Source organism: Aeromonas sp. FDAARGOS 1411, assembly GCF_019047125.1.
GTDB classification, from domain to species: Bacteria; Pseudomonadota; Gammaproteobacteria; order Enterobacterales; family Aeromonadaceae; genus Aeromonas; species Aeromonas veronii.
Map to the genome: position 1 here is coordinate 1,150,082 of NZ_CP077214.1, position 115,343 is coordinate 1,265,424.

General features: G+C 58.8%; 94 protein-coding genes, 1 tRNA gene and 1 other RNA gene (2 of these 96 running past the window's edge). 44 read left to right on the forward strand and 52 right to left on the reverse strand.

What is annotated here, in order from left to right; translation table 11 throughout:
* The 3 genes from I6L41_RS05090 to I6L41_RS05100 all read left to right on the forward strand — a co-directional run.
* Positions 1–789, forward strand: partial view of a helix-turn-helix transcriptional regulator gene (locus I6L41_RS05090; protein WP_216962401.1) — the 3' portion only. The gene continues 696 nt to the left of window position 1, outside the view; only the last 789 of its 1,485 coding nucleotides appear in the window; its start codon lies beyond the left edge, outside the window; its stop codon occupies positions 787–789.
* Positions 790–942: 153 nt separating this feature from the next.
* Entirely contained in the window at positions 943–2,253 is a 1,311-nt protein-coding gene (locus I6L41_RS05095; RefSeq protein WP_216962404.1) for an alpha/beta hydrolase, read from the forward strand.
* 163 nt (positions 2,254–2,416) lie between these two features.
* Positions 2,417–5,062 carry an alpha-amylase family glycosyl hydrolase gene (locus tag I6L41_RS05100; RefSeq protein ID WP_216962407.1) on the forward strand — a complete coding sequence of 882 codons (2,646 nt, stop codon included), beginning with the start codon at positions 2,417–2,419 and terminating at the stop codon, positions 5,060–5,062.
* A gap of 96 nt (positions 5,063–5,158) precedes the next feature.
* Here the strand turns inward: I6L41_RS05100 and I6L41_RS05105 are convergent, their stop codons facing one another.
* On the reverse strand, positions 5,159–5,341 hold the full coding sequence (locus I6L41_RS05105; protein ID WP_216962410.1) for a hypothetical protein: 183 nt from the start codon (positions 5,339–5,341) through the stop codon (positions 5,159–5,161).
* A 269-nt stretch (positions 5,342–5,610) separates the two neighbouring features.
* On the opposite strand from I6L41_RS05105, the gene ffs reads away from it, so the two are divergent.
* Positions 5,611–5,704, forward strand: an RNA gene (gene ffs / locus I6L41_RS05110) — signal recognition particle sRNA small type.
* 330 nt (positions 5,705–6,034) lie between these two features.
* Here ffs and I6L41_RS05115 read toward each other — a convergent pair.
* Positions 6,035–7,861: an ATP-binding protein gene (locus I6L41_RS05115; protein ID WP_100653888.1), complete on the reverse strand. Its 1,827-nt coding sequence runs from the start codon at positions 7,859–7,861 to the stop codon at positions 6,035–6,037.
* Between the two features lie 8 nt (positions 7,862–7,869).
* Positions 7,870–8,361, reverse strand: a complete 492-nt coding sequence (locus I6L41_RS05120) for a molybdopterin-dependent oxidoreductase (protein WP_005351410.1) — start codon at positions 8,359–8,361, stop codon at positions 7,870–7,872.
* Positions 8,362–8,699: 338 nt separating this feature from the next.
* Here I6L41_RS05120 and I6L41_RS05125 point away from each other — a divergent pair, with 338 nt between their 5' ends.
* The 6 genes from I6L41_RS05125 (at position 8,700) to I6L41_RS05150 (ending at position 14,853) form a co-directional block, all read left to right on the forward strand.
* Positions 8,700–9,050, forward strand: coding sequence for an STAS domain-containing protein (locus tag I6L41_RS05125; RefSeq protein WP_005333409.1), 351 nt, complete (start codon positions 8,700–8,702; stop codon positions 9,048–9,050).
* On the forward strand, positions 9,047–9,463 hold the full coding sequence (locus tag I6L41_RS05130; protein WP_019445317.1) for a hypothetical protein: 417 nt from the start codon (positions 9,047–9,049) through the stop codon (positions 9,461–9,463). Before I6L41_RS05125 ends, I6L41_RS05130 begins: the two co-directional genes overlap by 4 nt.
* A gap of 18 nt (positions 9,464–9,481) precedes the next feature.
* Positions 9,482–11,587 carry an SLBB domain-containing protein gene (locus I6L41_RS05135; protein ID WP_005351417.1) on the forward strand — a complete coding sequence of 702 codons (2,106 nt, stop codon included), beginning with the start codon at positions 9,482–9,484 and terminating at the stop codon, positions 11,585–11,587.
* A gap of 1 nt (position 11,588) precedes the next feature.
* On the forward strand, positions 11,589–12,257 hold the full coding sequence (locus I6L41_RS05140; protein ID WP_216962412.1) for a capsular biosynthesis protein: 669 nt from the start codon (positions 11,589–11,591) through the stop codon (positions 12,255–12,257).
* A 23-nt stretch (positions 12,258–12,280) separates the two neighbouring features.
* The gene (locus I6L41_RS05145; RefSeq protein ID WP_216962414.1) at positions 12,281–13,771 is read left to right on the forward strand and encodes a SpoIIE family protein phosphatase; all 1,491 of its coding nucleotides are present in this window, start codon (positions 12,281–12,283) and stop codon (positions 13,769–13,771) included.
* A gap of 80 nt (positions 13,772–13,851) precedes the next feature.
* Positions 13,852–14,853, forward strand: a complete 1,002-nt coding sequence (locus tag I6L41_RS05150) for a glycosyltransferase family 4 protein (protein WP_120414140.1) — start codon at positions 13,852–13,854, stop codon at positions 14,851–14,853.
* A 282-nt stretch (positions 14,854–15,135) separates the two neighbouring features.
* Here I6L41_RS05150 and I6L41_RS05155 read toward each other — a convergent pair whose 3' ends face one another.
* From I6L41_RS05155 to I6L41_RS05165, 3 genes are read right to left on the reverse strand one after another with little or no spacing between them, the layout of a single operon-like run.
* Positions 15,136–15,771: a sugar transferase gene (locus I6L41_RS05155; RefSeq protein WP_005333398.1), complete on the reverse strand. Its 636-nt coding sequence runs from the start codon at positions 15,769–15,771 to the stop codon at positions 15,136–15,138.
* Positions 15,768–16,961 carry a glycosyltransferase family 2 protein gene (locus tag I6L41_RS05160; RefSeq protein ID WP_042083499.1) on the reverse strand — a complete coding sequence of 398 codons (1,194 nt, stop codon included), beginning with the start codon at positions 16,959–16,961 and terminating at the stop codon, positions 15,768–15,770. Before I6L41_RS05160 ends, I6L41_RS05155 begins: the two co-directional genes overlap by 4 nt.
* 31 nt (positions 16,962–16,992) lie before the next feature.
* Complete coding sequence (locus I6L41_RS05165; protein WP_216962416.1) at positions 16,993–18,144, reverse strand: glycosyltransferase; 1,152 nt, start codon at positions 18,142–18,144, stop codon at positions 16,993–16,995.
* Positions 18,145–18,301: 157 nt separating this feature from the next.
* On the opposite strand from I6L41_RS05165, the gene I6L41_RS05170 reads away from it, so the two are divergent.
* Both I6L41_RS05170 and I6L41_RS05175 read left to right on the forward strand, forming a co-directional pair.
* The gene (locus tag I6L41_RS05170) at positions 18,302–19,717 is read left to right on the forward strand and encodes a GNVR domain-containing protein (protein WP_043819760.1); all 1,416 of its coding nucleotides are present in this window, start codon (positions 18,302–18,304) and stop codon (positions 19,715–19,717) included.
* 392 nt (positions 19,718–20,109) lie between these two features.
* Complete coding sequence (locus I6L41_RS05175) at positions 20,110–20,769, forward strand: hypothetical protein (protein ID WP_201987842.1); 660 nt, start codon at positions 20,110–20,112, stop codon at positions 20,767–20,769.
* A gap of 378 nt (positions 20,770–21,147) precedes the next feature.
* Here the strand turns inward: I6L41_RS05175 and I6L41_RS05180 are convergent, their stop codons facing one another.
* Positions 21,148–21,993, reverse strand: coding sequence for a DUF1194 domain-containing protein (locus I6L41_RS05180; protein ID WP_216962418.1), 846 nt, complete (start codon positions 21,991–21,993; stop codon positions 21,148–21,150).
* Between the two features lie 167 nt (positions 21,994–22,160).
* Between I6L41_RS05180 and I6L41_RS05185 the strand changes: the two genes are divergently transcribed.
* Positions 22,161–22,928, forward strand: coding sequence for a hypothetical protein (locus I6L41_RS05185; protein WP_100645977.1), 768 nt, complete (start codon positions 22,161–22,163; stop codon positions 22,926–22,928).
* Entirely contained in the window at positions 22,915–23,361 is a 447-nt protein-coding gene (locus tag I6L41_RS05190; protein WP_216962420.1) for a hypothetical protein, read from the forward strand. Before I6L41_RS05185 ends, I6L41_RS05190 begins: the two co-directional genes overlap by 14 nt.
* Here I6L41_RS05190 and I6L41_RS05195 read toward each other — a convergent pair.
* From I6L41_RS05195 to I6L41_RS05210, 4 genes are read right to left on the reverse strand one after another with little or no spacing between them, the layout of a single operon-like run.
* On the reverse strand, positions 23,339–23,815 hold the full coding sequence (locus I6L41_RS05195; protein WP_216962422.1) for a hypothetical protein: 477 nt from the start codon (positions 23,813–23,815) through the stop codon (positions 23,339–23,341). The two genes, I6L41_RS05190 and I6L41_RS05195, sit on opposite strands and share 23 nt — an antisense overlap.
* Before the next feature lie 11 nt (positions 23,816–23,826).
* The gene (locus tag I6L41_RS05200) at positions 23,827–26,367 is read right to left on the reverse strand and encodes a hypothetical protein (protein WP_216962425.1); all 2,541 of its coding nucleotides are present in this window, start codon (positions 26,365–26,367) and stop codon (positions 23,827–23,829) included.
* Positions 26,364–27,563, reverse strand: a complete 1,200-nt coding sequence (locus tag I6L41_RS05205; RefSeq protein WP_216962428.1) for a glycosyltransferase — start codon at positions 27,561–27,563, stop codon at positions 26,364–26,366. The genes I6L41_RS05200 and I6L41_RS05205 overlap by 4 nt, the downstream gene beginning before the upstream one ends.
* Positions 27,560–28,315: an acyltransferase gene (locus I6L41_RS05210; RefSeq protein ID WP_216962431.1), complete on the reverse strand. Its 756-nt coding sequence runs from the start codon at positions 28,313–28,315 to the stop codon at positions 27,560–27,562. Before I6L41_RS05210 ends, I6L41_RS05205 begins: the two co-directional genes overlap by 4 nt.
* Positions 28,316–28,614: 299 nt before the next feature.
* Here I6L41_RS05210 and I6L41_RS05215 point away from each other — a divergent pair, with 299 nt between their 5' ends.
* From I6L41_RS05215 to I6L41_RS05230, 4 genes are read left to right on the forward strand one after another with little or no spacing between them, the layout of a single operon-like run.
* Positions 28,615–29,934 carry a lipopolysaccharide biosynthesis protein gene (locus tag I6L41_RS05215; protein WP_216962435.1) on the forward strand — a complete coding sequence of 440 codons (1,320 nt, stop codon included), beginning with the start codon at positions 28,615–28,617 and terminating at the stop codon, positions 29,932–29,934.
* Complete coding sequence (locus tag I6L41_RS05220) at positions 29,922–31,328, forward strand: O-antigen ligase family protein (protein WP_216962437.1); 1,407 nt, start codon at positions 29,922–29,924, stop codon at positions 31,326–31,328. Before I6L41_RS05215 ends, I6L41_RS05220 begins: the two co-directional genes overlap by 13 nt.
* Positions 31,325–32,596: a glycosyltransferase family 4 protein gene (locus tag I6L41_RS05225; protein WP_216962440.1), complete on the forward strand. Its 1,272-nt coding sequence runs from the start codon at positions 31,325–31,327 to the stop codon at positions 32,594–32,596. The genes I6L41_RS05220 and I6L41_RS05225 overlap by 4 nt, the downstream gene beginning before the upstream one ends.
* A gap of 12 nt (positions 32,597–32,608) precedes the next feature.
* Positions 32,609–33,745 carry a glycosyltransferase family 4 protein gene (locus tag I6L41_RS05230; RefSeq protein ID WP_216962443.1) on the forward strand — a complete coding sequence of 379 codons (1,137 nt, stop codon included), beginning with the start codon at positions 32,609–32,611 and terminating at the stop codon, positions 33,743–33,745.
* Positions 33,746–33,789: 44 nt separating this feature from the next.
* Here I6L41_RS05230 and I6L41_RS05235 read toward each other — a convergent pair whose 3' ends face one another.
* The 3 genes from I6L41_RS05235 to I6L41_RS05245 all read right to left on the reverse strand — a co-directional run bounded on the left by I6L41_RS05235 (position 33,790) and on the right by I6L41_RS05245 (position 39,906).
* Positions 33,790–34,836, reverse strand: coding sequence for a diguanylate cyclase (locus I6L41_RS05235; protein WP_216962445.1), 1,047 nt, complete (start codon positions 34,834–34,836; stop codon positions 33,790–33,792).
* A gap of 301 nt (positions 34,837–35,137) precedes the next feature.
* Complete coding sequence (locus tag I6L41_RS05240) at positions 35,138–38,050, reverse strand: HD domain-containing phosphohydrolase (RefSeq protein WP_216962448.1); 2,913 nt, start codon at positions 38,048–38,050, stop codon at positions 35,138–35,140.
* Positions 38,051–38,289: 239 nt separating this feature from the next.
* Complete coding sequence (locus I6L41_RS05245) at positions 38,290–39,906, reverse strand: response regulator (RefSeq protein WP_216962453.1); 1,617 nt, start codon at positions 39,904–39,906, stop codon at positions 38,290–38,292.
* Positions 39,907–40,280: 374 nt separating this feature from the next.
* Between I6L41_RS05245 and I6L41_RS05250 the strand changes: the two genes are divergently transcribed.
* From I6L41_RS05250 to I6L41_RS05310, 13 genes are all read left to right on the forward strand, one after another.
* Positions 40,281–40,457 carry a hypothetical protein gene (locus I6L41_RS05250; RefSeq protein ID WP_158113075.1) on the forward strand — a complete coding sequence of 59 codons (177 nt, stop codon included), beginning with the start codon at positions 40,281–40,283 and terminating at the stop codon, positions 40,455–40,457.
* Positions 40,454–44,482, forward strand: a complete 4,029-nt coding sequence (locus I6L41_RS05255; RefSeq protein ID WP_216962456.1) for an ATP-binding protein — start codon at positions 40,454–40,456, stop codon at positions 44,480–44,482. Before I6L41_RS05250 ends, I6L41_RS05255 begins: the two co-directional genes overlap by 4 nt.
* A 956-nt stretch (positions 44,483–45,438) precedes the next feature.
* The gene (gene hybO / locus I6L41_RS05260) at positions 45,439–46,572 is read left to right on the forward strand and encodes a hydrogenase 2 small subunit (protein ID WP_216962458.1); all 1,134 of its coding nucleotides are present in this window, start codon (positions 45,439–45,441) and stop codon (positions 46,570–46,572) included.
* Positions 46,573–46,574: 2 nt separating this feature from the next.
* Positions 46,575–47,621, forward strand: coding sequence for a hydrogenase 2 operon protein HybA (gene hybA / locus I6L41_RS05265; protein ID WP_216962459.1), 1,047 nt, complete (start codon positions 46,575–46,577; stop codon positions 47,619–47,621).
* Positions 47,614–48,801: a Ni/Fe-hydrogenase cytochrome b subunit gene (gene hybB, locus I6L41_RS05270; protein ID WP_021230238.1), complete on the forward strand. Its 1,188-nt coding sequence runs from the start codon at positions 47,614–47,616 to the stop codon at positions 48,799–48,801. The genes hybA and hybB overlap by 8 nt, the downstream gene beginning before the upstream one ends.
* On the forward strand, positions 48,798–50,501 hold the full coding sequence (hybC, locus tag I6L41_RS05275; protein WP_216962461.1) for a hydrogenase 2 large subunit: 1,704 nt from the start codon (positions 48,798–48,800) through the stop codon (positions 50,499–50,501). The genes hybB and hybC overlap by 4 nt, the downstream gene beginning before the upstream one ends.
* Positions 50,501–51,031: a HyaD/HybD family hydrogenase maturation endopeptidase gene (locus tag I6L41_RS05280; RefSeq protein ID WP_216962463.1), complete on the forward strand. Its 531-nt coding sequence runs from the start codon at positions 50,501–50,503 to the stop codon at positions 51,029–51,031. The genes hybC and I6L41_RS05280 overlap by 1 nt, the downstream gene beginning before the upstream one ends.
* On the forward strand, positions 51,013–51,552 hold the full coding sequence (gene hybE / locus I6L41_RS05285; RefSeq protein ID WP_216962465.1) for a hydrogenase-2 assembly chaperone: 540 nt from the start codon (positions 51,013–51,015) through the stop codon (positions 51,550–51,552). Before I6L41_RS05280 ends, hybE begins: the two co-directional genes overlap by 19 nt.
* Positions 51,553–51,683: 131 nt before the next feature.
* On the forward strand, positions 51,684–53,294 hold the full coding sequence (locus tag I6L41_RS05290) for an ABC transporter substrate-binding protein (protein WP_216962467.1): 1,611 nt from the start codon (positions 51,684–51,686) through the stop codon (positions 53,292–53,294).
* The gene (locus I6L41_RS05295) at positions 53,279–54,289 is read left to right on the forward strand and encodes an ABC transporter permease (RefSeq protein WP_216962471.1); all 1,011 of its coding nucleotides are present in this window, start codon (positions 53,279–53,281) and stop codon (positions 54,287–54,289) included. Before I6L41_RS05290 ends, I6L41_RS05295 begins: the two co-directional genes overlap by 16 nt.
* Entirely contained in the window at positions 54,279–55,094 is an 816-nt protein-coding gene (locus I6L41_RS05300; protein ID WP_167556332.1) for an ABC transporter permease, read from the forward strand. Before I6L41_RS05295 ends, I6L41_RS05300 begins: the two co-directional genes overlap by 11 nt.
* Positions 55,088–55,876, forward strand: coding sequence for an ATP-binding cassette domain-containing protein (locus I6L41_RS05305; RefSeq protein WP_216962473.1), 789 nt, complete (start codon positions 55,088–55,090; stop codon positions 55,874–55,876). The genes I6L41_RS05300 and I6L41_RS05305 overlap by 7 nt, the downstream gene beginning before the upstream one ends.
* Positions 55,876–56,517 carry an ATP-binding cassette domain-containing protein gene (locus I6L41_RS05310; protein WP_216962475.1) on the forward strand — a complete coding sequence of 214 codons (642 nt, stop codon included), beginning with the start codon at positions 55,876–55,878 and terminating at the stop codon, positions 56,515–56,517. Before I6L41_RS05305 ends, I6L41_RS05310 begins: the two co-directional genes overlap by 1 nt.
* Before the next feature lie 217 nt (positions 56,518–56,734).
* On the opposite strand, the gene hypB is transcribed toward I6L41_RS05310, so the two are convergent.
* Positions 56,735–57,589, reverse strand: coding sequence for a hydrogenase nickel incorporation protein HypB (gene hypB / locus I6L41_RS05315; protein ID WP_216963831.1), 855 nt, complete (start codon positions 57,587–57,589; stop codon positions 56,735–56,737).
* On the opposite strand from hypB, the gene I6L41_RS20765 reads away from it, so the two are divergent.
* Entirely contained in the window at positions 57,476–57,832 is a 357-nt protein-coding gene (locus I6L41_RS20765) for a hypothetical protein (RefSeq protein ID WP_254203398.1), read from the forward strand. The two genes, hypB and I6L41_RS20765, sit on opposite strands and share 114 nt — an antisense overlap.
* Here I6L41_RS20765 and hypA read toward each other — a convergent pair.
* The 16 genes from hypA to I6L41_RS05395 form a co-directional block, all read right to left on the reverse strand.
* Positions 57,810–58,151 (reverse strand): hydrogenase maturation nickel metallochaperone HypA, encoded by a 342-nt coding sequence (gene hypA, locus I6L41_RS05320; protein WP_216962476.1) that lies wholly within the window; start codon positions 58,149–58,151, stop codon positions 57,810–57,812. The genes I6L41_RS20765 and hypA overlap by 23 nt on opposite strands.
* Before the next feature lie 69 nt (positions 58,152–58,220).
* Positions 58,221–59,225 (reverse strand): hydrogenase expression/formation protein HypE, encoded by a 1,005-nt coding sequence (gene hypE / locus I6L41_RS05325; protein WP_216962479.1) that lies wholly within the window; start codon positions 59,223–59,225, stop codon positions 58,221–58,223.
* Positions 59,222–60,334, reverse strand: a complete 1,113-nt coding sequence (gene hypD / locus I6L41_RS05330) for a hydrogenase formation protein HypD (RefSeq protein WP_216962481.1) — start codon at positions 60,332–60,334, stop codon at positions 59,222–59,224. The genes hypE and hypD overlap by 4 nt, the downstream gene beginning before the upstream one ends.
* Positions 60,328–60,579: a HypC/HybG/HupF family hydrogenase formation chaperone gene (locus I6L41_RS05335; protein ID WP_216962483.1), complete on the reverse strand. Its 252-nt coding sequence runs from the start codon at positions 60,577–60,579 to the stop codon at positions 60,328–60,330. Before I6L41_RS05335 ends, hypD begins: the two co-directional genes overlap by 7 nt.
* Before the next feature lie 5 nt (positions 60,580–60,584).
* Complete coding sequence (gene hypF / locus I6L41_RS05340; protein ID WP_216962485.1) at positions 60,585–63,023, reverse strand: carbamoyltransferase HypF; 2,439 nt, start codon at positions 63,021–63,023, stop codon at positions 60,585–60,587.
* A complete protein-coding gene (selB, locus tag I6L41_RS05345; RefSeq protein WP_216962489.1) occupies positions 63,020–64,903 on the reverse strand; it encodes a selenocysteine-specific translation elongation factor in 1,884 nt (627 codons plus the stop codon). Before selB ends, hypF begins: the two co-directional genes overlap by 4 nt.
* A 4-nt stretch (positions 64,904–64,907) precedes the next feature.
* Complete coding sequence (gene selA, locus I6L41_RS05350) at positions 64,908–66,386, reverse strand: L-seryl-tRNA(Sec) selenium transferase (protein ID WP_216962492.1); 1,479 nt, start codon at positions 66,384–66,386, stop codon at positions 64,908–64,910.
* Between the two features lie 314 nt (positions 66,387–66,700).
* A tRNA-Sec gene (locus I6L41_RS05355) sits at positions 66,701–66,792 on the reverse strand.
* Positions 66,793–67,005: 213 nt separating this feature from the next.
* Complete coding sequence (gene hycI / locus I6L41_RS05360) at positions 67,006–67,497, reverse strand: hydrogenase maturation peptidase HycI (RefSeq protein WP_216962495.1); 492 nt, start codon at positions 67,495–67,497, stop codon at positions 67,006–67,008.
* Complete coding sequence (locus tag I6L41_RS05365) at positions 67,497–67,910, reverse strand: formate hydrogenlyase maturation HycH family protein (RefSeq protein WP_071910396.1); 414 nt, start codon at positions 67,908–67,910, stop codon at positions 67,497–67,499. Before I6L41_RS05365 ends, hycI begins: the two co-directional genes overlap by 1 nt.
* Entirely contained in the window at positions 67,903–68,718 is an 816-nt protein-coding gene (locus I6L41_RS05370; RefSeq protein ID WP_005333324.1) for an NADH-quinone oxidoreductase subunit B family protein, read from the reverse strand. Before I6L41_RS05370 ends, I6L41_RS05365 begins: the two co-directional genes overlap by 8 nt.
* Positions 68,718–69,263, reverse strand: coding sequence for a formate hydrogenlyase complex iron-sulfur subunit (locus tag I6L41_RS05375; protein WP_216962498.1), 546 nt, complete (start codon positions 69,261–69,263; stop codon positions 68,718–68,720). The genes I6L41_RS05370 and I6L41_RS05375 overlap by 1 nt, the downstream gene beginning before the upstream one ends.
* A 9-nt stretch (positions 69,264–69,272) precedes the next feature.
* Positions 69,273–70,991 carry an NADH-quinone oxidoreductase subunit C gene (locus I6L41_RS05380; protein WP_017784116.1) on the reverse strand — a complete coding sequence of 573 codons (1,719 nt, stop codon included), beginning with the start codon at positions 70,989–70,991 and terminating at the stop codon, positions 69,273–69,275.
* A gap of 80 nt (positions 70,992–71,071) precedes the next feature.
* Positions 71,072–72,025 (reverse strand): respiratory chain complex I subunit 1 family protein, encoded by a 954-nt coding sequence (locus I6L41_RS05385; RefSeq protein WP_017408180.1) that lies wholly within the window; start codon positions 72,023–72,025, stop codon positions 71,072–71,074.
* A gap of 1 nt (position 72,026) precedes the next feature.
* Positions 72,027–73,898 carry a hydrogenase 4 subunit B gene (gene hyfB, locus I6L41_RS05390; protein ID WP_216962503.1) on the reverse strand — a complete coding sequence of 624 codons (1,872 nt, stop codon included), beginning with the start codon at positions 73,896–73,898 and terminating at the stop codon, positions 72,027–72,029.
* On the reverse strand, positions 73,898–74,563 hold the full coding sequence (locus I6L41_RS05395; protein ID WP_101531167.1) for a 4Fe-4S dicluster domain-containing protein: 666 nt from the start codon (positions 74,561–74,563) through the stop codon (positions 73,898–73,900). Before I6L41_RS05395 ends, hyfB begins: the two co-directional genes overlap by 1 nt.
* 449 nt (positions 74,564–75,012) lie before the next feature.
* Here I6L41_RS05395 and I6L41_RS05400 point away from each other — a divergent pair, with 449 nt between their 5' ends.
* Positions 75,013–75,915 (forward strand): hypothetical protein, encoded by a 903-nt coding sequence (locus I6L41_RS05400; protein WP_254203399.1) that lies wholly within the window; start codon positions 75,013–75,015, stop codon positions 75,913–75,915.
* Positions 75,916–75,992: 77 nt separating this feature from the next.
* Here the strand turns inward: I6L41_RS05400 and kup are convergent, their stop codons facing one another.
* From kup to I6L41_RS05420, 4 genes are all read right to left on the reverse strand, one after another.
* Positions 75,993–77,861, reverse strand: coding sequence for a low affinity potassium transporter Kup (gene kup / locus I6L41_RS05405; RefSeq protein ID WP_216962509.1), 1,869 nt, complete (start codon positions 77,859–77,861; stop codon positions 75,993–75,995).
* Between the two features lie 530 nt (positions 77,862–78,391).
* On the reverse strand, positions 78,392–78,814 hold the full coding sequence (locus tag I6L41_RS05410; protein WP_216962512.1) for a GNAT family N-acetyltransferase: 423 nt from the start codon (positions 78,812–78,814) through the stop codon (positions 78,392–78,394).
* Between the two features lie 113 nt (positions 78,815–78,927).
* Positions 78,928–79,848 (reverse strand): hypothetical protein, encoded by a 921-nt coding sequence (locus I6L41_RS05415; protein WP_216962516.1) that lies wholly within the window; start codon positions 79,846–79,848, stop codon positions 78,928–78,930.
* Between the two features lie 142 nt (positions 79,849–79,990).
* Positions 79,991–80,629, reverse strand: a complete 639-nt coding sequence (locus I6L41_RS05420; protein ID WP_203119040.1) for a DJ-1/PfpI family protein — start codon at positions 80,627–80,629, stop codon at positions 79,991–79,993.
* A gap of 398 nt (positions 80,630–81,027) precedes the next feature.
* Here I6L41_RS05420 and I6L41_RS05425 point away from each other — a divergent pair, with 398 nt between their 5' ends.
* The 5 genes from I6L41_RS05425 (at position 81,028) to fdhD (ending at position 87,742) form a co-directional block, all read left to right on the forward strand.
* Positions 81,028–81,627: a 4Fe-4S dicluster domain-containing protein gene (locus I6L41_RS05425; RefSeq protein ID WP_005333302.1), complete on the forward strand. Its 600-nt coding sequence runs from the start codon at positions 81,028–81,030 to the stop codon at positions 81,625–81,627.
* 46 nt (positions 81,628–81,673) lie between these two features.
* Positions 81,674–83,818, forward strand: a complete 2,145-nt coding sequence (fdhF, locus tag I6L41_RS05430) for a formate dehydrogenase subunit alpha (protein ID WP_184233535.1) — start codon at positions 81,674–81,676, stop codon at positions 83,816–83,818.
* A 95-nt stretch (positions 83,819–83,913) separates the two neighbouring features.
* Entirely contained in the window at positions 83,914–84,312 is a 399-nt protein-coding gene (locus tag I6L41_RS05435) for a hypothetical protein (protein WP_216963834.1), read from the forward strand.
* A gap of 428 nt (positions 84,313–84,740) precedes the next feature.
* A complete protein-coding gene (locus I6L41_RS05440) occupies positions 84,741–86,870 on the forward strand; it encodes a sigma 54-interacting transcriptional regulator (RefSeq protein ID WP_216962519.1) in 2,130 nt (709 codons plus the stop codon).
* Complete coding sequence (fdhD, locus tag I6L41_RS05445; protein WP_254203401.1) at positions 86,867–87,742, forward strand: formate dehydrogenase accessory sulfurtransferase FdhD; 876 nt, start codon at positions 86,867–86,869, stop codon at positions 87,740–87,742. The genes I6L41_RS05440 and fdhD overlap by 4 nt, the downstream gene beginning before the upstream one ends.
* A 105-nt stretch (positions 87,743–87,847) precedes the next feature.
* Here fdhD and asd read toward each other — a convergent pair whose 3' ends face one another.
* The 4 genes from asd to I6L41_RS05465 form a co-directional block, all read right to left on the reverse strand.
* The gene (gene asd / locus I6L41_RS05450; RefSeq protein ID WP_216962523.1) at positions 87,848–88,960 is read right to left on the reverse strand and encodes an aspartate-semialdehyde dehydrogenase; all 1,113 of its coding nucleotides are present in this window, start codon (positions 88,958–88,960) and stop codon (positions 87,848–87,850) included.
* A gap of 361 nt (positions 88,961–89,321) precedes the next feature.
* Complete coding sequence (locus tag I6L41_RS05455; protein WP_216962526.1) at positions 89,322–90,587, reverse strand: D-amino acid dehydrogenase; 1,266 nt, start codon at positions 90,585–90,587, stop codon at positions 89,322–89,324.
* Positions 90,588–90,784: 197 nt separating this feature from the next.
* A complete protein-coding gene (locus tag I6L41_RS05460) occupies positions 90,785–92,305 on the reverse strand; it encodes a cryptochrome/photolyase family protein (RefSeq protein ID WP_216962529.1) in 1,521 nt (506 codons plus the stop codon).
* Positions 92,305–92,469: a DUF2256 domain-containing protein gene (locus tag I6L41_RS05465; protein WP_080741246.1), complete on the reverse strand. Its 165-nt coding sequence runs from the start codon at positions 92,467–92,469 to the stop codon at positions 92,305–92,307. The genes I6L41_RS05460 and I6L41_RS05465 overlap by 1 nt, the downstream gene beginning before the upstream one ends.
* A 474-nt stretch (positions 92,470–92,943) precedes the next feature.
* Here I6L41_RS05465 and I6L41_RS05470 point away from each other — a divergent pair, with 474 nt between their 5' ends.
* On the forward strand, positions 92,944–94,329 hold the full coding sequence (locus I6L41_RS05470) for a tryptophanase (protein WP_216962532.1): 1,386 nt from the start codon (positions 92,944–92,946) through the stop codon (positions 94,327–94,329).
* Between the two features lie 134 nt (positions 94,330–94,463).
* On the opposite strand, the gene cdd is transcribed toward I6L41_RS05470, so the two are convergent.
* The 3 genes from cdd to I6L41_RS05485 form a co-directional block, all read right to left on the reverse strand.
* Entirely contained in the window at positions 94,464–95,348 is an 885-nt protein-coding gene (gene cdd / locus I6L41_RS05475) for a cytidine deaminase (RefSeq protein ID WP_005333283.1), read from the reverse strand.
* Between the two features lie 185 nt (positions 95,349–95,533).
* Complete coding sequence (locus I6L41_RS05480) at positions 95,534–96,220, reverse strand: LrgB family protein (protein WP_216962535.1); 687 nt, start codon at positions 96,218–96,220, stop codon at positions 95,534–95,536.
* Positions 96,217–96,573 (reverse strand): CidA/LrgA family protein, encoded by a 357-nt coding sequence (locus I6L41_RS05485; RefSeq protein ID WP_005333279.1) that lies wholly within the window; start codon positions 96,571–96,573, stop codon positions 96,217–96,219. Before I6L41_RS05485 ends, I6L41_RS05480 begins: the two co-directional genes overlap by 4 nt.
* A gap of 160 nt (positions 96,574–96,733) precedes the next feature.
* Between I6L41_RS05485 and I6L41_RS05490 the strand changes: the two genes are divergently transcribed.
* Complete coding sequence (locus I6L41_RS05490) at positions 96,734–98,443, forward strand: alpha-galactosidase (RefSeq protein WP_216962537.1); 1,710 nt, start codon at positions 96,734–96,736, stop codon at positions 98,441–98,443.
* A 78-nt stretch (positions 98,444–98,521) separates the two neighbouring features.
* Here the strand turns inward: I6L41_RS05490 and I6L41_RS05495 are convergent, their stop codons facing one another.
* Entirely contained in the window at positions 98,522–99,022 is a 501-nt protein-coding gene (locus I6L41_RS05495) for a hypothetical protein (protein WP_005360277.1), read from the reverse strand.
* A 155-nt stretch (positions 99,023–99,177) separates the two neighbouring features.
* On the reverse strand, positions 99,178–100,605 hold the full coding sequence (gene sbcB / locus I6L41_RS05500) for an exodeoxyribonuclease I (protein WP_216962540.1): 1,428 nt from the start codon (positions 100,603–100,605) through the stop codon (positions 99,178–99,180).
* A gap of 343 nt (positions 100,606–100,948) precedes the next feature.
* Here sbcB and I6L41_RS05505 point away from each other — a divergent pair, with 343 nt between their 5' ends.
* The 3 genes from I6L41_RS05505 to I6L41_RS05515 are packed head-to-tail and all read left to right on the forward strand — an operon-like array spanning position 100,949 to position 104,216.
* The gene (locus tag I6L41_RS05505; RefSeq protein ID WP_216962543.1) at positions 100,949–102,262 is read left to right on the forward strand and encodes an anaerobic sulfatase maturase; all 1,314 of its coding nucleotides are present in this window, start codon (positions 100,949–100,951) and stop codon (positions 102,260–102,262) included.
* 3 nt (positions 102,263–102,265) lie between these two features.
* A complete protein-coding gene (locus I6L41_RS05510) occupies positions 102,266–103,381 on the forward strand; it encodes a tetratricopeptide repeat protein (RefSeq protein WP_216962546.1) in 1,116 nt (371 codons plus the stop codon).
* A 34-nt stretch (positions 103,382–103,415) separates the two neighbouring features.
* A complete protein-coding gene (locus I6L41_RS05515; protein WP_216962549.1) occupies positions 103,416–104,216 on the forward strand; it encodes an SUMF1/EgtB/PvdO family nonheme iron enzyme in 801 nt (266 codons plus the stop codon).
* Here I6L41_RS05515 and I6L41_RS05520 read toward each other — a convergent pair.
* The 8 genes from I6L41_RS05520 to I6L41_RS05555 form a co-directional block, all read right to left on the reverse strand.
* The gene (locus tag I6L41_RS05520) at positions 104,213–105,148 is read right to left on the reverse strand and encodes a LysR family transcriptional regulator (RefSeq protein WP_206874587.1); all 936 of its coding nucleotides are present in this window, start codon (positions 105,146–105,148) and stop codon (positions 104,213–104,215) included. The two genes, I6L41_RS05515 and I6L41_RS05520, sit on opposite strands and share 4 nt — an antisense overlap.
* 236 nt (positions 105,149–105,384) lie before the next feature.
* Positions 105,385–106,671, reverse strand: a complete 1,287-nt coding sequence (locus tag I6L41_RS05525) for a BatD family protein (RefSeq protein WP_254203402.1) — start codon at positions 106,669–106,671, stop codon at positions 105,385–105,387.
* Positions 106,672–106,696: 25 nt separating this feature from the next.
* A complete protein-coding gene (locus tag I6L41_RS05530; RefSeq protein ID WP_216962552.1) occupies positions 106,697–108,424 on the reverse strand; it encodes a VWA domain-containing protein in 1,728 nt (575 codons plus the stop codon).
* A complete protein-coding gene (locus I6L41_RS05535) occupies positions 108,421–109,464 on the reverse strand; it encodes a VWA domain-containing protein (protein WP_216962555.1) in 1,044 nt (347 codons plus the stop codon). The genes I6L41_RS05530 and I6L41_RS05535 overlap by 4 nt, the downstream gene beginning before the upstream one ends.
* Complete coding sequence (locus tag I6L41_RS05540; RefSeq protein WP_042082087.1) at positions 109,457–109,978, reverse strand: DUF4381 family protein; 522 nt, start codon at positions 109,976–109,978, stop codon at positions 109,457–109,459. The genes I6L41_RS05535 and I6L41_RS05540 overlap by 8 nt, the downstream gene beginning before the upstream one ends.
* Positions 109,978–110,961: a DUF58 domain-containing protein gene (locus I6L41_RS05545; protein ID WP_216962558.1), complete on the reverse strand. Its 984-nt coding sequence runs from the start codon at positions 110,959–110,961 to the stop codon at positions 109,978–109,980. Before I6L41_RS05545 ends, I6L41_RS05540 begins: the two co-directional genes overlap by 1 nt.
* Positions 110,962–110,969: 8 nt before the next feature.
* Positions 110,970–111,947, reverse strand: a complete 978-nt coding sequence (locus tag I6L41_RS05550; protein ID WP_216962560.1) for a MoxR family ATPase — start codon at positions 111,945–111,947, stop codon at positions 110,970–110,972.
* A gap of 144 nt (positions 111,948–112,091) precedes the next feature.
* The gene (locus I6L41_RS05555; RefSeq protein WP_223849303.1) at positions 112,092–113,630 is read right to left on the reverse strand and encodes an arylsulfatase; all 1,539 of its coding nucleotides are present in this window, start codon (positions 113,628–113,630) and stop codon (positions 112,092–112,094) included.
* Between the two features lie 844 nt (positions 113,631–114,474).
* On the opposite strand from I6L41_RS05555, the gene I6L41_RS05560 reads away from it, so the two are divergent.
* Positions 114,475–115,343 carry the 5' portion of an HD-GYP domain-containing protein gene (locus I6L41_RS05560; RefSeq protein WP_216962563.1) on the forward strand. The gene runs 409 nt beyond the window's last position, so only the first 869 of its 1,278 coding nucleotides appear in the window; its start codon is at positions 114,475–114,477; its stop codon lies beyond the right edge, outside the window.

Genomic DNA, 115,343 nt, shown 5'->3' on the forward strand with positions numbered 1-115,343 from the left:
CGTAGCCAAGCTCAGAGCTTGCTCTCGGACAGGCGACTTACTACGAGCGAAATAAGCCTGCGCTTAGGTTATAAGGATGCCCCCAGTTTTCAACGAGTGTTTCGAAAGTGGTTTGGGGTTACTCCGGGTCACTATCGTCAGTGTTATTATGAGCCGCTCTCCCTAATTCAGGAACAGCATGCCGTTAGCCTCTACTACGCAATCAGTCATTCAGACATGAGAGTACAACACCATAGTCAAGGAAGCAGAGTGTGGATTTGCCTGAAAAACCTTGCCTTTGGAAAGTTGGTAACCATTCACGGGGAGGATAAGGATGGGGTATGGCGGCCCTATGAAGCGACCTTCGAACGAACCTTAGGGGATGGTTTTGAAATATGGTCTACTTCATGCTTGCCAGTGCATGATCCTTTTCGCTTCTACATAAATTATCGGGTGGACGGACAGACGTATGTTGATAACAACGGCGGTAAGGGCTATTGCCTTGATGGTCCAATATTACTCGGTTTGCACCAAGTTGTGTGCCATCAACTAATTAGTGTTGTGGCCCCTAATGGGGATGCATGTGTTTTGGTTCGTTTGTTTAGCCGATCAGGTTGGGATCGAGTGAGAGTAGTCGGATTGCCCACTCAATCTCTAGTTGGTCTAGAGCATCCTCATGGCTGGGAATGGCAAGGACTTATCAATTGGTCTGATGGGAATAAACCAATGAGCTTTGAGTTCGAAAGTAGCAATGGCCACCGCCTAATATTCGATAATGCTGGAGTAGGTTTTTTCCCAAAAAGATTGTGATTTGAGCTATATCACAAAATTTATGTTTGGCATTACATGCTAGTTTTGTGGCGTGTAATGCTAGCACCCTTTGTTTTGTACTCTGAAATACTTAATGAGGCTCCCAGTGTGTATAACTGCGGACGAGTATTTTAATAATATCACAGAGGGAAAATGATGAAACGAGCAATACTCTTGTCTTTATCGGTGTTATTGACAGGTTGTTTGAATGATAATACATCACAGCCTAATTATGAGAACCAACTCAGAAAGATGAGGTTTTGTATTGACTCTTTGCCAGACAATACACCTAGCGGCGATCTCCCTTATTTAGCTGGTACAATGAATAGCTGGAATGGTGGTGATGACAGCAGCGATCTTCAGAATAAACCACCAATGCCATTAGTTCGCGGTGATGCTGCTTGTCCCTATTTTATCGATGTTAACTTTAATCGTGTTGGAGATGTTCACCAATTCAAATTTACTCGCGGAAGTTGGGATTCCGAAGAATTGGATGATGAGGGCTACACGATTCATACACGTAGAGTCACTTATGAGGGGCAGTCGAAAACCCTGCATTTCTCCGTCAAAAAGTGGAAAGACTTAGAAGGCGGAGCTAAGCCAAAGCCTTCAACTCAAGTCGGTATTGTTGAGACTCATGTATTCCCTACGCCACAATTGACCACAGCCAGCCGAACAATTCGAGTCTACTTGCCTGAGGGGTATCAAGATAGCAACAAGCTTTATCCTGTTCTCTATATGTTTGATGGGCAAAAATTGTTTGATGAGACCACTTCAGAGTTTGGTATGGAGTGGCAAATTGATGAATCTATGCAGCGACTCATTCGTGAGGGAAGAGCTAAAGGATCCATCGTCGTTGGGATTGACTCACCAAATCTGTGGGATGATACAGACAGTGATTCGGATTTTAGTAAAAATAAGAATACAGCTCGTTATCGAGAATATACAGCATGGGATTGGACCTTACCTGGAGAGGGGGAAATAAAATCTCTTGGCGATAAAACAAGTGATTTCATTGCAAATCAAGTAATGCCATATATAGAGAACAATTATCGTGTCGATACTTCCAGAGAGAATACATCGTTGTCGGGGAGCTCTATGGGCGGTTATATGACTCTCTATGTTGGTACTCGCCTCAAGGAGAAAATATTTAATTTGATGGCTTTTTCTCCGGTTGCACAAGATGATCCAATGAGAGGATATATGCTTAGGGATTACTTGATTCAGCAAGCTGATCCAGATATTTATCCGCAGCGGATATACATGGATATGGGTGGTCAAGAACGGCTAGGTTATGCACCAGAACCTGAAATGCTAATCGATGGTATGCAGAAGCTATGCGAAAGTGTAAAAACAGCTGGGCATAAAGATATAACTTGCAAAGTCATTTCGGGAGGACTGCATGATGAAATATCTTGGTCTCATCGCTTTGCTGAGGTTTATATGGCAACTGTAGGAAAATAAAAACGCAGCCCGGCAGATGCCGGGCCTATGCATCGGGAGCGTGAAGTTAGTCACAGAGTTGTAATTTGGCGTGGAGAGCTATGATTTTGGCACCAAATGATAATTCTACACAAGGATGAGTTGGTAACAATGCTGACGGTTTTTAACTGAGAACAGAAATAAAATGAATAAGATAAAAAAAGCCCGCCTGGGGCTGCTGGCTACTGCGATTTCTTTCGCCATGACCGGTTGCTTCAGCAGTAACGAAAGCAGCGAATCATCTTCATATCGTCATGTTTCTTCACCGGACTGGCGTGATCAAATAGTCTATTTCCTAATGATAGACCGTTTTAATGATGGGGATCCGTCCAACAATGACCAAGGAACCGGTGAATTTGATCCCACCAGTGATAAGAGGTTTAGTGGGGGAGATATCAGTGGTGTCCGTGAGAAGTTGGATTACATATCTGAACTTGGGGCCACGGCTGTATGGATGACACCTCCAGTGGCTAATCAATGGTGGGATCCAGCCCAGAACTACGGGGGTTATCATGGCTATTGGGCTCGTGATATGCAGAAGATCGATGAGCACTTCGGAGATTTGGCGACCTATCAGGCTCTTGCAGAGGATCTGCATAAGCGAGGGATGTATCTAATCCAAGACATAGTAGTCAATCATGTTGGCAACTTTTTCACATACTCAGGAACTTATGATCCATCTAAACCTTGTGAGGGCTTCGAGCTGATACCTGGGGCATTAGCTGCGGGGCAATCGCTACCATCGCCTTTGGCGCTTAATGACTGTAATTCTTCTGAGGCACAGCAGGCTGCTATATATCACTGGACTCCCCAGATCATCGATCACAATGAGCAGGAACAACAGCTGACTTACCAGCTTTCTGACCTTGATGATCTCAATACATCTACCCCTGCAGTTCGTGATTACCTCAAGCAAAGTTATCGCTACTGGATTGACAAGGTAGGGGTAGATGCTTTTCGAGTTGATACTGTCAAATTTGTTGAGCATGATTTTTATCATGATTTCTTTCACGCTCAGGATGGCATCTTGAATCAAGCCAAAGAAACAGGCCGTAATGATTTTCTAAGCTTGGGTGAGATTTTTGAGAGCTCTAGCCCTTACAAGACCGAGGGGGAGGAAAAGTTGATCTCCTATCTTGGTACAAAAGAGAAGCCAGAGCTAGAATCACTGCTCAACTTTCCGTTACAAGCGACCATGACTCAGGTATTTGCTGGTGGCCGTCCTACTGCGGAGCTAGGTTTTCGGCTGCGTAAAATGATGGAAATGTATCCCAACCCCTATCGTCTTGGTAATTTTATCGAGAATCACGATATGGCTCGCTTCCTCGCTCAGGGCAATTTGGACGACTTAAAACAAGCACTATTCACTATGTTAACTCTCCCTGGTATTCCCGTACTTTATCAGGGAACCGAGCAAGCTTTTAGCGCTCACCGTGATGCCATGTTTGAGGGGGGATATCGAGAAGATGGCCGTCAAATCGATTCGTTCAACCCTGATTCTGACATGTATCGATTTATTCAGACTCTGACAAATCTACGTAAACAGAACAAGGTTTTATCCAGAGGTGACCTAAGCATATTAGCTGAGGAGAAAAGCGGAGCGGGTGCATTTGCGTACCGTCGTCATATGGAAGGAAGCGATTTACTCGTTATCCTTAACACAGCTCCCGAGCAGATTCTTCTCAACAAAATGAGCACAGGGCTGCCTGCTGGCACACGTCTACGTATCCTAAGTGCTCTCAATGTGTCTGAACAACATGAAATTGTGATCGCTGAAGATGGAACTTTGACTCAAGCCTTGCCTCCCAAGTCTGCTGTTATGGTCATTGCCGATGGGATAGCCGCAGTTCCTCCTCAGGAGCATGTTATGACATTGACTACGCCGCTTGAGGGGAGTGTGCTGAATGCCGATTTATCTTTGAACGGGACAGGTACACCTGGGACTCAACTCCAGCTAGTAATTGATGGGCAGTTAGATACTGCGTCGCGTGTCACAGTTGATGAAGCTGGGCAGTGGCAAGGGCAGCTGAGTGTTCGTCATTTCCAAGTGGGTGAGCAAAGTCACCGTTTGGCGCTTTTTGAGGAGCGAACAGGTAACTCGACCGCCGATATCCATTTCAAGAGCCTTCTCAGCTTCCCTTCAGTACCTAGTCAGACACTGGATGACAGTGGTGATGCCATGGATGGAAACGGTGGTCCAAACGGGGGATATGCTTTACCTGGTGATGCTAGCTATGACAAAGCCGCACCGCAGATGGCGATCGAGAAGGCGAGTGTTTACCAGGTTGGTAGCAACGTTCGTCTAAGCCTGCAGATGGCTAGTGTGACGGATACCTGGTTGCCTACACTGGGCTTCGATCATGTTGGTTTCAGTATTTTCATCCATCTTCCTGGTGTCAAAGATGGCTTGCAAGTATTACCGAAGCTAAATGCCACCATGCCAGATGGACAAACTTGGGAACGACAATTGTTGGTGTTCGGTTGGCAGAATAGTCTCTATAGCAGCAAGGGAGCGACTGCCACTCGTTATGGTGATGCTGTGACGCCTGCACCGACTATCATGGTTGACAAGGCATCTCGCACTATAAACTTGGATTTTCCCAGTGCTTCGTTGGGGCGGCCTGATTCCCTAGATGGTATTGCATTCTATGTAACAACGTGGGATTTGGATGGTCTATCAAGTACTTATCGTCCCTTGCAGCCAACATTTGGTCTTTGGAATTTTTCGGGCGGAACTGAGCAAGACCCTTTGATTTGGGATGAGCTTCCTGTACTTCGTCTGCAAGAGTGACATCTATTTAGAAAACTGAACAGGTGCCAGCAAATGAGCTGGCACCGATTTAACCCTGAGTTCTGACTCCACAGTTTTGGTTGATTACTAGCTTGTTCACTTACGGCGGTTGTCGATTTCTTTGGCTACCCCTTTGAATGGCTCCCCACCTTGTTTCTGCTCGATAAACTTGCCGCTATCCGTATCGCGTTTCGTCCAGTTCCCATTAACCGGGTTCTGAACTTGGGTACGGTCGTTGACGGAACCTTGTCGATAGCCTTTGCCTGTGTTCGTAGCCATATGTAACCTCGGGTTTAAGTGAGACCCAAAGCTACCGTTAGATTTCATTTTGCCCAATATTGGGTTGATTGTTGAGCTATTGAGGGAGGGGATGGGGCCTGTAATGAGGTGCTTGCAGTGTACGGGAGAGGGCGAGTAGGATTGGCCTGTTTGTTACCAATTTAAGCATGTCCACTTGATGTGGATGACCGTACTTCCGGCGGATTCTCGCTTGTTGAGGTTTCAGAACACTGTGATGGCAATCAGTTCCATCCCTAAGTGCCTGATTTATTTGGGCTCGCATTGATAACCCGTCGACCTGGTCAGGACCGGAAGGTAGCAGCCAAGGCGGGGGACTCGAGTGCCGGGATGTGGCTGGTAGGGCCACCACTTTTTTCTGCAATTCAATAAGTTACAGCTAATAGCCCCCTTCAGACCTCTTGGTAATCCACTGTGTGTGGATGAATCAGGAGTCTTCTCTGTGAATCTCTGGCTCAGTCCTCAAGGTATCTGGTACTACCGCAAGGTGACAGTGCTCCCATGTGGTCGTCGTAAAGAGATCAAAAAATCCCTGCATACCCGAGACAAGCCGACGGCCCGTGCAGCTGTTGCGAAGCTGCTTGCCTGTGTGCATTCCAGACCCAAGCCCATTCAGTTGCCTGCAGAGGTCAATGTTGCCCCACATGAGCAATCAGTAGCCCGGAATCCAAGGTTTTATTGTTTGGTGACACGCATGGCTGCGTTGTATTTGAGCCGACCATGGGAAATATGTCTGTTTATCTCGCTCAGTAGCGTCTCTTTATTGATGGGCTTGGTGATATACCCGTTCATGCCATGGGAAAGATAGTATTGCTTGGATTCCGGCATCGCATCAGCCGTCAGGGCGATGATGGGGATATCTGCCCAAGGCATCTGGGAGGTGCGGATCCGGGTGGTGGCCACCAGGCCATCCATCACTGGCATCTGGACATCCATCAACACCAGATCAAATTCGGTGTGACCCAGTTTCTCCAGCGCCTCTTCTCCCTGAACGGCCAGTGTGACCTGATGGCCCACGGAGTCGAGCATGGCGCCGATCACCTTGCGGTTGGTGGCATTGTCATCAACCAACAAGATGCGATAGCTCTCCTGATCCAGCGGCTTGGACGGCAGGCAAACAATCGATGGGGTCGTGGCTCTGGCGGGCCAGATGTAGGTAAAAGTACTGCCATGTCCCTCGCTGCTCTCTACCGAGATATCGCCGCCCATCAGGCGTGCGAGGTTACGGGATATTTCAAGTCCCAGGCCCGATCCGCCATATTGGCGGGTGATCGAGACATCCGCCTGGGCGAAACGTTGAAACAGGTTCTTTAGCTGACTTTTGCTCATGCCGATCCCGGTGTCCTGGATCGAGATGCGTATCGAGTGGCGATCCTGCTCCAACAGGGTGCTATCAACATGGATCTTTACTTCCCCCTGATGGGTGAACTTGATGGCATTGCTCACTAGGTTGAAGAGAATTTGGCGCACCCTCAGCGGGTCGATCATCAACCACTCCGGCGTATCGGGGGCTACAGCCAGGGTCAGTTTGATCCCTTTTGCATCGCAGTTGCTCTGCATCAGGGCCCGGATATCCTCCAGCAGCTGGGGCAAGTGATGGGGGGCCAGTTGCAGCTCGATCTTGCCCTCTTCCAGCTTGGATACATCCAGAATGTCGTTAAGCAGACCGAGCAGATGGTTTGCCGATTCGCGCGCCGTCTCCAGATAGTCTCGCTCCCTCGGATCCATATCCCGGTCGGCCAGCAGTGAGAGCATGCCGAGAATGCCATTCATGGGGGTGCGAATTTCATGGCTCATGTTGGCCAAAAAGCTGCTTTTGGCTCTTGTGCCTGCCTCTGCCGCCTGATTTGCCCGCAGCAGTTTGTCATTGAGCTGCTGCATCAGTTTGTGTTGCAGAAACGAGATATTCATTTGCCGCCAGATCAGCAGGGCGAGCACAAAGAGCAGCGCAAATTGCAGGGTCGCGATGAGTGTCGTAGTGATGATCTGCTCCCTCACGCTGTCGCGGCGTGCCACATCAAACAGGGTCGCCTGCTGGTTCACCTCCAGAGTCAGCTGATGGAGCAGGGGGAGCAGGGAGGCAAGCTGTTGGCGCAGCTCCTGATGGGCAAGATTGTCGAGCGGCTTGGTGGCTTCCGGGCCGAGCCAGATATCCGCCAGAGAGATGTAGGATCGAATGGCTTTGCTTGCCTGTTGGTAGATCTCTGTTTGCTGAAGCAGGCTGCGATCCTTGCTCTCCAGCACCAGATCCATGCGGCTGACCAGAATATCGTATCTGAGCTGGAAGGTCGGTTGCGACTCATGGAGCAGTGAGCTTTGAAAACGCAGCGCTTCGTTATAGAGCTGGAAATAGTTCCACATCACGTTGTCTTCGCCCTGGCTGGTACTGCGCTGCAGATCCTGAAATTGCCGGTACTGGATGGTACCAATACCGGCAAAGGCTAGGAGCAGCACACAAAGCACCACAAACAAGAAACGTTGACTGGCCGCCATGGAACGCATGATGGGATCTACTCCACTTTTATCGCACTGATCTGCCAGATAGCCCGACCGTAATAGAGCTTGTTTTGCAGTTCGGGATATTGATCGAACGGATAGACAAGGAACAGCGGCCCTTTGTCACGCACCGACAGTGGCTTGCCATTGATCGTGCGGGCGAGGATGACCCGATACTGCTCGGCATCGCTTGTCGGCACCTGTACCGAGTAGTCATTGAGCGCGGTAATGGTGAGCTGTTTGCCGGTTGCCCCGACCTTGGCCAATACATCTTGCAGCAGCGGGCCGCGAAAGGTCTTGGCTTCGTCATACCAGGGGGTATGGGTTTTGATTTCGTGTACCGGCAGTTGATCCAGCATGGCGCTGTCCCACAGGGCCAGAGCCTGATGAGTGGGGCTGCTGATGGCGCCTTCAACCTTCAACACGGCGCTGTCAGGGGAGGGGGCTGCGTATGCGGTGCCGCAAAGGGCTGCCAACAGTGGTGCGATGTAAAGGCCTGCTTTCATGATCTCTCCTTCCTGGAAAATGGCGGCATGGGGGCCGAGCCAACGGTGGCTTGTGAAGTGTGTCCAAAGGCAAGCAATAATCGGGCCCAGTCTAATGGGCTTGAATTATCAGCCATTTAGCCTGTTATCGGGCGATCTGGGCCAAAGTGAATTGCAGTTTGCAACGTGCGGGGGAGGTCAATTGCAATTTGGCAATCAAAACGAGGAGTGGGTGTCGGTGCATAAGGCGCAAAGAGTATCATTTGGAGAACAAGTGCCGTGGCACTGCCCGGCATAACATTTGCAACGTGCTGAATGCCGTGACAGCAAATAGTCTGAGAATCGACAAGGAGCTAGCGATGGAAAGCATGACTTACACCCTTAATGATATCCAGGTCGTGGTACTGGAAAACGAGTTTGACGCGATGGCCGTCAGTGAGCTCCGCCCGTTGTTTGAAACCCTCTCGACCCACCCGGGAGATATCCTGGCCGATATCAGCGATGTTCATTTTATCGACTCATCGGGGATCGGAGCCTTGGTATTTCTCTATAAAAGATTGATTATGAACGGGCATCAGATGGCCCTTGTCTGTGGACCCGGTCAACCTCATGACCTGCTGGAGATGTTGCATATCGACCGGGTGATCCCCTGCCATGAGAGCATCAAGGCCTATATGCGTTCCCGTGGCATGATGGCCGCTGCATCATGAAACGCTTTGGTATCCTGCTCTCGTCCATTCTGCTGTCGGGTTGTGCGCAGTGGCCGCCACAGGGGTATGGCGGCATGGCAGAGGCAAGACCCACCCGTATTCCGGTCAATGAGGATGAACGGCGGGTCTGGTCTCGTTATGATGAGCGTCAGAAGGAACTCGACTTGCAGCTGACGGAATTAAAGCAAGCGAGTCTGCAGGGGTGTATGCCTGCCGAGTTGAAACGACTACAATCTCAACGTATTGATATCGAACGGGATATGCACGGACGGCTCTGGTCGGATGTAGCCTGGCGTCAGACCGTGTTGGCACAATCACTACAACAAGTACGTTTGCGGCTGCAACAGACAACAGCGGATGGCTGTCGTGCTGATTGGTCAGGGCTCCCCTTACGCCAATGGGGGCAGACGTAACAGACGAAAAGGATGTCTATGAAACGGGGCGCTCTCGAAGGATTGATCTGTGTTCTCTTGCTGTTGTTCACCTGCCCGTTACTGGCCTCCACCTTGTTGGCTCCCGGTGATCGGTTGGCCATAGTGCAACCCGGTGAGCCTGCTTTTGATCAGCCTTTCCAGATCAACAAGCAGGGGGAGATTGCACTGCCTGAAGTCGGCAACCTAGTGGTGGGGGGGAAGACCCTGCAACAGGCGGATGAGCTGATCCGCACCGCCCTCAAACCTGTTTACAACAACCTCTCTCAATTGACCGTCACCTTGCTGGAAAAGCGGCTGCTGATCAGCGTGATGGGCTATGTCAAAAAACCCGGCAGTTATGATCTGGCGCCCGATGGCAACGTGCAGATGGCCCTCGATGCCGCTGGCGGTCTGGTGCCCGGTGCCCAGCTCAACAACATGCAGGTGCGGCGCGGCAGTACGGTCTCTAGCTTCGACTACAAGCGTTATCTCGATACCGGCGATGCCAGCGTGTTGCCGCCATTGCAATCCCTTGATGTGGTGTTCGTGCCAGCATCCCCTTTGATCGGCAACGTGCAGATTGATTTTGATGCGGCAACCCTGGCGGCAGGTGGGGATGGCGATACCGGCAAGGCGATCAAGGTGTTTGGCGAGGTCAACAGCCCCGGCGCCTTCAGTTTCAAGAGTGGCAACTCCATCGTGGATCTGCTGATGCGAGCCGGTGGGGTGACCCGTTTTGCCGGGGTGGAGCGGATCCGGGTGATCAATGGTGATGCCCCCGAACTGTTCGATCTCAAAGCCTATCTTGACTCCGGCAACAACAAGCTGCTGCCCAATCTGGCGCCGGGTGCCACCATCTTCGTGCCCAAGGATGAAGAGCAGATAAAACGGGGAGCGCGCACCATCTACATCATGGGTGAGGTGTTTAAACCCGGCGCCTATGAGGGGCGGGAAGGGGACTCCTTCCTCGATATTCTGGCCAATGCCGGCGGCCCGACCCGTTATGCCGAGAGTCGCCAGATCCGTTTGTTGCGCACCGATGGCACGATCGAACCCATCGACTTGCAGGCCTATACCGAAGGGATGCAAAAGGCGCTGCCCCAAGTCAAACCCGGTGATGCCATCTTTGTGCCGGAAAAGACCGATATCAACGAGAAGTCCTGGTTGAAAGTGGCACCCGGGCGGGCGGTGATGGTGATGGGGGCGGTGCGGATCCCGGGTCGCTATGAATGGTCTGACGAAATGTCGCTGCTGGATCTGATCGCCCACGCCGGTGGCCCCAACGAGCGGGCCGATATCGCCAAGGTGCAGATCCTGACCGCCGAAGGGGGGCAGGCCACGCCGACCCTGTTTGATCTCGACAAGTTTCTCCATCAGGGGGGGGCGCTCGCCAGCCTGCCAAAGATCCGGGCCGGATTCACCATCATGATCCCCGAGCTGCCCACCGATCCCAGTGATAACAAGTCCCAGTGGGTGCGCCAGTCACCGGATAGCTCCATCTATATCTTCGGTCAGGTCGGGGCCCCCGGTCGCTATGCCTTCAATGAGCAGATGGGCTTTATCGACATCCTGTCGGCCGCCGATGGTCCGACTGCGGCGGCGGATCTGCGCAATGTGCGCATCGCCCATCGCAGTGGCAGCACGGCGCGGGTTAGCAAGCTCGATCTTGCCCTCTACTTTGAAACCGGCGATGAAACCTTGCTGCCCAAGGTGCTGCCCGGCGACTCCATCTATCTGCCGGAGAAGAATCGCCCCTGGCTCGACGAGCCGAAGGAGAACACCATTCGGGTGTTGGGGGCGATTGCCCGTCCCGGTCGCTACCGCTTTGACTCCTCCATGACCCTGCTGGATCTGCTGGCAGAGGCAGGGGGCCCGACCAGCAGCGCCTATATCAAGAAGATTGTGGTGATCAACATGGCTACCAGTGGTCAGGGGGATCAGGCCCGCAGCTTCGATCTCGACGGCTTTGCCAAAGAGCCCGACTTTAGCCAGTTGCCGGTGCTGCGTGCAGGGGACACCGTCTTTATCCCTGATAGCAAAAGCAGCAACTGGGCCATCTTCATGGATGGCATGCGCGACATCCTGACCACGATCTCGGTGGTGGCCCTGGTCGGGACGCTTTGATATGAGCATCCCCATTCAATATCTGGAGCTCGAATCCCTCTACGCGGCGACGGTCGCCCGGGGGATCCGCTCGCTGGCGGTCACCTCGTCGGAAGGGGGAGAGGGGGTGAGCTCCATCTGCGATGCGCTGGCAAGGCGCTCGGAAGCGGATGGGCTGCGCACCCTGCTGGTGGATCTCAACCTCTATCATCCCAGCCGCGCCACGGCGGTTGCCTGGGGGCCCAATGATGTGCCCGAGCCGGTGGCCACTGGTCGGTCGTTGTCGCTGCTCCCGGCGCCGGGTAAGGATCTGATGGCCTTTCGCAATAAGGATACCTTGCGCCAATTGCTGGTTCGCTGGCTGGAACATTACGATGTGGTGATCTTCGATACCTCGCCGCTCACTGCCCTCAATCGGGGTAATATTCCGGCCGATCAGGTGTGTGGAGCCTGTGAAGGGGCACTGCTGGTGGTGCTGGCGGGGGTGACCCCGACGACAGTGGTACAAAGTGCGGTGGATAAACTGACCCGTGCCGAGGCCAATCTGGTTGGCGCTGTCTATAACGACAAGCTCAACCCGGGGCTGGCCAGCGAGATCCTGCGCGAACTCAACCGGCTGCCCAGTAACCGGGTGACCGAATGGCTCAAGCGCTGGTGTCGGCGCAGTGCCTTGCTCAATTTCCGGATCTGATCGCCCGCTGATGGAGGCCCGCTATGGATGACTGGTTGCGATCTGCTCCGGCAACCCTGCAGTCGGTGCGCGAACTGCGCAACCGGCTGGCGCAGGGACTCTCCCTGTTTCAGGTCTCCCCAAAGGATCAAGCCAACTGGCTGCTCTGTTTCAGTGAGCTGGCCACCAATAGCGTCAAACACACAGCTCCTCCCGCGACCCGGCTCTGGCTCACGCTGAAAGAGGATGAAACGGGTTTGAGTCTGATACTGGAGGATGATGGCGGCCCGCAACCCGGTCTTGCCAGTGCGCCGTTACCCGATGAGCTGCAGGAAGGGGGGTACGGGCTGGCGCTGGTGCACCAACTGTTTGCCGAGGTGCACTTCTCTCGTGACGGTGATCGCAATCGCGTGACCCTTCGCCAGCAGGGCCCGGTCAACCAACTGCCGGTGCTCGCGGTGATCGACGATGACAAGGTGATGCGTGCCTTGCTCACCGCCTACCTTCATGAGCACTACCGGGTTGAAAGTTATGCCGACTCCCATGCCGCCCTGCTGGCGCTCGGGAAGCAGCCCCCCGCGCTGGTGCTCTCCGATATCGAGATGGAGGGGATCGATGGCTTTGGGCTGCGCCAGCAGTTGATGAAGGATCCCAAGATGAAGGGGGTGCCCTTTATCTTCCTGACCGGTCATCAGGATCAGTGGACCCAGAGTCGGGCGGGGGCGCTGGGGATCGATGACTTTCTGGTCAAGCCCATCACCAAGCAGGACCTGTTGCTGGCGGTTTCGCGGGTGCTGCAACGCTCGGAGCAGCTCAAGTCGCAATGGGGCGAACAGCTGGATCAGCGCATGACCTCGGCGCTGCGCCCGTTATTGCCCGCCACCTCCATAGGGGGATACCAGCTGGCGTTGCAAACCCGCGCGGCCACCGTGGGGGGCGGGGACTTTCTGCTGGTCAAGGATCGGGTGCTGTGGCTCGGGGATGTAATGGGCCACGATGCGGAAGCCAAGTTCTTCGCCCATGCCTATGCCGGTTATCTGCGCGGCTTGCTGACTGCGCACGATCTGGAGCGCGCCCCCGCCCGTTTGCTGACCATCTTGTCCAATGCGGTTCACAGTGATCCGCTCCTCGGGGCTACTCTGCTCACCACCCTCTGCATCGAGCTCGGCAACGAGGGGCGGGTGCAGTGGGCCAGCGCGGGCCACCCTGCGCCCTGGCTGGTCGGGCCCGGTACCATCCGTCAGGTCGGTGTGACCGGCCCCTTGCCCGGTTTGCGCCCGGATCCCCACTTCGTGACCAATGAGCGTCAGCTCAAGCCCGGCGAGATCCTGCTGTTCTGGACCGACGGTCTGCTCGATAGTCGTGATGCCGCAGAGCGCCAGCGCTGGGAGTCGCAGCTAAAAGAGATCTGCCTGACCTCGGGGCCCGGTCTTGAGCAACTGGCTCATCGCATTGCCCGCTGGTTTGATGAGCGCATCAATGATGCCGCCCTCGATGACATGTCCCTCTTGCTGGTCGCCTGTCCCGGCGCCTGATCCTGCCCCTCTTTGCCTGACTGGCCCGCTCTATGCAGCGCCTCATTTCAGGTGGCATGGAGCCACGGGAGGAGGGCCTTATGTTACCCATGCAACAGATCTGGCTGGCCATCGATGCACGTCAGGTCGGTGGAATTGAAGTTCACATTATCCATCTCGCCAACGATCTGCTGGCCAGGGGATTTCGCCCCACCATAGTGCTGGTGAGCAACCATGGCATGACCCCCTTTACGACCCTGCTCAAACAACAGGGCTTGCCCTACGAGGTGTGCCAAAACAGCCGCGATTTTATGCGCCGTCTGGCCCGCCAGCCGGCTTCTGTGCTGATCCATACCCACGGCTACAAGGCCGGGGTGCTGGGGCGACTGACGGCCTGGTTCACCGGTAAATCGGTGGTCTCGACTTTTCACAGTGGGGATGACGGGGAGGGTTTGCTGAAGTTTTACAGCTGGCTGGATCGCACCACAGCGCGTTTTGCGAAGTGTATTGCAGTAAGTGAGCCCATCGCTCGCAAATTGCCTGTGCCGAGCACGGTGATCAGCAACTTTGTCCCCATGCCTGCGACGCCGGCTACGGTAACTGGCAACCGGATTGCCTTTGTCGGCCGCCTCTCGCCGGAAAAGGGGCCGGAGGCGTTCTGCCAGCTGGCTGCCTTCTGCCCGGACGGGGCGTTTCATCTCTACGGGGATGGCCCCATGAAAAGCGGCTTGTTGCAGCAGTATGGTGATCGCGTCCAGCTTCATGGTTTCCAGAACATGGCCAATGAGTGGCACAACATCGACCTGCTCTGCATCACTTCCCGCTTTGAAGGGTTGCCGCTGGTGGCCCTGGAGGCGATGGCTCACGGCATACCTGTCTGTACCTTTGCGGTGGGGGGGCTGGTCAATCTGATCGACCATAAATCCAATGGCTGGTTGGTAGAGCCTGGTCATGTGCGGGATATGGCGGAGCTGGTCAACTACTGGCTGCGCAGCGATGGGGTGGTGCGCAGCAAAATGAGTCAGGCGGCCCGCAACACCATCGCCCGCGGGTACAGCGTCAACAACAGGGTGACCGATATTCTGGCCGTCTACGGCGCCTGAATCACGGAGAAACCTGTCAAAACGAGTGGCCGCTGGCTACTCGTTTTTTTATGTGCCGGTGTTAGGGTTGCAGGGGGCGGATTGCTTCTGTGATAACGCAACGCTTGGGTTTCTGCGGTGGGGCAAGCGGACATCAGGCCTGTGGATGGGGCCAGATGATGGCGATCAGATCGCTGACTTCTCTGTGATCACCCTTGATGTGCCACAACGATGCGCCATAAAAAAAGGCCATTGCAGTGGCAATGGCCTGATGGTCTCGAGGTGTGGCTGAGATTGGCGGGATTAGCGCCCCTTTTTGCCGACCATGATGGCGATCGTCTTGCCGATGATATGCACATCCTGCACCAGCCAGCGCCAGGGGTGGAGCAGGGCAACCGAGTAGGCCAGATCGAACGCCAGCTTGCTGCGCACATCATCGAGCGACTCGTCGTAACCCTGATTGACCTGTGCCAGACCGGTAATGCCGGGGGCCACTTCATAGGTGCGTTCGATAAAGTACGGCACCGCATCTTCCAGCCGGTTGGCGATCCCGGGTCGCTCCGGGCGGGGGCCGATCAGCGACATCTCCCCCTTGAGCACATTGATAAACTGCGGCAGCTCATCGAGCCGGGTTTTGCGCAGAAAGTCGCCGCTGCGAGTGATCCGGCTGTCCCCCTTGCCACACCAGACCGGCCCGGTGGCCGCCTCGGCGTCGGCGCGCATGGTGCGAAACTTGATCATGAAAAAGAGCTCGGTATGGGTGGCGTGGCTGCGCCCGATCCGCAGCTGACGAAAGAACACCGGACCCGGGCTATCAAGCCGGATGGCCAACATGATCAGCGGCCACAGCGGCAGCGTCAGCAGCAGGCCAAGAGTGGCACCGAGCAGATCCATGCTGCGTTTGACCACCAGGGTCAATCTTGGAATGGGGTGTGTCATACGGCTTTCTCCTGTGACATGAAACGTATGGGGGCGCGCAGGCAGTAGCGCAGGGTGCCCATGCCGTTGTACCAGTGCCCGAGTACCAGATAGTGGATCTTGCGAAACAGATTGGGCCAGGGGTGCACAGGGGTCAGCTGGATCAGGATGACCAGCAGATACCCCAGCAGTTGCAGCCCCAGCAACAGCTGAAACAGCAGGGATTGGGTGGCCAGCGGGATGGCGCAGAGCCACAGCAGGGTCAGGCAGAGCGGCATCAACACCCGCAGCCCCTTGCCACTGGCAAAGTTGAAGGCAACCCAGCCGAACTTGGGGTGCAGCAGGGGCAGTAACCGCAGCAGCTGCTGGGTGTTGCCGGCCCCGATCCGCTTGCGCCGTGTCGCCTCCAGCGCGGCATTGGAAACTTCCAGCTCCAGTGCGGCGCAGCGATTGTCATAGACTGCCCGATACCCCTTGGCGATGGCCTGCATCGGCAGGATGAAATCGTCGTTGATGGTATCAGCGGCCAGCGGGGTGAGGCACTCCCGGCGCATCATGTAAAAGGCCCCGTGGGCACCCAGCATGCCGCCAAGGGCCGATTCGCAGAGCTTGATCTGGCTTTGATAGTGCCAGTAACTCTCCTCGCCCTGGGAGCCCGGTTGCCAGAAGCGGTACGCTTCCCCGACCACCCCTACCTTGGGATCGGCAAAATGGGCGACCGCCAGCAGCAGGCTGTCGATGGGCAGCAGGGCCGAGACATCGGTGAGGGCCACCAGATCGCTGTGCACCCGGGTCATGGCCTCGTTGAGCACGGCGACCTTGCCGCGATTGCGGGGGTGATCAAACAGCCTGATCTGCAACTGCTGCAGGGCGGGATCACCGAGCTGGCTCAGCGCAATGGGGTAACTGTTGTCGCTGCAGCCGTCGAAATGCACATGTACCCACAGCTTGTCGGCGGGGTAATCGAGGCTGGCGAGGTTTTGCAGCTTGGCCGCGATGGTTGCCGCCTCGTTGTAGACCGGCATCAGCAGGGTGATGGTCGGCAGCGCCTCATCGGCGGCCTCTGTTTTGAACCCTCGATCCAGAGGGCGGGGCGGATTGGCTACCTTGCGCGCCTGCCGACCACCGAATTTGAGCAGCAGGGGATAGCCGACATGGTGGTAGACCACCAGTACAGCGCACAGCCAGAACACGATCATGATCCATTCCATGGGATGCTCCTCTGGTCATCGGGTCGCTTGATCAGCGGCTGTAAAGCTGCTGATAGGCCTGAGCCATCCGGCTCAAGCTGCTTTGCTGGCACACAAACTCACGGGTGACGGCACGCAGGCTATGGCACTGCAGCAACCCTTGTGCCAGAAGCTGGGCAAGGCGGCCGGGATCCCGCTCCGACAGGATATGGCCGCTGGCCTGACAGACGATCTCTCTGGCCGCCCCCACATCGCTCATCACCACAGGTACCCCGCAGGCCTGTGCTTCCAGCACGCAAAGCGGCATCCCCTCTGCCAGCGAGGGGAGGCAGAAGAGATCCAGCCCCTGATAGAAGCGCGGCATGTTTTCGACCAGCCCGAGAAAATGGACCCGATGGGCGATCCCTAGCTGCTGACACTGTTGTTGCAACGCATTTTGCAAACTGCCGACCCCTGCCAACGCAAGATGCACCTCCTGCGGCAGGGCGCGGATCGCCTCCAGCAGCAAGGTGTGACCCTTGACCGACTCAAGGCGGGCGGCGCAGCCAATCAACTTGACCCCTTGTGGCAATCCCATCTCCTGACGGGCGAGGGCGGCGGCGCCAGGGGCAAAACGCTGCTCATCGATGCCGTTGGGGATCACGGTTGGCGACAGCTGGCCCAGCTTGGCCAACAGCTGGTTGGCCACCGGCGTCGCATCGGCCACCAGAATGGGTTTGAAGGCGCGCAGCCCCCACAGGGCCAGCGTGCGCTGATGGGGATCATCGAGATACCAGGCATCGTGCTCTGTGTGGATCTGGGTGGGCACCCGGGCCAGCCGACTGGCCAGCCCGCCATAGAGCATGGGTCCCAGATGGTGGGTATGTACCGCGACGGGCTTGAGTTGGCGCAGCAGCCGGGTGAGCCGCCAGAGGGTTGCCAGCGACCAGCCCGCGGGCTTTTCCAGGCAATGAATATTGCCTGCGAAGGGATGCAGGGCGGGCCACGCTCTTAGCACATCCCCTTTGCGCCCTTCGAGGGAGATGATATGCACCGGTTGCTCGGCAGGGCTCGCCTGCGTGAGGTTGAGCACCATGGTCTCCAGCCCGCCGGGCTGCAGGTGCTGCACGATTTGTACGACAGGTTGCAGAACAGGTTGCACGACGGGCTGGGCGCTGGCGTTCCTACGGGGATGGGGTCTGTGCGACGGGGTTGATGACAACATGGTTCGCGCTCCGGCAAGGGAAGGGGTGACACCCCGGATAGCGGGAGAATGCGAATCTTGTACCACTCTTGCGATCTGCCCACAGAGGCGATCAGCACCTCTGGTGGCACTGCCCTTGCATCGTGCGGGGGGAGGGTTTTTCTCAGGGAGTGATGCCATGCCTGTCCAGTTCTATTACAACCTCTACATCATTCTCTTTGCCGCCTGGCGCCGTCGCTATCTGCTGGTTATCCCGGTACTAGTGATGCCGCTGGTGGGCGTGACGGTCGGTCTGCTCACCCCCAAGGAGTATGAGAGCCGCACCACCTTTATGGTGCCGCAAGATGCCAACCAGACCCCGACCCTCAAGGATCTGATCACTCAGGAGAGTCTCAAGGATCGCTTTGCGGTGCTCGAAGCCCTGCTGCGCAGCCGTTATGTGCTGGACGGGGTGGCGCGGGATCGTGGCCTGGTCAATGACGAGACCCCGCCAGCTCAGCGCGATGCCATCATGGACTGGCTCTCGAGTGCCGTCTCGCTGCGGCTGATTGGCGATGAGGTGATCGAGATAAAGGTCAAGGCGGATTCGGCGGCCAACAGCGCCGGTTTGCTCGAAGCCATTTCGCGGCGCTTTTTCTTCAACCTGCTCAGCAAGGGGCGCCAGTCGGCGGAATCGTCCGAACGTTTCCTGCAAAGCCAGCTCGACAGCCGCCGCAGCGAACTGCAAGCGGCCGAGCAGCTGCTCGCCGATTTTAAACGGGAGCATGCCAGCGCCTTGCCCCAGCAGCAGAGTACCAACGTCGCCCGTCTCTATGGCTTGCAGGAGCGTTATGCCGAGAGCCTGATCACCCTGCAGCAGGCCAAGGCACGGGTCGATCAGCTATCGCTAGGGCAAGAGAGCCAGCTGGCCCGCCAACTGGATGAGAAGCTGCAGCTGATGCGTACCGAGCTGGTGTTGCTGCGGGCCCGCTACAGCGACGAGCACAGCAAGGTTCAGAGCCTGCGCTATCAGATTGACCAGTTGCAGCAGGAGTTTGAGCAGCTCAAATCTCAACCGGATATGGCCCGCGGGCCCGAGTGGCAGTTGGCCCAGACGCAGCTGACGGAGGCGGAGCAAAACGCCGCCGGCCTGAAGAGCCAGCTCGATGGGCTGGACAAGGTGGTCGACTCCCAGGGGGATACCGAGCGCCAACTCGCCGAGCTGGAGCGGGATCTGGCGGTCAAACGCACCCTCTATCAGGATTTGCTGCTGCGCTATGAGAAGGCCAAGGTGACCGGCGATCTGGGCAACTTCGAGCAGGGGGAGCGGATCAAGGTGATCGACAAACCCTTCGCCCCCAGCAAGCCGAGCAACTACCCGCTCTGGCTGTTTCTGCTGGCGGGCATTGTTGGCGGACTGGGGCTCGGCTGCGGTCTGGCGCTGGTGGCCGAATTGGCGGATGCCAGCCTGCGCCGCTCCGATCAACTGGCCGCCCTGGTCAAGGCACCGGTGCTAAGCCGCATTCCCTACTGCGAGCCGGTGCCGGACTATCCATCCCACAGTGATCAGGCGCTCGATGGGCAGGTGCTGCCCATGTCACCGGAGCCGGGTTGATTGCCGTAAAAGCGGGCTGCCAGCCTGAATCTGGATATTTCTGAAAAGGCCTTGTGATAAGGCCTTTTTTATATCGTACAGATGGCGGAGTAAAAATTGCGGTAAACCTCTAGAAGAGGATAGAAGCTGCATTTTCTATTTCCGTTTCTTGACTGTAGTTTTACCTAATGTTAAAAGTGGAGCCGCTCAATGCTATTAATAATTTACTTATAAGCTGAGGGCAGGTTAGTAATACAGCTACTTTAAAACGATTTTATTGGTTTGGATGACGAGTTATATGGCTAGTTTATATGAGATGCGTTAACAATGCGTTAATGGTTTCTGTCGTGTAATTACTATATTCCTTATTTTATTTCATTTAAAACTTATCATGTATGTTAGGGGTTAATATAGTGTCGAGTGAGAAGGAAACCCTCGGAAGGTTATATTTATGGCAAGTAGCACTTAATAGAATTAGTGATCTTTTAGCACTGAAACTAAGGGTTGACCGTTTCTGTAACTCTGGAAGACCACAGAACATTACCCTATTGTATGATGAAGAGCGTGCAAGGTTAAAAATTGGCTTACGTCTGGAAGGTGCTGAGTTAGATAACTTTGAAGATAAGCATGGTTCTCTATTTCCAGATATTCATGACATTCACCTGATTGGCGAATTAATAACCGAAGAAATAATAATTAAGTTCTGTACTATTTTTAACGATGGTTATGGGAAGGTTGGTGTTATTTCTGGTAATAAGAAATCATTTTGGGAACCTATTGTCGATAATGTGATTGCAGATGCATTTGCGGGAGATGTACGAGAAAGCTTTTACCAGTTTATTGAGCAAGCTAAAGCATATCGTAACCAGCAGGGAGCACACTTTGATCAACAAAATTTCTATGTAAAACATGGTGATAAAAAATCTGATGAAAATGGGCTTATATCTCATGTTGGTTGGAGTAGTGCCTTGCTTAGTTTTAACTGGGACTTTGTAGCTGAAACCATTCCTAAGTTCAAAGAATCTTTAAATAGTTATGTTAGAAAATTACAGCAACAAGCTAATATTATTTAGTGAAAGGAAATAAAAACATATGACAAGCACGTGAAGGGGTAAATAGCTTGGCTGAGCTCACGCTTTGTTCAAGTCGTAGGTTCAATTATCCCCGGTAGGCGTAATCGGGCGCTCGCGGTGACGCTCGCCGCTCATATGGCAAGTACGTCCTGACCGGTGCCAGTCGAAAGTGATTTTTTTGGGGGGAGACGTGGCAAGATGGGAGCGAGTTAAATAAATATATTACAGAAAGGCCGCGAACGTCCGATTACGCTTCGCTAATCGAACCTACGCCTCTAGGAAATAAGTTGCTCAGAAATATAAATCGTCAGAAGGCATGTAATGGTAAAATAAATCAGGGAGCAATAGCTCCCTAATCGCGACACACGGGGTGATAAATCAGCCGATGGCGGGTGCCAGTTGCCCGTTGGCGGGCTGCTGGCGTCCCTGATTACGGCGTTGATAGCGCCAGGCCAGCAGTAGTGGCATACCGAGCAGCAGCTGGGCGGCCAGCGGGATCTCCTCGATGGGGGCGGCCAGTGCACCTTCCGGAATAATGCCCCCCTCAATTTCGGCCGCCAGTTTGAGCTCCAGCGCATTGCCAAAGTCGGCAAAGGTGGTGGCATTGATCACAAACGCATCCTGACCGCCCGCCACGTTCTCCACATACCACTCTTGCAGCACCCCATCGGCATAGTCCTGACCTATGGTGATGCCGTTGATGGTGTCGATGCCGGAGGCGAGCAGTTGATCCCGCACGGTAGAGGTATCCAGCCCGTTGTTCTGGATCCCGTCACCCGACACATCCATCACCTGGCGGGCGGCGGTGTAGTTGTTGGTATCAAACTGTTGGGCACCAAAGGCCATGGCCGAACCGGGGGCCGTCATCCCCGCATAGGGGCGTACCAGGGCATCCAGGGTGGCGGCGAAGTTGTTGATGGAGGTCATGTCGTAGAGGTGGAACCAGTCGGTCATCAGACTTTGCTGGTTGCTGCTGCTCCACATGATCATCTGTACGGCGATGGAGCCGAGTTTGCCGCCACTGGTGTCGAGGATGGCGCTTTGTACATCCTGACTGTAAAAGGCGTCCACATACCCCTGTAATTGCAGATTGAATTCCGATGAACTGACGCTGCCCGACACATCCATCAGCAGTTGCAGTTCGGTATCGACTTCGGTCAAGGCGTATGCGGGGGAGGTTACCAACAACATCCCCAGCAGCCCTGCCAACGGTTTGAGTTTCATTGCTCACTCCTTCTCCCTGGCGCTAGTGCCAGCAGAGGGAATGAATAAAGCGTGCCAGCTTTGTTGCATCCTCTGACTTGGCTTGATCCGGGTGAGGCCGGTCAGGCATGGAACTTGCGAGAACTGGCGACAGCGGTCAAAAGCGCTGATAACCGGCAGGAGTTGCGATGGAGATCCGTCCCTGGCAGTGGGCACCCAACTGGCTGCTACTTGGTTTGGCCAATCAGTGGGGCATGGTGTGGCTCAATATGGGCCACTTCAACCTGCTGGTGGTGTTGCTGATTGCTATCTGGTGGCAAATTGCATCGCGGGTTGCACCGAGCTGGCGTCCGCATCCACTGGCGCTCGCCCTCTTTATCCTGCTGATCCTGATCCCCAGCGCCAGTTGCAAGGCGCTGGCCTGTCTGCTGTTGGTGGCCTCGCTATGGCGCCGTCATCAGAGTGGCGATGAGCGGGCGGTGTTGCAGATTGTGCTCGCCTTTACCGTGGCGGTGTTGTGGGGGCAGCAGGTGTTTGCCCTGCTCTCCGGCCCTGTGCTGGCGCTCGATGCCTGGGGGGTGGGCCAGTGGTTGCAGCTGCTTGGCTGGGAGACTCGCCTTGATGGCAATCGCATCGAGCGGTTGGGGGGCCATGCCCTGATTGTGCTCAAGGGGTGCTCCTCGTTTTCTCAACTCTATCTGGTGGTGCTCTCCTGGCTGGTCTCCTGCTGCTGGCTGGCGCCGGATCGACCTCTCTACCGGCAGTGGCCCATGTTGCTGCTGGTTTGCCTGCTCTATATCGGGGCCAATCAGCTGCGGTTGGTGCTGATGAGCCTGGATCTGCGCTGGTATGGCTGGCTCCATACCGGCTCGCTGGCCCAGCTCTACCAGTGGGCCATCATGTTGTTGGTGATGACCATCCTCTTTATCCGGGGACGCCGTGATGCATCTATCTAGGGGATATCTGTTGCTGTTGCTGGTGGCGCTGTTCAGTGCTGCCGCCATGGGCTGGCGTTATCAGAACCGGGCAGTTAACGAGGGGGCCAAGCCCATGCTCCTGGAGCTGGTCCAGATGGGCTGGCGCTTGCGGGTGGCTACGCCGGTATTGGGCGGCACCTATGTCAGCTATCAGCTGGCCCATCCCCGCTGTGATGGTCTGCTGCAGGCCATGCTGGTGGCGCCGGATAGCGAGGCGATGTCAGTGACGCTGGCGGGTGAAGGGATGAGCCAAGGGGTGATGTTTTTAGGCGAGCTGCACCAGAGCCCGCCGCTGCTCTCTTACCGTCTGACCCAGGGTTGGCGCAAATTGTGGGGGCTGGCCCCTTATCCCCTCTATCGGGTGGCCTTGCCGACTTCTTGCATTGACCTTATTGCGCCGCCGCTGGGGTGACCGACCCCGGTTCACCGTTTGGCAGAATGCGGATCAGCAAGGTATTGGGGGCCAGCATGGGGTCATAGCGGGGCTCCAGCTCAATGGCGCGAGAGCCCAGCAAGCGGGTGAGTGCGGTTAGCCGCACGCTCGCTATCCGCGCACTCTCCAGCATGTCGGTTTGCAGCCCGGGGCCGCTTACCAGCGCAATTCGGGCCGGATCCTTGCGTCCTAAAAACTGATGCAGCTGCTGCTCCTGATCCGCTGGCAGTTGTGTCTCCGCTTGCTGGTACTGCAGTTGCAGCTGGGGCTGTTCGGCCAGCTGCTGTTCCCGCAACTGGTTGAGGATCGGCAGGGTCTCATTGACCGGCTCCTGACGGGCGCAACCGGTGAGGATCAGCAGCGGCAGCATCAGGGGCAACAGGTGGCGCAGGGCGCTGTCTTTTGCTGTGGAGCGGGGAATCTGGTTGGCCATACGCAGTCACTTCAGGAGGATGAGTTGGCACCAGTTTGCAATGTTTTCAATCCCTTGGCCAGTTGTTCAATCTCGCGGCGCCACTGGATCCAGGCGGCAGAGGGCAGTTGCTCTGCCACCTGCCAGCGGGTCGGCAGCTGATCCCGCAGGCGCTCCAGCAGCAGGGCGGCCTCTACTTGATAGCGGGCCTCCTGCTCCAGCCAGGCGAGCCAGCGCAGATCTTCGATGGCTTGCTGCAACAGCAACAGATCGTGGGAGAGGCGGTGCGCCTCGCAGGCTTGCGGGCCGAGCAGCATAAAGTCGCTCTCCCGCCCGTCGGTGGGGTCATAAGGCAGGGCGGTGGGCATGCGGCCATGCCACTGTAAATAGCCCTCGGCGCCGCTTTGCCACAGATAGAACCCGGCGGCTCTCGGGGTGCCCAGATTGTAAAACCAGGGGGTGACCTTGTGTTGGCGCACCCGCGCCACATCGGCCTTGTCGGCGCCAAAACCTGCGTTGATCAGGGCAATCTCCACCTCTGCCAGCAGACCAACCTGACCCGGGTGGTTGAAGTGGCCTGCGCGGATCACCGCCGGATCCCGCCGTTTCATCTCCCGCGCCAGGGTGGTGATGGTGGGCAGGGTGGCGAGATCCGGCTCATCAAACAGGCTCCATGCCAGCGGGGGCAAGCCGCTGGCGGTCAGCCCCTGTTGCCGCGCCTGCCACTGTTCGAGCTGGCTGGCAGGGTCGCCCCCCCAGCGTTTGAGCGGGGTATAGGCCAGCAGGGGCGGCACAAAGCCGAGCCCGGCTGCTTCTCCCATGATCTCCCGCATCCCCGCTTCATCCTGTGGCAGGGCGGGCGAGAGGCCGCTGATCCCGAGCTTGGCGAGCCGCTGCAGATCGCAGCGACTGGCCACAGCGATCTGCTCTTTTAGCGCCTCGGGGTCGGGGCTTAGCCAATTCAGATAGGGGGGCGCTTCGACATAGATGCCGACCGGCTTGCTGGCCGCGGGCAGGGTCAGCGGCAGCACCTCGATAGTCAATGGCAGCTGCACCAGTTGCTGCTGGCTCAGCAGCTGAATATTGCCGAGATAGCGCCCCGCCGGCGCATCGCGTGGGACGGTGATCTGCAGCACCAGACGCCGTGGCACGTCTGCCAGCAGGGTGAGCCCGGCGACCCCCTCGACCAACTCCTGATCCGAGGGGGCCAACAGGGTGCCACTCGCCTGCGGGCGAACCAGATGCCACTTGCCGTAATAGGGGGTCAGCGCCAGCGGCGATCCTGCCTGCTCGGGGGGGTGGATCACCAGCAAGGGGGCCGGATCGTCGGTGGCGGCGTGGATGGCAAACTCCAGCAGCAGCTGGCTGCCACGGGCGGCCAGCACGGGTTGTGAAGCCTGCTTCAACGCATCGGCCGCAGATAGCGGGGCGATCTGCAGGGTTGGGGCGGCATCCGTAATCGGCGTGAGGCTCAGTTGCTGTGCAGCTGGGGCTGGGGTTGGGGAATAGGGGGCCAGAGTCCACTTTTCCAAAAACAGCTGGCGCTGCTTGGTCAGCACGATGGCGGTAGCGTCGGCCAATACGGCGAGATCTTTTCCACTATTCGGGAGAGCCTCTTTGCTGGTGGAGGCCGGATAGGGGGCAAGCAGCAGCCCCGCCAGGTATTTGGCATCCGGTGAGTGGCCCACCAGTGTGATAGTGAGCGGGCCGCCGGGGTGGTTCAGGGTGACATGGACCGGGCCGCCTTGACGCGCCCCGAACAGCTGCCAGGGATCCGGATTTGGCAGTGCCTCGCGGGATTGTCCCGCCAGATAGCGCTGCGTGAGCCACTCCTGTGGTTGCCACTGTTCGGCCCAGATGGGCTCGCCATTGACCAGCACGCTGCGCTCGAAGGGGTGGGGCAGGTACTCCCATTCACCTGGGTCATCCAGCCAGAGGGTGAGCTGGTAGCGCCCCTTGGCGACCTCCAGCCGTACGCCATCCAGATTGCGCAGCCCATCGCGCACAAGGGCATCGCCGGAGGGGCGCAAGATGGGGGTGGGATGGCCAATCAGCCGGGGATCCCCCGGGCTCAGGGGCTCAAAGCCGGTAAAGCGGGGGGCGGTGGAGGCCCCCAGATCCAGCGCAATGGTGCCCTTAGGCAGGGTCAGACCGGGCACCCAGTACCAGCGGTGAATGGTCATGGAGGGGGCGTTATCGGCCATAAAGAGATAGAGCTTGGTGAGTTTGTCCAACGCCAGCGCTCTGGGTTGGCTGGTGCGCCACTCGCTTAAGGCAAAGCGCTGGGTGAAGGGGCCGGGTGCGACAATCCGCTCCAGATTGACCCGGCTGCGGTAGTTGACCGAGGCCTCGTCGTCGATACGCAGGATCAGGGTTTGCGGGTGGGCGCTGGGGTTATGGCCCTCGATCACCAGTTCATCATCGCTGCCTATTGGCCAGTTGTGGGGGCTCAGATCGAGCCGCTGGGGTGTCTGGTTACTGGTTAGGGGCAGCGGGGTCTGCCCCTCCAGCCGGGTGGCGGCCATTGCTGCATGGCAGCAGAGCAGGATAACCAGCCAGAGCCCTCTGCTCATCCGGCCAGCCCCTTTAGCCAGTTGTTCAGCTCGGCAGCCTTGTGATCCCAGCTTTGCAGGGCCACCTGCTGCTGGCGAGTGTGGCGCCCTTCGCTGCGGGTGAGCCCCTCCCAGCCACTCTCCTGAAACCAGCCCGGATTGGGTTGATCAAAGGCGGCCCGATTGATGGCCTGGGCCAAGCTCTCCCCACTGCGGGGGAGCTGGATCTGATCCCGATAGCCATCGAGGGCCGGAAAATCGGTGCTGACGATGGGTCGCCCTGCGGCCAGATATTCGCGCAATTTCAATGGATTGCAGGCACGGATCTGGGCGTTGTCGACAAAGGGCAGCAGACTCACCTGCCAGTGCTGGGCATAGGCCGCCAGCGTGTGATGGGGACGGGGCCCCAGCAGATGGATATTGGGGAGCCCCTTGAGGGGGGAGATATCGGTCTGGACCGGGCCAATCAGCACCAGATCCCAGTGTGGCAGGGCGGCGGCCGTCTCTGCCAGCAGAGGGATATCAATCCAGTCGCTCAGGCTGCCGTAAAATCCGGCAATGGGGCGGCCGGAGGGGAGATCCGCCGGACGCTCTCTGGGGGGCATAAACAGCTCGAGATCCACGCCGTGGCTGAGGAGCTGGGTTTTATGAGGGGGAAAGCGGCTGGCCAACGCGGGGCTGGCGGCCAGAATGAGATCCGCTTTTTCCACCAGTCGGGCTTCGCAGTGAGCGATGGCCTGATGATCCACCCCCGCCAGCGCCGAGAAGTCATCGCCGCAGTAGTAGATTACTGCCCGCTCTTCGAGCTTGCCAATCAGATCGACGGCGCTGGGCAGGGAGATCCAGAGCAAGGGGCGATCCAGCTCGGGCAGCTGACGCCGGATCTGCGCCGCTAGCCAGTGGCCATTGATCTTGCCCGCCAGCCGACTGCCGGGCAGTGGCAAGGCGAGCGGCGGCAGAACCCGGGGGCTGCTGGCGTCGATTGGCGCAACCGACTGGCCGCCAGCATGGCGCGCGCCGCGCAGCACGGCCCCCAGTTTGCGGACGATGCGGGTGAGATCATGAAGGGTAAAGCGGGGGCAACGCATGCCGATGGAGTTGACCCAGAGCACTTGATAATCGGGCAACAGACGCTTGATCAGGTGTTGGGTGCTGGAGGGGTGCTGGCCCCAATCCTCTCCCAATACCACCAGTTGCGGCAGTGAGTGTGGTTTCATGCAAAGGTCTCCGAAGCGTGTGCGAGGTCGCTGTGATCTTGTGGCTGCAACGGGCGCAGTACGGTGGCCGGTACACCCGCTGCCAGCACACCGGCGGGCAGATCCCGAGTGACGACGCTGCCTGCGGCGACAATGGTACCGGCGCCTATGGTGACACCGGCCATCACCATCACCCCGGTGCCGAGCCAGACATCCTGCTCCAGCACGATGGCCCCCACCTGTTCATCGCGATCCGGCAGGCCCCGGGCGCGATCGCGGGCGTTGACCGGGTGCCCCGGGTAGCCCGCCAGAAAGGCACGCCCTGCAATCCGGACGTTATCCCCCAGCACTATCTTGCTACCCACCGCCAGGGTGGTCTGCCAGCCAATGCCGACATTGCGGCCAATGACCAGCCTTGGTGTCTGGCTCGATGCGCGGCCGCTGATGGTCATGGCGGCACTGAGGCGGCAGTCGGCACCAATTTCGATGGTGACCGGACCGCTGATATAGGGGATGCCGCCATAGAGATAGAGGCGCGGGGCGGGGGCCGTGAGGCGAGATTGAAACAAGGGGGTCCACCAGAGGGTGCGGGTCAGGGTCGCCAGCGCGTTGGTGCCCAGCAGGTAGAGCCGATAAAGCAGCCGATGCAGGGGAGGGATCACGGGGAATGACCAGTGGCGGGCACTTTTGGCCAGACGCCATACCCGGCGAGCCAGTGGCGTCTCTCCCTGTTTGGCCCAGCTTTTCATCCGGTGCAGGTTGATGGTGTTCATGGCGACCTCTCCCTCTGGTGCAGTCCGTTGCTCGCTATGCAGAAAGCAGGGATCGGGCCAACAGGACGACCCCAGCGGGATCGGGCCAAATGGGGCTAAGAGGTGGGGCAGATTGCGCCGGTCGGTGCAATTTGCAGCCAGCGTTGTGCAAAACGCAAATGCCAGTCTCATTCTGGGCTTGTTCAGGCCGGTTAAGCCGCACAGAGGGGCTATCGCTTCAGGGCGGGAGTGAGTGGCGTGGGCTTTGCATTAGCGGTAGCTGACCCGGAGCAGGATGCTTCGGGTGGCTGGGAGGCCCTATGAAACTTGGTGTGAACCAGATTGCCATGCTCTATTACGCCGGCGGCTTGCTCCTGATGAAGGGGATCTCCCTGCTGATGCTGCCGGTGTTGACCCATCAGCTGCTGCCTCGTGAATACGGCCAGCTGGAGGTGCTGCTGACCCTCATCAATCTGGGTTCCCTTATTTTGGGCTTCGGGCTGGTGGATGCCCTCTACCGCTTTGCCGGATTGGCGAAAGATGAGCAGGAGCGTCTGCAGGTGGTGGCCCGCATGTTTGGGCTGGTCTGGTTGATTGCCCTGGCCAGTCTGGCGCTGCTCTGGCTCTTGGCACCTCTGGTGCAAGTCTGGCTGCCGGTGGAAACCCGTCTTGCGGATGTGCGCTGGGTGCTCTGCGCCCTGCCGTTTGAAGGGGTGATCGGCGTGCCGCTGGCATGGCTGCGGATGCGCAATCAGGCCCGGCTCTTTTTCGTGGCGACCGCAGGCAAGGCGGTGATCCAGTCGGTGCTGACCGGTTGGTGGCTCTGGCTCGGCTGGGGCGTGAGCGGGGTGCTGGCCTCCGGCACCCTGACCTGCGTTGCACTGGCGTTGCTGCTGAGCCTCTGGCAGTGGCGAGATAGCGGGATCCGCTTTGACTGGCAGCACTATCGGCCGCTGCTGCGCTATGGATTACCCCTGGTGGTGAGCGGGCTGGCAGGCTTTGCCCTGAGCGGACTGGATCGCTGGCTGCTGGCCGATGTGGTGGGGGAGGCGCTGCTTGCCTACTACGCGGTGGCGGGCAAGCTCGCGCTGGCGGTGGGGTTGTTGCTGCAACCCTTTGCTCTCTGGTGGTATCCCCGCCGTTTCATGCTGCTGCGCGAGCCGGATGGACTGCGACTCAATGCCCACTACAGCGTGATGGGGTCGGTGCTGGGGTTTGTCACCGCGGGGATTGTCGGGCTCACTGCCCCCTTGCTTATTCGCTGGCTGACCCCGGAGAGCTATCACGGGGCGATCGCCTACATTCCGCTGCTGGTGCTGGGTATGGCGGTGCGCAATGTGTCGGACTTGCTCAATGTCGGCTGCTTTAGCGGCGAGAAGAGCAATGCCCAGATGGTGATCAATCTGGGCTGCAGCGCTCTTGGGGTGGCAGGCTTTCTGCTCGCCATCCCCCCCTTCGGGGTCGCTGGGGTGATCTGGACCCTGCTGCTGGTCTATCTGGTGCGGGCGCTCGCCTTTTATCTGGTGAGCCAGCGGTTGCTGCCGCTGCCGTATCGCCTCTCGACCCTCTGGGCCAGTTCGCTCGGGGCGATGGCGATGGTCTGGCTCGGCCAATGGTGGGCAGGATCATGGCTCGTCTAACGCCAGCCATCTGGGCAAGCGCCATCTGTCTGGTGCTGGCTCTGCTCTGGTGGCGGCTGCCCCATCCCTTGCTGCTGCCGGTGCTCGGCCTTGCCATTCCCGCCATCTGGTTTGCCCTGCGCTGGCCCTTCTTGATGGTGCTGGGATTTGTCACCTTCTCCTTTTTTCGGCTGCATGAGGTGTTCCCCCAGCTCTATCCCCTCAAGATCCCGCAGCTCTTCTCGCTGGCCGCCATCGGCGCGCTGGTCTGGCACATTTTGCTGACCGGCCGGATCAAGCCCTACTGGAGTCCAGCGCTGAGCTGGCTGACGGCTTTCTTTGTGATGGTCTCCATCGGTGTGCTGTTTGCCAGCAACCGGGGCGAGGCGATCGCCACCTGGACCGGCAGCTACAGCAAGATCTATCTGATGACCCTGGCCACCGCCTGGCTGGTGCGTACCCCGGGGGATTTTGCGTTGGCGGTGCGCACCTTCGTGGTAGCGGGCTGTCTGGTGGCACTGGTGGCCCTCTACAACAAGGCGAGCGGGATCGGGCTGGTGGAGGGGACCCGGGTGACCATAGGGCGCGAGCTGGGCTCTGTGCTGGGGGATCCCAACGATCTGGCGCTGGTGCTGCTCTTTCCTGCCGGCTTTTCGCTGAGCTTGCTGCTCAATCAGGGCAATGGGGTGGGGGGGCGTTTGCTGGGGGGGCTTGGCTTTGCGCTGACTGCGGCCGCCATTATCGCCACCCAGAGCCGGGGTGGTCTGCTGGGTATCTGCGCCGTTGGTGGCCTGTTTGCCTGGCAGCGGGTGAAGTCGAAAACCCTGTTGATCTCGCTGGGGATGGTCGCGCTGGTGGTGCTGTTTGCCGCTGCCGGGATCAGCGACCGGGCATCTGGCGGCGCCGCCGAGAGCGGGGTCGATGCCTCGGCCATGGGGCGGATCTACGCCTGGCAAGCGGCCTGGGGCATGGCGCTGGGCCACCCGCTGGTGGGGGTGGGCTTGTCCAATTTCTATTACAACTATTTCTTCTACAGCCCCCATTGGGATGGACTCAATCATGCGGTGCACTCCACCTGGTTCGGGGTGCTGGCTGAAACCGGCTTTGTCGGGCTGGCGCTGTTTATCGGCATGGTGACGGTGACCCTGCGCAGTGGCTGGCGTTGTCAGCTTGCTGGCATGCCTCCTGCAGTGATCACGGCGATGCAGGGGGTGATGGCCAGCATGGTGGGGTTTGTGATTTCGGGCTCCTTCCTGACCCAGGGGTTTACCTGGCCCATCTATCTGGAGTTGGCGCTGGCCGTCGCCGCCATCAAGTACGTGCAGCAGGCGGCCACAGAGGTGAAGGTCACCGCTGAGGATCATCAGGAGGCAACCCGGTTGCCAGCAGTGCCACCAAAGGGAGCAAGAGGATGAACGCAACCCCTGTTTTGCTGGTTCACTACGGAGAGGACTGGATCCGCGGCAGCGAACGCTGCCTGCTGGATCTGCTGGCCCACCTCGATCGCAGCCGGTTTACGCCGTTGCTCTGGTGCAATAGCCCGACGCTGGCGGCAGAGGCGGCCACCCTCGGGGTCGAAACCATGGTCGAGCCGTTCAGCCTGCTGCTGGGATGGCAGGCGCCCCGCTTTGATCTTGCTGCCCATCGGCGCCTCTCCCGGCGAGCCAGAGAGCTCATCACCGAGCGGCAGATTGAGCTGGTGCATGCCAATAGCGCGGCTCCTTGTCAGTGGCTGGCGGGGGTCTGTCGGGCGTTGCAGGTGCCGCTGGTGTGCCACCTCCATGCCCGTTACCAGCCAAGAGACAGGTTCAGCCTGCGGGTCCATCAGGCCAGCGTGCTGATCGGGGTGAGCGAGCCGGTGTTGACCGGCTGGCGCCAGGATGGCTGCGCGGCCGATCGGTTGATCCGGGTGCCCAACGGGGTGGATGCCGCTCGTCTGAATGGTGGTGCTCACTGGCCGGTCATCGGCATGCTGGGCTTGCCCCCGGGGGATATGGTCATCGCAACCGTCGGCTCCCTGATCAAACGCAAGGGGATTGATCTGCTGATCCGCTCGCTGGCTGCCCTGATGGCATCGGGGGAGGAGGCTCAGTTGCTGATTATTGGCAGCGGCCCGGAGCGGGAAGCATTGATGGCGTTGGCTGTCGAACTCGGGGTGGCCGAGCGGGTCCACTTTCTCGGTGAGCGACCAGACAGCGCGGCTATCTTGCGGGGCGGGGTGGATCTGCTGGTCTCCGGAGCCCGTGAGGAGGTGTTTGGTCTGACGTTGGCGGAGGCGGGCATGTTGGGGCTCCCGGTCAGTGCCTATCGGGTGGGCGGCATTCCGGAAGTTGTGGAGGAGGGGGTGACTGGCTTGCTGGCAACCCCGGGGGATTGGGTCGAGATGGCTGATCACTGGCGGCAATTGAGCAATCCGCAGCGCCGATGTGCGATGGGGCGGGCCGCTAAGTTGCGTGCCGAACAGTTGTTCACGGTGGCGCGCTATGTCGACGGGGTCACGGCGGTGTGGGACGCCGCGCTGGCTGGTCGTTGGCACGCAACGGCCCCCACACCCTTCCGACCACTCATTCATTGGGCGGGGCAACGACTCCTTGCCAGAGGTCGCAATATGCTGGCGAGTGGGATGGCAAAAGTGGCGCAAAAAGTGCAACTGGGGTTTGGCCGCCGCAAGGTGCCAGAGTAAGGGAGCAGCAAGATGAGCATGCAAACTGAGCCGGTGTTTGGAAAGATCATCGTCGTGGATCCCATCCCGTTTCGCGGTGGCTCCAAGGTTGCGACCGAAGTGCTGCTCGATGAGTTGGCCAAGCGGATGCCCGGGCTCACATGCCATGTGTTGACCCAGGATCCCGACTCCTGGTCCCGTTGTCAGCATCATCCTCTTTGGCTGCCCCACATATTGAAGGGGCGGGAGTCCGGCATCGGCTATCTGCTCAAACAGGGGTGGCAGACCCTGCTGATCCTCTGGCTGGTGCTGCGCTTGGGGCAGGTGACGTGTCTGGTAGCTGCGTCCGGGCCGGGGGTGGATCTCTGCTGTTACTGGGCGGCCCGCGGGTTGCGGTGCCGGGTGGTTCAGCTGATCCATGGCCCTGTGGGGTGCTCGGGGCTCTCTGCCAGAGCCTTGCAACGGGCGAGTTTTGTGTTTTATCTCGAATCAACCCGCTGCTCCCTGGCGGCGTTGCTGGCCCGGCTTGGCGAGACCGAGTTCCCGTCACACTGGCAGCCATTTACCAATGGTTTGAGCGAGATTGATTGGCCCAAAGCGACTCTGGGGGGGCCTCGTATTTTGTGGGCGGCCTCGTTGCTGCGCTGGAAGGGGCTGGAGACCATGCTGGCCGCCCATCAACTGATCCCTGACGCTCGCCCCGAGCTGATGGTGTGCTATCTGCAGCCCAAGGGCACGCTGCAACCCTGCAGCCAGCCTCAGCCACAACTGCCAGACACGCACTGGTATGCCAACCCCGCAAATCTTGACGAGATCCGATCTCGATGCGGCATTTTTGTCTCCACCAGCCATCAGGAACCGTTTGGTCTCTCCATTCTGGAGGCCATGGCGGCGGGATTATGCGTTGTGATCCCGGCCGATGGCGCCTGGTGGGATCGACACCTCACCGATGACGTGAATTGCCGTAAATATCAGCCCAACGACCCCGGCGATCTGGCGCGGGTGCTGGCCAGCCTCAATGCCATGCCCGACGTGGTCAAGCGACTTGGCCATCATGCCCGCCTGCATGCCATGGTCCATTACAACGCGGCAGATACCTATCAAAGCACAGTGGATCAGTGGGAAAGTATGTTGCGATGGGATGCGTTGAGCCTTGCCGTGCATGGTTAGCGCGCAGTGGTTCCCCACGGGGAGGATGGGGGCGTATGAGGGACTTATGGGCAGACTGGTTGCGGGAGGCTGGGTGACTCCGCCACTCTGATGCAGTTACGGCCGGATGATTTGGCGGTGTAGAGCGCAGCATCAGCCAGTTTGACCAGTTCAGATGGCTGCCAGTGACTCGATGGTCTGAGGCAGGCAACACCCATGCTAACGGTCACCAGACCGGTGGCATTTTGTGCGTGTGGCTGCGCGAGTGCACAAATCAGCCGCTGGATATGTTGGGCAATTTCATAGGCGGATTGACGCTCGACATGTGGCAACAGGATGACAAATTCCTCTCCGCCGTAGCGAGCCACCAACTCCCCCGAGCGGCGCCCGGATTGCGCCAGGGTATGGGCCAGCAATCGAAGGCACTCGTCACCGGCAACGTGGCCATAGAGGTCGTTGAACTGCTTGAAATGATCGATGTCGAGCATGATGAGCGCAATCGGCATCTCTGTCTGAATACAGTGTTCCCAGGCCTGGTTCAATGAGTTGTCGAACAGACGACGGTTGCCGATATTGGTTAGCCCGTCGGTATTGCTGAGCGCTTCCAGTTTCCGGTTCGCTTCCGCCAGCTCCTTGGTTCTGAGCTCGATAATGAGCTCCAGCTCATGTTGGCGCTCCTCCAGACTGGTCATCGGGTAAATTTCGCTTTCCCGAGCTGCACTGTAAGGGATGGAGATACTGCTGTGAGCAATTTTCCACGCCATGGCTTCGTGTCGAAAAATCAATACCAGTCTGGCGGTTCTGCGGGAGAGGATAGGTTCTGATTTCGGTAGATGGATATGAAAGAAGGCGGTCACAGCCACCACATCCGCGGCCAGATCTTGCAGGGTTACATCGAGTATTTCCAGGCGGATCCTTCCCGGGATCTGGGTAAAATCGCGGCGGGTTATCCGGATCCACTCATCCCTATCGGTAACCAGAACATCACTGCTGCCGGCAAAACCGCTGAAATTGTCGCTAAACCGCGTGGTGAGCCGATCATCCCGTGATGAATACAGCTCGATGTACTCATCAAACAGTGAGCGGATCAACTGTTCCCGTTCAGTGGTCATTGCGCTGGGCCCATGTGAAGTGGTCACGTTTTTCAAACGTTCGATTGAACTATAGTCAATTATGTCATTTTAATTGGCTATCTATCTTGATTTTTCTCGCTTTTTGTTCAATTCCCGCACTTGGCAAGTGTCCGTAAGGTCAGTCAGAACAAGGTGCCTTGGAGAGGATTAGCATGGCTGTCCGGTGCATATCCTCCCCATCTCTATTACGCATCGGGGTGACCACCGGTGACAAGACGGCGGGTCTGTATGCAGATCCCCAGACTGCAGGCATCAGGTAACCCAGAGTGCCTCGCGGCGATCAATGGCTGGCGAGATAGGGGCTGATATCCACCTCGTCAATGAGCTCCGGGCTCATGTAACGCTTGGCATAGCGCAGGTAGACGCCAGAGCGGAGAAAGAGCGCAAACAGCTCGGGGTCGATATGGTGATCCTGTTGCATGAATCCCATGATGCGGATGGCCTCCGAGAGAGATTTGGCTTTCTTGTAGGGGCGATCGCCGGCGGTCAGCGCCTCGAAGATATCGGCGATGGCCATCATCCGGGCAGGGATGCTCATCTCGTCCCGTTTCAGCCGCTTGGGATAACCAGTGCCATCCATCTTCTCATGGTGTCCCCCTGCGATTTCCGGCACCTGTTTCAGGTTGGCGGGGAAGGGGAGTTTTTCGAGCATGATGATGGTCTGGATCATGTGCTCGTTGATCTTGTAGCGCTCCTCATCTGTGAGGGTGCCCCGGCGGATGGCGAGGTTGTAGAGCTCGCCGCGGTTATAGAGGTATTCAGGGGTGTTGACCTGAAATCCCCAAGGGTTGTCAGGGGCAAGGCGGTCGCGGTTGCTGCGGGTGAAGAGGTGATCTGGGCGATCGGCCAACAAGGGTTCGGTGACCGGCAGCGGTGACTCTGCGGCCCGCTGTTTGCGCGCCAGTTCATCCTGAGAGATCCCAATCCGATCGGAGAGCGTGCGCTGCCAGGTGCGGCCCGCGATCTGCTGCAGCCTTGCAATATCCTCTGTGGCCATAAATTCGCCCCCTTCGTTGCAATGGGCGATAAAGGCAAACTCCTCATCCAGCTGTTGCCATTGCTGTTGCAGCGTGGCCTGTAACGTGGCCTCATCACCCCCATGGAGACGTGTCTGCCAGTAGGCAATCTCGGCATCCCGTTTCAGCACTTCAAAGCGCATCCTGACCTCGTGAATGCGATCGCACAGGGTTTCCAGCTTGGTGGCCTTGTCGACCACAAACTCCGGAGTGGTGACTTTGCCGCAGTCGTGCAGCCAAGCCGCGATATGTATTGCTTCCCACTGTTTTTCATCGAGCGAGAAGTGTTGGAAGGGGCCCTCCTTGGCCTCACATGCCGCTTCTGCCAGCATCTTGGTCAGTTCGGGGACTCGTTGACAGTGGCCACCGGTATAGGGGCTCTTGGCATCGATGGCCCCTGCGATGAGCTGGATAAAGGCTTCCAGCAGATTGCGCTGCTCCTCCAGCAGTCGCTGGGTGGTGAGTGCCACGGCGGCGGTGGAAGAGAGCGCGTTGACAAATGCCATCCGCTGCGGGGTCAGTGACTTCTTCCGTTCATCGATCAGAAACACCAGGGTGCCGAGCAGTTGGCAATCACGGTTTTTCAGGGCAATCGGCCAGAAGGTCAGTGGTGTGTCGCTCTCCTCGATGTAGGGAAACAGGATCTGCAATTCGCTGGTGACCAACGCAACGGGTTCCAGTTCTACTCCTTGCAAGCTCTGGAACAGTGGATGTTTTGGCTGATTGAGGGTTCCGATACTGTGGATCGGCGTTTGCTCCTGCACCTCGCCATTCCAGCACAACCCTGCCAGATCCAGCGTCTTGTTGCCGCTATCGGAGAGGTAGAGCATGCAGCCTGTTGCACCGGTCAGTTGCTGCATTTCGGTGAGCAGCCGCACCAGCAAGCGGGGGAAACTGGTCTCGCTGGAGAGGGAGGTGGAAAGCTGCAAAAAGCGCTGGATGGTCGATTTCATGTCGCCCATGGCCTGGGAGAGATCGATGATTTCAGCAATATAGGAGTTGACTCTGATCGGATCGTTGAAGTCGAAGTGGGCGATTTTTCCTGCTTCTTGAGTCAGGTCATCAAGGGGCCTGGCGGCGGTTCTGGCGAGCTTGATGGCCGCGAACAGGGCAAAGATCAGGAAGATGCCCGACAGAAGGAAGGTCTGATTGCGGATGGTGAAGGCGGTGGCCAGCAACTCATCGACAGGTGCTGCAATCCAGAGGGTTAATTTTGACCCATCGGCTTCCGGTAAAGTGATACGCATTCCTTGCCAATCATTGCCCTCTGATTTAAAGGAAAGACTATCTGCGTTCTGATTCTGACTGGCATTCATCAAGTGTTGTATCATAGGCAGGTCGGCTTCGGTCACTCTTGCAAGTCGATAAGCGCCATGTTCATGAATCAGCATCCCACCTTTATGACTTGTCATTAGCTCGCCCTGCTCATTGACGATGGCTAGACGCATATTGGGGGTTATCTTGGCGGATTTGAGCAGGCGCTCGATAGCTCGGAGGTTCAGGCTCATCCCTATGACGCCAGCCCCATTTTGCATTGGTTCGGCAAAACTCAGGTACATCTCCTGAGTATCGTGCGAGATATAGAGAGGGGATTGCACCAGCTGTCCACTCTGCTTGGCCTGAATAAACCATGGATGCTCTATTGGATCAAAAAATTGTCCTGATTCCTCTTGCCGTTCAATGATGGTGAGATTGTCGGCCAGCGCGAAGGTCTCCGTAAGAGTGGTTGCCTCTTGATGCCGGATGCTCTTCACGATCCAGCGGGTATTGGCGGGCGGCGTTAGGTGTTGTACCTCGGTATCGGCAGGCCAGCGCATGAGCCAGAATAGATCGCCGTTGTTGTAACCGGCATACACCGCGTTGGCAGAAGGTTGTCCTTTGAGCAGGGTTGTCATGTAGGGAAGGCTGGCCATTCGCTCTGACAGGGTCTTGGCTTCGGTCAGGCGCTGTTGGGCGAGCAGATTGACGCTTAAAGCTGAGGTGCTGAACAGCCCTTCTAAAGCCTGAGTGGTGATTTGGCCAATCAGGGTGAATCTCTCTTCAGCCTCTTTCATCAGCATGGTTTTGGTTTGCCGATATTGGTGACTAAGAGTGATCAAGGCAAACACCAGCAATAAACCCAGAAACAGATGGGCAATATGAACATACAAGGGGATAACGCGGCGAATGAGATTCATGTTATCTCCGTAAATGGATGGGTTTGTTGAGTGGGGTATAAATGAGATAGCCCAACAGGATAATAGGTAGCTTCATGGTGTTCGCCCTTGCTGCTTGCATTAAAGAGACCCCGTTGCGTAAACCACCAGATGACGATAAATGGAAAGGGGTGATAAATCCTTTTGTTTATTCACCCATCGCAGTAGCCAAAAATGATCCACGGCGATGTTACCGCAGAGTTCTGTGATCGTGATTCTTTTCACTCTGGAGATGGATTGAAACCCTCTTTTTGCGGGAAGGACGCCGAGATATTCAGCAGCCTGGTTTCTTCATCCAGCGACACAGTAACGGTGGCGCCATGAGCTTCCAGCATGATTTTGCCATGATAGCCATTGTGACTGTGTGCTTCTTTGTTGTTATTAGATGATGGGAATCTGTCGAACAGAGAGAGGACATTGTTGATATCCAGCAAGGTCGAGCTATCAATATTTAAAATAATGCTGTCGGGATATTTCAGACATACAATTTCCACGCAGGAGGAGGGCGTCGCATGCTCACAAGCGAGCCGTGTCAATATTTGAAACGCGGAATAAAAGAGAAATTCGTCACCTGCGATGAATAGCTCGTCATAGAGGTAATTTTTGGGTTTGGTCAGCTTGATATCGAGCTTTTTCCCGGCATAGAGATTTTTGAATTGCACCGAAAGCCGGTTGAAAATATTAAAGAGCTGGACTTTACCCGCTTTCAAAACAAAGGTGCCGGTTTCAATCTGGTAAATCTCGCTGGCCAGCCGGGTCAATGCCAGTGCATCGCCTACAGATTTTCTGGTGATGGATAGCTGGGTTTTTTGGAGCATGTTGAGCGATGAGTCGGCCGCTAGCTCTTCCAGCAGGTGTAGCGCGTTGAGCAGGGGCTCCCGAATTTCATAGCGGATATTGAACTCGAGGCTCTCTTTGAGCGCATTGAGCTCAAGCATCTGATCGAACTCTTTTTGCAGATCTCTTCTGGCATGCACCAGCCGCATCAGATTGGCAATGCGAAAACGCAGCATCTCGATGTCGATCGGCTTGGTGATAAAATCGACGGCCCCCAGTTTCATCGCCCGTTTACGGGAATAGATATCATCCAGTGCCGTCATAAAGACGATGGGGATGTGCTCAGAGTGGGGATGTTCACGCAAAATTCTGGCGACATCGAATCCGTTCAGGTTGGGCATCATGATATCGAGCAGCACCAGATCGGGTGGATTATCCGATTGGCAGATCCTGATCGCTTTTTCGCCATCCTTGACCAACTTGAGATGAAACTCTTTGCGAAATACCGAGGTGATCAGCATCAAATTATCTGGAACATCGTCAACCACCAGAATGGTTGGACTATCCTGATTGCTGGCGACCAGATCGCTGTTGGAAAAACGGTGCAAACGACCGAATTCAAATTGTGAAAGTGGGGGCTGCGACTGGCTGGTTGCCAACAGCAGCCGAGTGATCCTGGTTTTAAGGGTATCGGGCTTGAGCGGGGTCAAGATAATGTCAGAGACTTTCGCCTGGACAAATTGTTCGATCAATGGGCGATCTGTCCCTGAGGTCAGGGTCAAAAATGGCAGTGTGTGATGAGGTGCCCTACTGCGAATATTTTTCAGCAGCGTGAGCAAGTTTGCCGAATCGAGATCGATATTGCAGATGATCATGGCGGCAGGGCCATCAGCCACGCAACGTTCCAGCGCCTCGACACTCTCCACCACCGTAATCTGGCTTATGCCAATGGCTCGTAACTGATTGCATAGCGCATCGCTGTGCACATTATCTTTTTCCAGTACCAGCGTGGGCCCGGAAATTATTTTTGCTATGTCCATATGGCTATCTGATGTGCCCATCTGTCGCTGTATCCTGCCAGCTCATTTTGAGCATGATAATATAGGGTGCATGACCCCGGTCAACCGATACCTCTGCAACCTTGCGCTGGAAATATAAATCTGCAAGCTGGCTCATCACCCAACGTGATAAAGAGAGCAATCCGATATCATCATACCGTTGGTGCTGACCCATCTTCTGATGGTGTACAACCGCCATTACCCCATATCCACTTTTTTCTTGTATCCGATTTATCCCTTGTGAGTTGCTGGCTCCTGTCGGGTTGTGCGCACATTTCAACCGGGTTGTCATGGCTGCCTGTCGGGGGATCCGTTATGGTGTGAGAAAGGTTGGCAGGGGTCGCCATCCTCCATCTTGGCAGGGAGAATCACGAGATATGGAACATCTTGCCCCGAGCGCGGCTCATCCTATGGTGCTGCTGGTTGATGATAAGAGTGGCTGCCACAAGTTGATGAATGCGCTGCTCGGTGAGTGCCTTTTATTGCACGTCTTCTCCTGTGAGGCGGTGCTGATGATGGCCAGGCAGAACGATGGAGCATGCTGTCAACCATGAAATCGCGTCTCTGGCACATTGCTGCCGTGCTGTTGCTCTCCCTGATGTTGGCCACGCTGGTCGACGCCTTCTATCTGGAGCTGGAGCGGCAGGAGTATCGCCAGTCGCTGGATACCCGCATTCAGCGCGAGGGCGACAATCTGCAGCAACTGACCCTCTCAAGCAAGGGGATGGGGGCGGTGCAACTGGCTGGCCGCCTCAACCGCGAGATCCAGCAATCGTCACTGCTCGAGCGGGGGGAGCTGAGCCCGAGCGAAGCTCTGCAGGTGTTGGCGCAGGGGGTGAAGGCCAATCATGCCTTTGTTACCAATAAAGCAGGGGTGATTGTCCGTGATTGGGATGCGCTTGGCCGCCATGTCGTCGGGCAGGATGTGTCGTTTCGCTCCTACTTCAGGCAAGGGCTCAAGGGGCTGGAAACAGTAGATGCCGGGGTTAGCCTCAATACCGGCAAGCGGATGATCTATGTGGCGGCGCCAGTCTCTCACGATCGGGCGCAAGGAAGCGACATTACCGGGGTGGTGGTAGCGCGCTACGAGATGGCGCTGCTCGATACCTTTCTGGCCGGGTGGGGCGATACCATCGGTTTGCTGGTCTCGCCAGATGGAGTGGTGATGGCCAGCAACAAGAGCGACTGGCAAATGGCGGTGGTGGGACCGAACTCTGCCGCCAGGCAACAGCAGCTCTTTGCCTCTCGCCTATATGGACACTACTTTGCCCCGGATCGCAAACCGGTGATCCTGCCTGCACTCGATGGCAGTGAAGTTCGGATAGGGAAAGATAGCTATCTGGTGAGCCGCATGCCTATCGAGTGGCACGATGCCAAAGGGCAGTGGACGCTGCTGCTGTTGGGCAATGTGGAACAGGCCGTGTCAGGATGGCGGCGAGTGGCCTTGTTCGGCACCGCCCTGTTGATATGTCTGAGCTCGGCCCTGCTCTGGCAGGGGCGGATGTTGCGTCGCCGCAGTATCCGCGAGCGCAACGAGCAGTTTGCCTTCCAGCAGGCATTGATCGATACCCTGCCACATCCTCTCTTCTATACCGATAATCAGGGTCGCCTGCTGGGGGTAAATCGCGCCTTTACCAGCTCATTTGGTGGTGCCCGCCCGCTCGAGGGCAAGCGGTTGGCGGAGTTGCCCCAACTTGCCGGGTTGGACTCGGCGGATGAGGACAACACCTTGTTGAGGGTGGCTGGCAGCCAGGCCAGAACGCAGCATGAGGTGCGCCTGTTTTCGCCGGATGGCCGTCCTCTGGACATGCTCTATTTTCTCTCGGGGATCGAGCTTGCCGAGAGCGAGCGAAGCGGTGCGGTCGGCAGCTTGGTCGACATCACCCCGATCCGTGCCGCCGAGCAGGCCATGCGGGAGGCTCATGACCGGATAGCGGCAGATCGCCAGCGGCTGCACGAGAGCGAGCAGCGGATCCAGTCCATGGTGCGCAACGTACCGGGTATGGTCTATCGCTGCTTGCCTCATCATCCCTGGACCATGTTGTTCGTCAGCGACGAGGCGGAAAAATTAACCGGCTATCCCGCCAGCGATTTTGTCGATAACAGCCGCGATTTTGGTGACTTGATCCATCCTGATGACCTCGAACTGAGCAACCGCAACACCATCGATGCCATTGCCGAACATCGGCAATACATCAACGAGTACCGCATCTTCGATCGCTGGGGTCAGCTCCGCTGGGTCTACTCCATCGGACTCGCCACCTATGATGCCGAGGGTAAGGCCATCTATCTGGACGGGATCATCTTCGATTTCAGCGACCGCAAGCAGGCTGAGGCCGCCATGCTAGAAGCTAGGCAGATCGCCGAAGATGCCACCCGAAGCAAGAGCGAATTTTTGGCCAACATGAGCCATGAGATCCGCACGCCAATGAATGCCATCATCGGCATGGCCCATCTGGTGCTGCAAACCAACCTCTCCCCCGAGCAGCACAACTATGTGAGCAAGATAGACAGAGCGTCGAACAACCTGCTCGGGATCCTCAACGACATCCTTGACTTCTCCAAGATGGAGGCGGGCAAGCTGCAACTGGAGAAGGTGGATTTCCAGCTCAACGAGGTGTTCGAGTGGCTGGCGGATCTTACGGCGTTTCGGGCGCGGGAAAAGGGGCTGGCACTGCTGTTCGATCTGGCCGCTGATCTGCCTGACCGTTTGTGCGGCGATCCCCTGCGGCTTGGCCAGATCCTGCTCAACCTGACCAGCAATGCCATCAAGTTCACCGAGCAGGGAGAGGTGATTGTCCGGCTGGCACGCAGTAACGAGCGAGATGGCAAGATCTGGCTGCAGGGCAGTGTGCAGGATAGCGGTATCGGGATGACAGCCGAGCAGTGCCAGCGTCTCTTCCACTCCTTTGAACAGGCTGACAGCTCGACCACCCGCAAATATGGTGGCACCGGTCTTGGTTTGGCCATCACGCACAATCTGGTGCAACTGATGCACGGGGAGATCCGGGTGGAGAGCACCCCGGGGCAGGGCAGCGAGTTCCACTTCCGTATCTGTCTCGCCACCCTGGCGGATCAGGGTAAGGAGAAAGAGCAACGTGTGGCCATGCCGCTGGCGCCGCAGCGTCTGCTGTTGCTGGAGTCGTATCCTGCTTCGCGAGCGGCCATTCTCCATCAGCTGGCGGCGCTGCCTGTTGAGCTTGTCTGCGCGGACGAGCCCGCCGCGCTGCTGGCACTGCTGCATCAAGGCATCGCGGCGGGCAAACCCTGTGATCGAGTTGTGCTGGGCTGGCAGGAGGGGGAGAGCTGGTTGTCAGAGGTGCTGCAGGAGGTTGGCACGCTGGCAGCGCCGCCCGCGATCTTGCTGATCACCTCGGGCGATCCCGCACCGCTTGCCAGCAATGTTGCTGCGCTGGGGTTGGCGCCGTGTGATGTGCTGGCCCATCCGTTTACCCCGCAGGCACTGTGTCAGGCATTGTGTAAGGCGCAGGGGGGCGATGCCGTGGGACGAGAGGCGTTATCGGATGCAAGCCCCCATCATCAGGTTGCGCTGCCCGCTCATGGGCTGGCGGGGGCTCGTCTGCTGTTGGTGGATGATAACGACATGAACCGGGAGGTGGCGCTGGCCCTGCTGGGCAAGGAGCAGATCTCCCTGGTCTGTGCTTGCGATGGGGCACAGGCGCTCGCCCTGCTTGCGCAAGATCGCGGGTTTGACGGTATCCTGATGGATTGCCAGATGCCGGTGATGGACGGGTACACCGCGACCCGGTTGATCCGCGCCGATCCAGCGCTGGCCCGGATCCCCATTATCGCCATGACCGCCAGCACCATGGCCGGGGATAAAGAGAAGGCGCTGGCGGCAGGCATGAATGACCACATCGCCAAACCCTTGAATATGCCGCTGTTACTGGCGACCCTCTCGCACTGGATCAAGCCTGCCAGACCACTGGCTGCCGCCAGTAAGTTGCAGGTGACTGACGATGTGGCCCCTTGGCAAGAAGTGCCCGGCCTTGACGTGCCGCGGGGCATGGCCGTGATGGGGGGCGACAGTGCGCTCTACCACAATATGTTGCAGCGCTTCTGTAACGGGCAGCAGGGGTTTGAAGCCAGTTTCCACTCGGTATGGGTATCGGATGACAAAGTCACGGCCCGGCGTCTGGCTCACACCCTCAAGGGCAGTGCCAGCACCATAGGGGCGACCGGTGTGGCGGATCAGGCGGCGCTGCTCGAGCAAGCCTGTGAAGAGGGGGATGATGCAGGGTTCGCAACCCGCTTGCCATCCCTGATGGCCGAGCTGAAGCCCCTGCTGTCTGGGCTGGAAGCCGCGCTGGCAGTGTCCCCTGTGACGATGGGCGCTTCCCGAGGCATCGATGCCGGGATGCTGGCGGCGCAACTCCAGCAGTTGGGGGCCTTGCTGGCACAGAGCGATGCCCAGGCGTTGGCGCTTTGTCAGCAGATTGAGGCTGATCTGGCTGGCAGTGCATTGCCGCTGCGTGCTGCATTTCAAGAGGTGAGCCGGGCGGTCAACGAGTTCGAGTTCGATAAGGCGCTGCAGTTGCTGGCACCACTGCTTGGGTGATGGTTAACACCCTTATCGCTTGTCATGTTCATCGTCATCCCAACTCATTTTTTAGGGTTGCCATTGAACAAGAATAATTATCATCTATATCGATAGATATGGATATTTACGCTATGGTTAATTACGCAGGGTGACGTGAAGGTAAATAGTGTGAATACGTGCAGTAACATCTGTAACCGGATGAGCGAATGTATCGCGAGTTAAATATGATCACTATGTTGAAGGCAGCCTTCCACCTTGCCTTTTCTCTCTCCATTAATTTGAATGCAGATTCACGATGATGCGTAAACATATCCGTGAGCGCGATATTATTCTCACCAGTATCCAAGACAATAAAGAGTGGGGGGGAGCGTATTGATATGCATACCTCGGCGGCATCTTTTCATTAAGCGGTGTTAAACGGCAGGGAGGCCAAGCGGGGTTGTGTTGTGTGGGCTCGCAGTAGAACGTGTCGCACTGAAGCGCAGGTAAAATGCAAACTGAAACCAAGCGACATGCAGGTAAATCGTGCCGTGAAGGCCGTGCTTGCTACCGGTAGTAGCTGGCCGTGAGACAGTTCTGGTATGGGGAGGCAAGTCAGGAGGTTGTTCCGTGGATGACTGTATGGAATATGCAATGAGATGAGTAAAGATATATTCAATGGATCATTTATTGGTGGGCATCAGTATTGTGAAATGAGCGGTATAGCCAAGATTTCAATCATGTTAATTTGGCTCACAGTGAAAGAGAGGATATGCAGTGATTAATTATTTAATATCCAATTAAGCTCATAAAATTTATGGGGATGCTAAATATCTCTTTGGGGGTAATTAATTTCATTTGTGATGTGGCTCGCTATGAAAATAGGGGTAAGCCGGTCGAAATTGATAGAGATCAATACTGCAGGGTGGGTGAGTCCTTAGCATTTCCGCTATTAAGCATTTATCAAACAAGTGCTCACTACGGGAATAAGAAGAATGGTCGAGGATAATTTTTTATCGGCTCATGGGATTAATCGCCGTGATTTTATGAAATTGTGTGCCGGGATGGCCGCAACCCTGGGATTAAGTCAGCATGCCGTCGCCAAGATGGCCACTGCGCTCACCAGCCCCGAACGGCCGCCGGTGATCTGGATTGGGGCGCAGGAGTGCACCGGTTGTACCGAATCGCTGCTGCGGGCCACCCACCCCACCATCGAGAACCTGATCCTCAACACCATTTCGCTGGAGTACCACGAGGTGCTCTCGGCGGCCTTTGGTCATCAGGCGGAAGAGAACAAGCACAACGCCATCAAGCGCTATAAAGGCAAGTATGTGCTGGTGGTGGATGGCTCCATTCCGCTCAAAGATGGTGGCGTCTACTGCATGGTGGCCGGTGAGCCTATCGTCGACCATATTCGCCGTGCTGCCGCCGACGCGGCTGCGGTGGTCGCCATCGGCTCCTGCGCCGCCTGGGGCGGTGTGCCTGCCAGCGGCGGCAACCCGACCGGCGCTGTCAGCCTGGAAGAGGCGCTCGGCAATATCGGCACTCCCATCATCAATATCCCGGGCTGCCCGCCCAATCCCCACAACTTCCTCACCACGGTTGCCTACTACATCACCTACGGCAAGCTGCCGGCGCTGGATAGCAAGAAGCGTCCGCTGTTTGCCTATGAGCGGCTGATCCACGAGAACTGCGAGCGCCGTCCGCACTTCGATGCAGGGCGTTTTGCCAAGGAGTTTGGCGATGAGGGCCACCGGCAGGGCTGGTGTCTCTACCATCTGGGCTGCAAGGGGCCGGAGACCTACGGCAACTGCTCGACCCTGGAGTTCTGCGATGTGGGCGGTGGCATCTGGCCGGTCGGCATCGGTCACCCCTGTTATGGCTGTAACGAGCAGGGGGTCGGTTTTAGCAAGGGGATCTTTCAGCTTGCCAAGGTAGAAAACCCGACTCCGAGGGTGGATAAACCAGATGTGAAGATCCAGGAGGGGGGCTATACCTCGCCCACCGCGACCGGCCTTATTGGTGGTGCCCTCGGGGTGCTGGTGGGGGTGAGTCTGATGACGGTGCGTGAACTCGGTCGCCAGCAGAAGCGCCACGAAGCCGGGCAGCATCCATCACGGGAGGAGTAACCGTGAACAGACGCAACTTCCTCAAATTTGCCTCCGTCGGTGCGCTGGCGGTGGGCACAGCCGTACCCGGCACCGCACTGGCTGCGGCCAAGAACAAGCCGCCCATTCCCGGCGCGCTCGGCATGCTCTATGACTCCACCCTCTGCGTCGGCTGTCAGGCCTGTGTGGCGGAGTGTCAGCGTCTTAACGGCAACCCGGCCAATCCAGCCGGGGCACAAACCTGGTCCAACAACGACAAGCTGACCCCCTACACCAACAACATCATTCAGGTGTGGAAGAGCGGCACTGGCGAGCACAAGGATCAGCTGGTGGATGGCTACGCCTACATCAAGAAGCAGTGCATGCACTGTGTCGATCCCAACTGCGTCTCTGTCTGTCCGGTGCAGGCTCTTAAAAAAGATCCCAAGACCGGCATCGTTCACTACGACCCGAGCGTCTGCACCGGCTGTCGCTACTGCATGGTGGGTTGCCCGTTCGATGTGCCCAAATATGACTACGACAACCCGCTGGGGGCGATCCACAAGTGCGAGCTCTGCAACCAGAAGGGGCTTGAGCGGATCGATCAGGGCAAGTTGCCCGGCTGTGTCGAGGTGTGCCCCACCGGCGCCGTGATCTTCGGCACCCGGGAGGAGCTGATGGCTGAGGCCAGGCGTCGACTGCTGGCGACTCCGGGCAGCGAATATGCCTACCCGCGCCAGACCCTCTCTGCCAACGACCCCTACCTGCACGAGGTGCCCAACTACCAGCCTTACGTCTATGGCGAGAAGGAGGGGGGCGGCACCCAGGTGCTGGTGCTGGCCGGGGTGCCCTATACCAAGCTCGACATGCCCGACTTGCCGGAGCTCTCCTCCGGTGCCCGCTCCGAGCATATCCAGCACACCCTCTACAAGGGGATGGTGCTGCCCATGGTGGTGCTGACCGGCCTCTCGGTGCTGATCCGCCGCAACACCAAGAATGGTCACGATCACCATCACGATGATGGCCATGATCAGGGGAGTGCGCAGATCAAGGATCAGGGCACCACAAAGGGAGGCAAGGATCATGAGTAACCACAAGGCGTATCCCCTCGGCGGCAAGCTGGTCAGCTGGCCTGTGCTGGTGCTGGCCCCCTTTGCCGTGCTGTGCGGCATGTTGATCTTGAAACGCCTCGTCTTCGGACTGGGCTCGGTCACCGATCTGAATGGCGGCTACCCATGGGGGCTCTGGATCTCGTTCGATCTCTTGATCGGTACCGGTTTCGCCTGTGGCGGCTGGGCACTGGCCTGGGCTGTCTATGTGTTCAACCGGGGCGAGTATCACCCGTTGGTGCGACCGGCCCTGTTGGCGAGCCTGTTTGGCTACTCGCTGGGCGGCCTCTCCATCACCATCGACGTGGGGCGTTACTGGAACCTGCCGTACTTCTACCTGCCCGGTCACTTCAACACCTCCTCCGTGCTGTTCGAGACGGCGGTCTGCATGACCATCTATATCGGGGTGATGGCGCTGGAGTTTGCGCCTGTGTTGCTGGAGAAGTTCGGCTGGAAGGCGTCCCTCATTCGCCTCAACAAGATCATGTTCTTCGTGCTGGCGCTGGGGGCGTTGCTGCCCACCATGCACCAATCCTCGATGGGCTCGTTGATGATCGTCGCGGGAGAGAAGATCCATCCGCTCTGGCAAAGCTACGAGCTGCTGCCGGTCTTTTCGCTGCTGACCGCCTTCATCATGGGCTTCTCCATCGTGGTATTTGAGGGCTCCTTGGTGCAGGCGGGACTGGCGGGACGGGGCCCCAACGAGAAGTCGCTCTTCTACAAGCTGACCCAGGTGATCGACATCTTCCTGATCCTGTTTGTGGCGCTGCGCTTTGCCGAGATCGTCATCCACGACAAGTCGGAGTATCTCTCCGAGTTCAATCGCTTCTCCATCATGTTCTGGAGCGAGATTGCGCTGATGATCTTCCCGCTGCTGGTGTTCCACTGGGACAAGAGCCGCCGGGATTCGCGCATGTTGTTCCTGGGGGCCCTCAGCATGCTGCTGGGCGCCGCCCTCTGGCGGCTGGATTACTCCCTGCTCGCCTTCAACCCCGGCAATGGCTACCACTACTTCCCCTCTGCGGAGGAGGTGCTGATCTCCCTGGGCTTTGTTGCCATCGAGGTGTGTGCCTATTTGCTGTTGATCCGGCTCTTGCCGGTACTGCCATCACTTGAACGTGTTCACCAAGATTATCAGGCCCGAGGGAAAGCCAACGTATGAGCCAACGTATCACCATAGACCCCATCACCCGCATTGAGGGGCACCTGCGTATCGACTGCGAAATCGAAGGCGGTAAAGTGACCAAAGCCTGGTCGTCCGGCACCATGTGGCGCGGGATGGAGGAGATCGTCAAGGGCAACGACCCGCGCGATGCCTGGATGATAGTGCAGCGCATCTGCGGGGTATGTACCTCCATTCACGCAATCGCCTCGGTGCGGGCGGTGGAGAACGCCATCGGTGCCAAGGTGCCGGTCAACGCCCAGTACATCCGCAACCTCATCATCGCGGCCCACAACATCCACGATCACATCGTCCACTTCTACCAGCTCTCCGCGCTGGACTGGGTGGACATCACCGCGGCCCTTGAGGCCAATCCGCAAAAAGCGGCGGACATGCTCAAGGGGGTATCAACCTGGTCCCTCAACAGTGCCGATGAACTGACCAAGGTGCAGGACAAGATCCGCGCGCTGGTGGCGAGCGGTCAGCTCGGCATCTTTGCCAACGGCTACTGGGGTCACAAGGAGATGAAGCTGAGCCCGGAGGTAAACCTCATCGCCGTGGCCCACTACCTGCAGGCACTGGAGTGCCAGCGCGATGCCAACCGCATTGTCGCCATCCTCGGTGGCAAGAGCCCGCACATCCAGAATCTGGCGGTGGGCGGCGTGGCCAACCCCATCAATCTGGATGCACCGAGCGTGCTCAACCTGGAGCGGCTGCTCTATGTGAAGAGCTTTATCGACCGGCTTGGCGAGTTTATCGAGCAGGTCTACAAGGTGGATGCTGCCATCATCGCCGCGCACTACCCCGAGTGGCTGAACCTGGGGCAGGGGGCCAAGCACTACCTGAGCGTGCCGGAGCTCCCCACCGACGCCAACGGCGGCAGCTTCCTGATGCCGGGCGGCTATATCGAGAATGGCAATCTGGCGGGATATCGCCCCATCGAGAGCCATCAGGATGGCTGGCTGATGGACGGTATTGCGGAGAGCAACAAGCACGCCTGGTACAAGGATGACGAGCCCCTCAAGCCGTGGGAGGGCAAGACCGAGCCTAATTACACCGGCTGGCAGAATGATGGCAAATACTCCTGGGTCAAATCCCCCACCTTCTACGGCAAGGTGGTGGAGGTGGGGCCGCTTGCAGACCTCTTGGTGAAGCTGGCCGCCAAGCACCCGGAGACGGTGGCGCATTTCGACCAGCTGAACGGCATCTACAAGGCGCTGACCGGCTCTGCCATCAAGACTGAACAGCTGCACTCCACCATGGGCCGCATCATCGGTCGCGCGGTGCGCTGCTGCGTGCTCAAAGATACCCTGTCACATCAGTGGAAGGCGCTGGTGGACAACATCGGCAAGGGGGATACCACCGCCTATATCAAGGCCGAGATCCCGGCGGACAAAGAGTTTCGCGGGGTGGGCTTTGAAGAGGCGCCGCGTGGCATGCTCTCCCACTGGATCGTCATCAAGGATGGCAAGATCGAGAACTATCAGGCGGTGGTGCCATCTACCTGGAACTCGGGCCCGCGCAACTTCAACGATGAACCCGGCCCCTACGAGCAATCGCTGGTAGGCACCCCCGTAGCCGATCCGGCCAAGCCGCTGGAGGTGGTGCGCACCATCCACTCGTTCGATCCCTGCATGTCTTGCGCGGTGCATGTGGTGGATACCCAGAATGGCGAAACAACTCAGGTGAAGGTGTTGTGATGAACATCCTGATCCTGGGCGTCGGCAACCTGCTGTTGAGCGATGAGGCGGTGGGGGTTCGCATTGTCGAGGGACTGGGGCGGGAATACCGTTTCGCCCCCGGCATCGAGCTGCTCGATGGCGGTACCGCCGGCATGGAATTGCTCGAAGCGATGGCCAGTCGCGATCACATCATTCTGGTGGATGCGGTGCGAAGCGGTAATCCGCCGGGCACCGTAGTGACTCTGAAAGATGAGGAGATCCCGACCCTGTTTGGCCGCAAGATCTCCCCGCACCAGCTGGGGTTGGCGGATGTGCTCTCGGCGCTGCATATGACGGGGGAGTCGCCCAAGCGGCTCACCCTGATCGGGGTCGAGCCCGAATCCCTCGAACCTCGCATCGGCCTTACCCCTGTGGTGGCGGCGGCCATGGGGGAGGCGACGGATCGGATTTTGACCCTGTTGGCCAGTGTCGGTGCCCCCGCCATCCCGCTCTCTGAGCAGGAGAAAGCTGAACAAGCGCGGGAGGGCCTATGGCGCAGTCCCATTTAAGCGAGGCTGAGAGAGTGCTGGAGAGAGTACCGGAGACGGCACAGGAGTTTGCCGGTTTTGCCACCAATCCAGCACCCTTGCTGGTAGCCCAGTACGAGCGGATCGCTCGCGAAGAGATGCAGGCGTTGCCTTTCTATCACCCGGACATGCCAATCGTTGCGGAGTGCACGTTGTTTGAAGACCAGTGGCTCGGCTGCGTGCTCACCCCCTGGATGCTGAGCGTGGTGGTGCTGCCGGGGCCGGATCAGCTTTGGCCGGTGCGCAGCAGCAGCGATCGGCTCGCCCTGCAGCTCCCCTGCGGCAACATGACCTTTATGGTGGGTGAATTGCCCGAGACGGGACAGTTGCTGGCCTGCTCCCTGATGTCGCCGCTCGATCCTCATCTCGGGGCCGGGGAGGGGCGAGCACTGGTGAGCAGCACCCTCAAGATGCTGCTCTCCTTGCCGGTGCAGCAAGGGGCTGTCGGCGTGGATCTGGGTCGCAGACGGCTATTCGGTGCCCGGCGCGGTCAACCGGCATAGTCGCTAGGTTTCACGCGAAATCAAGTTTAGAATAGGGGGCCATTTTGGCCCCTCACTCCCATGTTCAGACACGCATTCCGCCTCTTTTTTGAGTGATGATCCGTGAGTGGTACAAAACAAGAAGGATCCCCATGACTGTTTCTCGCAATTCCCTTCGCCATTACGCCAGATCCGGCGCTACCGCCCTGTTGACCCTGCTGCTGGGCACCGCTTCTCACGCGGCGCTGGCCGCTGCTCAACCTGTGCCTGCCGAGCTCAAGCTCGCCATCGGAGCCGAACCCACCGAAGGGTTTGACCCTCTGCTTGGCTGGAGCCACGGCAGCTACCTGCTGCTGCACAGCCCGCTGCTCAAGCAGAACGCCGATCTCAGCTGGCAGAATGTGCTCACCCAATCGGTGACCCCGAGCAAGGATGGCAAGGGGTGGCTCATTACCCTCAAGCCTGACCTGAAATTCTCCAACAGCGCGCCGCTCACCGCCGAGGATGTGGCCTTTACCTACAACAGCGCAGCCAAGGGTGGTGGCAAGATCGACATGGGCAACTTTGTCTCGGCCAAGGTGCTCTCGCCCACCGAGGTTGCCATCACCTTGAGTGCCCCCCAGAGCACCTTCGTCAACGTGCTGGGATCCTTGGGCATAGTGTCGAAGAAGGATTACGACGCAAAAGCATATGCCCAAAAGCCGGTCGGTGCCGGCCCTTATCGGCTGGTGAGCTTCCTGCCCGGTCAACAGCTGGTGGTGGAGGCGAACCCCTATTACGCCGGCGGCAACAACGACTTCAAACGGCTGGTGTTTGTCTTTATCGATGAAGAGAGCGCCTATGCCGCCGCCCAGAGTAGCCAGCTCGATGTGGTGCGCATTGCCCCGTCACTGGCGCCCACCGTGCCTGCCTCCCTCAAGCTGTGGGTGCGGCCGAGTGTCGAGAACCGCGGCATCGTCTTCCCCATTCCGCCTGCTGGTGGCAAGGATGCCAAGGGCTATCCCATCGGCAACGACGTGACCTCGGACGTGGCGGTGCGCCGTGCCATCAACTACGCCATCGACCGCAAGTTGCTGGCCGACCAGCTGCTGGAGGGGCACGCCATCCCCGCCTACAGCGCGGTAGAAGGCTTGCCCTGGCTGAACAAGGCCACCGCCTTCAAGGATGGCGATGCTGCCCACGCCAATGCCCTGCTCGACGAAGCGGGCTGGAAGATGGGCAGTGACGGCATTCGCCACAAGGGCTCCCTGCGCGCCGCCTTTACTCTCTGGTACACCAGCGGTGACAGCACCCGCCGGGATCTGGCGGAAGCGGTGCGGGCCATGCTCAAACCCATCGGTCTTGAGGTGAGCCTCAAGTCCGGCAGCTGGGAGCAGGTGGAGCGGGAGATGCACGCCAATCCGGTGCTGATGGGGTGGGGGAGTCTGGATCCCATGGAGCTCTATCACCACTACCAGAGCGGCTCCGGTGGCGTGGAGTTCTACAATCCGGGCTACTACAGCAACCCTGTGGTGGATAGCCACCTCAAGCAGGCGCTGGATGCCCCGAACTGGCAGGCGGCCGTGCCGTTCTGGCAGCAGGTGGAGTGGGATGGCAAAACGGGCGCCGGAGTGCACGGAGATGCGGCCTGGGCCTGGCTGCTAAACGTGCAGCACACCTATCTCGCCAACCGTTGCATCGATCTTGGCAAGGGGGCGCCGGAAATCCACGGTAGCTGGTCCCTGCTCAACAACCTGCAGGATTGGCGGTGGACGTGCCGTTAAGTTCGCCCTTGAGTCACTCCGGTTATCTGTTGCTAAAAGCCCTGCTGCGTCTGGCAGGGCTGTTATGTCTGGTCTCGGTCGCCACCTTTGTGCTGCTGAGTTACTCCCCCATTGACCCCATCAAGGCCTATATCGGCAACGACCTGCTCCATGTGCCGCCGGAGCAGTACGCCCGCATCGCAGCTCGCTGGGGGCTAGATCAGCCGCTCTGGCTGCGCTACTGGCACTGGTTTACCCAGGTGTTGCGGGGGGATCTCGGCTACTCCATGCTCTACAACGCACCGGTGGGTGAGGTCATAGGCCAGCGCTTTGCCGCCTCCTTCCTGCTGCTGGCGGGCGCCTGGCTGCTCTCCGGTTTTTTCGGGATTTTGCTGGGTCTCTGCGCTGGTCGCTATCTCAACCGCTGGCCCGATCGCCTGATTTGCCGTTTTGCCTACCTGCTCGCCTCCTTGCCCACCTTCTGGGTCGGCCTCTTGCTGCTCGCCCTGTTTGCGGTGCACTGGCCGCTGTTGCCGGTCTGCTGCGCCTGGACGCCGGGCCTCGCTGCCGATGAAGCGGACTGGTTGATGCGATTGCGCCATCTGTTGCTGCCGGTGACCACGCTCGCCCTGCTCGGGGTGGGCAACATTGCCCTGCATACCCGAGGGCGGGTGGCCGAGGTGCTGGAGAGCGACTTTATCCGCTACGCCCGCGCTCAGGGGGATGGCGGCTGGCCCATGCTGCGTTTTCACGTGCTGCGCCACGCCCTGACCCCGGCGCTCTGCCTGCAGTTTGCCTCGCTCGGCGAGCTGATTGGCGGATCGCTCTTGGCCGAGAAGGTCTTCTCCTATCCGGGGCTCGGCCAGGCCACCGTGGATGCGGGGCTCAGGGGCGATATCCCCTTGCTGATGGGCATAGTGCTCTTCTGCACCCTGCTGGTCTTTATTGGCAACACGGTGGCCAGTTTGCTGCTGGCGCGCATCAATCGGGGTTGGGAGGGCGAGCATGCTGTTTAATCCGCTTCCCTCCATACTGCGGCTGGTTTTTGCCCTGCTCGGATTGGCGCTGCTGGCCACTTACGGCTGGAGCCTCTCTCATCAGGATGTGCCGATGGATCTGCTGGCGCGCCAGCAGCCTCCCTCGCTGACCCACTGGTTCGGCACCGATCAGATGGGGCGGGATCTCTGGTTGCGGGCCTTTCAGGGCACCCTCACCAGTCTGGAGCTCGGCATCAGCACGGCTCTCTGCAGTGGCCTGCTGGCCATGGTGGCGGCAAGCGTGTCGCTCGTTCATCCCAGATGTGATGCGGCGGTGCGAATGGTGATCGATGCCATGCTGGCGCTGCCCCATATGCTGCTGCTGATCCTTATCTGCTTTACCGTGGGGGGCGGCATGCGCGGGGTGATCCTGGCGGTGGCGCTCACCCACTGGCCCAAGCTGGCGCTCATTCTCTGCGCCGAGGCGCGGCGGATCGCCTGCAGCGACTATGTGGTGCTGGCCCGCTGTCAGGGGATGGGAGCGCTGCGTCGCTGGCGCACCCACCTGCTGCCGGGGCTGTTGCCCCAGTGGTTTATCGGCACCCTGCTGATGTTTCCCCATGCGGTGCTGCACAGCGCCGCCTTGAGCTTTCTCGGCTTTGGACTGGCGGCCCACGAGGCCTCGCTGGGCCTGCTGCTGGCCGATGCCTTGCGTTATCTGGCCGGCGGTGGCTGGTGGCTGGCCCTCTTCCCGGGGCTGATGTTGCTGCTGCTGGTACTGCTGTTTGATCAGGCTACCCGCGCCTTGCAACAGCTGTTGTGGCACAGGAGTGAACCATGCTGAGTTTTGATCAGGTGACCATAGAGGCGGCCCACTACTCTTGGCTGGGGCGGCGCAGCTGGCAGCCTTTGCTGACCGATATCAGCCTGCAACTGGCGCAGGGAGAGATAGTGGCGCTGGTGGGGGGGAGCGGCGAGGGCAAGAGCCTGCTGTTGCAAAGCGCTCTGACATTGCTGCCGGACAATCTGCGGATGCGCGGCAGCATCTCCCTCGATGGCGTGCCCCTGTGCGATGCCAGCCGGGCCAGTCTGCGCGGGCACACTCTCTGCTATGTGCCACAGGGGGTAAGCGCCCTCAATCCATTGCTGACGGTGGAGCGTCAGCTGGGACGTGCGGCACGTCTCTGCGGCCAGAGCGGTTCTCGCGAGCGGCTCGGCGAGCAACTGCTGCGCTACCAGCTGCCCGCGACCACCCTGGACAGATTCCCGCGCCAGCTCTCCGGCGGCATGGCCAAGCGCATTCTGGCCTGCACCGCGGCGCTCGGCGGTGCCCGCTACATTCTGGCAGACGAGATCACCGCCTGGCTCGACGAGGGGCTGGCTTGCCAGCTGCTCAGCCAGTTGCGTGAATTGGCCAATCAGGGCAGCGGTATCCTCTGGGTGACCCACGATCTGGCGCTGGCGGCTCACTTTGCCGATCGCATTGTGGCGCTGCATCAGGGGCAGGTGAGCGACACCTTGAGCAGCCACCATCTGCGCCAGGGGCAGGGGAGCGAGATGCTCCGTGCCCACTGGCAGGCGCTGCCGGAGTTCAATGCGCTCTTCTCTGTGCCGGAGGTTTCCTGATGTTGGAAGTACGAAATCTCACCATCGCCCAGGGGGAACGCCCCCTCTGGCAGGGGTTATCGCTGACGGTGAAAGCGGGCGAACGGCTCGGCATCTCCGCTCCGAGCGGCCATGGCAAGACCACGCTGGGGCGGGTATTGGCCGGTTGGCAATTGGTTCGGGGAAGAGGGGAAATACGTCTTGATGGGCAGCCGGTTCCTGAACAGGTAAAAGGCTATAACCCTATCCAGCTGGTGCCCCAGCACCCGGAGCTCACCTTCAATCCCTATCGCACCACCGGGCAGGCGTTGTGGGATGTATGGCGCCCCGATGAGGCCATGCTGGCCCGCTTTATGGTCAAGCCTGAGTGGCTTGGTCGCAAGCCGGGTCAGCTCTCCGGTGGCGAGCTGGCCCGCATCGCGCTGCTGCGCGCCCTCGATCCCCGCACCCGTCTGCTGATTGCCGACGAGGTGACCGCCCAGCTGGATCCGCAAATCCAGCGCCATATTTGGCAGGAGTTAATGCGTGAGTGCGAGCAGCGCGGGCTTGGCATCCTGATTTTTAGTCACCAACAGGCGCTGCTGCGCCAGATCTGCCATCGGGTGCTGCGCTTTGGTGAGGCGCCTCTTGCGACGGGTGTATTGGCCGAAAGCGCGGCCTGAGGATTGGCTTCCCCCTCATCCCCAGCCCTTCTCCCGCAAGGGGAGAAGGGAGCAGACGGTGACTCTCCCTGGGGAGAGGGCCAGGGTTCGGGGGGCGAGTATGAAACGCTGGCCATTCTTTACAGAGAAAATCGTTGGCAAAGTGCGTAGATAAAAGAGAGGGAGGCATCAGCCTCCCTCTCTTATTTTCTACCGTTATCAGCGGCGTTTAACCGGTTCAGGCACTGGCCAGCCAGTTAAGCCAGGCATCCATCCCTTCGCCTGTGGTGGCGCTGACCTGGATCACCTGAATATAGGGGTTGACCCGTTTGGCGTTCTCGATGCAGCGGGCCACGTCAAAGCTGACGTAGGGCAGCAGATCGATCTTGTTGATCACCATCAGCTGGGCGGCGGCGAACATGTCCGGGTACTTGAGGGGCTTCTCTTCCCCCTCGGTGACGGAGAGGATCGCCACCTTGTACTTCTCGCCGAGATCGAAGCTGGCGGGGCAGACCAGATTGCCCACGTTCTCGATAAAGAGGATGCCCCCTTCATTGGCGGGCAGCTGGTGGCAGGCATCGTGAACCATTTTGGCGTCCAGATGGCAGCCCTTGCCGGTGTTGATCTGCACGGCAGGGACGCCGGTGGCACGAATGCGTTCCGCATCGGCACTGGTTTGCTGATCCCCTTCGATTACCGCGCAGGGGCGCTTGTCGGCCAGCTGGCGCAGGGTTTCGCACAGCAAAGTGGTCTTGCCTGAACCCGGACTAGAGACGAGATTGAGCACCAGCTGGGCCGCCTCGTCGAAGTGCTCGCGGTTGTGGGCTGCCAGCGCGTTGTTCTTGGCCAGCACATCCATCTCGATGGCGATCAGCTGGCGCTGTCCCATGCCGGGCACCGACAATCCCGCTTCCCCTTTGCCGTAGTGCAGATCACCCTGCTGGTGGTCATGGTCATGGTCATGGTCATGGCTGTGATCATGGGGATGGGCGTGGGAATGGCCGTGGTCATGAGAGTGGGCATGATCATGATGATGGTCGTGGGGGTGATCATGGTGGTGCTCATGGGGGTGATCATGCCCCTCATGGCTTATGGGAGCCCGCACCCCGTGGTAGTGGTGATGGACATCTCCCTGATGGTGATAGTGGTGGTGAATGATCAGGGTGCGCGGCGCACTCTGCTCGTGATCATGATGGTGATGGGTGTCATGAGCATGATGATGGTCGTGCTTATGATCATGTTCGTGATGATGCTCATGATCGTGCTCATGGCCGGCAATCCGCGCCTGGCCGCATCCGCATACGCTACACATATCAACTTACCTCGATGTCGGTGATGCGCAGGCTATCACCCTGCGCGACTCGTAATTTGTATCCGCCGCACCCGGGACAGGCCTGCCCGCGCTCGGTGAGGGTGACCGTCTTGTTGCAGTCGTAACACCAGGCCTCTGCCGCCTGATGCTGAAAGTGAAGTTGGGCCCCTTCGACGACTGTGCCCTTGGCGGCGGCCTCGAAACAGAAGGCAATGGTGTCCGGGTCGACGCAGGAGAAGCTGCCGACCTCGAGCCAGAGGGCGGTCACCTTGGTAAAGCCCCGCTGGGTGGCCTGCTCGGCGGCCAGATCGATGGCGGCCATGGCCAGAGACATTTCGTGCATGGTGGCTCCTTAACCGATATGGGGAGGAGCAGTGACTCCTCCCTGTAATTGACGGAACGGCATGGCCGCTCAACAGATCCGCGGCAGCAGCTCCCCTTGCGGTAGCTCCAGATAGCGGCGGCTGCCCCAGGGGTTGTTCAGGATCACCTTATGGCGCTCGCTCGCCTGCACCACACCGATCTGGCTGGCAGCGGGGTTGAACTGCCGCAAGATGCCCAGCGCGTCCTGCGCCTGTTCGGCAGGCAGAGCCAGCACCATGGTTCCTTCATTGGCGAGATCATGGGGCTCGAAACCGTAGAGCTCGCACAGGCCGCGCACCGGATCGCACACCGGAATGGCGGACTCCTCCAGTTCGATGGCCACCTGGGAGGCGCTGCTCCACTCGTTGAGCACGGCGGCGAGGCCACCGCGGGTGGCATCGCGCAGGGCATGAGGGGTAATACCCGCTTTTAGCAGCGCTTCTACCTGCGGCCAGAGGGTGGTGCAGTCGCTCTTGAGATCAGATCCCAGTTGCAGGGCGTCACGAGCCATCAGGATGCAGGCGCCGTGGCTGCCGATATCCCGCGACACCAGAATGGCGTCACCGGCCTTGAGGTTGCGTACCGAGATGCCCCGGCTCTGCTCAGGCAGCGGGAAGGTGCCGACCCCGCTGGTGTTGATGAAGATCTTGTCGGCTGCTCCCTTGGGCACCACCTTGGTGTCGCCGCAGACGATGCGGGCGCCGCTCTTGGCAAGCTCCGCGGCCATCGACTCGACGATGCGGGCGAGATCGGCGTAGGGGAGCCCCTCCTCGATGATAAAGCTGGCGCTCAGATACTCGGGCTTGGCCCCCATCATGGCGAGATCGTTGACCGTACCGGCGATGGCCAGCTTGCCGATATCACCCCCCTCGAAGAAGAGCGGCGAGACGGTAAAGCTGTCAGTGGTGAAGGCGACGGGGCCGTTTACCGGCAGCAGAGCGGCATCTTCACCGCGCAGCAGGATCTCGTTGCCAAAGTGGCGAAAGAAGAGCTGGTTGATCAGCTGATTCATCTCGACACCGCCGCCGCCGTGGCTTAACTGAATTTCTCTCATTGGATCCCCATATATCGGTAGTAGGCATTGCAGGCCCCTTCGGAGCTAACCATACAGCTGCCCATGGGCTGGGTCGGGGTGCAGCCCCGGCCAAAGACTTTGCACTGGTTCGGTTTGGCCAGGCCGCGCAGGATATCGGCGCACTGGCACGCCTTGTGGTCATCGATGGGGGTCTGATTGAGCGCAAAGTGGCGCTCCGCATCGCGCTTGGCGAAGACATCCCGCAGGCGCAGGGCGGAGGCGTTGATATCGCCAAGACCTCGCCAGCGAAAATGCTCGCGGGTCTCGAAAAAGCGCTCGACCAGCCGCTGGGCGGCTTTATTGCCGCTGGCAGTGACGGCGCGGCTGTACTGCACCTCCAGCGTGTAGCGACCCTCAACCTTCTGGCACACCATCATCAAGAGCGCCTCCATCACATCCACCGGCTCGAAGCCGCTCACCACCACAGGTACCTGATAGCGTTCGACGATAGGCAGGTAGATATCGGCGCCTGTGATGACGCTGACGTGGGAAGGGCCGATAAAGGCGTTTACCTTGGCAACGCCGTCGGCCATCACAGCATGAATGGCGGGGGGCACCAGCACATGGTTGATATGAAACAGCAGATTCTCGACCCCTTGCTCTTCAGCAGCAGCCAGCAAGGCGGCGGTCATGGGGGTAGAGGTCTCGAAACCGATGGCGAAGAAGACCACGGTCTTTTCCGGGTTCTCTTTGGCGATACGCAGGGCATCGAGGGGGTCATAGACGGGGCGGATATCGCTCCCCTTGGCTCGCTGCTGGGCCAGCGTGCCTTTGGATCCAGGCACCCGGATCATGTCCCCCAGGGTGACCAGAATGACGTTCGGTTGGCGAGCCAGCTCGATAGCCTGATCGATGCGCTCTTTGGGCATGATGCAGACCGGGCAGCCGGGACCGTGGACAAACTCGATGCTGGCCGGCAGCAGCTGGTGCAGGCCGTACTTCATGATTGTGTGGGTATGGCCGCCGCACACCTCCATCACCCGCAGCGGTTCGGGCAGATCTTTGGCCAGCTCGGTGATCTGGGTTGCGAGGGCGCGGATGACGTCGGGCTGACGAAAGCCCTGAAAGAGATCATTGAGGGTCAGCATGGCAAGATATCCTGTTTGGGCATCAGGGCCACCATCTGGCGGAAGCTCTCGAGGCTGGCCTGCGCCTCCTCTTCGTCAATCTTGCTCATCACAAAGCCGATGTGGAGCAGCACATAGTCGCCCTCCTGGAGAGGCTCTTCGAGCAGCATGCAACTGACGCGCCGCTGCACCCCCAGGGTGTCGACGGTGACGCAGTTATCTTCGGGGTGCAGTTGCACCACCTGAGAGGGGATGGATAGACACATGGATTTCAGGACTCCGACAAGGTGGCACAACCGGTTGTGACAGGCTGGTGCGTGGCAAGATGGTGGATGGCAAACCAGAGCTGACCGGCGGCGATGCCACCGTCATTGAGTGGCAGGGTTTCGCTGGTCAATACCTGCCGATCGGCTGCTTCGAGCGCGGGCACCAGCTGGTCCATCAGCACCCGGTTTTGAAAGACGCCGCCCCCGAGTACCACCGGATAGCCGGGGAAGCGCTCGGCAAGGGCGATGACCAGAGCGCTGATGGCGCGGATAAAACCGGCGGCCAGGCTGGCGGTGGAGGTGCCTTTATGCCGCTCGCTGACAAGGGTATTGATGAGCTCTGCCCATTGGATCTGCAGCGGCCCTTCCGCTGATTGGCTGAGATCAAAGGCAAGGGATAAGGGCTGTTCATCGGGGGCCAGCTGCAAGGCTGCTGCCTCCAGCAGGAGTCCCGCTTCGCCCTCGTAATCGGGGGTGTCGATCACTCCCAAGAGCGCCGTCACCGCATCGAATAGTCGACCGATGGAACTGGTGTAAGGGGCGTTTCGACCCAGCTGCCAGAGCTGGTGCAGATTGTTGATCTGCCCAGCGGGCAGTTGCTTGATCGCCGGAATATCGAGGGCGCTGATCTGCTCAGGAGTGTGCGATTCAAACAGCAGCCCCAGCAGTTGGCGCACCGGCTCGCGGATGGCCGCCTCGCCGCCGATCAGCTTGAAAGGCGCGAGGTGGGCAACCCGCTCAAATCCCTGAACGTCTGCAATCAGCAGCTCGCCGCCCCAGAGGGTGCCGTCATCGCCAAGGCCGGTGCCATCGAAGGCAACACCCAGCACCGGGCCCGTGATGTCGTGCTCGGCCATCACCCCCAGCAGGTGGGCGTGATGGTGCTGTACTTCGAGGTGGGTTGCATTGTGATCGCGGCAATAGCCCTTGGCCCACTGGTGGCTGAGGTAGCCGGGGTGGCGATCCGAGACCAGAACTTCGGGTTTGAGATCGTAGAGATCGCGAAAGGTGGCCAGGGTTTGCTCGAAGTGCTCCTGCATCGGCAGGCTGTGCAGATCGCCGATATAGGGGCTGTAGATGCGCTGGCGGCCGAAGGCGAGCGCCAGCTGGTTCTTCTGTTGCGCCCCGACCGCCAGTATCGGCGCCTTGACCGCCTCTTGCAGGCTGGGGGTGCAGGGGGCATAACCCCGGGCGAGGCGCAACGTCTGGCGTCGCCCGCCCGCCCACTGCACCAGACTGTCGTCGCACGGGTGCAGGATGGGGCGGTTGTGATCCAGGATGCCGTCAATCTCGCTGCCGAGTTCCCTGACCACAGCCTCGCACTCGATAAGGATTGGGCTGCCACGACCATTGGCGCTGGTGGCCACCAGCGGCATGGCACAGGCATCCAGCAGCAGCTGATGGAGCGGGGTATAGGGGAGCATGATGCCAAGGTAGGGAATGCCGGGGGCGATCCCCTCGGCCAGTGGCGCGGTTGTCAGTAGGGATTCTGAGAACCGATCATCGTTTTTGCGCTTGCGCAGCAAGGTGATGGGTCTGGCCTGAGAGGCGAGCAGTTGCCACTCGTCTTCGCTGCCGGTGACATGCAATTTGGCCTCGGCAAGGGAGCCTAGCATCACCGCCAGCGGCTTGCGCGCGCGCCGCTTGAGCATTCGTAATCTGGCAACACTCTGTTCATTGCGGGCATCACACATCAGGTGATAACCCCCCATCCCCTTGACCGCAATTAGCGCCCCCGCCTGCAGGGCGCTTGCAGCTGCTTGCAGGGCATCCTCGCGCTCGGCCAGCGCATCGCCGTGGCCGCTGCGCCAGCTGAGATGGGGCCCGCACTCGGGGCAGCTCACCGGCTGGGCGTGGTAGCGTCTGTCCAGCGGGTTTTCATAGGCCGCCGCACAGCGCGGACACATGGCAAAGCCCGCCATGGCAGTGTGGGGTCTGTCGTAGGGGAGGCGGCGGATAATGGTGTAGCGCGGGCCGCAGTGGGTGCAGTTGGTAAAGGGGTAGCGATGGTGGCGATCCGAAGGGTTGGCCACATCGTTGGCGCACGCCTCGCACATCCCCTGATCCGGCGAGATGGCGACCGTGGCCGCGCTCTGCTGCTGGCTCGCTTTAATTCGAAACTGGCCATGAAATTGGCTATCAAAGTCGGGATCATGAGTGAGGGGCAGTTCCCGCTCGCTGAAATGATCGATGCGGCTCAGCGGCGGCGCCAATTCCCGCAGTTCGCGGGCAAAGGCGGCTAGCTGCTCGGGCGAACCTTCGGCGCCAATGGTGACGCCGTTGGCATCGTTCAACACATAACCGGCAAGGCCGTGGCGCAGCGCCAGCCCATAGACGAAGGGGCGAAAGCCGACCCCCTGAACGATGCCGTCGATATGAAATTCGCGGCGCAGCCGGTTGGCCACAGGATTGGCAGAGCCAGAGGGGGCGATGGTGGCGCTCATGCCGGTTCCATCTCATCTTGAGTGGCTGGCAGACGCAGCACCCGGCGCTCGTTCTCCTCGCGCCGTACCCAGCCATCCATCTCCATGCGCAGGCAGAACGGAATGGCGTATTTGCGCGACAAACCGGTGATCTCCTTGAGGGATGCCATGTCGATCAGATCTCCCACCTGCTGGCCCGCCAGCACGGCGGCGACCATCTGGTTGTAAAGCTCGGCGTCGTAGTAGATGGGGCCATCGAGCTGCACCAGATACTTGAGTCGCGCCAGATTGCGCAGCTGCTTTTGCAACGCGCCTTTTTGTAGCAGGCCCTGCTGCAGGGCCGCGGGCAGCTTGCGGGTGATAAACGGGTCCAGCTCCACGCCGCCGGGGCCCAGTTTACCGGGCTCGTACCCCTCCTTGCCTTGATCTCGCACCACCTTGAGCACCAGCTGCGCCTCTTCCCCCATATCATCTTCCGACTCGCCGCTGCCCGGTTGCCACTTGTCATGGTGCAGGCGGATCAGCTGCTCGCTCTTGAGCTGCAGGAGCAGGGCATGAGTGACCGGCAGGACGATGCCAAAGCGGGTCGCCAGCTCCGCAGCGCTAAGCGGTTCGCTGGCCAATGTAGCGAGCAGCTGATCGCGGCTCTGGGCCAGCCAGCAGCTATCCAGCAGCCACTCACCGAGGGGGGTAACCTGTTCGGGCCGCCGGTCAAAGCGGCTGGCCAGCACATAGCCGTTGAGCCCCAAATGCAGGGTGGCCGGGTTGTAGTGCTCCAGTTTTTCAGGCAGCTCGCCCAGCAGGGTGTGTAGCGCCTTGCGTCTGGCGGGGTGGATGTCGCCGCACCAGACGATGCGGGCGCCGTGCAGCAGTTCGCTGCTGCCGTGGCGAATGATGGCGAGCGGCTGGCCAAAGAAGCAGGGGATGGGGCTGGTAAAGATCAGTCGCGCCAGCCGGGTATCCTTGATGGGCACGAAACGGGCCCGGCCATGCCAGCTGCCAAGGGCCACCTCGATCTCCTGCGTGCGCAGTGTCTTGCTACTCAGGCTCTCGGCGTTGAGTCGCACGATAAGGTGGGTTGCCGCCTCGCACTGGCCAGCGGCGCTGGTAAGGCAGTGACCGCGGGCCACCTCCTTGTGAGGCACTTTTTTAAGGCCCACCGCCACCCGGCAGACGGCGCCAATCTCGTCGACGCTCTGGTGATAGGCCTGCAGGGAGCGCACCTGCACCTCCCGATCGGCAGGGTAGAGGCGCAGCTTGTCCCCCACCTTGAGGCGGCCCTGTTGCAAGGTGCCGGTCAGCACGGTGCCGGTGCCGTTGGCGGTAAAGACCCTGTCCACATACAGTCGCGGGGCGCCCTGCTCGCGGGTAGCGTGTGAGGCTGGCAGATCGGCAAGCTGGCGCACGATGGCGGTGTGCAGGGCAGCCATATTGGCGCCGGTTTTGGCGCTGACGCTGACGATATCGGGCACCATGCCGCTCTCGTCCATCACCCGCTCCAGCAGGCTCTCTTCCAACAGCAAAAGCTCGTCGGGGGAGACCAGATCGCACTTGTTGATGCAGACCAAGAGGCGCGGCACCCCCATCGCCTTGAGCAGGCGCAGGTGATCGCCGGTCATCGGCATCCACCCCTCGTCGGCGGCAATCACCAGCAGCACCAGATCCAGACTCCAGAGCCCCGCCACCATATTGCGGATATAGCGCTCGTGGCCGGGCACGTCGATGACGCCTATGGTGTTGCCCTGACCGTCGTCGAAGTGGGCAAAGCCGAGATCCTGGGTCATGCCGATGGCCTGCTCGTGGGCACGGGCGGTGGTGATGCCGGTGAGGGCCTTGATCAGCAGGGTCTTGCCGTGATCCACGTGGCCTGCAAGGCCGATAACGGCGCGATAGGGGGTCATGGGATCAGGGCTCCTCGGTCGCATTTGTTGCATTGAACGGGGCGGGCAGCAGCAATTCCTTGAGTTGGGCGATCAGCAGTTCCATCTCGGTCGGCAGCAGGGTGGCCATATTGAGCAGCACCTTCTGCTGGCGCACGGTGGCGATGACCGGCACCGGCAGTTCGCGCAAATCGTCGAGCAGCTGCTGGGCCGGGCGCGGGTCGGTGCACTCCAGCGCAGGGGCCGGATAGAACTCGTCCGGCAAGGTGCCACCGCCCACCACCAGCTGGGCGGGGACCGGCACAAAACAACCGGGCAGGGCGGCCATCAGCTGGTCGGATCTCGCCTGCATGGCGGCCGGATTGCTCAGGGTGCGATGGGCGATACCCTCGCCGACGGGAGATTTGTTGAGCTTGTGAATGAGCAGGCGTTCGAGCAGGGAGTAGACGATGCGGCTCGGGCGGAAGGTGCGCATCATGGGGTGTTTTTCCAGCCGCTTGATAAGGTCGCTGCGGCCGCTGATGATGCCCGATTGCGGGCCACCCAGCAGCTTGTCGCCGGAGTAGCAGACCAGATCCGCCCCCGCCTTGATGTACTGGCGCACCGAGGTTTCATCCGGCGCAAACTCTTCGGTGGTCAAGCCGGAGCCCTGATCCACCGCCAGCACCACGTGCTCGGGGAGGGCGCGGGCCACCTCGCCGATATCGGGGGATTCGGTAAAGCCGCGAATGGCGAAATTGGATCTGTGCACCATCAGCACCAGCGCGGTCTGATCGGTGATGGCATCGAGGTAATCTTTGGCGGTAGTGATATTGGTGGTGCCCACCTCCACCAGTTTGGCGCCGGAGAGGGCCAGAATATCGGGGATGCGAAAGCCGCCGCCAATCTGGATCTGCTCGCCGCGCGAGACGATCACCTCGCGCCCCTTGGCTACCTCCTGCAGCAGCAAAAAGAGCGAGGCGGCGTTGTTGTTGACCACCAGCGAATCCTCGGCCTGGGTGAGGCAACGTAGCAGGGGGGCGATCAGCCCCTTGCGTCCGCCGCGTTTGCCGGTGGCGAGATCCAGCTCCAGATTGTTGTAGCCGGTGTTGAGGTCACGCACCTCATCCCACAGTTCGGCACTTAACGGCGAACGCCCCAAATTGGTATGCACCAGGGTGCCAGTGGCGTTGATCACCCGGGTTTGACGCTGGCGCAACTGCTGTTGGCAGCGTTTGGCAATCAGCGCCTCGATCTGCTCGGGGGCAACGCCATGCTGGCGAAACGCCTCGCTCTGGCGCAGCTCGCTCAGGGTGTCGCGCACCGCATGAGTCACCAGCGGGCGGCTCAGCGCGTCGATAAACCCGGCGAGAAAGGGTTGCTGCAGCAGCTGTTCCACTTGTGGCAAACGGCGCGTTTGTTGCTGGCCGGGCTGTTGCTGAGAATCTGGCTGTGAATCGTCGGTAGCCTGACCTGATGCGGGCTGGCGGTGGGGGATGGCTGGCGCGTGAGACGAGTTCGGCATGGGATTACCAGTGCAGTGCGTGGGTTCGGGAGGCGCACCGGTTTGCCGATAGAGAGGCCGAGCTGACGGGTTATGGCACTGCTGGCGATTTGCGGATGACTGCAAACTGGATGCATCAATGAGCGGGTATAAATTAATGCTGCATCGATGCTGATAAATTAATTTTTGGCCAGCGAGATAACCTGAGTTCGGATTATATTGGCAAGCGGCAAGCACCTTTTTTAAGGTATTACTTCAAACATATTGAACAAACAATGGAAATAACATCCAGGCCGAAAAATTCAGCGAGAGAGTATTTGTTCAATAGATAAATTTGGCGGAAGAGGCAGGAATCGAACCTGCCAAAGCCTTCTCGGCTCACATCGGTTTTGAAGACCGAGGAGGCCACCAGACCCCATCAACTTCCGTAACGGTCGCCATTTTGTGGCAAATTTCTGTGACTGGCAACGCTTTTTTTGTCATAAAAAATCGAGAGTTAGCGATTTTTTGAAAAAAGCAAAGAACCTTGTTTTATATCAAGTTCAGCACAATTAGCCCGATGTTTTTAATTTAACATCGGGCCTCGATCACATTGCCGGAGCCGTCGGTCAATAACGGTCGTTAACAACTCGCTAAATAATCACCTCTTGGAATTGTCAATATTCCACTGCTCCAGTTTATCTATTAACAAGTCGGTATCTTTGGCTGCATCAAGATGCTGATAAAGATAATCCATCGCCTCGCTCACCATCTCGGTCATCGGGAAGGAAAACGCCACGATGGCCGGTTGTACCCCGACAAAGATCACCTCGGGGACAAAGGTCTTGAGCTCGTCGATCAGGAAATTGAGCGGCATATTGTGGGTCGAGAAGATAAACATTTCGGCGATGGTCTCGGGGGGGATCACCTGCAGGGTTCCCGCCTTCTCGCCGATCTCGGCGGCATCCACCAGCACCACTCGCTCCGGTTGCAGCTCCCGCACCTTGTAGACCACATTTTCCGGCGCGATGCCGCCGTCGATATGGATCCAGCCGGGCAGGGGGGCGGCCTGCAGCTTGTCGGCAAGATAGGGGCCGGCACCGTCGTCCCCCATCATGGCATTGCCCACGGTCAACACGAGATTGCAGCCCATCAGCGGCTCCTTACCATCAGGTACATATGGGGGTCGTTAAAGAGGGCGGTGAGCTGATCCATAAAGGTGTTGGTCCAGCCCAGCTCCTGCTCATCGAGTAGATTGTCGGCCTTGCGCAGCCGGTCGAAGGCGCAGGCCAGCATATGGCAGTGCTCGCGATAGATGGTGATCTCGCCAAAGGTGAGAAACCCCTCCATCTTGCGGCGCGCCTCGCTCCCCTCTGGCAGCTTGGCTACCCAGTCGCGATAACCGATCAGCGAGCAGACCAGGTCTGCTCGCAGGCAATCGACGATGCCGAGGTGATGGCCGATGGCGAGGCTGTAGTACATCACCTCCCTGGCCTCTTCCGGCACGTCGAACTGCTCGTCGACGAACTTGCGCGAGAGGCGATAGAAGAAAACCTCGTCAGCCATGCACCGCCTCTCCCTTGCCGGCCGCCCGGTTGAGGCAGGCGTTTGCGAGGTTGTTGACGATCTCCGAGAGGCGGGGATCATCGTGCTGATCGAGGTAGCTCTGGATGCGCAGATCCACATCCTGCTGGGTTGCCCCTTCGAGCAGGGCCATGAACTCGTCGGCGATGATCCGCCCCTGACGATAACCGGCCATGCGGCGCGCTTCGCGCTCGATCATCACCCGAATTTCGTTGGGGATGCCGGTGTGGCGCAGCTCGACCCGCTCACCCGGTTGCACCTCGTGGCTGGTGGCTTTGAGTTTCTGCTCAAGCAGACCGAGCGCCACGGCAAAGCCGTAGATGGTGGCCGCCGGTGTGGGGGGGCAGCCCGGAATATAGACATCCACCGGTACGATCTTGTCGGTGCCGCCCCAGACGCAGTAGAGGTCGTGGAAGATGCCGCCGTCACAGCCGCAGGCGCCGTAGGCGATGCAGATCTTGGGATCGGGCGCCGCCTCGTAGGCGCGCAGGGCCGGTACCCGCATCGCCCGGGTCACCGCGCCGGTAAAGAGCAGGATGTCGGCATGGCGGGGGGAGGCGACCACCTTGATGCCGAAACGCTCGGCATCAAACAGCGGGGTGATGGTGGCAAAGATCTCGATCTCGCAGGCGTTGCAGCCGCCGCAATCGACCCGGTAGACATAGGCCGAGCGGCGAATGTCCTTGAGCAGGGTCTTCTTGAGTTTGGTAATCTCGGGATCCTGTGCCAGCGGCACGGCGCGGGTATGGGCATGGCCGACAACCGGTTCTATGCCTTTGATCTTGCTCATCACATCCACTCCTGTTGTGTGGCTATCGGTGTGATCAGGGCCGAGTCAGGCTGGCTCAGCATGCTCTGTTTTCGTTTGCAGTCGGGGCAGTGGTGCAGCCGCTCCGGGGTGGTCAGCGGCGTGCCCGCCTGCTTGAGGGTATCCTCCACCAGCGCCACCAGTTTGCTCGGGGCAAAGTAGGTGCCGCACAGGGTGCAGGGGGCCAGCGCGAAGCGGGCCTCCTCATAAAGGTCGGCCTTGTTGGTCACCGCCAGTTCGAACTCGGGGGAGAGGGCGATGGCGCGGGTCGGGCAGACCTCCTCGCAGCGGCCGCAGAAGATGCAGCGCGCCATGGAGATCTCCCAGCGCCGTTCGCCGGTCTCCATGTCCACTTCCATCACCAGCGCATTGGCCGGGCAGGCCTTGGTGCAGGCGGCGCAGGCGATGCACTGATCCGCCTGATATTTCGGTTTGCCGCGAAAATCCCGGTTCACATCAATAGGTGCGAAGGGGTACTTGGCGGTCGGGGTGCCAGCCTTGAGGATGGTCTTGAACAGCTTGATCATGATGACCCCTTATTTCAGCGGAGAGTTTTTGCGATCGATGCCGTAGCGCTCGATCTCCTTGTAGGAGACCACGGTGGATTTGCCCTTCTTGGGGTCGACCAGGGTGACCCGGTCGGTACAGGAGTAGCAGGGATCCAGACTGCCGATGATCAGCGGCGCATCCGCCACGGTATTGCCGCGCAGCATGTAGCGCAGAGCAGGCCAGTTGGCGTAGGTGGCGGCGCGGCAGCGCCAGCGGAACAGCTTCTGGTTGTCCCCGGTCATGCTCCAGTGGACGTTCTCGCCGCGGGGCGCTTCGGTAAAGCCCAGCGCAAACTTGCCCGGCTGGTAGGTGAAGCCTTCGGTGAGCAGTGGCCCTTCCGGCAGGTGCTCCAGACCGAACTCAATCATGTCGAGGGAGTCGTAGAGCTCGTGGATCCGTACTAGCACCCGGGATTGCACGTCGCAACCCGCCTTGGTCTGGATCTCCATCGGCAACTCGCGGTAGCCGGCAAAGTCGTGGACCCGGCGCACGTCGCGCTTGAAGCCGCTCGCCCGCACCATGGGGCCGACGCAGCTGAAATCGCGGGCAATTTGCGGGTCGAGCTTGCCGATACCGATGAGGCGGGAGGAGATGTTGGCGGTATCCAGCAGCATGGCCACCAGCGGTTTGAGCTCATCACGCAGCTCACGCACCAGCTGGGCACCCTTGATGCGATCTTCCTTGAAGATGTCGCGGCGCACCCCGCCAATCAGGTTGAGACCGTAGGTCTTGCGCGCGCCGGTGAGCAGCTCGGCCAGGGTCATGGATTTTTCCCGCACCCGGAAGAACTGCATAAAGCCGGTGTCAAAACCGGTGAAGTGGCTCGACAGGCCGATGTTGAGGATATGGCTGTGCAGGCGCTCCACCTCCAGCAGCACGGCGCGGATCATCTTGGCCCGCTCCGGCACCGGAATACCCATGGCGTTCTCCACCGAGGTGGTGTAGGCGACGCTGTGGGTAAAGCCGCAGATGCCGCAGACCCGATCGGTCAGAAACGCCACTTCGTTGTAGCCCATCCGGGTTTCCGCCAGCTTCTCCATGCCGCGATGGACATAGAAGAGGCGGTAGTCGGCATCGATGATGTCTTCGCCATCGACGAACAGACGAAAGTGGCCCGGTTCATCGGAGGTGATGTGCAGCGGGCCGACCGGCACGATGCGGTTGGCATCACTGCCCAGCTCGTTGACGAAGGGGTAGGTCTCGGTGTCGGTGGTGGGCATAGGGCGCTGGCGATAATCCATGGCGTCCTTGCGCAGCGGATGGATATCCTCCGGCCAGTCGTCAGGCAGTACCAGACGGCGTTCGTCCGGCAGGCCGATGGCGCGCAGGCCGTACATGTCGCGGATTTCCCGCTCGCCCCACACCGCCGCCGGAATGGTCGGGGTGATGGAGGGGTACTCCTGGGTATCGGCATCCACCAGCACCTTGACGGTGATCCAGCACTTGGTGTCGCCCTCCATGGAGAAGACGTGGTAGACGGCGAAGTGGCCGTTGAGACTGCGCTCGTCATTGGCAAAGGAGAGCGGAAGCCAGCCCCCCAGCTGATGGAAGATCAGGCTGGCGGTCTCGACCAGACTGGTGGGCTTGACGGTAATGGTGGCCTGATCGGCGGTTTGCCACTCCTCGTCGACGATGGCGTGGGGCAGTTGTGCTCGCACCTGCTGGATGTAGTCGCAGCCGATGCGATCCGAAATGGCGATGGTCATGCAGTTCTCACTTTAATGTTCGGGAATGAGCATTCACAAATGATGAAATCGGAAAAAGTTACTGTGCTGGCGGGCATGGCTCAGATCCCGACCAGATAGGCGAGCAGCGCCAGCAGGGCCAGCCCCAACCCGTAGCGGGTGAGCTTGTGGGTGCGCACGAACTGGGTGCGGGCCATGGCGTTTTCGATGATGCCGGCCAGCAAAAAGGCCACCAGCAGCTTGCAGGCGAGGATCAGCGCTGCGCCGATGAGTGCAGGCAGACTCCAGTTGGCCGCTTTGCCGAAGGGGAGGAAAATCACCAGAAAGAGCTGCACCACTACCAGCTGCTTGAGGCCGATGGAGAGCTTGAGCAGGGCCAGCCCCGCACCGGAATACTCGGTGAGCGGCCCTTCCTGCAGCTCCTGCTCGGCTTCGGCGCAGTCAAAGGGCAGCTTGCCCATCTCGACAAACACCGCGAAGGCGCAGGCGGCACCCGCCAAGAGGGTAGCGATGGGGGCGGCCAGCGGCTGGGTCGCCACATAGCTGCTGATGTTGCCGAGATCCGAGCTGCCCACCATCATCGCCATGATGAAGCAGGCAAGCACCAGAATGGGCTCCACCAGAATGCCGAGGGTCAGTTCGCGGCGGGCACCGATCCCTGCAAACATGCTGCCGCTGTCGAGCCCCGCCAGCGAAAAGAAGAAGCGGAAGATGGCGAACAGATAGATATCGGTGATGAGATCCCCGGCGATGGGGAAGGGTGACTCGTGAGTCAGGGTTGGCAGCGCCATCCCTACCAGCAAGAGGGCGGCGATGAGCAGCGCAGGCATCAGGTTGAAGATGATGCCGGCAGGCTCCGGGGTCACCTCCTGACGGCGCAGGAGCTTGGCGATATCTCGGTAATCCTGCAGCAAGCCCGGCCCCTGACGGGAGTGCATCTTGGCCCGCAGCACCCGGTTGAAACCGGTGGCGAGCGGCGCCAGCGCCAGCATGGCGATGGCCTGGGTCAGGGCGAGGGCAACCATGCCCCAGCTCGGCATTTCAAGAACAGGCATATCAGACTCCTACAGCCATCAGGATAAAGAGCGCCAGCACCACGCCGTGCAGCAACCAGCCGGTTGTCCCGCTGGTATCGCTCACCCCGTGCAGGGCGCTGGCCAGATCGAGCTGCGGCTGCTTGCGATAGAGTGGCGCGCAGAGTTGGCGCAAGGTGTGGGTGACACCGCCAGAGGTGAGGCTCATGCGCTCCTCATAGGCGTAACCACAGGCCCACGGGGTGCCAGCGTGACGACGACCCAGCTTGGGGCCCTTGAAGATGGCCAGTACCAGCAACGGGATGAGGAACAGACCCAGCAAAGTGATGGCGATAACGGGTGGGGAGAGGATCGCCTGGCTGCTATCGAGTGGCAGCAGGGTGGCGCCAGTGGCCACGTTCATTTGGCCGCTTACCAAGGCTTGGCCATAGCTGGCGATATGGGGGGCAATCCAGGGGGCGCCCAGACCCAGCACCAGACAGACGGCGGCCAGCAGCAGGGTGCCTGCCACCATGGCCCCTGGCACTTCGCGGGCGTGGCTCGCTTTCTCGCTGCGCGGTGCGCCGCAGAAGCAGATGCCGTACACCTTGACGAAACACATCACCGCCATGGCGCCGGTCACCGCCAGCATCACAACCGCGAGCGGCGCAACGACAGAGGTGCCGAGTTTGGTCATGGAGAGCAGCGACTGGTAGATAAACCACTCGCTGACAAAGCCGTTGAGCGGCGGCAGCGCCGAGATGGCCATTGCACCGATGAGGAACGCCAGCGCAGTCCAGGGCATCAGCTTGGCCAGCCCCCCCATCTTGTCCATATCGCGGGTGTGCAGGCGGAACATCACCGAGCCGGTACCCATAAAGAGCAGGCTCTTGAAGATGGCGTGGTTGAGCAGGTGATAGAGGGCGCCGAGCAGCCCCAGCACCACCAGCGCCGGCTGCTGGTTGGCGATGCCGATCATGCCGATGCCCATCCCCATCAGGATGATGCCGATGTTCTCCACCGTGTGGTAGGCGAGCAGCCGCTTGAGGTCATGCTCGGCCAGCGCAAACAGCACCCCGAGCACTGCCGAGCAGGCACCAAAGATCAGCACCACATAGCCCCACCAGAGCTGGCTGGCGCCGAGAAAATCGATACTGACCCGCAAAATGCCAAAGAGACCCAGCTTCACCATCACGCCGGACATCAGCGCCGAGATATGGGAGGGGGCAACGGGCTCGGCCACCGGCAGCCAACCGTGCAGCGGTACGAAACCGGCGCGCAGGCCAAAGCCGCAGAAGCTGAGCAGGAACACCAGCGAGGCCAATGCGCCCGCCAGATGGTGCTCGCGCAGCGCAGCGAACTCCAGCGAGCCGCTTTCGCGGCAGAGCAGCCAGAAGGCGATCAGCACCAGCGCCATGCCGATATGGTTCATCACCAAGTAGAGACGGCTCTGTTTGGCGGCCTCGGGGTTGGTCTTGACCAGCCAGTAGGTGGTGAGGGTTACCAGCTCGTAGCAGAGCAAGAAACCGAGCGCGTTGTCGGCCAGCACCATGCCCACCATGGCAAAGAGGAAGAGGTTCATCAGCGCGCCGATGGCCACATCCCCCTTGCCCTGATATTCGCGGATATAGGCAAAGGAGTAGAGGGCGACGGCGACGCCGACGGTGCTAATCACCAGCAGCATCAGCGCGGCCAGCATATCGAGGTGCACCGAGCCCAGCAGCCAGAGCTGGCCGTCGACGGGGGAGCCCTGGGCAAAGATCTGGATGGCGGCGACCAGACCCGCGAGAGAGCCCAGCAGGGCAAAGCCGCTATTGAGGCGGTTGGCCAGTGCGGGCAGTTTTTGCAGCAGCAAACCGACGGCAGCGCCCAGCAAAAAGAGCAGGAGCGTGGCCATTACAAGGGGGGACAACATCAGCACGCTCCCTCTGTGGTGGATAAATCGGATGCAGGGATCGCCGTGGCAGGCGCCGAGAAGGCAGAGGCCCCTTGCGGGTTGGTGTCGGCCGCTTGCTGGCGACGGATACGGGCGGCGCGTTCGGTGTCGCCGTCATTGACCAGCTTCAGCGCCTGGGAGGGGCAGGCACCGACACAGGCCGGACCGTCGGCGCGAAACTCGCACAGGTCACACTTGACCGCGATGCTGCGCACCCCCGGCTCCCAGCTCAGCAGATCCTCGCCAAAGCAGCGCAGGCCGGCGGAGGTGGAGGGGTTGCTGGAGCGGATGGAGCAGGGGATATAGGTGTCGTAACTGGTGGCCACGGCCACCGGACGGCTGCCGCCACTCTGGATGGCGCCAAAGGGGCAGGCTACGGCGCAGAGATTGCAGCCGATGCAGAGCGACTCGTTGAGTTGCACGCAATCGCCGGTCTGGCGAATTGCCTCGACCGGGCACACCTTGATGCAGGGGGCATCGTCACAGTGACGGCACTGAACCGGCATGGTCGCCTGCTCGTGTCGCATAACGGTTAAACGGGGGGCTTGCTGCAAACCTTGCGCCTTGTGTACTTCACTGCAGGCCGCCATACAGGTGCCACAGCCGATACAAAGCTTGGGGTCAGCGATAACGAAGCGGTTCATAGCCTACCTTGTCGTGTCGCGAACGGAGAAAGTAGGGGCAGGTTGGCAAGATACGGGCCAGATTGGTTTTTGCAGAGAGATTGGCTTTAAGTGTCTGTTTTTAAATAAATAAAAATCTTGATGTGGTTGGGTCGAAGTGCTGATACGGCTGTCGAACTGTGACGTTCGTCACTTGTGACGAAGAGATCGACATTAAAAATCGAATCTCGATAGCAAGTCACAATTGACAGTAATGATATTAACTGGAGGTAACAAACATGAGCTATTCATAGGTTAGTTCACTATTACCTTTGAAGAGCGAACCGCACCATCATGCCAAGTGCATGTAAATATGCTTTCTAAAGCAAACTTAATTAATCCAGACTTAATATTCTGTACAAATGAGACTCATATGGTGTAGATTTTGACGCGCCCGATAAACAATAAGGTTTGAAAGAAAAATGAGAAGAATGTCATTAGCAATCTTGATCATGGCCTCAATGTCTGCTGCTGCCGAACAGAAAACATACACACATAATGCAATCTTGGAGTATCAAGAAATTCGAGATGGCTGTCAGATGTATCGGCTGAATACACCAGAAGGTGCAACGCTATTGATTGGCCATAATTTTAATAGCTCTGGGCCAAATGCAGAGGGGCCTGCAGCAGCAGGAACACTTTCAATGCTTTCTGCCATGTATTCAGATTCTAGTTATCGTAGTTTTTCAATGAGGGGAACTAATAGTCTTTATCAACCTATACAAAATGACTCTTATGAGTTTGTAAAAATCGGTGTTGACAGATATTCCTCACCAAATAATTACATGTTGTCTCAGTCAAATTTTGTAGAAAGACCAGTGCCTTACTATAGTGAGGGTACGGAACTATCAATGCGTTTTTATAATGAAGATGATCAACCAAGATACACTGGTTTTATGCCGCCATATATCTCTTTATGTGGCAACAGTATTGCATCATTTGAATCTATAACAAGTCACCGCATTCAGGTGGCAACATCCATTTCGAGCATTAAAGTACAATACACATCATTCAATCCACTTGAAGAGTTAAAGGCAAGTAATGACCTTGTTGGCGAGGTACAGCTGTCTTGGAGAAACAGTGACAATTCAGAGAGCAAAGATAGAAAACATAAGTATACACAAATCTCTAGAGCTGAAAAAAATGATGGCAAGCAAGAACCGAAGTTCATTGAAATTGCAAAAGTAGATGTTGGCGATGATCGTTACATAGATATTAATAGTGAAAAGAGTATTATTGTTCCAGGAAAACAGTATATATATCAAGTGAAATACTGTGATGGTTATAATTTTTGTGAAAGCAATAATGTAAGTGTGACTGGGCAAGCGAATTAATTCTTTGTCTCATATTATAAAATGGGGAGTGAGTATTATTTCTCACTCCCCATTTTATTGGCGATTATATCGTTGCTCTAGATATCCACCTGCGAACCCAGCTCGATGACCCGGTTGGGCGGGATCTCGAACTGATCCGGGGCGCGCAGGGCGTTGCGCTGCAGCAGCATAAAGAGCTTGCCGCGCAGATAGAGATACCAGGGGCGGTCTTTCATGATGAGCGACTCGTGGGCCATAAAGAACGAGGTCTCCATCATCCGGCAGCTCAGCCCCTCGGCGTTGCAGCGGTGGAAGATCTCCTCCACGTTCGGGGTCTCGCGCCAGCCGTAGCTGGCCACCACCCGCCAGAAGGTGGGGGAGAGCTGCTCGATGCAGACCCGGCGCACATTGTGGACGTAGGGCACATCCTCCACCCGCAGGGTGAGCAGGATGATCCGCTCGTGCAGCACCTTGTTGTGCTTGAGGTTGTGCAGGAGCGCATGGGGGATCACATTGACCACCCGTGACATATAGACAGCAGTACCGGCCACCCGGGTCGGCGGGGATTTCTCCAGCGAGGCGATCATCGGCTCAAGGGAGTTGCCGTGCTCGTTCAGGCGACGAATAAGCTGGAAACGCTCGCTCTTCCAGCTGGTCATCACGGTGAACATTACCGCGCCCAGGGTGAGCGGCAGCCAGCCGCCGGAGAAGATCTTGGCGAGGTTGGCGGCAAACAGCGGCACGTCGATACAGAGCAGCGCGGCAAACAGGATGGCCACCAGATACTTGTTCCAGTGCCAGCTGTTCTTGGCCACCGAGCAGGAGAGGATGGAGGTGAGCACCATGGTGCCGGTCACCGCGATGCCGTAGGCCGCCGCCAGATTGCTGGAGTGCTCGAAGCTCATGATGACGATCACCACCGAGATATAGAGCATCCAGTTGATGACCGGAATATAGATCTGGCCGGACTCCTGCTCGGAGGTGTGAACGATGCGAATGGGGGAGAGATAACCGAGGCGCACCGCCTGCCGGGTCAGCGAAAAGACCCCGGAGATCACGGCCTGCGAGGCGATCACCGTCGCCATGGTTGCCAAGAGCAGCAGCGGCACCAGCGCCCATTTCGGCGCGAGCAGGAAGAAGGGGTTGGCAATGGCGGCGGGGTTACTCAGCAGCAGCGCACCCTGACCGAAGTAGTTAAGCACCAGCGAGGGCAGCACCACGATAAACCAGGCGAGGCGAATGGGATTTTTGCCGAAGTGGCCCATATCCGCGTAGAGCGCCTCCACCCCTGTGATCGCCAGCACCACGGCGCCGAGGGCAAAGAAGGAGGTGGTCTGGTACTGGACAAAGAAGCGCACCGCCCAGATGGGGTTGAGCGCACCCAGCACCTCGGGGTTGTGGATGATGCCGCGCAGCCCCAGCACCGCCAGCGTCATAAACCAGATCAGCATGATGGGGGCAAACAGCTTGCCCACCATGGCGGTGCCATGTTTCTGGATGGCAAACAGCAGGGTCAGCACCAGCACCGAGAGGGTGACAATATAGGGGTCGAGGGCGGGGGTGAGAATGCTCAGACCCTCGATGGCCGACATCACCGACATCGCCGGGGTGATCACCACCTCGCCATAGAAGAAGCTGCCGCCAATCAGGCCGAGGATGATCAGCAGCGGCGTCCAGCGGGTGGAGGCGTTGCGGGTCGCCAGCGACATCAGGGTGAGAATGCCACCCTCGCCGGCGTTGTCGGCCCGCATCACAAAGGAGAGGTACTTGACCGACACCACCAGGATCAGCAGCCAGAAGATCAGCGAGAGAAAGCCGAGAATGGAGGTCGGCTCGACGCCGAACCCGAATTGACCTGACAGGCACTCGCGCAAGGTATAGAGCGGGCTGGTGCCGATATCGCCATAGACTACGCCAATCGCCGCCAGCATGACGCCGGACATGGCTTGTTGTTTATCACAGTTCATGAGTTCATCTTGTCAGTTTGATGTTTACACGTTTGCCACAGCAGATCGCCCCGAACACATCAGGTATGTGTGGATACAACATCGGGGGAAATCAAAGGATTGCGATGGGAAGGGAACTAATCGGATATAAAGATGCGTTTCATGGGACACAGTCTGTTCATCTGTCGTTAAGCTTATAATGACACACACTCTGCGGGTTCATGCTCAGGTATAAATAATCAAAACGTCCTTTTGAGTAAGGTTGTTAATTGGCCGTTGATTGAAATATTCATGCGTTCTGCGGGCAACCGTTTGTTTTATCTGGGGAAGTGGTTTGGCCACTATTTTTTATCGGGTTGAGTGAAAAACAGACGATAAAATGGTGACTAATTAATTGCTGGCAGGATGGCAAAGGGGAGGGGGGTGGGTAGCAATAGAGTCTTTATTTGGGAGGGAAAAATGTAGGGTGCAATGAACGAAGTGAATTGCACCAAATATTGAAATAAGCAAGAGGTGCAATGTGCTGCGCTTATTGCACCCTACGGTAATTATTACTCTCCATGATAGTGCTTCAATAAAAAGTAGCGGTCAGGACTATTGTTAACGCCGCTCACTTTACCGACTATTTTAAATCCCATTTTTTCATAAAATTTGGGTTCCTGAAATGAGAGGGTGTCGACTTGGGCTGCAATACATCCCCGTTTTTGTGCCTCACGTTCAGCAATCTCCATTAATTGAATGCCGAGACCCTGTCCTCTCTTGTCATTGTGTACCCAAAGTACTTCGATCAACAGTTGATGATAAATAGTTCGTCCGGCAATGCCACCGACAACTTCGTCATTATCATCATGAATAGCAACAATTAAAGGTTGGGAGCGCTCCTCACCCATTTTATCAAAGTTAAATTGTCTAAGGTTATCAACAAGTACATTGAAGATGTCATCTTTATGTTCATTATGGATTTGAATATTCATCAAATCTGACTCCATTAAAATATAATCGTATGGTGCAATGAACGAAGTGAATTGCACCAAGTATTAAAAGAGGCAAGAGGTGCAATGCGCTGCGCTTATTACACCCTACAGTGTTATTTTGACGAACTCATTTCAGCACATTTTATGGTGTGATACTTGGCGACCCTTATTAATTCAGTTGTATGCTCAGGGTATTGTTGCTGCAAGAAGCAGAGTGCGTCAGCCAAGGTAATCTGGTGCAAATTAAAGCAACTATCAAAAACCAATGCTCGTATTTGTTCAATAAAACCATCTGGATCATTATGGGTGGTGCAGGAGTTCCACAATTTTAAATCCAGTTCGTCATCAGGATCTTCAAGGGGACTGACGGCTTGTAAATTGAGGTTGCCCAGCATGGTATTATATTGAGCATCAGATAACGAGGTTTTGCAGCGAATTATCCAGGCCAAAGTGATCAGGTTATGGCCAAAAAAGCCGGGCTGCTGCAAACAGGAATGCAATACATCCTCTAATGTTGCCGGCTGTCCGGTTGTGATCACCTCACAGCATTCTCTATTTTCTTCATTAGGGAAGGTAGCAGTGACAAACTCCGTGACCCGATTTAAAAATGCAGGTACCCACTCGGGAGGAAGGGCGCTGTATACCTCATTAAGCGCAAGCAAAATGGTGACGTTATGGGATAAATATTCGGGCTTATTGGCTGCCTTGGCGATATAGAATTCAAAGATATCGTGAAAGCCGTACTCGGCATGCCATTGGGAAATAGCTTGGTAGGCTGCGGGATAGATACCACGTGCCAGAATGCGATGCTTGCGCACATCGGAAAAAGCGATATGCTCCACACTATCGGTAAGTACCGTTGAAACCTGTAATCCATCCTTGGCAATCAATTTGGCGGTTTGTTGCCACAAGGCTTCCGGTTGTCCAAGGTGTGCAGCAAGAAATTGAGCCGATAAATAGGCTTTTAGCGCATGAGGCTGATGAATAATAGCGCTTCTGTGTACGGCTTTTTCAAGTAGTTCCCGAGATGTCATTTATCCTCCATGAATTTCATGCTTTCGTAAGGGGTATGGAAAGCATAATCAGAAAATACAACATGCATAGTTCCACTAATTAATGCGTAAGAGTAGGGGTGCAATGCACTGCGCGTATTTAACTCTACGGCACTATAAAATATCATACATATTCAAAGGATATATTATTATGAGAGTTCTGTTTTTCTGCAGACCTGATAGTTGATGATATCAATTTTTCGAAGATTTCTTGTTGACCAGCAGGGAGTAGCTGATTTTGAATCATCCTTCGAGTATCCACATCAAATAATCTTTCTGCGAGCCAACCAATTAAATACATCAGAGAAAGACATCCTCCTGCAGTTGCAATATTACCATTAACAACTAGGGGTAAATCTTGAACATCACCACCAAGTGATTCTAACGCAACTTTTGCATCAGGATTTGTTGTCATTTTTTTATTTTCAAGTAATCCCAGTTCATGCAAAATGAAGGAGCCTGCACATATTGAACCTATAAGCTGTTTACTGGGGTCAAGTATTAATGAGGACATAAATTCATGATTCTTCATGGCTGCAGGGATGCCACGTTTACCGCTAGTGATGAGTATAACATCTTGTTCAACAACCTCAGAAATCGCACCGTCAGTTGTCACTGAAATACCAAGGTGAGATCGGTGAAATGGTTTGGTCCCTAAAACTTTCACTGACCAACGATCAGTTGTCCTGCCAAGTAAATCGTACATCAAGAAAAAATCTACATCTGTAAAATCATCAAATAAGACAATGCCTACTTTATACATATATCACCTATAAAATCTTTGGTGCTTAACCTATCTAAGCAACTTTTAATCAACCCTATTGTATTTCATATATCTATGAAGGCGGCCCTAACGGAGCTGGTTGCCAAGTGGCACATATTAACCTGAGGGATAGAAAACTGAAGGGGCGGGGTTGGTCAGCCGGTGTCGAGCTCGTCACTTTTGTCGTGTCGATCACACTTCCCAGCCCGTCGTCACTTTCGTCAGTAGTGGCACTCAGCACGTATCTCTTTCTGATTACTCCTTTATTTTCATATGGTTGTGAATTTTTATTGCACCCTTGGCCCGTTTTGGTCTGATAAATGCTTTGTGGGGGGCTGGCCGCCTCTTTGCCTGTCGGCGGGCGGCCCGGTGTAACGAACCATTTAGGATCCCTCTCTATGAACAGCTTCGTGATTGCAGATCCCAGTCTCTGTATTGGGTGTCGTACCTGTGAGGTGGCCTGCGCCGTCTCACACCAGTCAGGGTCTTGCAGCGGGACCCTTGAGCGGGAGGGCGGCCTGCATCTTGCCATCGAGGATGGACATCTGGTCTCCAGGGACAGCTATTTTCAGCCGCGCCTGAAGGTGATCGTGGGCAGCAAGGTGACCACGCCGGTGCTTTGCCGCCAGTGTGAAGACAAGCCTTGCGCCATGGCCTGCCCGAACAATGCCATCGTCAGCGAGGATGGTTGCGTCAAGGTGTTGCAGGAGCGCTGCATCGGCTGCAAGTCCTGCGTGGTGGCCTGTCCTTACGGCGCCATGGCGGTGGTGCTCAAAGAGGTGGCCCCCGCTGCCGATTCGCTCTTCAAGCGTCCGCAGACCAAGGCGCAGGCGCTCAAGTGCGATCTCTGCCGTCACCGCGAGGCGGGCCCGGCCTGTGTCGAGGTGTGTCCGACCCAGGCGCTGCGGCTGGTCACGCCGGAGCATCTTGAAACCCTGAACCGGCAGAAGCAGCTGGCCAGTGCCGAGGCACTGCTGGCGATGCCGGCGCGGGTGTGAGCGGGCTTGCCGAGCCGTTTTTCGTTAACAAACAAGAGTGTGAGTCATGAAAAAAGTCATTACCGTGTGCCCCTATTGCGGCACCGGTTGCAAAATCAACCTGCTGGTTGAAAACGACAAGGTGGTGGGGGCCGAAGGCGCCAACGGCCGGACCAACGAGGGGCAGCTCTGCCTCAAGGGCTATTACGGTTGGGATTTTTTGAACGACACCAACCTGCTGACCCCCCGTCTCAAGAGCCCGATGATCCGCCGCGAGCGCGGTGGCAAGTTCGAGGCAGTCTCCTGGGACGAAGCGATCGAGTTCGCCAGCAGCCGTCTGGCTGCCATCAAGGCGAAATATGGCCCGGACGCCATCATGACCACCGGCTCTGCCCGTGGCCCCGGCAATGAAGCCAACTATGTGATGCAGAAATTTGCCCGTGCGGTGATTGGGACGAACAACGTCGACCACTGCGCGAGGGTGTGACACGCACCCTCAGTCTCCGGTCTGGAGACAACTGTAGGCAACGGCGCCATGAGCAACGCCATTCCCGAAATTCAAGAGACCAAGTGCCTGCTGGTGTTTGGTTACAACGCTGCTGACTCTCACCCCATCGTCGCCCGCCATATCCTCAAGGCGAAGGCAAACGGGGCCAAGGTGATTGTGTGTGATCCCCGCATGGTGGAGACCGCCCGTATCGCCGATCAGTGGTTGCCGCTCAAAAACGGTTCCAACATGGCGCTGGTTAACGCCTTCGCCAACGTGTTGATCAATGAAGGGCTCTACAACAAGGCCTTTGTCGCCAACTACACCGAAGGGTTCGAGACCTTCAAGGCGACGGTGGCCAAGTACACCCCGGAATATGTGGAGGGGATCACCGGCCTCAAAGCCGCAGATATCCGCGCTGCCATTCGCACCTATGCCGAGTCGCCTGCTTCCATGATCCTGTGGGGCATGGGGGTGACCCAGTACGGTCAGGCGGTGGACGTGGTCAAGGGGCTGGCGGGTCTGGCGTTGCTGACCGGCAACTTCGGTCGCCGCGGCACCGGTTGCGGGCCGGTACGTGGTCAGAACAACGTGCAGGGCACCTGTGATATGGGGATGCTGCCCCACCAGTTCCCGGGTTATCAGTCGGTGGCCGATCCCGCCATCAGCGCCAAGTTCGCCAAGGCGTGGGGCGTGGAGTCTCTGTCCCAGAAACCCGGCTATCGCCTGACGGAGCTTGGCCACAAGGTGGAGGAGGGCAAGTGCAAGGCCTTCTACATCTTCGGTGAAGATCCAGCCCAGACCGAGGCAGATCTCGGTCAGTTCCGCCGCACTCTGGCGGGGATGGAGCTGGTGATCGTGCAGGATATCTTCATGACCCAGACTGCCGAGATGGCTGACGTCATTCTGCCCGCCACCAGTTGGGGCGAGCACGAAGGGGTCTACAGCTCGGCGGATCGCGGCTTCCAGCGCTTCTACAAGGCGGTGACGCCCCCTGAGAACGTGAAGCCGGACTGGGCCATCTTCTCGTTGATGGCGACCGCCATGGGTTATCCCATGGAGTACCACAACACCGAAGAGATCTGGGACGAGATGCGTGCGCTCTGCCCGCTCTATGCCGGGGTCAGCTACGACAAGATGGCCGATCTCAAGAGCGTGCAGTGGCCCTGTCCGACCGAGGATCACCCGGGCACCAGCACTCTGTTCGAGGGAAATGTGTTCACCACCCCAAGCGGCAAGGGTCAGCTGATTGCCTCCGAGTGGCGGCCGCCGCTGGAGCAGCCCTGTGCCGAGTACCCGCTGGTGCTCTCCACCGTGCGCGAGGTGGGTCACTACTCCTGCCGCTCCATGACCGGCAACTGCTCGGCGCTGCAGACCCTGGCCGATGAGCCGGGCTATGTGCAGATCCACCCGAGCGATGCCAAAAAGCTCGGGGTGAAGGATCAGGCGCTGGTCTGGATCTCGTCGCGCCGTGGCAAGGTGATCACCCGGGCCAACTACAACGACCGGGTCAACGCCGGGGTGGTCTACATGACCTACCAGTGGTGGATCGGGGCCTGCAACGAGCTCACCATCGAGCACGTCGATCCCGTCTCCCACACGCCGGAGTACAAGTACTGCGCGGTGAAGATAGAGCGCATCGACAATCAGCCTGAGGCGGAAGTGTACGTCCAGACTGAATACAGCGCGCTCAAGGCGAAATTGCGCAGCGCAGCCAAAGGCTGATCGCCCTAAAAAAGAGGTTCTGCACAAATAAGGGAACCCGACTCGGATTTATCGAGTCGGGCACCCTTTTATTACCCAAAAAAAGGGGATAAATGATGCAACATGAAATTGGTCGCTTATTCGGAATTTTCTATATTGGCACCTATCTGGCGGCGATATTGCTGGGAATAGGTTGCTATATTTGGCGCGACGAGATGATATATCTGCTCGGCTTCGGTTTTTTCGGCTGTTTTATGGCAGCACGGCTCGCCATGGGCAGCGTATTTTCCGCCTTGAGTATTTCCAGTGCCTGGCTGATCGGGTTTATCTCCACCACCTTGATCAACTGCCTGCTGCTGGGGGTGATCACCCTGCTGGTCTACCTCACTCACCAGTGCGTCTCGGTTGAGCTTGCCGACAACGCCAGCTGGCTGCTGATGGCCTTCCAGAGCTTGTCGGCCCTCTTTATCTTCGGTGGCCTGAAGTGCTGCCACAGCCGGATCATCACCTCATAAATTGCCGATGGATGGGCAGCAAACGCCATCTTGAAACCCGCAGCCAGTGAAGCAGCCAGCGAAGAGGAAAGGCAGATCTGACAGTTGACGGTGGCCCACTTTTCGGGTGCCTTAATTGAGATCAAGAACTGATGAAATAACCGGTTAAATATGGCCATCAGATATATTAAATCGGATTGTAATGAAATTTGAGCTCATCTATGATGAGTCGCCATTCCAATATATCCCCCGATAACGATGTTACTTTTCGTTGTCGTTCGTTAATAACAACTCTGGAATTGCAACATGCGACAATTTTCGTCACCGCTTTTCTTATTGGCAGCCACTTTTACGGGCTGCGGCTATTTATTTTGGTGACGGGTGCTTGTCGTGATGCGATGGCATGGACAGCCTGACTGGTGACTAAATCGATATAACGTGAGGCCGCAATGCTAAATGTGAGTGCCATCCCCCTGGACGAGATCTCTCCCATCTGGGACGACGGTTTCCTCCTGCTCTCCAAATCCCTCCTGTCGGCCGTGACGCTCGATGATTTTATCCACAAACTCAACAAGATAGATGCCAGCTTCGGCGGCGTGACCCGGGTCAACCTGATCCTCAACATGGGTGCGGACGAGGAGGCCATCTTCTACTTCATGGGACATTCCGGCCCAAAGCATCTGGTCTGCCCCAAGGCAGAGCTGCACCTCTCCCCCCGTCCCACTAAAGAGACCCCGGAACAGGCCATCATTCTCGCTGCCGCCCGCTTTGAGAATCGCTGCCCGGCGCTGGATCGCGAAGGGGTCTACGGGGGGCTGCGCTCCTACTGCCAGCTCCCCATCACTACCGCCCGAAGCCACTTGGGCGGGGTCGAGTTTATCAACACCCAGCTCGACAGCTTCACCATGGAGACCCTTGCCAAACTGACCCAGCTGGCGGCCATTATCGCCATTGCGCTGGAGAACGTGCTCGACAAGGAGCGCACTCTGGAGCAGGCCAACTCCCTGCGTCTTGAGCGCGACAGCTGCAAAATTCTGGTGGATGTAACCAACGCGGTGATCAAACTGGTGCGCATAGCCGAACTGCCCAAGAGCCTGTTTGCCATCCTGCACCACCACTTCGGCATCAGCAGCTTGTGTCTGGCCGAATACAACGCCACCTCCGACAGTTTCAAGAGCTATCTGGTCAATCAGCACCAGAGCGATCAGCCGGGGATCATCGATCACTCCTGTTTTGAAAAGAAGTGCCTGCAGGGGGCCCTTGGCCACAGCGAGCCGTTTTTTGTCTATCGCGAACACGGCCACGGCTGCAGCAATCGCTGCCGGTTTACCTCCCAGATCCTGCCCCCCGAGGCTGACAGCTCCTGCATTTTGCCGCTGCGCTATCGGGGCAACCTGCTGGGGGTGTTGATCCTCTCGCACCCCCATGCCGACTTCTTTGCCGATATCGATATCTCCTTGCTGGAGCAGGTGGCGGCGCGCACCGCCATTGCCATGAACAACGTGCAGGCGCAGCAGGAGATCTCCAACACCAACGGCGCAAAAGAGAAGACCATTCGCATCAACGAGCCGCAGATGCAGGGGGAGTTCCCCCACATCATCTACCAGAGCGCGGTGATGGCGAACGTACTGGAGAAGGTGCGGCTGGTGGCCGAGAGCGACAGTACCGTGCTGATCCTCGGCGAGACCGGCACCGGCAAGGAGCTGATCGCCCAGGCTATTCACGCCCTGAGTGCCCGCCACGACCACGAGATGGTGAAGGTGAACTGCGCCGCCATTCCCACCGGTCTTATCGAGAGTGATCTCTTTGGCCACGAGAAGGGGGCCTTTACCGGCGCCCTGACCCAGCGCATCGGCCGCTTCGAGCGGGCCCACAAGGGCACCCTGTTCCTCGATGAAGTGGGGGATATGCCGCTGGATCTGCAGCCCAAACTCTTGCGGGTATTGCAGGAGCACGAGCTGGAGCGGGTGGGCAACAGCAATCCTATCGCGGTGGATGTACGGCTGGTGGCCGCTACCAACTGCGATCTGCTCTCCATGGTCAAGAACAAGCGCTTTCGCAGTGACCTCTACTACCGCCTCAACGTCTTTCCCATCGAGCTGCCGCCTCTGCGCGAGCGGCGCGAGGATATTCCGCTGCTGGTCAACTTCTTCGTCAGAAAGATTGCCAAACGGATGCGCCGCACCATCACCGCCATCCCCGCCGATGCGATGAAGATGCTGGTGTCGCTGCCGTGGTACGGCAATATCCGCGAGCTGGAGAACGTCATCGAGCGTGCCGTGGTGATGACCCGCGGTCATGTGCTCAACCTCTCGCCGGAGGAGCTGATGCCGCTCAAGGGCTACCACAAGATTGAGACCCTGGTTTATGACGAGCCCGCTACACCGCTTTTTGCCGAGGGGCCGATTGATGAGCGCGAGGCGATCATCGCCGCCCTGCGCGACTGCAACGGCATCGTGGCCGGTGAGCGGGGGGCGGCCAACCGCCTCGGCATGAAGCGCACGACCTTGCTCTCCAAAATGAAGCGGCTCGGCATCTCGGCCCGGGATCCCGAGATCATTGACGGGGTCGCACCATGAGAGAGGCCATAGAGCTTGAGGCGCGGGGCGAGCAGAGAGAACACAACGAGCAGAGAGAACAGAGCGAACAGAACGAGCTGGCCCGCTGCGCCATCCATCGCGAGGTGGTGCACTACCGAGCTGATACCTTGACCTGCGACAGCGAGATGGAGCTCCCCTCCGAGACGCCGGTGGCGCTGGTCTATAACGGCATAGCCCACAGCGTGATGATGTGCTCGGCCTCCGATCTGGAGGATTTTGCCATCGGTTTTTCGCTATCCGAGGGGATCATCGACAGCCTGCTCGATATCCACGACATCGAGCAGATCGATGGCTGTCAGGGGATTGAGCTGCATATCACGTTGGCCAATCGCTGCGTCCATCGCCTCAAAGAGAAGCGGCGCACGCTCGCGGGGCGCACCGGTTGCGGCATCTGCGGCAGCGAGAGTCTGGATCAGGTGATCCGCACCCAGCCAAGCTTGCCTGACAGCCAGCGTCTGGCGGTGGGTCATATCGACAAGGTATTGACCGCGCTGCGCCCGCTCCAGCTATTGGGCCAACGCACCGGCGCCACCCATGCTGCGGTGCATCTGGATGGTGAGGGCAATATTCTCGCCATCCGCGAGGATGTGGGACGCCATATTGCGCTGGATAAGCTGGTGGGCCACTTGTGCCGCACGGGTCGGCGCGACGGCGCCATTCTGGTGACCAGCCGCGCCAGCTTCGAGATGGTGCAAAAGTGCGCCAGCGCCGGGGTCGAGATCTTGCTCGCCATCTCGGCCGCTACCGAGCTTGCGGTCGAGCGTGCCGAGCAGACCGGGCTCACTCTGGTGGGTTTTTGCCGCCCCGGGCGGGCCGAGATCTACAGCGGCTGCCAGCGTATTCTGCTTTAAGTGACTGCAAGAGTGAGAGTCTGCTAAAGGGCTTATAAAAACTGGCAATAAAAAAGGGCGGGGAGTGTGACTCCCCGCCCTTGTTGTATCTGCTGCTGTGGCGGCTTAGCGCGCCAGCAGGATACGCAGCATGCGGCGCAGCGGCTCGGCGGCGCCCCACAGCAGCTGATCACCTACGGTAAAGGCGGCCAGATACTCAGGGCCCATATTGAGTTTGCGCAGACGACCCACCGGAATGCTGAGGGTGCCGGTAACGGCCGCTGGAGTCAGTTCGCGGGCGGTGATGTCGCGATCGTTGGGGATCACTTTTACCCAGTCGTTGTGGGCAGCCAGCAGGGCTTCGATCTCCGCCAGCGGCACATCCTTTTTCAGCTTGATGGTGAACGCCTGGCTGTGGCAGCGCAGGGCGCCGATCCGCACGCAGAGACCATCCACCGGAATGACGGCATTCTCGATACCCAAAATCTTGTTGGTCTCGGCCTGACCCTTCCACTCTTCACGGCTCTGGCCGTTGTCGAGCTTGGTGTCGATCCAGGGGATAAGGCCACCGGCCAGCGGTACGCCGAAGTTGTCCACCGGCAGGGTGCCGGAGCGGGTCTTCTCGGTGATCTTGCGCTCGATGTCGAGGATGGCGGAGGCAGGGTCTGCCAGCTCGACCGCCACTTCGTCGCGCAGCATCCCCATCTGTGTCACCAGCTCGCGCATATGACGGGCACCGCCACCGGAGGCAGCCTGATAGGTGGCCACGCTCACCCACTCCACCAGATCGGCCTTGAACAGGCCGCCGAGGGCCAGCAGCATCAGGCTGACGGTGCAGTTGCCGCCAACGAAGGTCTTGATGCCATCGTTCAGGGCCTGCTCGATGACGTCGCCGTTGACCGGATCCAGAATGATGACGGCGTCTTTCTCCATCCGCAGGGAGGAGGCGGCGTCAATCCAGTAACCCTGCCAGCCAGCGGCTTTCAGGCGCGGATAGACATCCTTGGTGTAGTCGCCGCCTTGCGCGGTGATGATGATATCCTGCTTGACCAGCGCCTCGATATCGAAGGCGTCTTGCAGAGTACCGGCATCGACGCCGAAGTTGGGAGCGGCCTCACCGGCCTGGGAGGTGGTGAAGAATGTGGGTTGAATATGGGCGAAATCCTGCTCTTCCTGCATCCGGCTCATCAGAACCGATCCCACCATGCCACGCCAACCGACCAAACCTACTTTTTTCATAATGTCCTACCCTGGATTGCTGCTAAAGAAACTCGTGGTGACACCCGTAAACCCTTGTCTGGCGACGCCTGTTTACAAGCGGTTTACAGGCCATTTAAAAAATATGCGCTGCGAAAAATGCGTCTATCCACATTACGGATTGTGACGGCTTGCGCAAGTCGAATTGCGCAATATTCTGTGCCGTTTGCTGCATTAACCGGCAGCCAGAGCACCGCTCAGGTAGACGGGGAGGGAGAAGGTCAACATCAGACGAAAAAGCCACCGTTTTTGGCGGTGGCCTGTCAATAAAGCGGTTGAGAACGTCCTCTGCTGTGGTCTGAGGGCGCAGTTGGCGAGTGAAACAGCCCGACCTGTTATGCGCTTAGCCGTAACGGGCCAGAGTGAGCCCCTCATCGCTGATGGCGGGCTCGCTGCCGCTGATCAGATCGCACAGAAGCTGACCCGAGCCGGCCGCCATGGTCCAGCCCAGGGTACCGTGGCCGGTATTGAGCCAGAGACCGGGAATGGGGCTCGGCCCCACCAGCGGGGTGCCGTCCGGCGTCATGGGGCGTAGGCCGGTCCAGAACTCGGCCTTGCTGATATCGCCCCCTGCGGGGAAGAGATCGCCCACCACCATTGCCAGAGTGTCGTGGCGTCTCGGATTCAAGGCGAGGTTGTAGCCCGACAGCTCCGCCATGCCGCCGACCCGGATCCGCTCGTCAAAGCGGGTGATGGCCACCTTGTAGGTCTCGTCAAGCACGGTACTGCGCGGCGCGGCCTCGGCATTGATCATCGGCAGGGTGAGGGAGTAGCCCTTGACCGGATAGACCGGCAGCTCCAGCCCGAGCGGGCGCAGCAGCGGCCGCAAAAAGCCGGTGGCATAGCTGCCGAGCGCACAGACGATGGCATCGGCGCGATAGCGCTGCTCGCCCGTCCGCACCGCCACGGCGCGGCCGCGGGCTTGCTCAATCTCGTCGATGTCGCAGTTGAAGACAAACTTGACCCCGAGCTTCTCGGCTTCAAGGGCAAGGGCCTTGGTGAAGCGGAAGCAGTCGCCGGTCTCGTCGCCGGGCAGACGCAAGCCGCCGACGATTTTGCCGCGCACCCGCGCCAGCGCAGGCTCTGCCGCTTCGCAGCCGCTGGCATCCAGCGACTGGTAAGGGACGCCATACTCCTCCAGCACCTCGATATCGCGCTGACTGGCATCGAGCTGGGACTGGCTTCTAAACAGCTGCAGGGTGCCGAGCTGGCGCCCTTCGTAATCGATGTTGAGCTCGTCGCGCAGCCGCTTCATGCAGTCGCGGCTGTATTCGGCCAGACGCACCATGCGCCCCTTGTTGGTGGCATAGGCGGTCGGGGTGCAGTTGGCGAGCATTCTGAGCATCCAGCGTAGCTGGAAGGGGTCGGCAGTGGGGCGCACGGTGAAGGGGGCATGCTTTTGCAGCATCCACTTGGCGGCCTTGAGGGGGATGCCGGGGGCCGCCCAGGGGGCCGCATAACCCGGGGATATCTGCCCGGCGTTGGCATGGCTGGTTTCAAGGGCGACGCCACCTTGTCGCTCCAGCAGGGTTACTTTGTGACCCGCTTTGGCCAGATACCAGGCGCTGGTTACCCCAATTACGCCGCCACCGAGAACCACTATCTCCATATCGTCTTTCCTTGACTGATCTCCTGATGTGGCCACCACCATAATCAGCCGCCACAGGATATTCAACCGCTCTGCGCAGGATTGGGATCTCCGTCTGCTTGCCGGTTACAGGCTGGTGTTTGGTGCGATGGTGAGCCTGATTGCCAGCGTAAATCGCTGCGCTGTTGTCAGGGCATGTGTGAGGGAACACGGTCCGCTTACAGCAGCTCAAGATGGATCAGATAGTGCTCCGCCGTCGCCAGAATGGCCTGCTGCTGCGCTGCCGGTTGGCCATCCCAATTGGCATAGGGGAGGGCGAGGCGGGGATTGCCGCCAAGTTTGTCCCGATTGCGCCAGAGAAAGTGCCAATAGAGGCTGTTGAAGGGGCAACTTCCGTCGCCGTGGCGGGCTTTGACCTGATAGTGGCACCCCTTGCAGTAGTGGCCCATTCGCTCGAGATAAGCGCCGCTGCTGGCGTAGGGCTTGCTGCCCATCAGGCCGCCATCGGCAAACTGGCTCATGCCGCGGGTGTTGGGCAGCTCAACCCACTCGATGGCATCCACATAGATACCGAGATACCACTGATCCACCTCGTCAGGATCGAGCCCCGCCAGCAGGGCAAAGTTGCCGGTCACCATCAGCCGCTGGATATGGTGGGCGTAACCGTGCTCAAGGGATTGGTTTATGGCGTGGCGCACGCAGGCCATTCTGGTTTCGCCACTCCAGAAAAAACCGGGCAGCGGCCGGTTGGCCCCGAGAAAATTGGTCTGCTGGTAGTCGGGCATCTTCTCCCAGTAAAGGGCACGGACAAACTCGCGCCAGCCGAGGATCTGGCGGATAAACCCCTCCACCTGCGCCAGCGTGATGGTGGCCTGATTGGCCTGCCAGTGGGCTTCGGCGGCGCGGATCACCTCAAGCGGATGAAGCATTTTGCTGTTGAGGGAAAACGACAAACGGCTGTGAAACAGGCTCCAGCCGCGCTCGCTCAGGGCATCCTGATAGCGCCCAAAGTGGGGCAGGCAGTGGGTGAGAAAATGGGCCAGCAGCTCGCGACTCTGGCGCCGGGTGATGGGCCACGGCAGTTGGCTGGCATCCGCCTCGCCTATGGTACTGACCCCGTGGCGGGTCAGCATGGCATCGATGTCGCTCACCTCGTTGGCAAAGGTGAGGGGTGCCGGGATCGGCTGGCTCGCCGGCAGTTTGGCGCGGTTCTCGTCATCAAAGTTCCAGCGCCCGCCAAAGGGGTGGCCGCGCTCATCGAGCAGCACTTGATATTGCTTGCGCAAGGCGCGGTAGAAGAACTCCATCCGGCTGTGGGGGTAGCGCTGCCAGCCATCGCGGGGGGTGAGAAAATGTTCGCTCTCCACCTCGGTGGCAGGGATGGCAAGTCCTGCCGCCCAGCTTTTCAACTGGCTGGCAAGGCGCCACTCGTCCGGGCTCTGCCAGGCAAAGCTGCTGGCCTGATGTGCTTCGAGCTGAGCCTCCAGCAAGCCGGGCAAGTCGGGCCAGCGGGCGCTCTCATCGAGGGTCAGGTAACAGACGCGGTGGCCCGCTTGGGTGAGGGCTGCCGCGAAGGCGCGCATGGCGGCAAAGAAGGCCAGCACCTTCTGGCGATGGTGGCGGCAGTAGTCGGTCTCCTGACGCAGCTCTGCCATCAGATAGCAGACCGCCGGATCCGGGGTACGAAACCAGCTGTGACCGGCGTTCAGCTGATCGCCGAGAATCAGGCGCAGCTCCATCAGACTCGCTCCCCCTCAGGTTGCTGGCTGCGGTGACGAGCGTGGCGACAGCGCTCGCTGCAGTAGCGAACCTCCTCCCAGCTGCGCGCCCACTTGCGCCGCCAGCTGAAGGGGCGCTGGCAGACGGGGCAGATCTTCTCGGGCAGATGGGGTTTACGATGCATGATGGCTTCCGGCCCTGGCTGATGGGGGATGTGGCGTGTGGGTAGGGAGAATAACGAAGCGGGGGCGCGGGCGGATCAACCTCACTGCCGGTTTGCCGCGCAGACGCCCACTTTGTGAGCGGGCGCACAGCCCGTCGGTGCACCCCTTGTTTGCCAATTAACCAGCCGTTAACGTGGCGAGGCTGCCCGTTGGCAGCATCCATCAATGGACATGGTTTCATCGACATAGTTGGCCACCGACTGTCTACAACCGATATGGAGGGGAGTGATGCCAATCATGACAGCTACGCCCCGGGCAGCTTGCCTGCTCGCCCACTGGTATACCCGGGATCCCATTCTGACCTTCGACTTTCCTCACCGCTGATTTGCGGCACCCGCCGTTTGAATTTGTCAGCCGGACGACCCTGATCGCCCCGGCCTCTTTGCCAATTCCAATTTCAAACACACTGGCCTTGCGCCGGTGAGGAGTCTTATATGCGTCGTATACCCGAGCCGTTTCGTATCAAGATGGTCGAGCCCATCAAACAGACCACTGGCGCCGAGCGCCGTGCCGCCCTCGAGGCCGCTGGCTGGAACCCCTTCCTGCTGCTGGCCGAGGATGTCTATATCGACCTGCTGACCGACAGCGGCACCGGCGCCATGTCCGACCGTCAGTGGGCCAGCATCATGATGGGGGATGAGGCCTATGCGGGCAGCCGCAACTTCGTAGAGCTGGAGCGCGCAGTGCGCGATATCTTCGGCTATCAGCATGTGATGCCCACCCACCAGGGGCGCGGGGCCGAGCAGATCCTCTTCCCCGAGCTGGTCAAGCGCTGCAAGGGCAAGGCGCCGGTCTTTATCTCCAACTACCACTTCGACACCACCAAGGCCCACGTGGAGTTGGCTGGCGCGCGGGCCATCAACCTGCTCACCCCGAAAGCCCTCGACACCACGGCCCCTTATGCCTGGAAGGGGGATTTTGATCTTCCCCGCCTGACCGACACCATCGAGACCCTGGGGGCCGACAACGTGGCCGGCATCATCATCACGGTGACCTGCAACAGCGCCGGTGGTCAGCCGGTCTCCATGGCCAATATGGAGGCGGTCTCCGAGCTGGCCCATCGTCACCAGATTCCGGTGGTGATCGACGCCGCCCGCTTTGCCGAGAATGCCTGGTTTATCAAGGAGCGGGATCCGGCTTATGCAAAGTGCAGCATCAAGGAGATAGTGAGCCAGATGTTTGCGCTGGGGGACATCTTCACCATGTCGGCCAAAAAGGACGGGTTGGTCAATATCGGCGGGTTGTGTTGCTTTAAAGAGGATCTCGACCTGTTTCGCGCCGTGCAGGTGCGCTGCGTAGCGATGGAGGGGTTTGTCACCTACGGTGGCCTTGCCGGCCGGGACATGGCGGCGCTCGCCATCGGCCTGAGGGAGGGGATGGATGAGGAGTATCTCACCTATCGCATCAGTCAGGTGGCTTATCTGGGTGAGCGGCTGGCCGAGGCGGGCATCCCCATCCAGACCCCCACCGGCGGCCATGCGGTGTTTGTGGATGCCAAAAAGCTGCTGCCCCATATTCCGGCCGAGCAGTTCCCCGCCCATGCGCTCGCCTGCGAGCTCTATCTGGAAGGGGGCGTGCGCGGGGTGGAGATTGGCTCCCTGTTGCTGGGGCGCGATCCCGCCACCGGCAAGCAGGAGGCGGCGGATTTTGAGCTGCTGCGTCTCACCATTCCGCGCCGGGTCTACACCCGGGATCACATGGACTATGTGGCCGACTGCCTGATCGAGGTGAAAGCGAGAGCCAGCGACATTCGCGGGCTCACCTTTGACTACGAGCCGCCGCTGCTGCGCCACTTCACCGCGCGGCTGAAACCTGTCTGATCAGCAACCGGTCAGACTGGGTGATCAACCGCGCCAAACTGTGCAGATCACCGGTCGCTCCCGGTTAAACGGCCCAGTAAAAAAGCCCCCGCACCAAGGTGCGGGGGCTTTCGTTTATCGACGCAAAGCCGGGGTCAGACCGCCTGATACTCCAGCTCGACGGAGCCCAGCGCCTTGAGGGTGGACTGGGCGGAGTCACGCTGGCTGATCTGGCCGTTTTTGTTCTCCAGCAGCACGGCGCGGCGGATGGTGGCGAGATCTTCGCCGTTAAGCACCGCATGGGCGCAGGCCATCTGCATCGGCGGCAGGCTGGGGTTGAAGGCGGCGTTCTCGGCGTAGCGGCCAGAGAAGATGCGACCATCGGCAAACTGCAGCGCCACCGCGGCATAGCCCTGACTGTAGGGGGCGTAGCTTTGACGGGCGGCGGCCAGCGCGGCCTGCCACAGCGGGTCTTCGCTTTGAAGCTCAAGCTCTGCGTGATCCTGCGGGCTCATCAGCGCATCTGTGATGTCGAGATCCGCCGGGCCAAACGAGTGGGGCAGGAAGGATTGCAGGGCGCTCAAGTCATCGGGCAGAGAGACTTTCAGGATCTTGGCGGTGCTCAGCTCGTTCATGAACTGACGGCAGTGGCCACAGGGGGTGTAGTTGACGGTGATTTCGCTGATCCCGGTCTCGCCACCCAGCCAGGCGTTGGAAATGGCGGACTGCTCGGCGTGGACCGAGTGGAACAGACCTTGCCCTGCAAACTCCATGTTGGCACCGAAGTACCAGGTGCCGCTCAGGCCACAGGCGATGGCACCGACATAAAACTTGGAGATGGGCGCCACCGAGCAGGCAGCAGCCAGCGGCAACAGGGCGAGGCGCAGGGCGCGATCATCGAGACCTGTGGCGGCTTTCAGGGTGGCGACTTGCTCCGGCGTGAAGCGGGCGTTGAAGTCGGCACTATCCAGCATGGGCTGCACGGCTGCTTTGAGCGGGGCAGAGAGGGTATCGAATGGCTTGGCAAAACGGGGATGCATAGTGTGTCCTCAAAGGCCAATTGGGCGGCCATTGTAGGGAGCAAGCTCGGGTAAATGTGTGAGCAGGCTCACGCCCTGACGGGCAAACGGAGGGGGATGGTAATGGAAACGTTTGTCTTGTGCAAATTGTGCGGCAGGTCGCACCCCGACAGCGCTGCAGAGCCGTCGGGGTGGCTAATCATCGGTCAGGTGAGCCAGTGATAGATGGCAAAAAGGAGGGGCGCAACGGCTGCGGTGAGGATCCCGCATACCACCATGGCGAGCGATGCAAAGGCGCCCTGGGTGATCCCCTTCTCGGCGGAGGTGGCGGTGCCGATGGCGTGGGCACAGGCCCCCATGGCGAGCCCTTGCGCTTCCGGATCGGTCACTTTCAGCAGTTTGAGCAGTGGGTAGCCGATCAGGGCACCGACAATCCCCACCACCACCACCACGGCGGCCGCGATGGCGGGAATGCCGCCGATGGACTGGCTGACGCTCATGGCGAGCGGGGTGGTGATGGATTTGGTAGCCAATGAGGCGAGCAGCGCCGGATCTGTGCCCATAAAGTGACCGATCAGCAGGGTTGTGCACACCGAGATCAAGACGGAGGCGAGGGTACAGATTAGGATGGGCTTGAGCTTGGCCTGGATCTGGCGCGCCTGCTGATAGAGCGGCAGCGCCAGCGCCACCACGGCGGGCTCCAGCAGCATGGTAATGGGGCTGCTTCCGCGCTCGTACTGCTCAAGGGGCAGGTCAAACCAGAGCAGCAGGCCGATGATCACCCCGGTCGGCACCAGCACCGGGTTGATGATGGGCCAGGGCAGGCGCCGATAGAGGGCGCGGGTGGCGAAATAGAGCGCCAGGGTCAGGGGAATTGCGAGCCAGAAGATCATTTGTTCATCCTCTGGTAGAGCCGACCGACGGTGGCGAGGATCAGCACGATACCGAGCACGATGCAGAGCATGATGACGCCGAAGGATTGGCGCAAGGGCTCAAGCCAGGCCACCAGTCCGACCGCGACCGGAACGAACAAAACGCCCATGTGGCGCAGCAGCAGGCCAGCGCCCAGCTCGACCCAGTGCAGCTTTATAAGCTGAAGGGAGAGCAGCACAAACAGCAGCAGCATGCCGATGATGCTGCCGGGAAAGGCAAACGGCAGGATGGCTGCCACGGATTTGCCTGCCAGCAGGCAGGCGACGATGACCATAAAGTCACGAAAGTACAGCAAGGCGCGTTGCGCGATCACGTGAACCTCATCGACTGGGAAGAAAAATCGCAGTTTACCAGAGAGGGCGGATCGCGGCATTAAAACAATAACAACTGAAATCAGTTCATTTGAAGCTGATTTGATTGGCAATTTTTGAAAATTGTCTGATAGAACCCTTTTCGAACTACAAGGAGTAGTGATGACATCCCTCTTGTCCCGCGTTCGCCAGCTGGCGAACGATAATGCGTTGCCACCCCATCTGCTGCAAACCCGTCAGTGGGAAGGGCCCCTGTGTCGGGTGCGACTCGACAACACCGGCGCTGATGCCACTCCGGTTGAGCGCTGGGTGCTGTTTGACGGCAAGCTTGGCCTGCCGGTGGAGAGCGCCATCTATGGCGAAGGATTCCAGATGCTGGCCCAGACCATGGGTAGCTGGCAATCACCGCAACATGTCGGCCGTTGTCCCGATGCCAGCGTCTATCGCATCACTGATGACAATGACTATCACACCATTCACAACCTGTTGCTGGTGGAGCATGGCAAGGGGTGGCTGCTGCTCGCCTTTGCCAGCTGTCACCGTTTTGGCGGGGAGTTTCGCCTCTACCCTGATGGTCGCTTGCAGATCCTGATGAACTGCGAAGGGCGAAAACTTGCAGCCGGTGAGCACTGGCAGAGCGAGGCGCTGATCTGCCTCGAAGGGGCGGAGCGCGAGGATCTGCTGGCTGAGCTGGCACGGCTGATCGAGGCCGAGCACGGCTCGCTGATCGGCAAGGTAAGTGAGCGCCCGAGCGGCTGGTGCTCCTGGTATCACTACTACGCCGAGGTGAGCGCCGCCGATATTCGCGAGAACCTGCAGGTGCGTGCCGAGCGTTTCCCGGCCCTGCGTTATGTGCAGATCGACGACGGCTATCAGGCCAAAATGGGCGACTGGCTTACCCCGTCGGCCAAGTTCGAGCAGGGGGTGGCATCACTGGCTGCGGAGATCAAACAGGCTGGCTGCGAGCCCGCTCTCTGGGTCGCCCCTTTTATTGCCGAACCCGGTTCACAGGTGTTTCAGGAGCACCCCGACTGGTTTGTGAAGGGGGATGACGGCCTGCCGCTCCCCTCCGAGCGGGTCACCTATGGCGGTTGGCGCTGCACTCCCTGGTATGTGCTGGACGGTACACACCCCGAGGTGCAAGCGCACCTTGAGCAGGTGTTCCGTACTTTGCGTGAGCAATGGGGCATCCACTACTTCAAACTCGATGCCAACTTCTGGGGCGCCATCCACGGTGGCCGTTTCCACGATCCGGCCGCCACCCGGGTTGAAGCCTATCGACGCGGTATGGCTGCCATTCTGCGTGGTGCTGGTGAAGGCGCTTTCCTGCTCGGTTGCAACGCGCCCATCTGGCCCAGCCTTGGGCTGGTGCACGGCATGCGGGTGAGTGATGACGTAGAGCGCAATGGCCACCGTTATCGCCAGATTGCCCGTGAAGCCTTCTGCCGCGCCTGGCAAAATGACAAGCTCTGGGCCCTCGACCCCGACTGCATCTGTCTGCGTGATCTGCCTAGCCAGCAGGCAAGCAAGGCGGATTACAGTTTCCATCTGGCCGCCCTGGTGGCGAGCGGCGGCATGATGCTGGCGGGTGATCGACTGCAAGATCTCGATGAGGAGCAGGCGGCGCACCTGCGCAAGCTGCTGGCGCTTTGTGCGGCCCGGGCACCCTCTGCCCGCTTCGAGTCGATGGACTTTGCCTGCGGCGAAGTAAACCTGCCCGAGGGCGGTACTCTGCTCTGCTTGTTCAACTGGGAGGGGCAACCACAGGAGTTTCTGCTGCCGGAAGGGGGAACCGATTTTTGGCAGGGGCAGGCAGTCGGCACAACCGTGACCCTGCAAGGGGGCGAGGGGCGGGTGATCCGCTACACCTGATCACCGCATCACCACATACAATTCAGGCTCCATCACGGAGCCTGAATTGTTTCAATCAGCGGTTATCAGTCACGTTTTTCAGTAACGCCACTCAAAACCGACAGCGTATTTGGCGGAGCCATAGCCCGGGATATCACTGCCGGAGGCGATCGCCTTGAGGGTCAGCAACGGGGTGATGGGCACCCCCAGACCAAAACCGATGGCCAGTTGATCATTGGGGTTCCCCATCAGATCGACCCGCATCACTCGATAAAGGGACATATCCTCGCTCAGGTGCATATAGGCTTGCGAAGCGCGGTTATAGACCTGACCAAACACCTCCAGCTGGAAACCTGACTGGGCGCTGATGGCCAGCGGTACCCCGACAAACTTGTAGAGATGGGAGCCGTTGAAGTAGCTGTTGGTGATCAGGGGAGTGAAATCAGTCTGCTGATAAAGGGTGTTGAAGTTCTGTTCTACGATGCGATAGGTCTGCTCGGGCAGGCGAGCAAGATAATCCGGCACATCGAACCGGTATGCGGCGTTGGCTGCCAGCGGCAGCAGGGCCAGTAATCCGAGCAGTGCGTGGTGACGAGGCATCAGCAAATGGCTTCCGTTCGGCCAAAGAGAACTCTTGCTTGGGAGACATCCGCTCAGGATGTTGCAAGATATTGGTTTTTGGGGAAATCCCCTTCGTCATTATGGCCTGAAGAAGGGGACGGGCGGGAAGGATTTATTGTGAAACTACTCACAACTCATAAATCTTCCAGATAGTGGTAGAGACTCTTAAGAATCGCAAAGTTCCGTTCGTTACTCTGGTTCTGCTCGGCCAGCGCCTCGAGACGGGGCACGTAGTCCGGCAGACGACGGCTGAAGTAGTCGCTGCAGTGCAGGCGCCAGCGTTTCTGCTCTGCTTCGCTCAAGGTGTGTGGCCAGTTGCGGGCGCGGTAGCGGAACAGCATCTCCGGCAGCCGGGAGTCGGTAAAGGCGAACTCCCGCTCACCCAGCAGATCCGCGGGGGTGGCACGCACCAGATCCATGGTGGACTTGTCGCCATGGCCAAAGAATCCTGCGTAGAGCTGGGTATCGGGGTCGCTCTCATTGCTGCCGGCGAACTCCTGATTGAACACTTCCACCAGTTTTTCCCGCACCTCGGGGTGGGCGCGCAGCAGATCCAGGCTCTTGCGGCACTGCTCCCGATTGATGCCGAGCTCGTCGGCCCGTTCCGCCGTCAGGGTGGCGGCCGGCGCCAGCACCGGGCACTTGTTGATGTGCACCAGTTTCACCGGAATGCCCGCCAGATCCCCCAGCTCCTCTTTTTTGGTATAGAGGCGCTCGCGGATCTCCTCGCTGGTGAGCTCGATAAGCGGGGTGGGGTCACGGGTCAGGTCGACCATGATCACCGCGTTCTGGTTGGTAGGGTGCCAGGCGAGTGGCGAGACCCAGCTTGCACAACCCTGCCAGGGGGAGAACATGCCGGAGACATGCACCAGCGGCTTCATGGTTACCACGTCAATCAGCGCCTTCACCTTGTTTTTGTTACGCAGATCAAAGAGATAACCAAACAGCTTGGGTTGGGCTTTTTTCACCAGCTTGGCCATCTCGATGGTGGCCAGCACGTCGGAGAGTGCATCGTGGGCATTGGCGTGAGCAACGCCGTTGGCGACCGTCAGCTTTTCAAGTCTGAAACTCGGCTTGCCCTCATCGTCAAACGCCCACTCGATCCCCTCCGGCCGCAGGGCATAGCAGGCTCGCAGCATGTCGAGAATATCCCAGCGGGAGTTGCCGTTCTGCCAAGCGTAGGCATAGGGGTCATAGAAGTTGCGATAGAGGGTATAACGAGTCACTTCATCATCGAAGCGGATGCTGTTGTAGCCCAGCACGCAGGTGCCCGGGGTGGCGAACTGCTCGTGGATCTGGCGAATGAAATCCGCCTCGCACAGCCCATCCTTCATCGCCTTTTGTGGTGTGATACCGGTAATGAGGCAGGCCTCCGGATCCGGCAGGTAGTCCGCCGGCGGCTTGCAGTAGATGACCAGCGGCTCGCCAATGAGGTTGAAATCCGCATCGGTGCGGATACCGGCAAACTGCGACGGCCTGTCCTTGGCGGGGCTGATGCCGAAGGTTTCGTAGTCGTGGAAATAGAATGTTGGCTCGTTGCCCGCGTGTGCTGTTTTGCTCATGTTGCTCGAGATGAGGTATCCGATGACGGTAGCGCCTGGCGCTAGGGTGGGCGGTGCCAGGCACCACAATTGCCTGCATGGTAAACCATAGCGCAGGCAGAACGAAGGGCGAGCCGTGCAGGTGGCGGTTTATTGGGCGGTTGTTCCCGATATCTTATGCACTTCTGTCTTGCTCACCGGGACTATACGACCAATTTATCTCGTAGGATGCGATGATTTTTTATGACACCAGAATGTTAGCCTGGTCCCATATCCGCTGGTTATAAGGGGTATAACCAGCGTGTGACAGCGGTAGCCTTTAGACTGCAGGCCTCAAAACAGCAATTTTGCAGGTGGTGCAGTTATGGTGATTACTCAGGGTCCACAGTTCAACGGCAAGGCATCCAAGCGGATGCATGTGATGGTCAAACCTATCGGGGCCGTGTGTAACATCGACTGTACCTACTGCTACTACCTCAGCAAGCAGGATCTGCTGGAATACAAGAAGGGGTGTTCGCCCCAGATGGATGAGCAGACCCTTGAGACCTATATCCGTCAATATATCGAGGGGCAGAATACCCCCGAGATCATCTTCTCCTGGCAGGGGGGCGAGCCGACGTTGCTCGGGCTCGACTATTTTCGCAAAGTGGTCGAGTTGCAGCGCAAATACCAGCCGCAAGGGGTGGTGATTGCCAACGACCTGCAGACCAACGGAATCCTGCTCAACGATGAGTGGTGTGAATTTCTGGCCGCCAACAACTTTCTCATCGGTCTGAGCATCGATGGCCCCGAGTTGCTGCACAACGCCTATCGGGTCAACCGAGCCGGGCGCGGTACCTTCAATCAGGTGATGGCGGCGGTGGCGCTGTTGCACAAATACAAGGTGAAGTTTGCCACCCTGACTTGCGTGAACAACCTCACCAGCAAGAATGCGCTGGAGGTTTATCGCTTCCTGCGTGATGAGGTGAAGTCGCCCCAGATGCAGTTTATCCCCATCGTCGAGCAGAAGAGTTTTCGCACCACCGCGCCCCAGACCTGGCAACCGCAGGAGCAACTCAAGCAGGGGGACAAGCGCCTCAATCCCTGGCACAAAAATTCGGTGGTCGAGCCCTGGTGCGTCTCGGCCGAGGGGTGGGGGGATTTTCTCATCGCTATTTTCGATGAGTGGGTGCAGCGGGATCTGGGGCGGGTCTTCGTGCAATATTTCGAGGCGAGTGTCGAGACCTGGATGGGACGCAAGAACCCCCTCTGTACCTTGGGGGAGATCTGTGGCAAGGGGCTGGCGATGGAGCCCAACGGCGATGTGTTTGCCTGTGACCACTATGTCTATCCCAAGTACAAGATCGGCAATATCCACCATCAGCCGCTCAGTGAGCTGGCGTATTCGCCCGCCCAGCAAGCGTTCGGCTTTGCCAAATCGCGCAGCCTGACCCGCCAATGCCAGCAGTGTGACTACCAGTTTGCCTGCTATGGGGAGTGCCCGAAGAACCGCTTTATTCGCACCCACGAAGGGGAGGCAGGTCTGAATTACCTCTGTGCCGGTTGGTACAAGTTTTTCAGCCATATCGATCAGTCGATGGCCTATATCCTGCGCCGTGCCGGTTACCCTGTGGCCCATGGCAAGTATCGTGATGCGGGGATGAATAACGGCGTCATGACACATGGTCAGAGGAAATAAGCGATGCAGAGCATGTTGAGTCGCTGCGAGTTCCGTCACACCCGCTCCGGCACCATGGGCGCCTTGTGGCTGGCCCTTGGCATGACCCTGTCTGGCGCAGCGCTGGCGGTAGCCAGCCCTGAGCCGCCGGTCACCCCATCAGCGAATGGGGCACCCACCGCATCCCTGGCAGTCACTGCGCCCTCAGACGCCCAGATCCAGCAGTGGGCCTACAATGCGCAGGATATCTCCCTGCCAGAGGTGGAGCGGGCCGATGCCCTGCGCCAGCTGGCGGCTTATCCGAACCAGAACAGTCTGGTGGCGGTGGCCAGAACTCTGCGCGACGAGAGTGCGCTGGTGCGAGAAGCTGCGGTCGTGGCTGCCGACCCTTATCAGTTTGCGCACCGCTGGCGACTGCTCTCACCGCTGCTGGCTGACAGCAGTGCCGAGGTTCGCCGCGCCGCTACCCTCAATCTGGCTCGCGATTATGGCGCCATGAATGAGGGGCAACTGAGCGCCATTGGCCAGCCGCTGGCGGAGTTGAGCGAGTATCTCGCCCGGCAGCAGGACCCTGCGCAGCAGCTGTTGCAGGCAGGTCTCTATCGCTGGACCCGGCAGTGGGACAAGGCGCAGGCAAGCTACGAACAACTGCTGGCCAATCAGCCCGATAATCCCCTGATCTGGCTTGGTCTCTCTGACAACTTGCGGGCCCAGCAACGGGATGCCGAGGCGCTGGCCTTGCTCAACAAGGGGATCCTTGTGCTGCCGCAGAATGCCAACCTCCATTACGCCAAGGCGCTGACCCAGGTGCGCCTCGATCAGAAGAGCGAAGCGGCAGTCACCATGGCACAGGCGGCGGAGCTCGCTGGCAATAACAGCTACTTCTGGTATCTCAACGGGGTGCTGCAAGAGCCGCTGGATCTCGAGAAAGCCATCGGCTCGTTCGAGCTTGCCTACCGGATCTCCGGCGCGCCGGAGCAGCTCTATGCGGTGTGCGATATCTACCTTCGCCACGATCACCCCAAGAGCGACGCCTGCATGAGTGAACTTGGCAAGATAGCGCCCCCCGAGGTGCTGGCCGAGCTCAATAGCAAGCGCGCGAGCAAGACGAGCACGCCGCCGGTTTCCGCTGGCCAGTGATGGCTGCCACTTCTCTTACTGCACAGGTCAGGTTATGACGATCATACCGTTCAAATTCGCAATTCCGTTGCTGGCGACCACCCTGCTGGTGGCCGGCTGCACCCTCTCGGTCAAACAGGGCAACCAGCCGCTCCATACGCTGCGACAGAAGATTGAAGCGGACATGGTGCTGGTGGAAGGGGGCCGTTTTGAGATGGGCTCCAACGACCCTAGCGCCAAAGCGAGCGAAGGGCCGCAGCATACGGTCTCGCTCAACAGCTTCTACATGGCAAAATTCGAGGTGACCCAGGCCCTGTTCGAGGCGGTGATGGGCCCCTCCATCAGCTATTTCCAGGCGCCGGATGTACCGGTCAACAACCTCAGCTGGCAACAGGCCAATCTGTTTGTGACAAGGCTCAATGAGCTGACCGGCGCTCACTACCGCCTGCCCACCGAAGCTGAATGGGAGTATGCAGCCAAGGGGGGCAAGCTGAGTAAAGGCTATCGTTACAGCGGCTCCGATCAGATTGACGAAGTGGCCTGGTACAGCGGCAACGCCAAGAATCGCGCCTATCCGGTGGGGCTGAAAAAGCCCAACGAGCTGGGGCTATACGACATGACCGGCAATGTGGGGGAGTTTGTGGCTGATGCCTATGAAGAGACCTTCTATCGCCACAGTCCTCAAGAGAACCCGAACAATGCCCAGGAGAGCAAGAGCCACCTCGCCCATCAGTCGGTGCGAGGCGGCAGCTACGCCTATGAGGCTGAATTGTCTGAAAATTTCCGGCGTGATTTCGCCAGCCAGTCGGTGATGATGGCAGACATGGGATTGCGACTGGTGCGAGATGCCCGTTAGGGCTGATCGATGGAGGTGGTCAGCCCCAGCTCGCTGACCACTTCGAACAACTGCTGGCGCAGCCAGCGGTGGCCCGCCTCGGTGGTCCGGCTGGGATGCCAGATGGCCGACAGGCTGAATACTGATTCCTCGAAGGGGAAGGGGAGTACCCGCACATCATACATGCCGGCAAAGGTATTTATGATGGAGGTGGGCAAAACCCCGATGATCTCGCTGCATGCAATGATGGGCAGCATCTCCATGGCGGTTGGCACCCGCACCACGATATTGCGGTTGGCCATTTGCGGCAGGTGCTCGGCGGTGATCATGCTGCCTCTGACCTGCCACTGGGCCAACGCCACATGCTCCTCGGTAAAATAGGCCTCTACCGTCAAGTTGCTGCCCAGTCGCGGGTGGTTGCTGGCACACACCACCTTCACTTGCTCGCCGTAGAGCACCTCGCTCTTGAGCATGCTGCGCCCGCTCTGGGTCATGTCGATGATGAGATCATAACGCTGCATCCGCAGGTCACTCTCCATATCCTCGGTAAAGAGGGGATGCACCTCGAGCGAAATACCCGGAGCGTGTGCCCGGATCTTGCACAGCAGCGCCGGGACCAGTTGGGCGCTGATCAGTCTGACACAGGCGATGGAGAAAACTCGCTGGGAAGTGCGTGGATTGAACGTGCGCGATGTAGATAGAGTCGAACTGAAATTTTTCAGCGCAGCCGCCATCGCCGGATAGATGTCGATGGCAAACGAGGTAGGCTCCATCCCCACGACCTTGCGATTAAACAGAGGATCACCGTAGATCTCCCGCAGTCGCTTGAGGGCCTTGCTGACGGCGGGTTGGCTGATCTCCATGCGTGTCGCCGCCCGGGAGAGGCTGCGCTCTTCATAGATGGCGACAAAGATCGGGATCAGGTTCAGCTCGGTACTTCTGATGTCTAACAAGAGAGGCCTCGTTACATGTTCGTGGAAAAATCACACTGCCTTGGCACTGCCGGGTAGCCGGAGGGGAGAACCTGCCACGCCAGTCAGGTGGCGTGGCAGCCAACTGGTATCCCACTTTGGCAGTGTAATGAAGTGGGCAAAGTGGGACAACCAGTGCAGGGGTTGGTTGCTGCGTGGCGCACTTTATTTATCTGTTTGCGTTGCAGGATGATTGATCCGCTGAGGCGGTTTGCCAGTCAGGGGGGCAATTCCGGCAGGGCCGCTTGCCAGCCGACAATGTGGCCCAACCGTGAGCGGATGTTGCCAAGACTGGCGCCCCGTCGCCTTTGCAGGCGCACCAGCAGGCGCCAGCCCATCCTGAGCGCATCAGCCCGATCAAGGGGATCTTGCTGGAATACAGCCTGTTGTTGCTGCCAAGCCTGATCGGAACTGACACGGCTAAGTTCCAGCCAACCCCTCTTGGCCCGCAGATAGCGATAGGCCAGTACCCGCACCGCCCCCCACTGTCTGCTCCAGATGGCGGCCCCATATTGCCAGCCGAGCGGGCGAGGGTGGTGACGGTAGTAACGGGCCATAGCCAGGAGCGCCAGTATCAGCAGGGCTACACCGCTGGCTACTCCAAGCAACCGATGCCAGTAGGCCGCCAGCCAGGAGGCGGGAGTGTGGCGCACTTGCAGGGTCTGCCCAGGGAGTGTCAGGGTCTGCAGCTGGCCTGTCTGGCTGTTCCACCAGGCAAGCTCCAGCGCGGGCAGGGTCAACTCACCACCGCGCTGCACCATATAGGTAGTCTGATCTTCCCGTGTCGAGAGGTACTCCCCCCGATCCTGGGTATCGTTCAGTCGGGCTTGCGCCGGATAGGCCTGTACCCGCCCATCGCTTGCAAGCGGAGTGATCAGCGGCGGGATCAGCACCGAGAGGGTATCCTGCCCGCTGGCGGTCACGGTGCGGGTGATAGCATCCCCCACCCGCAGCTCGCCGTCAGCATGGTCATCCGCAGAGCGCTGCCAACGCTGGCTCAGGGTGAGATTGCTGGCGCTCAGCCAACGCCCGCCGACCGTCAGGGCTGGGTCGGGCAGAGCGGCGGCAAAACGCTGAGGGTGGGTGGTGAGAGTGATCTGCCGGGAGCCCCCTTCAGGGCGCGCCACGGTGGCCCGCACCGTGATGGCGGGGATCTCGAATTGGCCGGATTGCTGGGGATAGAGCGTCAGCTCCCAGCGCTGGTGCGACCAGGTCTCGCCATCGCGGCGCTGGGTGAAGTTGGTCGCCAGCTCGCTGCGCTGCTTGACCATGACCCCCGGCAGCTCGAACTGGCCGATGCGGGTACCCGCAGTAAACCAGCGGTTGGTGGCCAGCTCCAGATAGAGGGTGATCTGTTGGTTGACGGCATAGGGGCGCTTCTCCTCCCCCTGCTCTTTCAACCAGCTCTTGAGGGTTACCTGAGTGGCGTCAGTCGCATCAGCAGCCTCGGCAGCCTGTGCTTCGACCGTGAGCAGCACGGCCCCGAGCAGGGTAGAAGTCACCATATATCTGCACAGCCAGTGGCTGAGTTTATTGTGCCGGTTGCACATGGGTAGGCTCCTTGTGGGTGGCAGAACGAGGACGGGCGGTTGCGCCCTTTTGCTGCGCTTGTAGCTGGAGGCGGAATTTGGCTTGCAGGAAGTCACCGGGATCTGACTCCACCCGGCGCAGCCACTTTTCGGCCTGCGCCGGATTGGCCAGAATCTGATCTGCGGTCAGGGTTTCGCGCGCCATCAGGGATGAAGCTACGGTCTCTTCCGCTCCGTCGGCACTGCGTGGCTCATCATCGGGCAGTTCACTGGAGTGATCAGGTCCATCCGGCGTGCCGGTCTGGCTCTGACTGGCGCGGTTGATCTCGTCAACAATCCCGCTCATCACCTGATAGTTGTGGGCGGCTGATTGGCGCACGCTCGGGTCGCTGGCCTCGTCAGCCAGTTTCCGGAACAGCCGGCGGGCGGCCAGATACTCACGCTGTCTGGCGAGGGCATTGCCGGCATAGAGCAGAGCCTGTTCGGAGTCGGCTTGCAGGAATGCTGACTGGGCCAGCGCAAACTCGGCGCCATAGTAGTAGGCCACCCCCTTGTAGAAGGGATCTTCATAGTGTTTAGCCGCCTCCAGATAGTCACCTTGCTGGAAGTACCACTGCCCCTGCTGATCCGGGGTGAGCCAGAGGTTTAACCACTGCTGTTTCAGCTCCTTTGCCCAGTGATTGATCGCAGGCTCTGTCGGCTCTACGGGCGCCAGCGAGAAGGTGGTGGCCTGCGCAGGCGTCGTCTGTAACAGGGAGAGACCGATGGCTGCCACCAGACCCCACTGCACCAGCCAGCCTTTGCGAAACCAGAGCAGCAGGGCGACGACCGGAAAGAGCAGGTAGTAACCCATGTCCCGCCAGGGCATCAGGGAGTCGTTGTGGATCAAAAAGTTGCGTTCAATCCCCCGGTTGATGCGCTCTACGTCGCCATTATCCACCGTCATGGTGAGCAGGGTGCCATCGCTGTCACTGGCCAGTCGCCGTAGTGAGGCAAGCTCCAGCGGGCGTTTGCCACTCAGGGCCGGGTCGCCAGCGGCCAGGATCAGCAGCTGACGGGATTGACCACGGAAATAGTCAGCCAAGGGGGCGATGGCGGAGGGGCTGATGCCATCACTCACCAGCAAAACGGTGCTGCCTGTCTCATCGGCCAGAAGCTCGGTGAGCAGCGGGATCACCTGTTCGGTGCGCTTGCCCGCTTTAGGCATGATCTCGGGACGGATGGCGGCGAGGATAGGGTCATAGACGGCATTGTCACGGGTCAGCGGCATGGCGGTGTGGGCCGAGCCGGCAAAGACCACCAGCCCGTTGCGCCCGCCATCGCGGGTCGCCAGCAGATCGCTGATCTTCTGTTTGGCCCGCGTCAACCGGTTGGGGGCGATATCCGTTTCCAGCATGGAGTCGCTGTTATCGAGCAGGATCAGCAGGGCGCCCTGATCTTCGCCAAAGGGGGAGGGTTCACGGCTCCAGGTCGGCCCTGCGCAGATCAGGATGGCGAGCCCCATCAGCAGCCCCAGCACCTTGAGGGGCAGGTTCTTTTTCCAGCCGGTGTCCCCCAGCGTCAACGCCTCGCGCAGATGGGGCGGCAGCCGCTGTTGCCAGCGGTTTGCTTCATCCATGCGCCAGCGCAGCAGCAGGATGGCGACAAGGGGGAGCAAGGCCAGCAGCCACCAGGGGCGCAGAAAGTGGGCATTCAGCCAGAGCTGTTGCCAGTAGAGAGGATCCATCATGGCGTGTCTCCTGAGAGAGCAGTGCGCAGGCGGTAGCGCCTGAGGGTCAAGAGGGAAAAGAGGGTGAGATAGAGGCCGACGCTGGCGGCGATGAGGTAATGGTGCAGGCTTTCGCGAGTCTGAAAGCGGGTGCTTTCGTAGCGTTGTGGCTCCAGCTCACCGATCACCTGATAGGCGCGCGTCAGCTGCGCCTCATCAAGAGCCTGAAACAACTGGCCGCCGGTCAGGGTCGCCAACTGTTGCAAGGTATCGAGATCGAGTGCCTGTTCGCCGACGGTGGCCGGATCCCCCATGGCGATAGTATGTAGCCGCACGCCGTTGACCGCGGCTACCCGGGCCGCATCCCGCGGGCTGACAAAACTGCCGGTGTCGTTGCCATCGGTAAGGATGATGGCGACTTTCTCCCGCTTGGCGCTGTTCTGGTCTTGTTGCCCATGGCGATCGCTGTTGTTGAACACTTTGATTGCCAGACCGATGGCATCCCCCAGATGGGTGCTCTGGCCAGCCATGGCGACATCGGTCTCCTGCAGCAGGGTTTGCCAGGTGTCTAGATCGGCGGTAAACGGCGCCTGAAGAAAGGCGGCATCCCCAAACAGGATGAGCCCGAGTCGATCTCCTTTGCGCGTTGCAGCAAATTGTTTAAGCACCTCTTTGGCGGCGTCGAGCCGACTGAGGGACATGCCGGGGTCGGGGGAGAAGTCGGTCTCGGCCATGGAGCCGGAGAGATCCAGCACTATCATCACATCCCGCCCGAACCGCTCGCGCACCTGAGGCGGGCCATAGATAGTGGGCTTGGCCAGCGCCACCACCACCAGTAGCCAAACGGTGATCAGGGCGATCCGTTGCCACCAGCTGGCAGTCAGCTGGGTTGCCCCCTCACGCGGCGGTTCATCCAGCAGGTCGATCAGTAGGTCGAAGAAGGGCACCTTGATGGCACTCTGCCGGGTGCGATAGGCCGGAATAAGGCGAAACACCAGCAACGGCAGGGGCAGCAACCAGAAACAGTGGGGGTGGGCAAACTCGAGACCGGCATCAAGCATGATGGGCCTCCGTCGCCAACGAGGCTGTTTGTATTGGAGTCTGGTGGTGGGCAAGCCAGTCGTTGCAGAGGGAAACGAGGCAAAGCTGATCACTGACGCTTAACACCACCTGATCACAGACCAGCGATACCAGCCAGCGCTCCCCCAGTTCGGTCGCGAAACGGGGCTGCCTATCAGCCATGGCATTGTCGAGGGTCTGCAGCAAAGCCATGCCAAACAGCTTGCCGTGCCGGGGATCTAGGTGGGTCAACACCTGCTTGATCAGGTGAAACAGCGCCAGACTGGCCCCGGCATCAGACCAGTTGATCGTGCGCAGGGCCGCCTGCGCTTCACGGCGGTAACGCTGTTGCCACCAGCGCTGTGCCCGGTGATAGAGCCAGAGCAGCGCCAGCGCCCCCAGGCTCAGCGCCAGCAGCAGCCAGCCTGCGGTTTGCGGTTGCCAGCTGATGGTGGGTGGTACGGTCACGTCCTGCAATTCGCGCAGCATATAGGTGCCGGGCAGCTTGTGGTTCATCAGTGATCTCCTCCCAATGCGGTAATGAGGCGGGCGAGGTGGTGGCCACCGGTGTCGAGGGTGATAAGCGGCAATCCCTTGAGGGCCATCAGTCGCAGCAGTTGATCTTTTTTCAGCTGCTGCTGGCGGGCTAGCCCCTGATCCAGCACAGGGATCTGGTGGGGAGCAATATTGAGCTGGTACTGGCCATCGCCGACTACCCAGCTGGCGTTTGCGGCTGTGGTCGACAGGGTCGACTCGAGGGGATCGGCGATGTGCAGTGCCAGCACATCGTTGTGCTGCTGCAAGTAACCGAGGCGGGTCAGGTCGGCCTCGGTTACTCCAGCCCAGTCGCTGAGAAAGATCAGGGTGGTATTTTTCAACTTGAGGCGGCCCAGCATCGCCAGCAGGGGGGCCAGACCGGTCGCCTCGCTGTCGCGGCTGGTGGCCGAGAGAGTATGATTGGCGGCACATAGCTGGCGCAGTCCTGCCAACCAGTGGCCACGGGAGCGCTGGCCGCGCAGCCACGCCACGCCATCGCAGTGCAAAATGGCGAGCCCGACCCGATCGCTCTCTTTGAGTACTTGCCAGCCGAGCAGGGCAGCGACTTCGGCGGCCACCACCGACTTCATCACCTCCACCGAGGAGAAGAACATGCAACTGCGCTGATCAACGCAGAGGATCACGTGACGATCTTTCTCTTCGCTATAACTGCGCACATGGGGGCGGCCGGTGCGCAGGGTCACTTTCCAGTCCAGGGTGCGAATATCATCCCCTTGCTGATAGTGGCGCAGCTCTTCAAAGTTGAGCCCACGGCCGCGAAAGCGTGACGGGTGACGGCCGCACAGCAGGTTGTAGCTGTTTAGTCGGGGCAGCAGTGAAAACTGGCCGACCAGCCCCTGAAGCCGGACCAGCGTCAGGTAGTCACAGTGGATGCGGGGATCACCACTGGGCGGTTGCCCGCACTGTGTCAGCCTGTCATGTGATAAGAAGCGAGGTGTCATGGTATCGCTTACCCGATGACGACGTGATCGAGCAGAGTCATCACCACCTGCTGGTGATCCACCCCATCTGCCAGCGCGTCATAGCTGAGGGTAAAGCGGTGACCAAGCACGCTGGGCACCATGGCGCGCACATCGTCGGGCAGCACGTGGTTGCGCCCTTGCAGCCAGGCATAGGCGCGGGCGCACTTGTCCAGAGCAATGGATGCGCGGGGGCTGGCGCCGACCGCAATCCACTGTGGCAGCCCGGTGGCCGGGTAGCGATCGGGGTGTCGGGTCGCCATGACCAGCGCAATGATGTAGTGCTCCACCAGCGGTGAGACCGTCATGGCCGAGAGCTCTGATCTGGCCTGCAAGATGAGTTCAGGGGAGAGGGGGGCGAACCCCTCGTTCTGCTGGCGGGTACCGCGCTCTTCGGCCCGCACCAGCCGAATGATGGCAAGCTCTACCTCATCATCGGGGTAGGCGACCGAGACCTTGAGGGCAAAACGATCCATCTGGGCTTCTGGCAGCGGGTAGGTACCCTCCTGCTCGATGGGGTTCTGGGTGGCCAGCACCATAAAGAGCTCGGGCAAGCGATGGCTCTTGTCACCGACGGTGACGGTGCCTTCGGCCATCGCCTCCAGCAGCGCCGCTTGTACCTTGGCGGGGGCGCGGTTCACTTCATCGGCCAGTACGATGCTGTTGAAGATGGGGCCTGGCTGGAAACGCAACTGGTGGGCTCCTTCATGCTCCTGATACATCTCGGTGCCGGTTACATCCGAGGGGAGCAGATCGGGGGTGAACTGAATGCGGCCGAAGCTGGTATTGAGGGCTTCTGCCAACGCCTTGATCGAGCGGGTCTTGGCGGTGCCGGGCAAACCGTCAAGAAGCACATGGCTATTGGTCAGCATGCCGATGACCAGGGCGCGGATCACATGGGACTGGCCGACCACACTGTGACCAACCTGTTCGATGAGTTGCGAGATCTGTTGTTGCAAGGGGTTCATAGGGTTTTCCACAGGGTACATTTAACGAGACAGAGATAGGGCTAGGAGGGGGCCAACGGGTTTTCAATTTCCAGCCGGCACGGTGCGACCCGGCTGGAAATTGAAAACGCCCACCAGAGAGTGATGGGCGTTGGAGTCACCGCCTTACTTGATGGTGGCGACTTTTTGTTTGAGTGCGTCCAGCTCTGCCAGTTTGCCCTTGAGCATCAGGCTCTGGGAGCTAATGCTGGCAGGGTTCATCTGGAAGCTCTGTTGCATCGGATAGTTGGGCAGAGTGTCGAAGAACTCTTTCAGGATCCCCTGTGCAGGTACGAACAGCCACATGTTGTCTGCCATCCAGCGCAGATACATGCCTGACTCATGCGGTGCCTTCTCGAACGGATCAGCGCGCAGGTTGATGATCTGCGGCCAGTTTGGAGTCACACGCGCCGCGTCGGTGATGTTGCCCTCCATGGTGGCAAAGTTAAGCTTGAAGTCATTCCAGCGTACGGCGTTGAGTTCGCCGTTTGAGGAGAAGTAGAGCATGGAGTTGCGCGGGGAGGTGTCGGCTTTTCCGGCGAGGTACGGCATGAAGTTGTAACCGTCGAGTTTCACCCGCCACTGTTTGCCGTTGGCCTTGTAGCCCTTGGCCAGCTTCTCTTTCACATCCGGTACACCGGCAGCGGCCAACAGCGTCGGCATCCAGTCCTGATGGGCCATCATGGCGTTGACCTTGGTGCCTGGCTTGATCACGCCCGGCCAGCGAACCAGTTGCGGAACCCGCATCCCGCCCTCCCATGTGGTGCCTTTTTCGCCATAGAAGGGGGTGGTGCCGCCATCCGGCCAGCTGACGGTCTCGGCGCCGTTGTCAGTGGTGTAGATCACGATGGTGTTGTCGGCGACCCCCAGCTCGTCCAGTTTGTCGAGCAGGATCCCCACCTGATCATCGTGCTCCAGCATGCCATCGGCATAGATGCTGACGCCGGATTTACCCTGATACTTCTCTTGCAGACGGGTCCAGACGTGCATGCGGGTGGCGTTGTGCCAGATGAAGAAGGGCTTCTTGGCCTTGACAGCTTTCTCCATGAACGCCAGCGAAGACTCGAGGAACTCTTCGTCGGCATGCTCCATGCGCTTGCGGGTCATGGGGCCGGTATCTTCAATCTTGCCGTCGGCAGAAGATTTGATGACGCCGCGTGGGCCGAACTTCTTCTTGAACTCAGGATCTTTCGGGTAGTAGTAGGTTTCCGGTTCCTCTTCCGCGTTCAGGTGATAGAGGTTGCCGAAGAACTCGTCGAAGCCGTGCTTGGTCGGTAGGTGCTGGTTCTGATCGCCCAAATGGTTTTTGCCGAACTGAGCCGTCATGTAACCCTGCTCTTTGAGCAGATCACCAATGGTGGGGGCCCAATCCGGAATGCCGTGGGTAGATCCGGGCATGCCGATGGTCAGCAGACCGGTACGGAATGGTTCTTCACCGGTAATGAAGGCGGCGCGGCCGGCGGTGCAGGATTGCTGACCGTAGTGATCGGTAAAGAGGGCCCCTTCATTGGCGATCCTGTCCAGGTTCGGGGTCTGGTAGCCCATCATCCCCTGGTTGTAGGCACTGATGTTCCAGTAGCCGATGTCATCGCCCATGATGGCAAGAATATTGGGCTTGGCGGCTGCTGTGGCACTACCAGCGGTGGCCATTAAGGCAAGGCTCATGGCTATTTTGTTTATTTGAATGGCCATTATTGGCTCCACTCCTGATCTGATGTGAATTGGTACACAAAATGGGCGATGAAAGCAGCGTGCGTTTAACGGGGTGGAAATATCATCCCGTGCAGGCTGTTGGAGGGGATGGAATACCCGGATGGGCACATTCCCCTTTATCGCTGTCGTTATGACCTGCAAAGAGTGATATGACCTGAATAGCCCGTGTTAACCGCAGCTTGAAAATCAGCTTTCAACAATTTCACTCTATAAATCCCGTTTATCCTTGTCGCCTTATAGCGAATATAACCGCTGGTTATCCGTTATTTTTTCTCCAACCCTTCGGTCGCAGCCTATCGGGTGGGCTGCGAGCAAGCATGGGAAGCTGTATCCAGAAGGCGGAGGTGTCTACCGCTATCGATGGCGACAAGGCGAATAAATGGGTGATGGAGTTCACAGTTCGGCTAATCAATTTAGGGGATGAGAGCTGTTATGAGCGTTGTGGTCTGCCTTTATTCAAAATTCTTACTGGCAAGCCGAGCACTCTTTAATTCTGATTAAGTAATAATTAAGTAAAGTTGGGGTGTTGATTGTTTCGCTCAGATATGAGTTTTAAAAATGCTCACAATCTCTACGCGAGATTTAAAAAGTCTGCTCGCATATTTTGGAACGGATAAATATAACTTGAATGGGAGTGGCCAAATAAATCCAGCTGTGATCTTTGTCTTTTCAAGGTGCCAGGGTCATAAATGCCTATAAAAACAAGGTAAAAGGCTCGGTTATTGACTAAGTTGATAGAAGGCGAAGGATAAAACAGCGTCAGTTTGATACGACAACATCGCATGGGACCCGGATCATGGACAGAGCGCAGGGCGTAGCCCCCTTTTCGTTGCAAGTGGATCTAAGGCAGGTGGTGTATGCCCTGTCAGCCTCGCTGGATCTGGTGGGCATTGGCGATGTGGCCCACGGTAAACGGGTCGGGATTATGGCTGCCGAGTGCAGCCGGGAGCTGGGGATGAGTGAGGCTGAGCGCTGTCTGCTGTTCGAGCTCGGAGTGCTGCATGATATCGGTGTCTCCTCGACCATCACCCATCACCATCTGGTCAGCGAGTTCGATTGGGAGTCCTCCCAGCGCCACTGCGAGGTGGGATATCAGCTGCTCAAGGATTTCCGTTTGCTGGCCCCACTGGCCCTGCCTATCCGTTATCACCACACCCACTGGCACCTGTTGCGCGAGATGGCCGATGTGGACCCCAATGTAGCCCGTCAGGCCAATCTTATCTTTCTGGTGGATCGCTGCGATGCGTTGGCGGCGCCCTACTATGGCGATGGTTCATTGTTGATGCATACCAACGAGATCCGCGCACGCCTGCAGGATTTCCGTGACGAGTTCTTTGCCCCCGAGCTGGTGGATGCCTTCCTCAAGGCGTCTCGCTCTGAGGCATTCTGGCTGCAGCTGGAGGCTCGCTCCATCAATGATTACATGTTGGAGATGCTGCAGGTGCGGGAGCCTTGCCTGACTTTCAACGGGGAGCTAAAAACGCTGGCGCAGATCTTCTCTGGCATTGTCGACGCCAAAAGCCCATTCACGATGACGCATTCGCTCGGTGTGAGCAGGTTGTCTCGGGCACTGGCAGAATTGATGGGAGTCAGTGCCATCCATTGTGACATGCTGGAGATCGCCGGTTTGCTGCATGATCTGGGCAAGCTCAGGGTGCCGGACGA

What these genes read in the sequence shown, in the direction of transcription:
- I6L41_RS05095 (WP_216962404.1), top strand. Translation starts at nt 943, where the DNA reads ATGATGAAACGAGCAATACTCTTGTCTTTATCGGTGTTATTGACAGGT.
- I6L41_RS05100 (WP_216962407.1), top strand. Translation starts at nt 2,417, where the DNA reads ATGAATAAGATAAAAAAAGCCCGCCTGGGGCTGCTGGCTACTGCGATT.
- I6L41_RS05105 (WP_216962410.1), bottom strand. Translation starts at nt 5,341, where the DNA reads ATGGCTACGAACACAGGCAAAGGCTATCGACAAGGTTCCGTCAACGAC.
- I6L41_RS05115 (WP_100653888.1), bottom strand. Translation starts at nt 7,861, where the DNA reads ATGCGTTCCATGGCGGCCAGTCAACGTTTCTTGTTTGTGGTGCTTTGT.
- I6L41_RS05120 (WP_005351410.1), bottom strand. Translation starts at nt 8,361, where the DNA reads ATGAAAGCAGGCCTTTACATCGCACCACTGTTGGCAGCCCTTTGCGGC.
- I6L41_RS05125 (WP_005333409.1), top strand. Translation starts at nt 8,700, where the DNA reads ATGGAAAGCATGACTTACACCCTTAATGATATCCAGGTCGTGGTACTG.
- I6L41_RS05130 (WP_019445317.1), top strand. Translation starts at nt 9,047, where the DNA reads ATGAAACGCTTTGGTATCCTGCTCTCGTCCATTCTGCTGTCGGGTTGT.
- I6L41_RS05135 (WP_005351417.1), top strand. Translation starts at nt 9,482, where the DNA reads ATGAAACGGGGCGCTCTCGAAGGATTGATCTGTGTTCTCTTGCTGTTG.
- I6L41_RS05140 (WP_216962412.1), top strand. Translation starts at nt 11,589, where the DNA reads ATGAGCATCCCCATTCAATATCTGGAGCTCGAATCCCTCTACGCGGCG.
- I6L41_RS05145 (WP_216962414.1), top strand. Translation starts at nt 12,281, where the DNA reads ATGGATGACTGGTTGCGATCTGCTCCGGCAACCCTGCAGTCGGTGCGC.
- I6L41_RS05150 (WP_120414140.1), top strand. Translation starts at nt 13,852, where the DNA reads ATGTTACCCATGCAACAGATCTGGCTGGCCATCGATGCACGTCAGGTC.
- I6L41_RS05155 (WP_005333398.1), bottom strand. Translation starts at nt 15,771, where the DNA reads ATGACACACCCCATTCCAAGATTGACCCTGGTGGTCAAACGCAGCATG.
- I6L41_RS05160 (WP_042083499.1), bottom strand. Translation starts at nt 16,961, where the DNA reads ATGGAATGGATCATGATCGTGTTCTGGCTGTGCGCTGTACTGGTGGTC.
- I6L41_RS05165 (WP_216962416.1), bottom strand. Translation starts at nt 18,144, where the DNA reads ATGTTGTCATCAACCCCGTCGCACAGACCCCATCCCCGTAGGAACGCC.
- I6L41_RS05170 (WP_043819760.1), top strand. Translation starts at nt 18,302, where the DNA reads ATGCCTGTCCAGTTCTATTACAACCTCTACATCATTCTCTTTGCCGCC.
- I6L41_RS05180 (WP_216962418.1), bottom strand. Translation starts at nt 21,993, where the DNA reads ATGAAACTCAAACCGTTGGCAGGGCTGCTGGGGATGTTGTTGGTAACC.
- I6L41_RS05185 (WP_100645977.1), top strand. Translation starts at nt 22,161, where the DNA reads ATGGAGATCCGTCCCTGGCAGTGGGCACCCAACTGGCTGCTACTTGGT.
- I6L41_RS05190 (WP_216962420.1), top strand. Translation starts at nt 22,915, where the DNA reads ATGCATCTATCTAGGGGATATCTGTTGCTGTTGCTGGTGGCGCTGTTC.
- I6L41_RS05195 (WP_216962422.1), bottom strand. Translation starts at nt 23,815, where the DNA reads ATGGCCAACCAGATTCCCCGCTCCACAGCAAAAGACAGCGCCCTGCGC.
- I6L41_RS05200 (WP_216962425.1), bottom strand. Translation starts at nt 26,367, where the DNA reads ATGAGCAGAGGGCTCTGGCTGGTTATCCTGCTCTGCTGCCATGCAGCA.
- I6L41_RS05205 (WP_216962428.1), bottom strand. Translation starts at nt 27,563, where the DNA reads ATGAAACCACACTCACTGCCGCAACTGGTGGTATTGGGAGAGGATTGG.
- I6L41_RS05210 (WP_216962431.1), bottom strand. Translation starts at nt 28,315, where the DNA reads ATGAACACCATCAACCTGCACCGGATGAAAAGCTGGGCCAAACAGGGA.
- I6L41_RS05215 (WP_216962435.1), top strand. Translation starts at nt 28,615, where the DNA reads ATGAAACTTGGTGTGAACCAGATTGCCATGCTCTATTACGCCGGCGGC.
- I6L41_RS05220 (WP_216962437.1), top strand. Translation starts at nt 29,922, where the DNA reads ATGGCTCGTCTAACGCCAGCCATCTGGGCAAGCGCCATCTGTCTGGTG.
- I6L41_RS05225 (WP_216962440.1), top strand. Translation starts at nt 31,325, where the DNA reads ATGAACGCAACCCCTGTTTTGCTGGTTCACTACGGAGAGGACTGGATC.
- I6L41_RS05230 (WP_216962443.1), top strand. Translation starts at nt 32,609, where the DNA reads ATGAGCATGCAAACTGAGCCGGTGTTTGGAAAGATCATCGTCGTGGAT.
- I6L41_RS05235 (WP_216962445.1), bottom strand. Translation starts at nt 34,836, where the DNA reads ATGACCACTGAACGGGAACAGTTGATCCGCTCACTGTTTGATGAGTAC.
- I6L41_RS05240 (WP_216962448.1), bottom strand. Translation starts at nt 38,050, where the DNA reads ATGAATCTCATTCGCCGCGTTATCCCCTTGTATGTTCATATTGCCCAT.
- I6L41_RS05245 (WP_216962453.1), bottom strand. Translation starts at nt 39,906, where the DNA reads ATGGGCACATCAGATAGCCATATGGACATAGCAAAAATAATTTCCGGG.
- I6L41_RS05250 (WP_158113075.1), top strand. Translation starts at nt 40,281, where the DNA reads ATGGAACATCTTGCCCCGAGCGCGGCTCATCCTATGGTGCTGCTGGTT.
- I6L41_RS05255 (WP_216962456.1), top strand. Translation starts at nt 40,454, where the DNA reads ATGAAATCGCGTCTCTGGCACATTGCTGCCGTGCTGTTGCTCTCCCTG.
- hybO (WP_216962458.1), top strand. Translation starts at nt 45,439, where the DNA reads ATGGTCGAGGATAATTTTTTATCGGCTCATGGGATTAATCGCCGTGAT.
- hybB (WP_021230238.1), top strand. Translation starts at nt 47,614, where the DNA reads ATGAGTAACCACAAGGCGTATCCCCTCGGCGGCAAGCTGGTCAGCTGG.
- hybC (WP_216962461.1), top strand. Translation starts at nt 48,798, where the DNA reads ATGAGCCAACGTATCACCATAGACCCCATCACCCGCATTGAGGGGCAC.
- I6L41_RS05280 (WP_216962463.1), top strand. Translation starts at nt 50,501, where the DNA reads ATGAACATCCTGATCCTGGGCGTCGGCAACCTGCTGTTGAGCGATGAG.
- hybE (WP_216962465.1), top strand. Translation starts at nt 51,013, where the DNA reads ATGGCGCAGTCCCATTTAAGCGAGGCTGAGAGAGTGCTGGAGAGAGTA.
- I6L41_RS05290 (WP_216962467.1), top strand. Translation starts at nt 51,684, where the DNA reads ATGACTGTTTCTCGCAATTCCCTTCGCCATTACGCCAGATCCGGCGCT.
- I6L41_RS05300 (WP_167556332.1), top strand. Translation starts at nt 54,279, where the DNA reads ATGCTGTTTAATCCGCTTCCCTCCATACTGCGGCTGGTTTTTGCCCTG.
- I6L41_RS05305 (WP_216962473.1), top strand. Translation starts at nt 55,088, where the DNA reads ATGCTGAGTTTTGATCAGGTGACCATAGAGGCGGCCCACTACTCTTGG.
- I6L41_RS05310 (WP_216962475.1), top strand. Translation starts at nt 55,876, where the DNA reads ATGTTGGAAGTACGAAATCTCACCATCGCCCAGGGGGAACGCCCCCTC.
- I6L41_RS20765 (WP_254203398.1), top strand. Translation starts at nt 57,476, where the DNA reads ATGGGGATGGGCGTGGGAATGGCCGTGGTCATGAGAGTGGGCATGATC.
- hypA (WP_216962476.1), bottom strand. Translation starts at nt 58,151, where the DNA reads ATGCACGAAATGTCTCTGGCCATGGCCGCCATCGATCTGGCCGCCGAG.
- hypE (WP_216962479.1), bottom strand. Translation starts at nt 59,225, where the DNA reads ATGAGAGAAATTCAGTTAAGCCACGGCGGCGGCGGTGTCGAGATGAAT.
- hypD (WP_216962481.1), bottom strand. Translation starts at nt 60,334, where the DNA reads ATGCTGACCCTCAATGATCTCTTTCAGGGCTTTCGTCAGCCCGACGTC.
- I6L41_RS05335 (WP_216962483.1), bottom strand. Translation starts at nt 60,579, where the DNA reads ATGTGTCTATCCATCCCCTCTCAGGTGGTGCAACTGCACCCCGAAGAT.
- hypF (WP_216962485.1), bottom strand. Translation starts at nt 63,023, where the DNA reads ATGAGCGCCACCATCGCCCCCTCTGGCTCTGCCAATCCTGTGGCCAAC.
- selB (WP_216962489.1), bottom strand. Translation starts at nt 64,903, where the DNA reads ATGACCCCCTATCGCGCCGTTATCGGCCTTGCAGGCCACGTGGATCAC.
- selA (WP_216962492.1), bottom strand. Translation starts at nt 66,386, where the DNA reads ATGCCGAACTCGTCTCACGCGCCAGCCATCCCCCACCGCCAGCCCGCA.
- hycI (WP_216962495.1), bottom strand. Translation starts at nt 67,497, where the DNA reads ATGGGCTGCAATCTCGTGTTGACCGTGGGCAATGCCATGATGGGGGAC.
- I6L41_RS05365 (WP_071910396.1), bottom strand. Translation starts at nt 67,910, where the DNA reads ATGGCTGACGAGGTTTTCTTCTATCGCCTCTCGCGCAAGTTCGTCGAC.
- I6L41_RS05370 (WP_005333324.1), bottom strand. Translation starts at nt 68,718, where the DNA reads ATGAGCAAGATCAAAGGCATAGAACCGGTTGTCGGCCATGCCCATACC.
- I6L41_RS05375 (WP_216962498.1), bottom strand. Translation starts at nt 69,263, where the DNA reads ATGATCAAGCTGTTCAAGACCATCCTCAAGGCTGGCACCCCGACCGCC.
- I6L41_RS05380 (WP_017784116.1), bottom strand. Translation starts at nt 70,991, where the DNA reads ATGACCATCGCCATTTCGGATCGCATCGGCTGCGACTACATCCAGCAG.
- I6L41_RS05385 (WP_017408180.1), bottom strand. Translation starts at nt 72,025, where the DNA reads ATGCCTGTTCTTGAAATGCCGAGCTGGGGCATGGTTGCCCTCGCCCTG.
- hyfB (WP_216962503.1), bottom strand. Translation starts at nt 73,898, where the DNA reads ATGTTGTCCCCCCTTGTAATGGCCACGCTCCTGCTCTTTTTGCTGGGC.
- I6L41_RS05395 (WP_101531167.1), bottom strand. Translation starts at nt 74,563, where the DNA reads ATGAACCGCTTCGTTATCGCTGACCCCAAGCTTTGTATCGGCTGTGGC.
- I6L41_RS05400 (WP_254203399.1), top strand. Translation starts at nt 75,013, where the DNA reads ATGTCATTAGCAATCTTGATCATGGCCTCAATGTCTGCTGCTGCCGAA.
- kup (WP_216962509.1), bottom strand. Translation starts at nt 77,861, where the DNA reads ATGAACTGTGATAAACAACAAGCCATGTCCGGCGTCATGCTGGCGGCG.
- I6L41_RS05410 (WP_216962512.1), bottom strand. Translation starts at nt 78,814, where the DNA reads ATGAATATTCAAATCCATAATGAACATAAAGATGACATCTTCAATGTA.
- I6L41_RS05415 (WP_216962516.1), bottom strand. Translation starts at nt 79,848, where the DNA reads ATGACATCTCGGGAACTACTTGAAAAAGCCGTACACAGAAGCGCTATT.
- I6L41_RS05420 (WP_203119040.1), bottom strand. Translation starts at nt 80,629, where the DNA reads ATGTATAAAGTAGGCATTGTCTTATTTGATGATTTTACAGATGTAGAT.
- I6L41_RS05425 (WP_005333302.1), top strand. Translation starts at nt 81,028, where the DNA reads ATGAACAGCTTCGTGATTGCAGATCCCAGTCTCTGTATTGGGTGTCGT.
- I6L41_RS05435 (WP_216963834.1), top strand. Translation starts at nt 83,914, where the DNA reads ATGCAACATGAAATTGGTCGCTTATTCGGAATTTTCTATATTGGCACC.
- I6L41_RS05440 (WP_216962519.1), top strand. Translation starts at nt 84,741, where the DNA reads ATGCTAAATGTGAGTGCCATCCCCCTGGACGAGATCTCTCCCATCTGG.
- fdhD (WP_254203401.1), top strand. Translation starts at nt 86,867, where the DNA reads ATGAGAGAGGCCATAGAGCTTGAGGCGCGGGGCGAGCAGAGAGAACAC.
- asd (WP_216962523.1), bottom strand. Translation starts at nt 88,960, where the DNA reads ATGAAAAAAGTAGGTTTGGTCGGTTGGCGTGGCATGGTGGGATCGGTT.
- I6L41_RS05455 (WP_216962526.1), bottom strand. Translation starts at nt 90,587, where the DNA reads ATGGAGATAGTGGTTCTCGGTGGCGGCGTAATTGGGGTAACCAGCGCC.
- I6L41_RS05460 (WP_216962529.1), bottom strand. Translation starts at nt 92,305, where the DNA reads ATGGAGCTGCGCCTGATTCTCGGCGATCAGCTGAACGCCGGTCACAGC.
- I6L41_RS05465 (WP_080741246.1), bottom strand. Translation starts at nt 92,469, where the DNA reads ATGCATCGTAAACCCCATCTGCCCGAGAAGATCTGCCCCGTCTGCCAG.
- I6L41_RS05470 (WP_216962532.1), top strand. Translation starts at nt 92,944, where the DNA reads ATGCGTCGTATACCCGAGCCGTTTCGTATCAAGATGGTCGAGCCCATC.
- cdd (WP_005333283.1), bottom strand. Translation starts at nt 95,348, where the DNA reads ATGCATCCCCGTTTTGCCAAGCCATTCGATACCCTCTCTGCCCCGCTC.
- I6L41_RS05480 (WP_216962535.1), bottom strand. Translation starts at nt 96,220, where the DNA reads ATGATCTTCTGGCTCGCAATTCCCCTGACCCTGGCGCTCTATTTCGCC.
- I6L41_RS05490 (WP_216962537.1), top strand. Translation starts at nt 96,734, where the DNA reads ATGACATCCCTCTTGTCCCGCGTTCGCCAGCTGGCGAACGATAATGCG.
- I6L41_RS05495 (WP_005360277.1), bottom strand. Translation starts at nt 99,022, where the DNA reads ATGCCTCGTCACCACGCACTGCTCGGATTACTGGCCCTGCTGCCGCTG.
- sbcB (WP_216962540.1), bottom strand. Translation starts at nt 100,605, where the DNA reads ATGAGCAAAACAGCACACGCGGGCAACGAGCCAACATTCTATTTCCAC.
- I6L41_RS05505 (WP_216962543.1), top strand. Translation starts at nt 100,949, where the DNA reads ATGGTGATTACTCAGGGTCCACAGTTCAACGGCAAGGCATCCAAGCGG.
- I6L41_RS05510 (WP_216962546.1), top strand. Translation starts at nt 102,266, where the DNA reads ATGCAGAGCATGTTGAGTCGCTGCGAGTTCCGTCACACCCGCTCCGGC.
- I6L41_RS05515 (WP_216962549.1), top strand. Translation starts at nt 103,416, where the DNA reads ATGACGATCATACCGTTCAAATTCGCAATTCCGTTGCTGGCGACCACC.
- I6L41_RS05525 (WP_254203402.1), bottom strand. Translation starts at nt 106,671, where the DNA reads ATGGTGACTTCTACCCTGCTCGGGGCCGTGCTGCTCACGGTCGAAGCA.
- I6L41_RS05530 (WP_216962552.1), bottom strand. Translation starts at nt 108,424, where the DNA reads ATGATGGATCCTCTCTACTGGCAACAGCTCTGGCTGAATGCCCACTTT.
- I6L41_RS05535 (WP_216962555.1), bottom strand. Translation starts at nt 109,464, where the DNA reads ATGCTTGATGCCGGTCTCGAGTTTGCCCACCCCCACTGTTTCTGGTTG.
- I6L41_RS05540 (WP_042082087.1), bottom strand. Translation starts at nt 109,978, where the DNA reads ATGAACCACAAGCTGCCCGGCACCTATATGCTGCGCGAATTGCAGGAC.
- I6L41_RS05545 (WP_216962558.1), bottom strand. Translation starts at nt 110,961, where the DNA reads ATGACACCTCGCTTCTTATCACATGACAGGCTGACACAGTGCGGGCAA.
- I6L41_RS05550 (WP_216962560.1), bottom strand. Translation starts at nt 111,947, where the DNA reads ATGAACCCCTTGCAACAACAGATCTCGCAACTCATCGAACAGGTTGGT.
- I6L41_RS05555 (WP_223849303.1), bottom strand. Translation starts at nt 113,630, where the DNA reads ATGAGCCTTGCCTTAATGGCCACCGCTGGTAGTGCCACAGCAGCCGCC.